Annotated in this window: 103 protein-coding genes and 1 tRNA gene (2 of these 104 running past the window's edge); 46 read left to right on the top strand and 58 right to left on the bottom strand. The window is 68.8% G+C overall.

What is annotated here, in order from left to right:
• The 3 genes in view from ACW172_RS18055 to ACW172_RS18045 are tightly spaced (at most 1 nt apart) and all read left to right on the top strand, a layout consistent with a single transcriptional unit that may run on beyond the window.
• Positions 1 to 886: the 3' portion of an SDR family NAD(P)-dependent oxidoreductase gene (locus ACW172_RS18055; RefSeq protein ID WP_492032805.1), read on the top strand. It extends 32 nt beyond the left edge of the window; only the last 886 of its 918 coding nucleotides appear in the window; the start codon falls outside the window, past its left edge; it ends in the stop codon at positions 884 to 886.
• Entirely contained in the window at positions 883 to 1668 is a 786-nt protein-coding gene (locus ACW172_RS18050; protein WP_492032804.1) for an enoyl-CoA hydratase, read from the top strand. Before ACW172_RS18055 ends, ACW172_RS18050 begins: the two co-directional genes overlap by 4 nt.
• Position 1669: 1 nt before the next feature.
• The gene (locus tag ACW172_RS18045) at positions 1670 to 2131 is read left to right on the top strand and encodes a MaoC family dehydratase (protein ID WP_492032803.1); all 462 of its coding nucleotides are present in this window, start codon (positions 1670 to 1672) and stop codon (positions 2129 to 2131) included.
• Between the two features lie 3 nt (positions 2132 to 2134).
• On the opposite strand, the gene ACW172_RS18040 is transcribed toward ACW172_RS18045, so the two are convergent.
• From ACW172_RS18040 to ACW172_RS18030, 3 genes are all read right to left on the bottom strand, one after another.
• A complete protein-coding gene (locus ACW172_RS18040; RefSeq protein ID WP_492032802.1) occupies positions 2135 to 2884 on the bottom strand; it encodes a class II aldolase/adducin family protein in 750 nt (249 codons plus the stop codon).
• 20 nt (positions 2885 to 2904) lie between these two features.
• Positions 2905 to 3894: an acyl-CoA dehydrogenase family protein gene (locus tag ACW172_RS18035; RefSeq protein ID WP_492032801.1), complete on the bottom strand. Its 990-nt coding sequence runs from the start codon at positions 3892 to 3894 to the stop codon at positions 2905 to 2907.
• Positions 3895 to 4041: 147 nt separating this feature from the next.
• On the bottom strand, positions 4042 to 5121 hold the full coding sequence (locus tag ACW172_RS18030) for an AraC family transcriptional regulator (protein ID WP_492032800.1): 1080 nt from the start codon (positions 5119 to 5121) through the stop codon (positions 4042 to 4044).
• A gap of 342 nt (positions 5122 to 5463) precedes the next feature.
• Between ACW172_RS18030 and ACW172_RS18025 the strand changes: the two genes are divergently transcribed.
• The 9 genes from ACW172_RS18025 (at position 5464) to ACW172_RS17985 (ending at position 17037) form a co-directional block, all read left to right on the top strand.
• On the top strand, positions 5464 to 7044 hold the full coding sequence (locus ACW172_RS18025) for an AMP-binding protein (RefSeq protein ID WP_492032799.1): 1581 nt from the start codon (positions 5464 to 5466) through the stop codon (positions 7042 to 7044).
• Complete coding sequence (locus ACW172_RS18020) at positions 7044 to 8210, top strand: acyl-CoA dehydrogenase family protein (RefSeq protein ID WP_492032798.1); 1167 nt, start codon at positions 7044 to 7046, stop codon at positions 8208 to 8210. The genes ACW172_RS18025 and ACW172_RS18020 overlap by 1 nt, the downstream gene beginning before the upstream one ends.
• The gene (locus tag ACW172_RS18015; RefSeq protein ID WP_492032797.1) at positions 8207 to 9127 is read left to right on the top strand and encodes an acyl-CoA dehydrogenase family protein; all 921 of its coding nucleotides are present in this window, start codon (positions 8207 to 8209) and stop codon (positions 9125 to 9127) included. The genes ACW172_RS18020 and ACW172_RS18015 overlap by 4 nt, the downstream gene beginning before the upstream one ends.
• Positions 9124 to 10248, top strand: coding sequence for an acyl-CoA dehydrogenase family protein (locus ACW172_RS18010; protein WP_492032796.1), 1125 nt, complete (start codon positions 9124 to 9126; stop codon positions 10246 to 10248). The genes ACW172_RS18015 and ACW172_RS18010 overlap by 4 nt, the downstream gene beginning before the upstream one ends.
• Positions 10249 to 10263: 15 nt before the next feature.
• Positions 10264 to 11205, top strand: a complete 942-nt coding sequence (locus ACW172_RS18005) for a 2-hydroxyacid dehydrogenase (protein ID WP_492032795.1) — start codon at positions 10264 to 10266, stop codon at positions 11203 to 11205.
• A gap of 121 nt (positions 11206 to 11326) precedes the next feature.
• The gene (locus ACW172_RS18000) at positions 11327 to 11740 is read left to right on the top strand and encodes a MerR family transcriptional regulator (RefSeq protein ID WP_492035014.1); all 414 of its coding nucleotides are present in this window, start codon (positions 11327 to 11329) and stop codon (positions 11738 to 11740) included.
• 98 nt (positions 11741 to 11838) lie between these two features.
• On the top strand, positions 11839 to 14694 hold the full coding sequence (locus ACW172_RS17995; RefSeq protein WP_492032794.1) for a M16 family metallopeptidase: 2856 nt from the start codon (positions 11839 to 11841) through the stop codon (positions 14692 to 14694).
• Positions 14695 to 14890: 196 nt separating this feature from the next.
• Positions 14891 to 16093, top strand: coding sequence for a chromate efflux transporter (gene chrA, locus ACW172_RS17990; protein WP_492032793.1), 1203 nt, complete (start codon positions 14891 to 14893; stop codon positions 16091 to 16093).
• Positions 16094 to 16161: 68 nt separating this feature from the next.
• Positions 16162 to 17037 (top strand): crotonase/enoyl-CoA hydratase family protein, encoded by an 876-nt coding sequence (locus ACW172_RS17985; RefSeq protein WP_492032792.1) that lies wholly within the window; start codon positions 16162 to 16164, stop codon positions 17035 to 17037.
• On the opposite strand, the gene ACW172_RS17980 is transcribed toward ACW172_RS17985, so the two are convergent.
• Positions 17034 to 17321, bottom strand: a complete 288-nt coding sequence (locus ACW172_RS17980) for a hypothetical protein (RefSeq protein ID WP_492032791.1) — start codon at positions 17319 to 17321, stop codon at positions 17034 to 17036. The genes ACW172_RS17985 and ACW172_RS17980 overlap by 4 nt on opposite strands.
• Before the next feature lie 568 nt (positions 17322 to 17889).
• Here ACW172_RS17980 and ACW172_RS17975 point away from each other — a divergent pair.
• The 3 genes from ACW172_RS17975 to ACW172_RS17965 are packed head-to-tail and all read left to right on the top strand — an operon-like array spanning position 17890 to position 23171.
• Positions 17890 to 19506: a M28 family peptidase gene (locus tag ACW172_RS17975; protein ID WP_492032790.1), complete on the top strand. Its 1617-nt coding sequence runs from the start codon at positions 17890 to 17892 to the stop codon at positions 19504 to 19506.
• Positions 19506 to 20798 (top strand): metal-dependent hydrolase family protein, encoded by a 1293-nt coding sequence (locus ACW172_RS17970; RefSeq protein WP_492032789.1) that lies wholly within the window; start codon positions 19506 to 19508, stop codon positions 20796 to 20798. Before ACW172_RS17975 ends, ACW172_RS17970 begins: the two co-directional genes overlap by 1 nt.
• 30 nt (positions 20799 to 20828) lie before the next feature.
• Positions 20829 to 23171 (top strand): GH92 family glycosyl hydrolase, encoded by a 2343-nt coding sequence (locus ACW172_RS17965; protein WP_492032788.1) that lies wholly within the window; start codon positions 20829 to 20831, stop codon positions 23169 to 23171.
• 54 nt (positions 23172 to 23225) lie between these two features.
• Here ACW172_RS17965 and ACW172_RS17960 read toward each other — a convergent pair whose 3' ends face one another.
• The 6 genes from ACW172_RS17960 to tpiA form a co-directional block, all read right to left on the bottom strand.
• Positions 23226 to 23561: an endonuclease domain-containing protein gene (locus tag ACW172_RS17960; RefSeq protein WP_492035013.1), complete on the bottom strand. Its 336-nt coding sequence runs from the start codon at positions 23559 to 23561 to the stop codon at positions 23226 to 23228.
• 160 nt (positions 23562 to 23721) lie between these two features.
• On the bottom strand, positions 23722 to 25113 hold the full coding sequence (locus ACW172_RS17955) for a glycoside hydrolase family 47 protein (protein ID WP_492032787.1): 1392 nt from the start codon (positions 25111 to 25113) through the stop codon (positions 23722 to 23724).
• Between the two features lie 52 nt (positions 25114 to 25165).
• Positions 25166 to 25336 (bottom strand): hypothetical protein, encoded by a 171-nt coding sequence (locus tag ACW172_RS17950; protein ID WP_492032786.1) that lies wholly within the window; start codon positions 25334 to 25336, stop codon positions 25166 to 25168.
• Between the two features lie 71 nt (positions 25337 to 25407).
• Positions 25408 to 27057 (bottom strand): CTP synthase, encoded by a 1650-nt coding sequence (gene pyrG / locus ACW172_RS17945; protein WP_492032785.1) that lies wholly within the window; start codon positions 27055 to 27057, stop codon positions 25408 to 25410.
• A 157-nt stretch (positions 27058 to 27214) separates the two neighbouring features.
• Complete coding sequence (gene secG / locus ACW172_RS17940; protein ID WP_492032784.1) at positions 27215 to 27649, bottom strand: preprotein translocase subunit SecG; 435 nt, start codon at positions 27647 to 27649, stop codon at positions 27215 to 27217.
• Positions 27650 to 27801: 152 nt separating this feature from the next.
• Complete coding sequence (tpiA, locus tag ACW172_RS17935) at positions 27802 to 28551, bottom strand: triose-phosphate isomerase (RefSeq protein ID WP_492032783.1); 750 nt, start codon at positions 28549 to 28551, stop codon at positions 27802 to 27804.
• 183 nt (positions 28552 to 28734) lie between these two features.
• On the opposite strand from tpiA, the gene ACW172_RS17930 reads away from it, so the two are divergent.
• Positions 28735 to 30660, top strand: a complete 1926-nt coding sequence (locus ACW172_RS17930; RefSeq protein ID WP_492032782.1) for a peptidylprolyl isomerase — start codon at positions 28735 to 28737, stop codon at positions 30658 to 30660.
• Positions 30657 to 32192 carry an anthranilate synthase component I gene (trpE, locus tag ACW172_RS17925; RefSeq protein WP_492032781.1) on the top strand — a complete coding sequence of 512 codons (1536 nt, stop codon included), beginning with the start codon at positions 30657 to 30659 and terminating at the stop codon, positions 32190 to 32192. Before ACW172_RS17930 ends, trpE begins: the two co-directional genes overlap by 4 nt.
• A 128-nt stretch (positions 32193 to 32320) precedes the next feature.
• Here the strand turns inward: trpE and ACW172_RS17920 are convergent, their stop codons facing one another.
• On the bottom strand, positions 32321 to 32872 hold the full coding sequence (locus ACW172_RS17920; RefSeq protein ID WP_492032780.1) for an OmpA family protein: 552 nt from the start codon (positions 32870 to 32872) through the stop codon (positions 32321 to 32323).
• 149 nt (positions 32873 to 33021) lie between these two features.
• Between ACW172_RS17920 and ACW172_RS17915 the strand changes: the two genes are divergently transcribed.
• Positions 33022 to 34572 carry an ATP-binding protein gene (locus ACW172_RS17915; protein ID WP_492032779.1) on the top strand — a complete coding sequence of 517 codons (1551 nt, stop codon included), beginning with the start codon at positions 33022 to 33024 and terminating at the stop codon, positions 34570 to 34572.
• A complete protein-coding gene (locus ACW172_RS17910; RefSeq protein WP_492032778.1) occupies positions 34572 to 35264 on the top strand; it encodes a response regulator transcription factor in 693 nt (230 codons plus the stop codon). The genes ACW172_RS17915 and ACW172_RS17910 overlap by 1 nt, the downstream gene beginning before the upstream one ends.
• A 9-nt stretch (positions 35265 to 35273) precedes the next feature.
• Here ACW172_RS17910 and ACW172_RS17905 read toward each other — a convergent pair whose 3' ends face one another.
• A complete protein-coding gene (locus ACW172_RS17905; RefSeq protein ID WP_492032777.1) occupies positions 35274 to 35939 on the bottom strand; it encodes a hypothetical protein in 666 nt (221 codons plus the stop codon).
• A gap of 186 nt (positions 35940 to 36125) precedes the next feature.
• Between ACW172_RS17905 and ACW172_RS17900 the strand changes: the two genes are divergently transcribed.
• Positions 36126 to 38069 (top strand): winged helix-turn-helix domain-containing protein, encoded by a 1944-nt coding sequence (locus ACW172_RS17900; RefSeq protein ID WP_492032776.1) that lies wholly within the window; start codon positions 36126 to 36128, stop codon positions 38067 to 38069.
• A 76-nt stretch (positions 38070 to 38145) separates the two neighbouring features.
• Positions 38146 to 38316, top strand: a complete 171-nt coding sequence (locus ACW172_RS17895; RefSeq protein ID WP_492032775.1) for a hypothetical protein — start codon at positions 38146 to 38148, stop codon at positions 38314 to 38316.
• Here the strand turns inward: ACW172_RS17895 and ACW172_RS17890 are convergent.
• On the bottom strand, positions 38313 to 38510 hold the full coding sequence (locus ACW172_RS17890; RefSeq protein ID WP_492032774.1) for a peptidoglycan-binding protein: 198 nt from the start codon (positions 38508 to 38510) through the stop codon (positions 38313 to 38315). The two genes, ACW172_RS17895 and ACW172_RS17890, sit on opposite strands and share 4 nt — an antisense overlap.
• 120 nt (positions 38511 to 38630) lie before the next feature.
• Between ACW172_RS17890 and ACW172_RS17885 the strand changes: the two genes are divergently transcribed.
• From ACW172_RS17885 to trpC, 3 genes are read left to right on the top strand one after another with little or no spacing between them, the layout of a single operon-like run.
• Positions 38631 to 39221: an anthranilate synthase component II gene (locus tag ACW172_RS17885; protein WP_492032773.1), complete on the top strand. Its 591-nt coding sequence runs from the start codon at positions 38631 to 38633 to the stop codon at positions 39219 to 39221.
• A 4-nt stretch (positions 39222 to 39225) separates the two neighbouring features.
• Complete coding sequence (trpD, locus tag ACW172_RS17880; RefSeq protein WP_492032772.1) at positions 39226 to 40266, top strand: anthranilate phosphoribosyltransferase; 1041 nt, start codon at positions 39226 to 39228, stop codon at positions 40264 to 40266.
• Positions 40263 to 41063 carry an indole-3-glycerol phosphate synthase TrpC gene (trpC, locus tag ACW172_RS17875; RefSeq protein ID WP_492032771.1) on the top strand — a complete coding sequence of 267 codons (801 nt, stop codon included), beginning with the start codon at positions 40263 to 40265 and terminating at the stop codon, positions 41061 to 41063. The genes trpD and trpC overlap by 4 nt, the downstream gene beginning before the upstream one ends.
• Here trpC and ACW172_RS17870 read toward each other — a convergent pair.
• Positions 41060 to 41749 (bottom strand): hypothetical protein, encoded by a 690-nt coding sequence (locus ACW172_RS17870; RefSeq protein WP_492032770.1) that lies wholly within the window; start codon positions 41747 to 41749, stop codon positions 41060 to 41062. The genes trpC and ACW172_RS17870 overlap by 4 nt on opposite strands.
• Before the next feature lie 104 nt (positions 41750 to 41853).
• Between ACW172_RS17870 and lexA the strand changes: the two genes are divergently transcribed.
• On the top strand, positions 41854 to 42549 hold the full coding sequence (lexA, locus tag ACW172_RS17865) for a transcriptional repressor LexA (protein ID WP_207931869.1): 696 nt from the start codon (positions 41854 to 41856) through the stop codon (positions 42547 to 42549).
• Between the two features lie 182 nt (positions 42550 to 42731).
• Here the strand turns inward: lexA and ACW172_RS17860 are convergent, their stop codons facing one another.
• The gene (locus ACW172_RS17860; protein WP_492032769.1) at positions 42732 to 44837 is read right to left on the bottom strand and encodes a ComEC/Rec2 family competence protein; all 2106 of its coding nucleotides are present in this window, start codon (positions 44835 to 44837) and stop codon (positions 42732 to 42734) included.
• Between the two features lie 179 nt (positions 44838 to 45016).
• Here ACW172_RS17860 and gltX point away from each other — a divergent pair, with 179 nt between their 5' ends.
• Complete coding sequence (gene gltX, locus ACW172_RS17855; protein WP_492032768.1) at positions 45017 to 46423, top strand: glutamate--tRNA ligase; 1407 nt, start codon at positions 45017 to 45019, stop codon at positions 46421 to 46423.
• Between the two features lie 64 nt (positions 46424 to 46487).
• Positions 46488 to 47780 carry a citrate synthase gene (gene gltA, locus ACW172_RS17850; protein ID WP_492032767.1) on the top strand — a complete coding sequence of 431 codons (1293 nt, stop codon included), beginning with the start codon at positions 46488 to 46490 and terminating at the stop codon, positions 47778 to 47780.
• Positions 47781 to 47857: 77 nt separating this feature from the next.
• On the opposite strand, the gene ACW172_RS17845 is transcribed toward gltA, so the two are convergent.
• Positions 47858 to 48727, bottom strand: a complete 870-nt coding sequence (locus tag ACW172_RS17845; protein WP_492032766.1) for an aldo/keto reductase family oxidoreductase — start codon at positions 48725 to 48727, stop codon at positions 47858 to 47860.
• Positions 48728 to 48930: 203 nt separating this feature from the next.
• On the opposite strand from ACW172_RS17845, the gene ACW172_RS17840 reads away from it, so the two are divergent.
• Positions 48931 to 50001, top strand: coding sequence for a hypothetical protein (locus ACW172_RS17840; protein WP_492032765.1), 1071 nt, complete (start codon positions 48931 to 48933; stop codon positions 49999 to 50001).
• Here ACW172_RS17840 and lpxB read toward each other — a convergent pair.
• The 24 genes from lpxB to dapA all read right to left on the bottom strand — a co-directional run bounded on the left by lpxB (position 49998) and on the right by dapA (position 76094).
• A complete protein-coding gene (gene lpxB, locus ACW172_RS17835; RefSeq protein WP_492032764.1) occupies positions 49998 to 51152 on the bottom strand; it encodes a lipid-A-disaccharide synthase in 1155 nt (384 codons plus the stop codon). The genes ACW172_RS17840 and lpxB overlap by 4 nt on opposite strands.
• Positions 51149 to 51988, bottom strand: coding sequence for a UDP-2,3-diacylglucosamine diphosphatase (gene lpxI / locus ACW172_RS17830; protein WP_492032763.1), 840 nt, complete (start codon positions 51986 to 51988; stop codon positions 51149 to 51151). Before lpxI ends, lpxB begins: the two co-directional genes overlap by 4 nt.
• A 4-nt stretch (positions 51989 to 51992) precedes the next feature.
• Positions 51993 to 52796 carry an acyl-ACP--UDP-N-acetylglucosamine O-acyltransferase gene (lpxA, locus tag ACW172_RS17825; protein WP_492032762.1) on the bottom strand — a complete coding sequence of 268 codons (804 nt, stop codon included), beginning with the start codon at positions 52794 to 52796 and terminating at the stop codon, positions 51993 to 51995.
• Positions 52797 to 52798: 2 nt separating this feature from the next.
• The gene (gene fabZ / locus ACW172_RS17820; RefSeq protein ID WP_492035012.1) at positions 52799 to 53281 is read right to left on the bottom strand and encodes a 3-hydroxyacyl-ACP dehydratase FabZ; all 483 of its coding nucleotides are present in this window, start codon (positions 53279 to 53281) and stop codon (positions 52799 to 52801) included.
• The gene (gene lpxD, locus ACW172_RS17815; RefSeq protein WP_492032761.1) at positions 53272 to 54288 is read right to left on the bottom strand and encodes a UDP-3-O-(3-hydroxymyristoyl)glucosamine N-acyltransferase; all 1017 of its coding nucleotides are present in this window, start codon (positions 54286 to 54288) and stop codon (positions 53272 to 53274) included. Before lpxD ends, fabZ begins: the two co-directional genes overlap by 10 nt.
• 9 nt (positions 54289 to 54297) lie before the next feature.
• The gene (locus tag ACW172_RS17810; protein WP_492032760.1) at positions 54298 to 54945 is read right to left on the bottom strand and encodes an OmpH/Skp family outer membrane protein; all 648 of its coding nucleotides are present in this window, start codon (positions 54943 to 54945) and stop codon (positions 54298 to 54300) included.
• 36 nt (positions 54946 to 54981) lie between these two features.
• Positions 54982 to 57474, bottom strand: coding sequence for an outer membrane protein assembly factor BamA (gene bamA / locus ACW172_RS17805; protein ID WP_492032759.1), 2493 nt, complete (start codon positions 57472 to 57474; stop codon positions 54982 to 54984).
• A gap of 17 nt (positions 57475 to 57491) precedes the next feature.
• The gene (locus ACW172_RS17800) at positions 57492 to 58709 is read right to left on the bottom strand and encodes a M50 family metallopeptidase (RefSeq protein ID WP_492032758.1); all 1218 of its coding nucleotides are present in this window, start codon (positions 58707 to 58709) and stop codon (positions 57492 to 57494) included.
• 48 nt (positions 58710 to 58757) lie between these two features.
• Positions 58758 to 59954 carry a 1-deoxy-D-xylulose-5-phosphate reductoisomerase gene (gene dxr, locus ACW172_RS17795; RefSeq protein WP_492032757.1) on the bottom strand — a complete coding sequence of 399 codons (1197 nt, stop codon included), beginning with the start codon at positions 59952 to 59954 and terminating at the stop codon, positions 58758 to 58760.
• Positions 59951 to 60769, bottom strand: coding sequence for a phosphatidate cytidylyltransferase (locus tag ACW172_RS17790; RefSeq protein WP_492032756.1), 819 nt, complete (start codon positions 60767 to 60769; stop codon positions 59951 to 59953). Before ACW172_RS17790 ends, dxr begins: the two co-directional genes overlap by 4 nt.
• The gene (gene uppS, locus ACW172_RS17785; RefSeq protein WP_492032755.1) at positions 60769 to 61524 is read right to left on the bottom strand and encodes a polyprenyl diphosphate synthase; all 756 of its coding nucleotides are present in this window, start codon (positions 61522 to 61524) and stop codon (positions 60769 to 60771) included. Before uppS ends, ACW172_RS17790 begins: the two co-directional genes overlap by 1 nt.
• Positions 61525 to 61557: 33 nt before the next feature.
• A complete protein-coding gene (gene frr, locus ACW172_RS17780) occupies positions 61558 to 62115 on the bottom strand; it encodes a ribosome recycling factor (protein ID WP_492032754.1) in 558 nt (185 codons plus the stop codon).
• A 25-nt stretch (positions 62116 to 62140) separates the two neighbouring features.
• Positions 62141 to 62884 carry a UMP kinase gene (gene pyrH / locus ACW172_RS17775; RefSeq protein WP_492032753.1) on the bottom strand — a complete coding sequence of 248 codons (744 nt, stop codon included), beginning with the start codon at positions 62882 to 62884 and terminating at the stop codon, positions 62141 to 62143.
• 107 nt (positions 62885 to 62991) lie between these two features.
• Positions 62992 to 64608 (bottom strand): M20/M25/M40 family metallo-hydrolase, encoded by a 1617-nt coding sequence (locus ACW172_RS17770; protein WP_492032752.1) that lies wholly within the window; start codon positions 64606 to 64608, stop codon positions 62992 to 62994.
• A 151-nt stretch (positions 64609 to 64759) separates the two neighbouring features.
• The gene (gene tsf, locus ACW172_RS17765) at positions 64760 to 65698 is read right to left on the bottom strand and encodes a translation elongation factor Ts (protein ID WP_492032751.1); all 939 of its coding nucleotides are present in this window, start codon (positions 65696 to 65698) and stop codon (positions 64760 to 64762) included.
• A 96-nt stretch (positions 65699 to 65794) separates the two neighbouring features.
• The gene (gene rpsB / locus ACW172_RS17760) at positions 65795 to 66640 is read right to left on the bottom strand and encodes a 30S ribosomal protein S2 (protein ID WP_492032750.1); all 846 of its coding nucleotides are present in this window, start codon (positions 66638 to 66640) and stop codon (positions 65795 to 65797) included.
• A gap of 803 nt (positions 66641 to 67443) precedes the next feature.
• Positions 67444 to 68058 carry a DUF4142 domain-containing protein gene (locus ACW172_RS17755; protein WP_492032749.1) on the bottom strand — a complete coding sequence of 205 codons (615 nt, stop codon included), beginning with the start codon at positions 68056 to 68058 and terminating at the stop codon, positions 67444 to 67446.
• Between the two features lie 81 nt (positions 68059 to 68139).
• A complete protein-coding gene (locus tag ACW172_RS17750) occupies positions 68140 to 68535 on the bottom strand; it encodes a GFA family protein (RefSeq protein ID WP_492032748.1) in 396 nt (131 codons plus the stop codon).
• A 54-nt stretch (positions 68536 to 68589) separates the two neighbouring features.
• The gene (locus tag ACW172_RS17745) at positions 68590 to 69141 is read right to left on the bottom strand and encodes a DUF3224 domain-containing protein (protein WP_492032747.1); all 552 of its coding nucleotides are present in this window, start codon (positions 69139 to 69141) and stop codon (positions 68590 to 68592) included.
• Entirely contained in the window at positions 69141 to 72638 is a 3498-nt protein-coding gene (gene dnaE / locus ACW172_RS17740; RefSeq protein WP_492032746.1) for a DNA polymerase III subunit alpha, read from the bottom strand. Before dnaE ends, ACW172_RS17745 begins: the two co-directional genes overlap by 1 nt.
• 176 nt (positions 72639 to 72814) lie before the next feature.
• On the bottom strand, positions 72815 to 73540 hold the full coding sequence (locus ACW172_RS17735) for an FkbM family methyltransferase (RefSeq protein ID WP_492032745.1): 726 nt from the start codon (positions 73538 to 73540) through the stop codon (positions 72815 to 72817).
• 13 nt (positions 73541 to 73553) lie between these two features.
• Positions 73554 to 74621: a radical SAM protein gene (locus tag ACW172_RS17730; protein ID WP_492032744.1), complete on the bottom strand. Its 1068-nt coding sequence runs from the start codon at positions 74619 to 74621 to the stop codon at positions 73554 to 73556.
• A gap of 94 nt (positions 74622 to 74715) precedes the next feature.
• Positions 74716 to 75201, bottom strand: coding sequence for an SsrA-binding protein SmpB (smpB, locus tag ACW172_RS17725; protein WP_492032743.1), 486 nt, complete (start codon positions 75199 to 75201; stop codon positions 74716 to 74718).
• Entirely contained in the window at positions 75201 to 76094 is an 894-nt protein-coding gene (dapA, locus tag ACW172_RS17720; RefSeq protein ID WP_492032742.1) for a 4-hydroxy-tetrahydrodipicolinate synthase, read from the bottom strand. The genes smpB and dapA overlap by 1 nt, the downstream gene beginning before the upstream one ends.
• Before the next feature lie 112 nt (positions 76095 to 76206).
• On the opposite strand from dapA, the gene ACW172_RS17715 reads away from it, so the two are divergent.
• Positions 76207 to 78300 (top strand): lytic transglycosylase domain-containing protein, encoded by a 2094-nt coding sequence (locus ACW172_RS17715; protein ID WP_492032741.1) that lies wholly within the window; start codon positions 76207 to 76209, stop codon positions 78298 to 78300.
• Positions 78301 to 78304: 4 nt separating this feature from the next.
• On the opposite strand, the gene ACW172_RS17710 is transcribed toward ACW172_RS17715, so the two are convergent.
• Positions 78305 to 78961: a TetR/AcrR family transcriptional regulator gene (locus ACW172_RS17710; RefSeq protein WP_492032740.1), complete on the bottom strand. Its 657-nt coding sequence runs from the start codon at positions 78959 to 78961 to the stop codon at positions 78305 to 78307.
• A gap of 243 nt (positions 78962 to 79204) precedes the next feature.
• Between ACW172_RS17710 and ACW172_RS17705 the strand changes: the two genes are divergently transcribed.
• From ACW172_RS17705 to ACW172_RS17695, 3 genes are read left to right on the top strand one after another with little or no spacing between them, the layout of a single operon-like run.
• Positions 79205 to 80536 (top strand): glycosyltransferase family 2 protein, encoded by a 1332-nt coding sequence (locus tag ACW172_RS17705; RefSeq protein WP_492032739.1) that lies wholly within the window; start codon positions 79205 to 79207, stop codon positions 80534 to 80536.
• Between the two features lie 10 nt (positions 80537 to 80546).
• The gene (locus ACW172_RS17700; RefSeq protein ID WP_492032738.1) at positions 80547 to 81443 is read left to right on the top strand and encodes an RsmD family RNA methyltransferase; all 897 of its coding nucleotides are present in this window, start codon (positions 80547 to 80549) and stop codon (positions 81441 to 81443) included.
• Complete coding sequence (locus ACW172_RS17695) at positions 81440 to 82249, top strand: TrmH family RNA methyltransferase (protein WP_492032737.1); 810 nt, start codon at positions 81440 to 81442, stop codon at positions 82247 to 82249. The genes ACW172_RS17700 and ACW172_RS17695 overlap by 4 nt, the downstream gene beginning before the upstream one ends.
• A 3-nt stretch (positions 82250 to 82252) precedes the next feature.
• Here ACW172_RS17695 and ACW172_RS17690 read toward each other — a convergent pair whose 3' ends face one another.
• Entirely contained in the window at positions 82253 to 83539 is a 1287-nt protein-coding gene (locus ACW172_RS17690; RefSeq protein WP_492032736.1) for an MFS transporter, read from the bottom strand.
• A 55-nt stretch (positions 83540 to 83594) separates the two neighbouring features.
• Positions 83595 to 84599, bottom strand: a complete 1005-nt coding sequence (locus ACW172_RS17685; protein ID WP_492032735.1) for a bile acid:sodium symporter family protein — start codon at positions 84597 to 84599, stop codon at positions 83595 to 83597.
• A gap of 128 nt (positions 84600 to 84727) precedes the next feature.
• Between ACW172_RS17685 and ACW172_RS17680 the strand changes: the two genes are divergently transcribed.
• Positions 84728 to 85465, top strand: coding sequence for a hypothetical protein (locus tag ACW172_RS17680; RefSeq protein WP_492032734.1), 738 nt, complete (start codon positions 84728 to 84730; stop codon positions 85463 to 85465).
• A gap of 10 nt (positions 85466 to 85475) precedes the next feature.
• Here ACW172_RS17680 and hrpB read toward each other — a convergent pair whose 3' ends face one another.
• A complete protein-coding gene (hrpB, locus tag ACW172_RS17675) occupies positions 85476 to 87908 on the bottom strand; it encodes an ATP-dependent helicase HrpB (RefSeq protein WP_492032733.1) in 2433 nt (810 codons plus the stop codon).
• 189 nt (positions 87909 to 88097) lie between these two features.
• Here hrpB and ACW172_RS17670 point away from each other — a divergent pair, with 189 nt between their 5' ends.
• The gene (locus ACW172_RS17670) at positions 88098 to 89666 is read left to right on the top strand and encodes an amino acid permease (protein WP_492032732.1); all 1569 of its coding nucleotides are present in this window, start codon (positions 88098 to 88100) and stop codon (positions 89664 to 89666) included.
• Between the two features lie 196 nt (positions 89667 to 89862).
• Here the strand turns inward: ACW172_RS17670 and ACW172_RS17665 are convergent.
• The 3 genes from ACW172_RS17665 to ACW172_RS17655 form a co-directional block, all read right to left on the bottom strand.
• Positions 89863 to 89947, bottom strand: a tRNA-Leu gene (locus ACW172_RS17665).
• Between the two features lie 48 nt (positions 89948 to 89995).
• Positions 89996 to 90322, bottom strand: a complete 327-nt coding sequence (locus tag ACW172_RS17660; RefSeq protein ID WP_492032731.1) for a hypothetical protein — start codon at positions 90320 to 90322, stop codon at positions 89996 to 89998.
• Positions 90323 to 90446: 124 nt separating this feature from the next.
• Positions 90447 to 91277, bottom strand: a complete 831-nt coding sequence (locus ACW172_RS17655; protein ID WP_492032730.1) for an NAD(P)H-hydrate dehydratase — start codon at positions 91275 to 91277, stop codon at positions 90447 to 90449.
• A gap of 114 nt (positions 91278 to 91391) precedes the next feature.
• Here ACW172_RS17655 and ACW172_RS17650 point away from each other — a divergent pair, with 114 nt between their 5' ends.
• The 3 genes from ACW172_RS17650 (at position 91392) to ACW172_RS17640 (ending at position 94185) form a co-directional block, all read left to right on the top strand.
• The gene (locus tag ACW172_RS17650) at positions 91392 to 91730 is read left to right on the top strand and encodes a P-II family nitrogen regulator (protein WP_207931906.1); all 339 of its coding nucleotides are present in this window, start codon (positions 91392 to 91394) and stop codon (positions 91728 to 91730) included.
• 73 nt (positions 91731 to 91803) lie between these two features.
• Positions 91804 to 93213 carry a type I glutamate--ammonia ligase gene (glnA, locus tag ACW172_RS17645; protein WP_492032729.1) on the top strand — a complete coding sequence of 470 codons (1410 nt, stop codon included), beginning with the start codon at positions 91804 to 91806 and terminating at the stop codon, positions 93211 to 93213.
• Between the two features lie 96 nt (positions 93214 to 93309).
• Positions 93310 to 94185: an FkbM family methyltransferase gene (locus ACW172_RS17640; RefSeq protein ID WP_492032728.1), complete on the top strand. Its 876-nt coding sequence runs from the start codon at positions 93310 to 93312 to the stop codon at positions 94183 to 94185.
• Positions 94186 to 94202: 17 nt separating this feature from the next.
• Here ACW172_RS17640 and ACW172_RS17635 read toward each other — a convergent pair whose 3' ends face one another.
• From ACW172_RS17635 to ACW172_RS17620, 4 genes are all read right to left on the bottom strand, one after another.
• Positions 94203 to 95702 carry a putative bifunctional diguanylate cyclase/phosphodiesterase gene (locus tag ACW172_RS17635; protein WP_492032727.1) on the bottom strand — a complete coding sequence of 500 codons (1500 nt, stop codon included), beginning with the start codon at positions 95700 to 95702 and terminating at the stop codon, positions 94203 to 94205.
• Between the two features lie 105 nt (positions 95703 to 95807).
• Positions 95808 to 96698, bottom strand: coding sequence for a twin-arginine translocase subunit TatC (gene tatC / locus ACW172_RS17630; protein ID WP_492032726.1), 891 nt, complete (start codon positions 96696 to 96698; stop codon positions 95808 to 95810).
• A complete protein-coding gene (tatB, locus tag ACW172_RS17625; RefSeq protein ID WP_492032725.1) occupies positions 96695 to 97279 on the bottom strand; it encodes a Sec-independent protein translocase protein TatB in 585 nt (194 codons plus the stop codon). The genes tatC and tatB overlap by 4 nt, the downstream gene beginning before the upstream one ends.
• Before the next feature lie 30 nt (positions 97280 to 97309).
• Positions 97310 to 97528 carry a twin-arginine translocase TatA/TatE family subunit gene (locus ACW172_RS17620; protein WP_492032724.1) on the bottom strand — a complete coding sequence of 73 codons (219 nt, stop codon included), beginning with the start codon at positions 97526 to 97528 and terminating at the stop codon, positions 97310 to 97312.
• 105 nt (positions 97529 to 97633) lie between these two features.
• Between ACW172_RS17620 and rnhA the strand changes: the two genes are divergently transcribed.
• On the top strand, positions 97634 to 98101 hold the full coding sequence (gene rnhA / locus ACW172_RS17615) for a ribonuclease HI (protein ID WP_492032723.1): 468 nt from the start codon (positions 97634 to 97636) through the stop codon (positions 98099 to 98101).
• Here the strand turns inward: rnhA and ACW172_RS17610 are convergent.
• The 3 genes from ACW172_RS17610 to ACW172_RS17600 all read right to left on the bottom strand — a co-directional run bounded on the left by ACW172_RS17610 (position 98098) and on the right by ACW172_RS17600 (position 100064).
• Positions 98098 to 98556 carry an NfeD family protein gene (locus tag ACW172_RS17610; RefSeq protein WP_492032722.1) on the bottom strand — a complete coding sequence of 153 codons (459 nt, stop codon included), beginning with the start codon at positions 98554 to 98556 and terminating at the stop codon, positions 98098 to 98100. The two genes, rnhA and ACW172_RS17610, sit on opposite strands and share 4 nt — an antisense overlap.
• Positions 98557 to 98560: 4 nt before the next feature.
• Positions 98561 to 99538 (bottom strand): SPFH domain-containing protein, encoded by a 978-nt coding sequence (locus tag ACW172_RS17605; RefSeq protein ID WP_492032721.1) that lies wholly within the window; start codon positions 99536 to 99538, stop codon positions 98561 to 98563.
• A 106-nt stretch (positions 99539 to 99644) separates the two neighbouring features.
• A complete protein-coding gene (locus ACW172_RS17600; protein WP_492032720.1) occupies positions 99645 to 100064 on the bottom strand; it encodes an NUDIX hydrolase in 420 nt (139 codons plus the stop codon).
• Between the two features lie 55 nt (positions 100065 to 100119).
• On the opposite strand from ACW172_RS17600, the gene ACW172_RS17595 reads away from it, so the two are divergent.
• From ACW172_RS17595 to ACW172_RS17565, 7 genes are all read left to right on the top strand, one after another.
• The gene (locus ACW172_RS17595) at positions 100120 to 101526 is read left to right on the top strand and encodes an FAD-binding oxidoreductase (RefSeq protein WP_492032719.1); all 1407 of its coding nucleotides are present in this window, start codon (positions 100120 to 100122) and stop codon (positions 101524 to 101526) included.
• Between the two features lie 163 nt (positions 101527 to 101689).
• Entirely contained in the window at positions 101690 to 105025 is a 3336-nt protein-coding gene (locus tag ACW172_RS17590; RefSeq protein ID WP_492032718.1) for a PAS domain-containing protein, read from the top strand.
• A gap of 78 nt (positions 105026 to 105103) precedes the next feature.
• Complete coding sequence (gene yaaA, locus ACW172_RS17585; RefSeq protein ID WP_492032717.1) at positions 105104 to 105877, top strand: peroxide stress protein YaaA; 774 nt, start codon at positions 105104 to 105106, stop codon at positions 105875 to 105877.
• A gap of 103 nt (positions 105878 to 105980) precedes the next feature.
• Positions 105981 to 106799: a 3-hydroxybutyrate dehydrogenase gene (locus tag ACW172_RS17580; RefSeq protein ID WP_492035011.1), complete on the top strand. Its 819-nt coding sequence runs from the start codon at positions 105981 to 105983 to the stop codon at positions 106797 to 106799.
• 17 nt (positions 106800 to 106816) lie between these two features.
• Positions 106817 to 107908 carry a patatin-like phospholipase family protein gene (locus ACW172_RS17575; RefSeq protein WP_492032716.1) on the top strand — a complete coding sequence of 364 codons (1092 nt, stop codon included), beginning with the start codon at positions 106817 to 106819 and terminating at the stop codon, positions 107906 to 107908.
• A 10-nt stretch (positions 107909 to 107918) separates the two neighbouring features.
• Positions 107919 to 108326, top strand: coding sequence for a DUF1801 domain-containing protein (locus tag ACW172_RS17570; RefSeq protein WP_492032715.1), 408 nt, complete (start codon positions 107919 to 107921; stop codon positions 108324 to 108326).
• Between the two features lie 55 nt (positions 108327 to 108381).
• On the top strand, positions 108382 to 108618 hold the full coding sequence (locus ACW172_RS17565) for a hypothetical protein (protein ID WP_492032714.1): 237 nt from the start codon (positions 108382 to 108384) through the stop codon (positions 108616 to 108618).
• Between the two features lie 3 nt (positions 108619 to 108621).
• Here the strand turns inward: ACW172_RS17565 and ACW172_RS17560 are convergent, their stop codons facing one another.
• The 3 genes from ACW172_RS17560 to ACW172_RS17550 all read right to left on the bottom strand — a co-directional run bounded on the left by ACW172_RS17560 (position 108622) and on the right by ACW172_RS17550 (position 110756).
• Positions 108622 to 108882 (bottom strand): hypothetical protein, encoded by a 261-nt coding sequence (locus tag ACW172_RS17560; RefSeq protein WP_492032713.1) that lies wholly within the window; start codon positions 108880 to 108882, stop codon positions 108622 to 108624.
• A gap of 348 nt (positions 108883 to 109230) precedes the next feature.
• Complete coding sequence (locus ACW172_RS17555; protein WP_492032712.1) at positions 109231 to 110148, bottom strand: L-threonylcarbamoyladenylate synthase; 918 nt, start codon at positions 110146 to 110148, stop codon at positions 109231 to 109233.
• Between the two features lie 11 nt (positions 110149 to 110159).
• Positions 110160 to 110756, bottom strand: a complete 597-nt coding sequence (locus ACW172_RS17550) for a YceI family protein (protein WP_492032711.1) — start codon at positions 110754 to 110756, stop codon at positions 110160 to 110162.
• A gap of 141 nt (positions 110757 to 110897) precedes the next feature.
• Between ACW172_RS17550 and ACW172_RS17545 the strand changes: the two genes are divergently transcribed.
• Positions 110898 to 112682, top strand: coding sequence for an acyl-CoA dehydrogenase (locus ACW172_RS17545; protein WP_492032710.1), 1785 nt, complete (start codon positions 110898 to 110900; stop codon positions 112680 to 112682).
• A gap of 34 nt (positions 112683 to 112716) precedes the next feature.
• Here the strand turns inward: ACW172_RS17545 and ACW172_RS17540 are convergent, their stop codons facing one another.
• Positions 112717 to 113274, bottom strand: partial view of a trypsin-like serine peptidase gene (locus ACW172_RS17540; protein ID WP_492032709.1) — the 3' portion only. 249 nt of this gene lie beyond the right edge of the window; 558 of the gene's 807 nt are visible here — the last part of the coding sequence; its start codon lies beyond the right edge, outside the window; it ends in the stop codon at positions 112717 to 112719.

Below are 113274 nucleotides of genomic sequence, written 5' to 3'. Positions count from 1 at the left end.
CGTCACCGGCGCGGGCGCGGGGCTGGGCCGACATCACGCCCTGCTGCTGGCCCGACAGGGGGCCAGGGTGGTGGTCAATGATCCCGGGGCGGCGGTGAATGGCTCCGGCGGCGATCAGACCCCCGCCGCCTCCGTCGTCGCCGAGATCCGGGCCGCGGGCGGCGAGGCCGTGCCCAGTTTCGAGAGCGTGGCGACGCCCGAGGGCGCGGCGGCCATCGTCCAGACCGCGCTCGACGCCTTCGGCGGCCTCGACATCCTCGTCAACAACGCCGGGATCCTGCGCGACCGCACCTTCGCGAAGATGGAGCTGGACGACTTCCGCGCGGTGATGGACGTCCACTTCTGGGGAAGCCTCTACTGCACCCGCGCCGCCTGGCCGGTGCTGAATGCGCAGAAGTATGGGCGGGTCATCCTGACCACCTCCGTCTCGGCGACGGGCGGCAATTTCGGCCAGTCCAACTACGCCTCCGCCAAGGAGGGTCTGCTGGGGCTGATGCGGGTGCTGGCGCTGGAGGGCGGGCGCAACAATGTGCTGGTCAACGCCATCTCGCCGGGCGGCCTGACCCGGATGTCGGGCGAGGTCGATCCCGAGGACGCCCTGATGAAGGCGCTGGATCCGGCCCTGGTCTCGCCCGCCGTCGCCTGGCTGGCCAGCGAGCGTTGCGACGTCACCGCCACCATCCTGACCGCCGCCGCCGGGGGCTTCGGTCGTCTGCACTATTTCGAGACCGAGGGCGTCCAGTTCGACCCGACGCAGGAGATCACCGTCGAGATGTTCGACGCCCGCTTCGCCGAGATCGCCGACCTGACGCGTGGCGTCGCGACCCGGCCGGGTCCCGAGGGGCGGATCCTCGAACGGCTGGCGATGCTGGAGACCGTGAAATGACGTTCGAACACCTTGACTATGCGGTCCGGGACGGCGTCGCCCGCATCACCGTCAACCGCCCGGCCAGCCGCAACGCCCAGAGCGAGCGGACCATGACCGAGCTGGGTTCGGCCTTCGACCGCGCCATCGCCGATGAGCGGGTCCGGGTCATTGTCCTGGCCGGCGCCGGGGACCACTTTTCGGCCGGGCACGACCTCAAGGCGGCCGAGGACAATGGCCGGGGCTTCACCGTCGAGGAGCGCTACGCCTTCGAACAGCGCTTCTCCTTCGACCTGTCGATGAAGATCTGGGACGCGCCCAAGCCGACCCTCGCCTCGGTCCAGGGCGGCTGCATCGCCTGGGGCTTCGTCCTGGCCAATCTGTGCGACCTGATCGTGGCCTCCGACGACGCCTTCTTCGCCGATCCGGTCGTGGGGACCTTCGCCTCCTCGGGCGCGGGGGTCCTGCTGCATCACACGGTGCTGGGGCTGAAGCTGGCCAAGGACATGCTCTACACGGGCCGTCGCGTCGGCGCGCAGGAGGCCTTCGACTGCGGCATGGTCTCGCGTCTGGTCCCGCGCGCGGAGCTGGAGGCTGCGACGGATGCGCTGGCGCGGGAGATCGCGTCCAAGCCGCCCTTCGCCCTGCGGCTGGTCAAGCGGTCGCTGCACCGGGCGCTGGACATCCAGGGCTTCCGCGCGGCGCTTCAGGCCCATTTCGACACCCACCAGATCTCACATGTCTCGGAGGAGTTCCGGGCCATGACCCGCGCCGGCTTCACCGATCCGCTCAAGCGGGGTTGATATGCGCACCCTTCCCCTCGCCGACCTGCCCGCCCTGACCGGCGCCGAACTCGGCGTGTCCGGGTGGGTCGTGGTCGATCAGGCCATGATCGACGCCTTCGCCGTCCTGACCCGCGATCGTCAGTGGATCCATGTCGATGTCGACCGCGCCGGCCGGGAGGCGGACGGAACCATCGCCCACGGCTTTCTGGTCCTGTCCCTGATCGGCGGCATGACGGGCGAGATCGCGGTCTTCGCGGGCGCGCGGATGGGCCTGAACTACGGCTTCGACCGCATCCGCTTCCTGACGCCGGTCCGGGCGGGATCGTCGGTGCGACTGCGCGAAAGCGTGGTTTCGGTCGAGGCCCGTGGCGACGGCGTCCTGCTGCGGCGCGAGTGCCGGATCGAGCTGCAGGGGCACTCAAGCGATGGGGGCCGCCCCGCCGTCATCGCCGACTGGCTGACCCTCTTCTACCCGGCCTGAGGCTCAGTCGCGCCAGGTCGGATCGAGGCGGTCGAGCTTCCTGAGCAGCGCCGGCCAGATCAGGGAATGGGCGGTGTCATGGCCCTGATTGGGGCGGAAGGCCGCGACCTTCTGCACCGCCTCGTCGGGCGCCCAGTGGATGGGCCGCCCCATGCTCAGGGCCCGGACCTGGATGGTGCAGGCCGTCTCAAGGAAATACATCGAGGCGAAGGCTTCGGGGATCGAGGGACCCAGCGCCAGGGTGCCGTGGTTGCGCAGGAACATGATGCTCTTGTCGCCCAGATCTCGGGCCAGCCGCTCGCGCTCCTCCATCTCCACCGCGATGCCCTCGAACTCGTGGAAGGCGATGTCGTTGGCCAGCAGCATGGCCGTCTGGTTGAGCGGCAGCAGCCCCTCCTCCAGCATGGAGACGGCGATGCCGTCGGCCGTATGCAGATGCATGACGCACTGGGCGTCGTGGCGGGCGGCGTGGATGGCGCTGTGGATCACGAACCCGGCCTTGTTCACCCGCCAGGCCGTGGGGCTCAGGATCGTGCCGTCCATGTCGACCTTGATCAGGTCGTTCGGTCGAATCTCCTCGAACAGCATGCCGAAGGGGTTGATCAGGAAGGCGTTCTCTTCAGGCAGCCGGACCGAGATGTGGGTCGCGACCAGATCGTCCCATTTGAAATGGGCGACCAGCCGGTAGGCGGCGGCCAGATCGCGCCGCAGGGCGGCTTCGGCGCTGTTGGGAACGGAGGATTCGATGGCCATGGGGATCTCCGACATTGGGGTCACGCCTGACCGGGGGAAGCGGCGGCGACGCGGTCGGCGGCGGCCTCCAGCCCTCCGGCGATCGCCAGACAGACCTGGGTCCGCTTGAGCACCAGGTGGGGGTCGGCCTCGTCGCTGAAGCCGATGCCGCCATGGACCTGGATATTGGCCGCGGCGTTGTCGAGGGCCGCCTGCCCGGCCATCAGGAAGGCGCTCTCGATCAGCAGGCGGGCGTCGGCGCGCCCGTCGTCGAAGGCGACGGCGGCGAAGGTGACCAGATCGCGCGCGCCCCGGGCCGCCATGGCCATGTCGGCGCAACGGTGCTTGATCGCCTGGAAGCTGCCGATGGGCCGTCCGAACTGTTCGCGCATCCCGGCATAGGCGACCGCCATCTGCAGTCCCGCCTCGGCCAGACCCGACAACATGGCGGCGTCCAACAGCCTCAGCCGCAGGGCCTCCTCTGCGTCGAAGCCGGCGATGGAGTTGCCCAGCCCCTCGGTCGAGGTCAGACGCACGGTCCACAGCGCCTCGTCCAGCGGATCAAGGTCGGCAGGGGCGGAATGCACCTTGGGCGCGGGGCCGCGCAGCAGGATCAGATCGGCCTCGGGATCCTCGATCACCGCGGTCCGCCCCCGGGCCTCCCAGGCCGGCGCGACCCGGCGTCCGTCCAGACCGGCGGGACCGCCGCCGTTCCAGTGGGCGTGGGCGGCGCCGATGGTGGCGAGAACCGAGGGCGAGGCCAGCTGCCGGCCCAGGGCGGCGACGATCAGGACCTGTTCGGCCGCGCCGAGTCCGCTTCCGCCTGCGTCCTCATCCAGAGCGATGCCGAACAGGCCCAGTCCCTCAAGCAAGGACCAGGTGTCCGCGGTCTCTTCGGCGGCGGCGTGCAGGCGTGAGATCGGCAGCAGGTTTTCCAGCGCATCCGCCACGGTCGAGGCCAATGCGAGCTGATCGCCGCTGGGCTGATACCGCCCGCCCTGCTCACTGCCCTCACCCCCACTCCGACTCATGCACCCGACTTTCAACCACCCGAACAGGCGGTCATCCTAGTCCCGGGAGGCGGTCGGCCGCATTGACGGCTCCAGACGAACCCCCGACGCGAGGCGACACGTGTTGTCGGGGACTTGCCTTCTTATCATCCCGGGCTCGACCCGGGATCAGGCCGCGGGCGCGATCAGGGCCTGCCGCCGCAGCTGCAGCGGCGAGGTCTGGAACCAGCGGTCGCAGCTGCGCGACAGCACCGACGCCTCGGCATAACCCAGCTTCTCGGTCACCCGCGACAGGGGCATGTCGGTCTGCTGGAGGTAGTGCAGGGCCAGGTCCTTGCGCACGTCGTCCTTGATGCTCTCGAACGACTTGCCCTCCTGACGCAGGCGGCGCTGCAGGGTGCGCGGGTGCATGCACAGCTCGGCCGCGACCCGTTCGTTGGTGCAGTCGTCGCCGCCCAGCAGCTGACGCACCAGACCCCGGACGCGGGCGTGCATCGGCGGGGTCGCAGGCGGGAAGCGGGTGTCGATGAAGGACGTCGCCATCTCATAGATCTGCTCATCCGCCTCGGCGACCTCGCACAGCAGGTCGTTCTCGGTCAGCATCAGGGCGTCGGAACGCTGACCGAAGCGGACGTCGCAGCCGAACATGGCGCGATAGACCTCGGGCGCCGCGACCGGCGGATGGCGGAACATCACGGCCCGCGCCGTGACTCCCTCGCCGGAGATGTCGCGGATGTTGCGGTTCGCCAGCAGCAGGCCGTGCTCCACCGCCTGGGACCGCTGGGGCATGTTCTCCAGCAGGATCTCGAGGCCGACGAACAGGCGGTGGTTGGCCCGGTCCGGCTCGAACCGCACCCGGGTCGCCAGGCTGTAGGCGTGGATGTGCTTGGCGCAGTAGCCCAAGGCCTGACCCACGGTCTTGGAGTTCTTCATCACCACGCCCACCGGACCGATAACCTTGTGCCCGCCCTGCAGCATGGCCAGCCGCATGCCGAAGTCGGGGCAGTTCAGCTCCGCCGCCGCCAGCTCCAGCAACTGGACGAAGGACCGGTACTCAAGCACCGAGCCGCGCTTGTCGAAGATGAAGGGATCGATGCGCGCCTTGCGCATCAGGGGCGCCGGGTCCCCGCCCAGCTCCGCCACCAGCTCGGGGAAGAACCTCAGGGTCTCGATATGGACGACCTCGAAGCGCGCGTCGGCTTTCGCGGTCTCGTCGGCGGAGCGGTCTCGGACAGAATCCAGCGGCATGGTGTTTCCTCGATGAACGCGGCCTTTGCGGCTTCTTGTTCCCGAAGCGGATCATGCGCCCGTCTCTGTGGCCCTGACAAGGCAGGCGCCGGCGCCACAGGGGGCGCCGGTCGCCATTTGCGGACACGATGTCGTGCTGGGTCAACGACAGCCGCGCGACGACCGCGTAACCCTCAAGGCCATGTTTCCGCGTCTGTCCCTGCCTTGCCCTGCCCGCCGTCTGGATCGGACGGCGTCCCTTCCGCGCCCTCTCGGTTCCGTCGGGATTCCTGCGAAATGACGGTGCATTCGCGCAATTCAGCTTCAGCGGGTGTCGGGCGCCGCGAGATCGAAAACCGGAGCGTGCGTTGGGACCCGTCCCGCGCCGGGGACGCCTACGCCCGGGGCCTGTGGGTGCGCGAGACCCTGGCCGAGGCCCTGGACCGCGCCGCCCTGTCGACGCCCGACCGGGTGCTGATCGTCGACGGTGAGATCGAACTAACCGCCGCCGACCTCCGTCGCCGCGCGCTCGTTCTGGCCGCTCGCCTGCGGGAGCGAGCGCCGAGGGGCGCGGTCGTCTCCTTCATGCTGCCCAACTGGCATGAGGCCGCCCTGATCTATCTGGCCACGACCCTGGCCGGGATGGTCGCCCATCCGATCCTGCCGTCGCTCAGGGACCGCGAGCTGAAGTTCATGCTCGACGACGTCGACAGCCGGCTGATCTTCGTGCCCGCCGACCTTCGCGGCCACGACTATGTGGCGATGATGGACCGGGTCGTCGCCGACCTGCCCTCCCCGCCCGAGGTCGTGGTCCTGCGTGGCCCGGCCGGGCGCCACACGGCCTTCGAGGTGCTGGAGACCGGCGACATCGCGCCCCTGCCGATGCTGGAGCCCGACGCGGTCCGGATGATCCTCTACACCTCGGGCACGACCGGGATGCCCAAGGGCGTCATGCATACCCACAACTCGATCCATGCCCTGGTGCGTCAGCTTCAGGCGCATTGGCTGATCGAACCCGGCGACGTCTTCCTGGTGCCCTCGCCCGTCAGCCACATCGGCGGCTCGATCTATGCCTTCGAGATTCCCCTGCTGCTGGGCACGACCGCCGTCCTGATGGAGCGCTGGGAGGCCGAGCCGGGCCTGACCCTGATGCGTCGGCATGGCTGCACGCACATGGCCGGCGCCACCCCATTCCTCGAACAACTGCTGGCCGCGGCGCGGGCCGCCGACGACCACCTGCCCGATCTGAAGGTCTTCATCTGCGGCGGGGCCGCCGTGCCGCCGTCGCTGATCCGCGCCGCCGCAGACTGGTTCGAAAAGGCCCGGGTCACCCGCGTCTACGGCTCCACCGAGGTGCCCGTCACCACGGTCGGCGTGCTGGAAGCCGGCGCTGTCGACCTGGCCGCCGAGACCGACGGCCGGCCGGGCGTCGCCGAGGTCCGTCTGATCGACGCCGACGAAGCGGTCGCCGAGACCGGCGAGGTCCGCGCCCGGGGACCGCAGATGCTGGTCGGCTATCTGCACCCCGAGGACGAGGCCACGGTGTTCGACGCCGACGGCTTCTACCGCACCGGAGACCTCGGCCGCTGGGACGACGGCTGTCTGGTCATCTCGGGCCGGGCCAAGGACATCATCATCCGCAAGGGCGAGAACATCGCCCCAAAGGAGATCGAGGACATTCTGGTCACGCATCCGCGCATCGCCGAGATCGCGGTGGTCGGCCTGCCCGACGTCACGACCGGCGAGCGCGCCTGCGCCGTCATCGTGCCGCGCGACGGCGACGCGCCCAATGTGGTCGAACTCGGTGCCTTCCTGCGCGAGGCGGGTCTGGCCTCCTTCAAGATACCGGAGCAGGTCGCCGTCCTCGACGCCCTGCCCAAGAACGACGCCGGCAAGGTGCTCAAGCACGTGTTGCGCGCCGACCTGACGCGGGGAGCGGCCTGATGGAGTTCGGCTGGTCGGCGGACGAGGTCGCGCATCGGGAACGCATCCGTTCGGTCCTGAACCGGATGCTGCCCGACGACTGGGAAGAGATCGCCCTGCACGGTCCGGGCAGCGAGGTCCAGACCGACTTCTCCTATGACTTTTGCGCCGCCCTGGCTGACGAAGGCCTGCTGGTCCCCAACTGGCCGAGCGCCTTCGGGGGCAGCGACGAAGGCGTCTGGCGTCAGTTCATCATGGCGGAGGAGGTCTGGTCGGCGGGCGAACCGCGGGGCCCCCAGTATATGAACATCAACTGGATCGGTCCGGTCCTGATGCGCTTTGGCACGGCGGACCAGCAGGACCGCTACCTGCCGCCGATCCGCGAGGGCCGGGCCATCTGGTGTCAGGGTTTCTCCGAACCCTCGGCCGGGTCGGACCTCGCCTCGCTGCGCACCACCGCCACCCCCATCGAGGGCGGCTACCGCGTCTCCGGCGCCAAGGTCTGGACGTCTTACGCCGGCCGCGCCGACACCTGTTTTCTGCTGGCCCGCGTCCCCGCCGTGGAGGGCGCCGCGACGGGCAAGGCCGCCATCGTAATCCTGCTGACCGACATGAGATCGGCGGGCATCCAGGTGAAGTCCATCCCGTCCCTGATCGGCGACGGCGACATCCATGAGGTCTTCTTCGACGAGGTCTTCGTGCCCGAGGCCAACCGGCTGGGCGCGGAAGGTCAGGCCTGGGAGATCATCACCTTCGCCCTGCAGAACGAACGCGTCGGCATTCCCCGCTACGAGTTCTCGCGCCGAATCCTCGACCGGGCGGTCGGGCGGCTGAAGGCCGATGGGCGCTGGGCCGATCCGGTGGTGCAGGACCGCGCGGGCCGGGCCCTGATGCTGTGCGAAGCGGCGCGGATGCTGGTCTACCGCATCGTCGACGCCCGGGCGCGCGACCTGCCGCCCGACGCCTATGGCGCGGTGGCCCGTTGGGCCGTGGTTCTGGCCGACAACGGGGTCAACGACTTCCTGACCGAGTTCCTGCCCGAGGGCCTTCTGGGCGAAGACCCGGTGCAGCAGGCCCACCACCAGCGCGCCATCGCCGCCGGGGTCGCCTCGGGCGCCGCCGAAATCCAGCTCAACCTGATCGCGCGCCGCTGGCTCGAGCTTCCGGGCGAAGGAGGCCGGCGATGAACTTCAGTCTCAACGAAGACCAGACCAGCCTGCTGACCGGCCTCGACCAGCTTCTGGCCGCCGAGGCGCCGCCCGCCCCGACCGAACCGGTCTTCACCGAATACGCCCACGGCCTCGACGCGGTGCTGAGCGAGTCCGGCTTCCTCGACATCGCGCGCGAGGACGGCTTCGGCTTGCTGGACGCCGCCCTGATCGTCGAACGGCTGGCCCGCCTGCCCCAGACGGTGGAGGCGGCCTCGACCGCCATCATCGCCCCCGCCCTCGGGCTGGAGCCGGGCCTGCGTCCCGTCGCCCTGACCAGCGGCAACCCCCTGCGGGCCGCTCGCTACCTGCCGATGGCGAAGATGCTGATCGTCGATCGCGGCGATGACGCCCTGATCCTTTCGGTCGATCCCGCCAGAGTCGCCCCCGTCGAGACCCTGTTCGCCTATCCCTATGGGCGCCTGACCGAGGTCGATGAGGGCGCGGGAACCGTCTTCGCCGACGTCGCCCTGCTGCGCCGCGTCTGGCGCATCGCCCTCGCCGCCGAAGCCGCCGGCTGCATGGCCTCCGCCGTCGCCACCGTGGTCGAGCACGTCAGTACGCGTCAGGCCTTCGGTCGGCCGCTCGGCGCCTTCCAGGCCATCCAGCACCGCCTCGCCATGGCCGCCGAGACGACCGAGTCCGCGAAATGGCTGGCCTTCCGCGCCGCCTGGTCCGGCCGCGACGACGACGCCGCCATCGCCGCCGGTTTCGTCCAGGCGCGCATTCCGCAGTTCACCTTCGACCTGCATCAGTTCTCGGGCGCCATGGGCCTGACGCTGGAATATCCGCTGCACTACTGGACCTACCGCCTGCGCGCCCTTGTGGGCGAGCTGGGCGGATCGACCGGTCAGGCGCGCGCGGCAGCTGTCGCAGCCTGGGGAGACGCCGCATGACCGACATCGCCGAGTTCCGCCGACAGGCCCGCGACTGGCTTCAGGCCAACAAGCCGGCCCACCCCCATCCGCTGGACGGCCCCGGCGCCCGCGCGGCCATCCTGTCCTGGCAGAATACCCAGGCCGAGGGCGGCTGGGCCGGGATCGCCTGGCCGAAAGCCTACGGCGGTCGCGGCGCCAGCGTTCTGGAGCAGATCGTCTGGTGCGAGGAATACGCCCACGCCGGCGCCCCCTCGCCGCTCGACGCCTCCTTCGTCGGCCTGAACCACGCCGGCCCGACCCTGATCGCCTGCGGCACGTCCGAACAGAAGGCCTTCCACCTGCCCCGGCTGCTGAACGGCGAGGACATCTGGTGCCAGGGCTTCTCCGAGCCGGGCGCCGGTTCGGACCTCGCCGCCGTGCGCACACGCGGCCGCGTCGAAGGCGATGAGCTGGTCATCGACGGCCACAAGATCTGGTCCAGCTATGCCGACATCGCCGACTGGCAGGAACTGCTGGTCCGCACCGATCCTGAGGCCAAGACTTCCGGCGCCCTGACCTGGGTCATCTGCCCCATGAACGCGCCGGGCCTCACCGTCCGCTCGATCAAGACCATGGCCGGCCCCCGCAAGTTCTGTGAGGTCTTCTACGACGGCGTCCGCATCCCGCTGAAGAACGTCGTGGGCGGGGTCAACAACGGCTGGGGCACGGCCATGTCGACCCTGGCCTTCGAACGCGGCACCGCCAGCCTGCCCCTGCTGCTGGGCCTGATCGAACTGGTGGAAAGCCTGCTCGTCGCCTGCCCCGCCGATCGCCCCGCTATGCGCATCCGGATCGCCCGGCTGCGCGCCGAAGGCGCCGCCCAGAAAGCCATGGCCTATCGCTTCGCCCTCGACAGCGCCGACAGCGTGCCCGATTCCTCCGGCTCCATCGTCCGGCTGGGCTTCGCGGAGTTCGCCCAGCGCGTCTCCGCCGCCGCGCTCGACCTGTTCGGCATCGCCTCGGCCGAGGCCCTCGGCGAGCACGGCCTCAGCCATCACTACCTCGACGCCTTCTCCGAGACGATCGCGGGTGGCTCCGCCGAGATCCAGCGCAACATCATCGGCGAGCGCGTCCTCGGCCTGCCGCGCGGCCCGCGCTAGGCCCCCGTTCAAGGCATGACGCGTCCGCTGATCCTCGTCACGACCGCGATCAACGACCGCCATCGCCGTGCGCTGGAGGTCGATTTCGACCTGACCTTCGATCCTGACCGGCGCGAGGGCGTTGGCGGCCTGATCATCGACGGCGTCTTCCGCGCCGATGCCGGCTGGATCGAGGGCATGCCCGACCTCGGGATCATCGCCTGTATCGGCACGGGCTATGACATGATCGATCTGGCGGCCTGCCGCCGTCGCGGCATAGCGGTGACCAACACCGCCGGCGCCAATGCCGGCGCCGTCGCCGACCTGGCGCTGGGCCTGATCCTGTCGGTCACGCGCGGCCTCGGCGACGGCGAGCGCCTGCTGCGCGCCGGCCTCTGGAGGGGCGACGACCCACACCGCTTCTTCGGCGCCCCTGGCCTGACCGGACGCCGCGTCGGGATCTTCGGCATGGGCGCCATCGGCCAGCAGATCGCGCGCCGCCTGTCAGGCTTCGAGGTCCAGATCGCCTATGGCGGCCCCCGCCCCAAGCCGGAGTTCGACTGGCCCTTCTTCGCCGACCTGAATGATCTCGCCGCCTGGGCGGACATCCTGGTGCTCGCTCACCGCGCTGACGAGACAAACCGCGGGATCGTTGACGCCCGGGTCCTGAGCGCGCTCGGCCCCCACGGCTTCCTGATCAACGTCTCGCGCGGCTCAGCGGTGGACGAGAACGCCCTGATCGCCGCGCTTCACACTCGGACCCTCGCCGGAGCCGCCCTCGACGTCTTCGACGACGAACCGGCCGTCCGCCCTGAACTGCTCGCCGCGCCCGGCACGGTTCTGACGCCCCATATCGGCGGCGGATCGAGCCGCTCCTTCGATCTGATGTTCGAGGCGGTCAGCGACAATCTGCGCGCCTTCTTCGCGGGCCGTTCCCTGATCCATCCGGTCCTCGACGCCTCTCGCCCGAAGGCCTGATCCAGCAGCCCGCGGCGTCGGAAACGGTCAAGGGGTTGGCATGAGCCGTCAATGCCGCTGACGGCGCGTCATGCTACTGACGGGTAGATATCCTTCCAAGGCTTGGAGACCCGCCGTGGCCATGATCGAACCCGACGTCGCCGAACTCTGGCGCAGGCCGCGTCATCCCGCGCGTGGCGGAAGACCTCGCCGCGCTTCGGTCAACGGCAGCGGCATGGGCATCAAGGAGCTGGCCGAACGGCTGGGCACCACCCATCGGGCGCTCCGCTACTACGAACAGGTCGAGCTGATCCGCCCCGCGCGTAACCCGCAGGGCGCACGCAACTACGAGCCGGAAACCCGCCGGGCGCTGGAGCTGATCGTCACCCTGCGCCGCACCGGCCACTCGGTCAGCGATATTCGGGCCATCCTGAAAGGCGAGGACGTCGGCGACGACGGCGTGCGCTCCAAGGTCTTCGCCGCCCTTCAGGCTCGCCTCGACGACCTGCAGGAACAGACCCGTCAGCTGCGGACCCTGCTGGACCAGTTTCAGTGAGAGAGCCCCGAAGCCTCACTGTGTCATCCGTGAAGCATTGTGCCCCGGCGAGGCTCGGGTAAGGTCCCCGCGCTTTTTGCAAAAGGACCGTTCCCCTCATGCGTCTTCGTTCCGTTTCGCTTGCCGCCCTCCTGGCCGTGATCGCGCCCGCGACCTCCGTTCTGGCCCAGACGTCCGCCGTCCAGACCGCCATCGCGCCCGAGGCCGCGGCCCTGGCCACCGCCGCCCAGGCCCCCGAGCTGCAGGCCGCGCCCGTCTCGGCCCTGGTGTCCGAGGTCAACATCCCGTGGAAGCGCTTCACCCTGGACAACGGCCTGACGGTGATCGTGCATGAGGACCACAAGGCGCCCGTCGTCGCCGTGTCCGTCTGGTACAATGTCGGCTCCAAGGACGAGCCGGCCGGCTCGACCGGCTTCGCGCACCTGTTCGAACACCTGATGTTCGGCGGCTCGGAGAACGCCCCGGGCTCCTACCTCGGCCGGATGCGCAACCTCGGCCCGTCGAACCTGAACGGCACGACCTGGTTCGACCGCACCAACTATTTCGAGACCGTCCCGACCCCGGCGCTGGAACAGGCCCTGTTCCTGGAGAGCGACCGCATGGGCTATCTGCTCGGCGCCCTGGGTCAGGATACCCTCGATCTGCAGCGCGGCGTCGTACAGAACGAGAAGCGCCAGGGCGACAACCAGCCTTACGGCCTGTTCGAATACGCCCAGCTGGAAGCCCTCTTCCCCGAAGGCCACCCCTATCGCCACTCGACCATCGGCTCGATGGCCGATCTGGACGCCGCCAGCCTCGAGACCGTACGCAACTGGTTCCGCGACAACTACGGCCCGAACAACGCCATCGTCGTCCTGTCGGGTGACATCGACGAGGCCAGGGCCGGCACCCTGACCCAGACCTATTTCGGCGCCATCCCGCGCGGCCCGGTCAACACCCCGGCCGAGGCCCCGGTGCCGACCCTGGCCGCCCCGATCGTGGCCACCATGCATGACCGCGTCGCCAACACCCGCCTGACGCGCAGCTGGGCCGTGCCCGGCCTGACCAGCGACGACACCGTGCCCCTGGCGGTCGCGGCCCAGGTCCTGGGCGGCCTCGCCTCCTCGCGCCTCGACAACCAGCTGGTGCGCGGCGAACAGACCGCCGTCTCGGTCTCGGCCGGTCTGCAGGACTTCCACCGCATCGGCATCTTCGAGATTTCGGTCGATGTGAAACCGGGTCAGGACGCCGCCGCCGTGGGCCGCCAGCTCGACGCCATCGTCGCCGACTACATCGCCAAGGGCCCGACCGACGAGGAGGTCGCCCGCGTCGCCACCCAGTATGTCTCGCGCGTCGTCCAGAGCCTGGAACAGGTCAATGGCAAGGCCAACGTCCTGGCCGAGGGTCAGCTCTATTCGGGCGATCCGGACCACTACAAGAAGGAGCTGGCCGAGTACGCCTCGGTCACCCCGGCCCAGGTGACGGCCGTCATGCAGCGCTGGCTGACCCGTCCGGTCTTCGACATGACCATCGCCCCCGGCGAGCGTGAGCCCTATGCCGAAGCTGCCGCCGACAAGCCTGCTCCGATCCCGGCCGCCGAGATCCAGCGCGTCGCCCGCGACCCGATGCCCGCCATCGGCCAGGTGCCGGACCTGGTCTTCCCGGCCGTTTCGCGCGCGACGCTTTCGAACGGCATCAAGGTGGTCTACGCCCACGTCGACACCGTGCCGGTGACCAAGGTCGCCGTGGAGTTCAACGCCGGCTACGCCGCCGACGCCGCCGACCGCCTCGGCGCCCAGGCCATGATGCTGGACCTGCTGGACGAGGGCACCACCACCCGCGACGCCAACCAGCTGGCCGAGGAGAAGGAACGGCTGGGCACGGCCATCAACGTCGGCGCCTCCATGGACCGCACCTCGGCCGACCTGTCGACCGTGACCGCCAACCTGACGCCGTCCCTGACCCTGCTGGCCGATGTCGTCCGCAACCCGGCTTTCGCTCCGGCGGAGATCGAGCGCGTCCGCGCCCAGCGCCTGTCGGCCCTCGCCAGCGAACGCACCAACCCGGGCGCCATCGCCGCCCGCGCCCTGCCGCCGCTGCTCTATGGCGCCGATAGCCCCTATGGCCGCTCCTTCACCGGTACGGGCGACGACAAGACCATCACCGCCCTGAGCCGTGACGATCTGGTCGCCACCCACGACGCCTGGATCCGTCCGGACAATGCGACCATCTTCGTGGTGTCCGACCTTCCCCTGGCCCAGGTCACGCCGCAGCTTGAGGCCGCCTTTGGCGACTGGCGTGCCCCGGCGATCGCCAAGGGTGTGAAGACCTTCTCCAACACCGTTCCGGCGCCGACCAACCGCATCGTCCTGATCGACCGTCCGCAGTCGCCGCAGTCGCTGATCTACGGCGGTGCGGTCCTGCCGCTGTCGGGCACCGATGACCTGCTGGCTCTGAACGCCGCCAACGTCACCCTGGGCTCGGACTTCCTGTCGCGGATCAACTCGGACCTGCGCGAAACCAAGGGCTGGTCCTACGGGGTGCGTGGCACGGTCAATCAGCTGGAGCACCGTGTCCCCTACATCGTCAACGCCCCGGTCCAGTCGAACCGCACGGGCGAGTCGGTCGCGGCCCTGATCGCCCAGTACGACCGCTTCCTGGAGACCGACGGCGTCACGCCGCAGGAGCTGGAGCGGACCATCAACGGCAACACCCGTCAGCTGGCTGGCAGCTATGAGACCTCGGCCCAGATCCTGGGCGCCCTGCGGTCCAACGCCCTGTACGGCCGTCCGGACGACTATCAGACCACCCTGTCCAGTCGCACCCGCGCCCTGACCGCCGCCCAGCTGGATGCCTCGGCCCGCCAGGTCATCCACCCCGATCAGTTCGTCTGGGTCGTGGTCGGCGACGCCTCGGTCGTGAAGCCCCAGCTGGACGCGCTTGGCCTGCCGGTGGAAGTCCGCTCCGCCCAGTAAGGCCGGTTCGCCAACGCCTCTTCAGCCGCCCCCGGGACCCGTCCCGGGGGCGGTCGTCGTTTCAACAGCCACTTCCCCTCGCCGCCGAACCCGCGTTATGCTGACGGTGCGGGCTCATGCGGACGCCCGGTCAGACGTCTCCCGTCCAAGCGCCGCTCCTTTCACCGTGCGATTTCGCGCGGCCTGGAGCCCTGTTGTGACGACCCTCGACGAACCCACTCCGCCCGCCCTCACCCTTCCCGCCCTGTTCGCGCGCTTCCTTCGCTTCGGCCTGCTGGCCTTCGGCGGGCCGGTCGCCCAGATCGCCATGATCCGCCGCGAGCTGGTCGATCAGGAGGGCTGGATCTCCAGCCCCCGCTTCAACCGGCTGCTGGCCGTGCTTCAGGTCCTGCCGGGACCCGAGGCGCACGAGCTCTGCGTCCACCTCGGCATGCGCGCCCGGGGCCGGATCGGCGGGCTTCTGGCGGGGCTGGGCTTCATGCTGCCCGGCCTTCTGATCATGCTGGCCATCGGCTGGGCCTATGTCTCGCTGGCCCCGGTCATGGGTCTGCTCGCCGGGGCCTTCCTCGGCGTCCAGACCGCCGTCGTCGCCGTCATCATGCGCGCCGTGCACAAGATCGGCGCCCACATCCTCGAGAACCGCTGGCTCTGGGGCGTGGCCCTGGCCGGGTTCGCCGCCACCCTGCTAGGCGTCGGCTTCTGGATCGTGCTGCTGGCCGGCGGCCTGGCCTATGCCCTGCTGAAGGGCGATCGCCGGGTGCTGGCCGGCGGCGTCGTCCTCGCGGCTGTGGTGATCGCCGTCGGGCTGCATGGCCTGGGTCAGACGTCCGCCCCTTCTGCGGCCGCCGCCGCCGCCGGCGCCGCACCGGGCGCGCTCGCCCTGTTCTGGACCGGACTGAAGGCCGGCCTCCTGACCTTCGGCGGCGCCTATACGGCAATCCCCTATGTCCGCACCGACACCGTCGGGCGGGGCCTGATCAGCGACGGGCCCTTCCTCGACGGCGTCGCCTTCGCGGGGGTCATCCCGGCGCCCCTGGTCATCTTCTGCACCTTCGTCGGCTTCGTCGTCGGCGGCTGGGCCGGAGCGCTCGCCATGACCGCCGGGGTCTTCCTGCCCGCCTTCGCCTTCTCGATGATCTTCTACGAGCGGCTGGAGGCCGTGGTCGCCGATCCGCGCCTGCATCATCTGCTGTCTGGGGTCGCGGCCGCCGTGGTCGGGATCATCGCCGCCACCAGCCTCCAGCTGGGCTGGGCGACGCTGCAGCGCGTCCCTTCGATCCCGGCCGCCCTGGCGATCTTCGCCGCCGCCTTCGCCGTCGTCTGGTTCTGGAAGAGCCGCTATGCCGGGCTCGTGGTCCTGGCCGCGGCGGCGCTCGCCGGGTGGCTTGTGTTCCGCTAGGCGATGCGGATCGACGGCGGCCTCGGAGGATTGTATCGGGACCGCCTGTCCTGTCCCGAGGGCCCGCCATGTCCACCCTGAACCTTCAGCTCGACGATCGCATCCTGTGGATCCGGCTGGACCGGCCCGATCAGCTGAACGCCTTCAACGAGGCCATGGGTGACGAACTGGAGGCGGCCTTCGTCGAGGCCAGTGCGAACGACGAGGTCGGCGCCATCATCGTCACGGGGAACGGCCGCAGCTTCTGCGCCGGCGCCGACCTGACCCGGCCGGACAATGTCTTCGCCCTGGATGAGACCGCGCGACCCGACCTGGCCATGCTCAGGGACGGGTTCGACGATCCCTATGTGGTCCGGAACATCCGCGACAAGGGCGGCCGGGTCGCTCTGGCCATCCACAATTGCAGAAAGCCCGTCATCGCCGCCATCAACGGCGCGGCGGTCGGCGTGGGCGCGACCATGACCCTGGCCATGGATTTCCGCATGGCGTCGACCGAGGCGAAGATCGGCTTCGTCTTCGCCCGGCTCGGCGTCGTGCCCGAGGCGTGTTCGACCTGGTTCCTGCCGCGTCTGGTCGGCCAGCAGCAGGCCCTGGAGTGGTGCCTGACCGGCGACATCTTCGACGCCGAGACCGGCCGCGCAGCGGGTCTGCTCCGCTCGGTCCACGCCCCGGACCAGCTTCTCGCCGAGGCCGAGGCCTTCGCGCGCCGCCTGATCACCGACCGGTCACCGGCCGCCGTCGCCCTAACGCGTCAGATGCTGCGCCGGAATCCGGCCCTGCCCAATCCGCTGGAGGCGCATCTGATCGAGAGCCTGGCCATGTTCGACATGAGCCAGGCCGACGGCAAGGAGGGCGTCGCCGCCTTCATGGAAAAGCGCAAGGCCGTGTTCAAGGATCGCGCCTCGGCCCTGCCTGGCGGTCTGGAAGCCCTGTTCGGCGACTAGTGCAGGGTCGGGCCCGGCGTTCCGACGGTCGAGCAGCAGCCGATCATGGCCTCGACGAACTCGGGGATGGCCTGCTCCAGGTTTTCCATGCCGCTTTCGGCGAACCAGGTCTCGGCGACCTCCAGCCAGGCCTGACGCAGGACCCGGCGTCCGGTCTCGGGCGTGACCTGCTGCAGGGTGTCGATCCCGCGTTCGGCCAACAGGCGGGTGGCGACCTGACCGGCCTGTTCGGCCAGCAGGTGGAAGATGTCGATCTCTTCGGGCGTCAGTTCACTGTAGTTCATGACGGCCTCCCGCAGGACTGCACGAGCCGCGAACACGGGCTCCGCTTGTACGACGGCGCCGCGACCCGAAGACCTCAGAAGATTTTTTCAAGAAGCCCCAAGAGGCCCGATCAGCAGGCGATTGCCGCCGCTGCCCCGCAAGGGTGATGGAGGCGACCCGGCTTGGTGACTGGAAAATCCACCGGGCCGCCTGACCAAGGCTGCCCCCCTGGCCGCCTTCTACAAATCATAGAAAACAGGGGTTTGCACCCTCAGAAACGCAGACGTTCCCGGCGCGACACCGAAAGGACGATCAACCGTTGCACGGCCCACACGGTCCCGACCAGGCCCAGACCCACGGCGGCGGCGATGATTTCCTGCGGCATACGAACTATTCCCCAAAGTCACCGGAGCCCCCGCTCCGGCCTTACAGCCCGAGCGACATCTGTGGCCGCTTCCGTACCGCCGCCAAGCCCATACCCCGCACACGCGAAACCGGCCCCCGCCCGGGTATTGCATCAGCGAACAGATTGACTCTGTCCGGCCGGACGCCTCCTCTCCCTGCCGTGTTGAACGGGAGTGGGCGATGATGCGGCGGCATGGACTCAAGGCGGCGGTCTCGGCCCTTCTTCTCGCCGGACTCGCTGCCTGTGCGACGACCGAGGCCCCCACGTCCGTCTCAACACCGCCGCCCGGAACCGACCCAACGACCGTCGCCTGGTGGAGCACGACCTCCGCCCTGTCCGGCGACGACATGGAGGGCCGCGACACCGGCTCGGCAGGTTATCGCAAGGCCGTGGCCTATGTGATCGACCGCTTCCGCCGCGCCGGGCTTCAGCCGGCGGGCGACAACGGGACCTTCATCCAGTCCATCCCCCTGCACGAGGTCGCCGTGGTCAAGGCGGGGACCAGCTTCACCGTCGTCGGCGATGACGGCTCGACCCGGCCCCTCCAGTTCCTGCGCGAAATCTCCGTGTCGCCCAGCGCGGATCTGCCCGCCAGCCTCGAGGCGCCGCTGGCCTTCCGGGGCTATTGCTCGCGCGACGAGATCGGCGATGTGCGCGGCAAGATCGTGGTCTGCTTCGCCGGACGCCGCGCGGGCATGGTCACGGGCGTCGAACGGATGAATGCCGTGACGGCGGGCGGCGCCGTCGGCCTGATCAACATCGACGACGTCGGCTTCGCGGTGGAGCCGCCGCGCTGGCCCGTGGCCTATGCCCGGACCGTCAGCTTCGCGGGCGCCGAACCCCCGCGCGCCACGCCCCGGAACGCAACCGCCTATCCCGTCCTGCGCCTGAGCGGCGAGGCGCTGGCCGCTGTCATCGCAGGCTCGGGTCAGGACGCGGCGGATATCCTGGTCAAGGCCGTCGCCGCCGCCCCCCTGCCCGCCTTCGACATCCCGGCCCGGATGCGCCTGACCTTTGTGATCAAGGAAAGCGACTACTCATCTGAAAACGTTCTGGCCGTCCTGCCCGGAACCGACCCGGCCCTGGCCGACCAGCCGGTGCTGGTGAACGCCCACCTCGACGGCTACGGCTATGGCGAGCCGGTCGATGGCGACGGCCTCTACAACGGCGCGCTGGACGACGCCGCCTATGTCGCCACCCTGATCGAGATGGCCGACCACTTCGGCGGAAAGGGCCTGCGCCGTCCGGTCGTCTTCGCGGCCTATACGGGCGAGGAGAAGGGCCTGCTGGGCTCGCGCTGGCTGGCCGATCACCCGACCCCGGCCATGGGCGCGAAAGGCCTGCCGGTCGCCGTGCTCAACCTCGACCAGCTCCGCCCCCTCTATCCCCTGACCATCCTGACGACCCTCGCGGTCAACGATACGACCCTCGGCACGGTGGCCCGTCAGATCGCCGGCGAGATGGGCGTCGAGGTCCGGCCTGACCCGGAGCCCGAACGCGGTCTGCTGCGCCGCTCGGACCACTGGCCCTTCATGCAGAAGGGGGTTCCGGGCATCAGCTTCATCTTCGGCTACGACCCGGGAACGGAGGCCGAGGCCCGTTACCGCCTCTGGTACCAGACCCGCTACCATATGCCGGCGGACGACCTGACCACCCCGATCGACTGGAAGGCTGCGGGCGACTTCAACCGCTTCTACGAAACCCTGACCCGCCGCGTCGCCGACGTGGACCAGGCCCCGCACTGGATCCCCGGCAGCCCCCTCGCTCCGGCGACGGCGACCTCGGCGGGCAAGCCGTGATGAGGGCGCTGCTGCTTGTTTTGCTGGCCCTGATCGCGGGTCCGGCGTTGGCGCAAACGGCCCCTCAGGCCACCCTCCTGCGCCCCGACCGCGTCTTCGATGGCGTGAATCCGGAAGCCCATGCGGGCTGGCAGGTCCTGGTGCGTGGCGAGCGGATCGAGGCGGTCGGGCCGAACCTGACCGCCCCCGCCGACGCCCGCGTCGTCGACCTGCCCGGCATGACCCTGATGCCCGGCATGATCGAGGGGCATTCGCACCTCTTCCTGCATCCCTACAACGAGACGTCGTGGGACGATCAGGTGCTGCACGAGCCTCTGGCGCTCAGGACCGCGCGCGCCACCGTCGCGGCCCGGCTGACCCTGATGGCGGGCTTCACCACGGTGCGCGACCTCGGCACCGAGGGGGCGGGCTATGCCGATGTCGGGCTGAAGAAGGCCATCGATCAGGGGATCATTCCCGGCCCGCGCATGCTGGTCGCGACCCGCGCCATCGTCGCCACCGGCGCCTATGGTCCGAAGGGCTTCGAGCCGGGCGTCGAGGTTCCGCTGGGCGCCGAAGAAGCCGACGGCGACACCCTGGTTCGCGTCGTGCGCAGTCAGATCGGGGCGGGCGCCGACATCGTCAAACTCTATGCCGACTACCGCTGGGGACCCGGCGAGCCCAGTCGCCCGACCTTCTCCGAGGCCGAGCTGCGGCTGGCGGTGGAGACGGCCCATTCCGCCGGCCGTCTGGTCGCCGTCCACGCCGGAACCGCCGAGGGCATGCGCCGCGCCATCCTGGCGGGGGCCGATACCCTCGAGCACGGCGACGCGGGCACGCCCGAGATCTTCCGCCTGATGCACGACCACGGGACGGCGCTCTGTCCCACCCTCGCCGCCACCGACGCCATCAGCCGGTATCGCGGCTGGAACGGTCAGGAGCCTGCGCCGGAGAATGTGCTGGCCAAGCGCCGGGCTTTCGCGGCGGCCATGGCGGCGGACGTGACGCTGTGCATGGGTGGCGACGTCGGGGTCTATGCCCATGGGACCAATGCGCGGGAAATGGTGCTGATGGTCGCCGCCGGCCTGTCGCCCGCCCGGACCCTGATCGCCGCGACCGGCGGCAACGCCCGCATCTTCCACCTCGACGACCGTCTGGGCGCGGTGAACCCCGGCCTGCTGGCCGATCTGGTCGCGGTTCAGGGCGACCCGACCGAAGACATTGCCGCCGTCGAGGCCGTGCGATGGGTCATGAAGGGTGGCGTCGTCGTTCGCACCCCGGAACCGCTTGAGGTCCAGCCCGCGATCATGTGAAGTCCCGGCGCGATCAGCAGGGAGTGAGTCATGGTGCGTCGGATGGTGGCGATGGTCCTCAGCGCGGCGCTTGCCGTCGGTCCCGGAGGCTTCGCGATGGCGCAGACAGCCACGCCGTCGCCTTACGACGCCGTCGATCCCTTCATCGGCACCGCCGGTCAGGGCCACACCTTCCCCGGCGCCGTCGCCCCCTTCGGCATGGTGCAGCTGAGCCCCGACACCGAGCACAAGGTCCTGCGTCAGGGCTATGACTGGGCCTCAGGCTATCGCTACGACGACCCGACCATCCTCGGCTTCTCCCACACCCATTTCTCGGGCTCGGGCCACTCCGACCTCGGCGACGTCCTGCTGACGCCTCTGGGCGCCGGCGAGATCAAGCTGGAGCCCGGCGATGCCGCGACGCCCGGTTCAGGCTACCGGTCCCGCTACGACAAGGCCTCCGAGGTCGCCGAGCCCGGCTACTACGCCGTCAACCTGACCGACAGCGGCGTCCGCGCCGAGCTGACCGCCGGCACCCGCGTGGGCATGCACCGCTACCAGTTCGCGGCGGGCGCCCCGGCCCGGGTCCTGCTCGACTTCCGCCTGTCGATCTACGACTACCCGGGCAAGGTCTCCTGGTCGCGCATCCGCGTGGCCCCCGACGGCACCGTCACCGGCTATCGCGAGACGCGCGGCTGGGCGCCCGGCCGCCAGCTCTATTTCGCCATGCGGTTCTCGAAGCCCATGGTCAGCCGTTCGATCCAGAACAGCGAGGAGAACGTCGCCTACAACGGCTTCACCAAGCCCGGCCGTACCCCCGAGGACCGCGATCAGGTCGAGGGTCGCGCGCTGGAGGCCGTCTTCGACTTCGGTCCGGTGGATGGCCCTCTGATCGTCAAGGTCGCCCTGTCCGGCGTCGACGAGGCGGGCGCCATCAAGAACCTCGACAGCGAGGGTGGGAACTTCGATTTCAACGGCTTGCGCGCCTCAACCAAGACGGCGTGGGAACAGGCCCTGGGCGCGGTCCAGATCGACGCCCCGGCCGAGATGCGCACCACCCTCTACACCGCCCTCTATCATTCGCTGATGGCCCCCAGTGTCATGGGTGACGTCGACGGCCGTTATCGCGGTCCCGATCAGGCGGTGCATCAGGCCGAGGGCTTTACCTTCCACTCGACCTTTTCGCTCTGGGACACCTTCCGCGCCGAGCATCCGCTGCTGACCCTGGTCCAACCCGAGCAGCGCAATGCCGACATGATCAACTCCCTGATCGCGTCGCAGCAGCATAGCCCCTACGGCCTGCTGCCCGTTTGGCAGTTCGCGGGTCAGGAGACCTGGACCATGATCGGCTATCACGCCGTTCCGGTCATCGCCGACGCCTGGATGAAGGGCCTCCGCGGCTTCGACGGCGAGGCGGCGCTGAAGGCCATGGTGTCCAGCGCAACCTACCGCCCCTACGGCGGTCTCGGCGACTATATGGACCTCGGGTACGTCCCCATCGACCGGGAGCCCGAGGCCGCGTCCAAGACCGTCGAATACGCCTATGACGACTGGACCATCGCCCGCATGGCCCGCGACCTCGGCCATGCCGACATCGCCGCCACCTTCGAGAAGCGCGCGCAGAACTGGCGTAACAGCTTCGACCGGGAGACCGGCTTCCTGCGCGCCCGCAAGGCCGATGGCTCTTATCGCACCCCGTTCGACCCGACCGCCATCAACTACGGATCGGACTACACCGAGGGCAATGCCTGGCAGTATTCGTGGTTCGCGCCCCAGGATCTGGGCGGCATCGTCGGCGCCATGGGCGGGGATGCGGCCACCGTCGCCAAGCTCGACGCCATGTTCGACTTCGACAATTCGAAGCTGGACTACTCCCACGCCGAGGACATCGCCGGCCTGATCGGCCAGTACATCCACGGCAACGAGCCCAGCCACCACTCGGCCTATATGTACGTCTATGCGGGCGCCCCCTGGCGGACACAGGCCCGGCTGAAACAGATCGTCGACAGCCAGTACCACGCCCGCCCCGACGGCCTCGCCGGCAACGACGACCTCGGCCAGATGTCGGCCTGGCTGGTGTTCACGGGCCTGGGCTTCTATCCGGTGACGCCGGGCAGCAACCAGTACGTCATCGGGCGGCCGTTCGTGGATCGGGCGGTCCTGAACCTGCCGAACGGGCGGAAGTTCACGGTCGTGACCGAAGGCCTTTCGGACGCCCATCCCTACATCGGCTCCGTCACCCTGAACGGCCGCCCCCTCACCCGCAGCTGGATCGGCGACGACGAAATCCGGACGGGCGGGGAGCTCCGCTTCGTCATGAGCGCGCGACCGAATCGAAGCTGGGGGTCCGGTGCGGCGGCGAGGCCGTATTCGATGACGGGCTTCGGGCGCTGAGACGTTCACCTCTCCATCGCCGAAGGGCGATGGGGAGGACAGACCGCGCAGCGGTCAGGAGGGGGTGACACCGTGGTAGCCGGGAGGGGCTCTCTCACGCACAGACCGCTGGATGAAGTCCATCACCCCCTCGATCTCGTCGCGGACGTCCGAAGCCCGCAACCGGATCACCCGGATGCCCTGCTTCGCCAGCCACGCCGTTCGCCGGCGGTCGTGAGCCGCCCGTTCCTCGGTGCTGTGCGACGCCCCATCCACCTCCACGGCCAGCTTCACCCACGCACAATAGAAGTCGAGGATATAGGGGCCGACCGGGTGCTGACGGCGGAACTTGACCCCGTTCAGCCGCTTGCCGCGCAGCCGCGTCCAAAGCCGCGCCTCCGGTGGCGTCATCACACGCCGGAACACCTTTGCACGCGTATAGCTGATCCCGTCAGGCATAAATGCAACTATGACGTGCAATGCGGCTGACGTCGAGTCGCCCTCTCCTGATCGTCGCTGCGCGTCGATCTGTCCTCTCCATTCGCCTCCGCGAATGGAGAGGTGAACGCCCCTACGCCGTCTTGAACCCCCTGAGCACATTCGCTTCCGTGCTCAGCTGCAGCCGGCCATAGTCCACCCGCTTCGCGTCGGCGAACAGCAGGTAATAGTACTTCATCTGCTCGGACCACCAGTAGCCGGGGCAGTTGTCGCCCTGCTCCATCGGCCGGGTGGTGATGTCCTTCAGCGCGGTGTAGCCGAACGCCGCCTTCGAGGTGGCCTTCATGTTGCGATAGTGGATGGCGGCGAGGCCCCGATACCGGTCGTCGCGATCCCCCAGCCACAGGTTCAGGCAGGCGTCGGCGAACTCGGGACGCAGGCCGGTGCGCTTCGTGCGGGCCGTGCCCGTCGTGACGTCGGTGCTCTCGGGGATGATGACGTACGTCTCCTGCATGGCCGTATAGGTGGCCAGGAAGTCGTCGCCGGCGGCCTTCTGACCCACCTGCCCCAGCAGCCCGGCCAGATAGGCGCCCAGCACCGTCTGGGAGGTGTTGGTCACCGCCCCGGTCTCGTAGTCGACCATGGGGAACCACAGCTTGCCGTCGTAGCGATGCCCCTGATGGGCGACCATGGCGGCCATGCAGTCCTGCGCGGCCGTCTTCATTTCCGCGTCGCCGAACATCTCCCAGCTGTCCCAGAGGTATTCGTAGAAACTGTCCGCATAGACGTCGATCGAGGCGTTGCGGCTGGTGAACTGGCCCGTCTCGGCATGGATGTTGGCGGCCATCAGCCCGAGCGACGAGCGCATGTCCAGCGCGTGCTTCATGGCCCGTTTGGCGGCGGCGTAGTAGCGGTCGTCGCCGGTCAGCTGACCCAGCAGGCCGAACTCGGTGGCGTAGGTGCCGATCTCGGCGAGGTTGGTCTCCGGATCCCGCACCGCCCCGGTCTTCAGGTTCACATAGCGGTACGGCAGGCCGTGCGGCGAGGCGTCGAAGGCCTTCATCAGCCGGTCGGCCAGATCCTTCGCCTTGGCCAGGAGCACCGGATCGCCGCAGGCCAGATGGGCCGACAGCAGGCCGCCGACGAGGCGGATATTGGTCTCGAACACCTGGGCCTCGCCGTCGATGTCGAAATCCAGGTTGGCCTTGACCCAGTCGACCCCGGCCCGGAACTCCTCGTCCAGCTCCATGATCCACAGGGTGTCCAGGGCCTCGACCAGCGACAGGCCCAGGTCATGGCCCTCGATGAAGAAGGATTGCGACGTGCCCGAGACCGGGTTGATCTCGTCCTTGCCCCAGGCCTTTTCGACATAGTGGTCCCAGGCCCATTTGAACTCGGCCTTCACATCGGCGCCGAGGCTCGCCCAGTCCTCTGACGGCATTCCCTGTCTTGCGAAAGCCGGCGTCGCGGCGGCGGCGGCCATCAGGGCCAGGGTCGAGCGGCGGGAAAGGGTGCGCTGAATCATGCGCCCACCTTCGGCCAAAGCCGTGGTGGTTTCCAGCGGGATCGAATGCGGTCTAGCGCGCGGTCAGCAGATGGAAGACGGCGAAGGTCGCCGCCGCGAACCCCAGCACCACGGCAGGGGTCACGATCCGGACGTGCCGGTGCAGAAAGGTGATGAACTCACCGACCATCGCCCGCGCCCTCCCCGGCGCCTCAACGCTCGCCTGACCGATCGAACGCGTCACATGTGTAACATGAAACCGTTCAAAAACCGTGTTCAAGTTTTCGCGTTTTGCGAGCGGGGGCGACGCCGGGCTCAGACCAGCCGGCTCTGCACCACGGCGGCGCCGATGAAGCTGGCGAACAGCGGGTGCGGCTTGAACGGCCGGCTCTTCAGTTCCGGGTGATACTGGACGCCGATGAACCACGGGTGGTCGGTCCGTTCGACGGTTTCGGGCAGGATGCCGTCGGGCGACAGGCCGGCGAAGACCAGACCCTTGGCCTCGATGGCCTCGCGGTAGTTGATGTTGACCTCATAGCGGTGGCGGTGCCGCTCGCTGATGGCCGTCGAGCCATAGATCTCGGCGATCTTCGAGCCGGCGGTGAGGGTCGAATCATAGGCGCCGAGGCGCATGGTCCCGCCCAGGTCGCCGCCCTGCTGGCGCAGGACCCGCTGGTTGCCCTGGGTCCATTCGGTCATCAGGCCGACGACAGGCTCCTCGGTCGGGCCGAACTCGGTCGAGGAGGCCTTGGGATAGCCGGCCTGGTTCCGGGCCGCCTCGATCACCGCCATCTGCATGCCGAAGCAGATGCCGAAATAGGGAATGTTGCGCTCGCGGGCGAAGCGGGCCGCCTCGATCTTGCCCTCGGAGCCGCGCTCGCCGAAGCCGCCGGGCACCAGCACCGCATGGGCGCCCTGCAGACGCTCCTCGCAGGCGTCGCGGTCGCCCTCGAAGGTGTCGGCCTCGACCCAGTCGATGTTGACCTTGACGTTGTTGGCCACACCGCCGTGATGCAGGGCCTCGATCAGGGATTTGTAGGCGTCCTTCAGCACCGTGTACTTGCCGACCACGGCGACGGTGACCTCGCCGTCGGGCTGAAGCCGGCGGCGGGCGATCTCTTCCCACATGGTCAGGTCGGGCTTCGGCGCGTCTGTGATCCCGAAGTGCGCCAGCACCTCGGCGTCCAGACCCTCGCGGTGATAGTCCAGCGGCACCGCATAGATGTCGGCCGAGTCCATCGCCTGGATGACGCCGCTTTCGCGCACGTTGCAGAACAGACCGATCTTGCGCTTCTCCTCGGGCGGGATCGGCTGTTCGCAGCGGCACAGCAGGATGTCGGGCTGGATCCCGATCGAGCGCAGCTCCTTGACCGAGTGCTGGGTCGGCTTGGTCTTCATCTCGCCGGCGGTCTTGATGAAGGGCAGCAGGGTCAGGTGCACGAAGCAGCTCTGGCCGCGCGGCAGGTCCTGACCCAGCTGGCGGATGGCCTCGAAGAACGGCAGGCCCTCGATGTCGCCGACCGTGCCGCCGATCTCGACCAGCACGAAGTCCACGTCCTCGCCGATGTCGGTGAAGGCGGGCGTCAGGCAGAAGGATTTGATCTGGTCGGTGACGTGGGGGATCACCTGGACGGTCGCGCCCAGATAGTCGCCGCGACGCTCCTTCTCCAGGATGGTCGAATAGATGCGGCCGGTCGTGATGTTGTCGGACCTGGCCGCCGACACCCCCGTGAACCGCTCATAGTGGCCCAGGTCCAGGTCGGTCTCGGCGCCGTCGTCGGTCACGAAGACCTCGCCGTGCTGATAGGGGCTCATCGTCCCCGGATCGACGTTCAGATAGGGGTCGAGCTTGCGCAGACGCACCTTGTAGCCGCGCGCTTGCAGGAGCGCGCCGAGAGCGGCGGAAGCGAGGCCTTTTCCGAGAGAGGAAACCACGCCGCCGGTGATGAACACGTAACGGGCCATGGGGGGTCACCTTACCGCTGATTCGCGGCCACTCGACCGGATCGCGAACGAAACGGCTGTTGAAAACAATACGAGCGCGGTCCGGATCGGCTCCGGTCGCGCTCGCTGGGGGGACTGGGGGCGGGAGCGGCGGGGGGAAGGTCCCGCCGTCCTCACCTTATTGCTTCGGCGCCGGGGCGCTTTGGGCGGGGGCCGGAGCCGGGGCCGCGCCGACAGTCGGGAGGCTGGCCTCCAGATCGTTCAGCGACGGAGCCGCCGGGGCGGCCGGGGTCGCCGGAGCCTGCTGGGCGGGCGCCGTCTGGGCCGGAGCCTGGTCGACGGCGATGGAGCCCACGGCCTTGGCGTCGACGATCGAGCGGTTGCCGCGGTCGATGTTGCCCAGGACCGTGAGGCCGATGGCGCACAGGAAGAAGGCAGAGGCCAGCCACCAGGTGATGGTGGTCAGAAGATTGCCCGCGCCGCGTGCGGTCATGAAGCCCGAAGGCCCGCCGCCCATGCCCAGGGCGCCGCCCTCGGAGCGTTGCAGCAGCACGACCCCGGCCAGAGCGACCGAGATCAGGATCATGACGACGAGGAGAATGGTCTGGAGCATGGTCGCTTACATGTGTGGCGCGGCGCGCCGATCAAGCGGCGGCGTCTAACATCGATGGAGGGACTAGGGAATAGGGACCAGGGACTAGCAAGCAGAGTGAGCAAGAACCAGGGCCGCTGATCCCTTTTCCCTAATCCTGATCCCCAATCCCTTCAAACCGCCCGGATGATGCCCAGGAAGTCCGCGGCCTTCAGCGACGCGCCACCGACCAGGGCGCCGCCGACCTCGGGGACGTTCAGGATCTCGGCGGCGTTCGACGGCTTGACCGAGCCGCCGTACAGGATCGGCGCGGTGCGGCCGCCCTCCCCCAGCCGTGCGACCATGGCGGCGCGGACAGCGGCGTGGACTTCCTCGATCTGTTCCAGCGTCGGGGTCAGGCCCGTGCCGATGGCCCAGACGGGCTCATAGGCGACGGCGAAGGCCTTGCCCGTCAGGCTCTCCGGCAGGGAGCCGACGACCTGGGCCGAGACCACGGCGACGGCCTCCCCGGCCTGACGCTGTTCCAGGGTCTCGCCGACGCAGATGATGGGCTCCAGCCCCGCGGCCAGAGCGGCCTCGGTCTTGGCGGCGACGTCGGCGTCGGTCTCGCCGAAGCCCGCGCGGCGCTCCGAATGACCCAGAATCACCAGTCCGGCCCCGGCATCCTTCAGCATTTCGGCCGAGATGCAGCCGGTGAAGGCGCCGCAGACCTCGACATGGCAGTCCTGACCTCCGACTTCGACCGCGCCGCCGGCGACGGCGCCGGCCAGCCGGTCGATCAGGGTCGCGGGCGGGCAGACGGCCACGCGACAGGCGGCGGGTTCGGCGTCCAGCGCCTGTTTCAGCGCCCCGGCCTCGGCCAGACTGGCGGCAAGGCCGTTCATTTTCCAGTTGCCGGCGATCAACTTCACGGATTGTTTCATGCGGTCTTCCTAAAGCAGGATTCCCCGCAAAGCCAAGCTGTCGCCGCAATCGCGTCACAAGGCCGCTGAACGTCTCGCGCGCCCTCGCCTGTGAAGGGTCGCTTGCCGTGCCGTCGCCCCCTGCCCTATAGGCCAGAGCGGCGCCGCCCATTTTCATTCCTGGTCGCCCTTCAGGTTCGCTCGATGATCTCCGTGTTCCGCAACTTCGCGAAGTCCAAATGGGCCGCCGGCCTCCTGGTCATCGTCGGCATCGCCTTGCTGGTCGGGGGCGCCAAGCTGGACGTCTTCTCCGGCATCATGCCCAAGCACGTCATCAGCGCCGGCGCCCGGTCGGTCGACGGGCCGCAGTTCCGCGTTGACTTCGACCGCGCCCGCGAAAGCATCCAGGAGCGCGCCGGCCGCCCGGTCTCGACCGAGGAGATGGTCAAGGAGAACATGCACGTCCGCTACCTCGATCAGCGGACCCGCGAACTGGGCTTCCTCGACTGGGCCTGGAAGACCGGCATCCGCCCCGGCAGCGCCCTGGTGATCAAGCAGATCCGCGCCATTCCCGCCTTCTTCAACTCGGTCACCGGCCAGTTCGACGAGCAGCAATACCAGTCGGTCCTGGCCGAGAAGAACTACACCCCCGCCATGATCGAGGCCGAGCTGCGCGACCAGTACGTCACCCAGCACTACGGCGCCGCCGTCTTCACCGGCGTGCGCATGCCGCGCGTCTTCGGCGCCCTGCTGGCCGGCCGCGCCATGGAAACCCGTGACGGCCGCTGGTTCATGGTCACCCCGTCGATGATCGGCCCGACCCCGGCCCCGACCGACGCCCAACTGCAGACCTTCATCACCGACAACGCCGCCCAGCTGCGCCGTCCGGAGTTCCGCATCGCCTCCGTGGTCCTGTTCACCGCCGCGCCCAACGCCGCGACGGCCGCGATCCCGGAAAGCCGCATCGTCGAGCGCTTCAACTTCAAGAAGGATTCGCTGTCGGTCCCGGAAACCCGGACCTTCGTGACCCTGACCGCCCCGACCAAGGCCGCCGCCGACAAGATCGCCGCCGCCCTGCGCGCGGGCCAGACCCCGGCCGACGCCGGCAAGGCCAACGGCGACATCCGTCCGGCCGATTTCAACAACACCCCGCGCAGCGCCGTCAGCGAGCCCGCCGTCGCCGCCGCCGTGTTCGGCATGTCGCCCGGTCAGGTTTCTGACGCCATCCAGGGCCGCGTCGGCTTCACCGTCGCCAAGGTGACCGGCATCGCCCCCGGCCACCCCGCCACCCTGGAAAGCAGCCGCGCCGCCCTGATCGAGGAACTGCGCGCCGAGGACGCCAAGGCCCAGGTCTTCTCCAAGGTCGAGCAGTACGAAAAGGCCCGTTCGGAGGGCAAGACCCTGGATCAGGCCGTCGCCGCCATCGGCGCCCGTATCATCCAGATCCCCCCCTTCACCCAGGACGGCAAGGCGCCGAACGGCCAGGCCTTGCCGGTGCCGCCGCAACTGATCACGACGGCCTGGACCCTGTCGAAGAACGGCGAGTCCGACGTCATCGACGCCGGCCAGGGCCAGTATTTCGTCCTGCGCCTGGACGACATCAAGCCGGCCGCACTGCCGACCCTGGAAGAGGTTCGCGCCCCCCTGACCCAGGCCTGGACCCAGCGTGAGAACGCCCGCCGCCTCTCGGCCAAGGCCGACGAACTGGCCGGCCGCGTCCGCTCCGGTCAGGACATCGCCGCCGTCGCCTCTTCGGCCGGCGCCACCCTGGTGACCCGCGGGTCCGTTCAGCAGAACGAGCAGGCCCAGACCGAACTCGGCGAAGGCGTCCTCCAGGGCCTGTTCGGTCAGGGCAAGGGTCAGGTCTTCTCCGGCCCGGCCCAGGCCGGCTTCGTGGTCGGCCGCGTCGACAACATCCACCCGGCCGTCGCGGCCCTGGCCGCCCCGGTCGCCGAGCAGCTGCGCCTCCGCATGGGTCAGAACTTCGCCCAGGCCGCCGTGGAACAGACCTTCGACGCCGCCGCCCGCCGCACCAAGGCCAAGAACGATCCGGCCCTGGCGCTTCAGGCCCTGGGCGTCTCGGCGCCCGCCGCCGGCTCGACCACCACTCCGGCGGCTCCCGCCCAGTGAGTGAGGCGGGCTTCGAAGACTTCGCGACGGGGCTGGCCGCCGGCCGGCCCCAGGTCGTGGTTCGCCGTCTGATCGACGATCTGGAGACCCCGGTTTCCGCCTATCTGAAGGTGGGCCTCGGCCGCACCCACGCCTTCCTGCTGGAATCGGTCGAGGGCGGCGCCCTGAACGGCCGCTATTCGATCATCACGGTCGATCCCGACGTGGTCTGGCGCTGCCGGGGCGGTTCGGCCGAGATCGCACGCGGCGCCGACATCGCCGCCGACCGCTTCATGCCTGAGCCCCTGCCCGCGCTCCAGTCCCTGCGCGCCCTGATCGCGGCGACCAGGTTCGACCTCAGCGCGACGCCCTATGGTGAGCTGCCGCCCATGGCCGCCGGCCTGTTCGGTGTCTTCGGCTATGACATGGTCCGGCTGCTGGAGCCGCTCGGCGAACCCAATCCCGATCCGCTGGATCTGCCCGACGCCGTCCTGACCCGCCCCTCGCTGGTCGCCATGTTCGATTCGGTGCGGCGCGAGATCGTCATGGTGGCGACCATCTATCCGGACGCCGGGCTCGGCGCGGAACAGGCCTGGATCGCCGCCAACGCCCGTCTCGACGACTTCGAGGCCCGTCTGCGTCGTCCGCTGGTCGGGCGCAGCGCCCCGACCCCGGCCGAGGCCCCCGCCTTCGTCTCCCCGGTCGACGGCCAGGCTTTCAACGGTATGGTCGCGGCGGCGAAGGATTACATCACCGCCGGCGACATCTTCCAGGTGGTGCTCAGCCACCGGTTCAGCGCGCCCTGGACCGGCGAGCCCTTCGCCTTCTACCGCTCCCTGCGCCGCCAGAATCCCTCGCCCTATCTCTTCTATCTGAACTTCGGCGACTTCCAGCTGGCCGGGTCCAGCCCGGAGATTCTGGTCCGGCTCAAGGACGGCGGGGTCACCATCCGGCCGCTCGCCGGCACCCGTCCACGCGGCGCGACGCCCGCCGCCGACAAGGCGCTGGAGGCCGAGCTTCTGGCTGATCCCAAGGAACGCGCCGAACACCTGATGCTGCTGGATCTCGGCCGCAACGACGTGGGCCGCGTGTCGGCGCCGGGCACCGTCGAGGTGACCGAAAGCTTCGTGGTCGAGCGCTACAGCCAGGTCATGCACATCGTCTCCAACGTCATCGGCAAGGCCGATCCGAAGCTGGACGCCGTCGACACCCTGCTGGCCGCCCTGCCCGCCGGCACCCTCTCGGGCGCGCCCAAGGTGCGGGCCATGGAGATCATCGACGAGCTGGAGTCCACCAAGCGCGGCGTCGGCTACGGCGGCGGCGTGGGCTATATCTCGGCGGGCGGCGAGGCGGACATCTGCATCGTTCTGCGCACCGCCATGTTCACGCAAGGCCAGGTCTTCGTTCAGGCCGGCGCGGGGGTGGTCTCCGACTCCGATCCCGCCGCGGAATACGCCGAGACCCAGGCCAAGGCCCGCGCCCCGATCAACGCCGCCTCCGATGCCTGGCGCTTCGAACTGGGCGCGCCGCTCAACGACGCGGGCGAGGCCTGATCCTCAGATAAAGCGACCCGGCCGGAGAGGTCAGCTCCGACCGGGTCTGTGACCCCCGTTGGAGAGAGGGGGGTCGGTCCGCCGACGACCAGGAAGCTTCGCGGCGGATTTCTGTGACGGCTTGACGCCTATTCGGCGCCCGAGACGATGGCCGTATGGCCGTTGCGGTTCTGGGCATGAGCGGCCTCGCTGGCGCCTTGCGCGATCAGCCTTTCCTTGCCGTAGCTGATGACGTCGATGCGGTTCGCCGCCACGCCCTGCGAGACCAGCCAGGCGCGGATCGACTGGGCCCGGCGCGCGCCGAGGGCCAGGTTGTACTCACGGGTGCCGCGTTCGTCGGCATTGCCCTCGATCCGGACCTGGACGCGCGGATACTGCTGCAGCCAGCGGGCCTGATCGGCCAGACGCGGCAGGGCGTCGGCGCGCAGCGTATGGCTGTCCAGATCGAAATAGACGCGGTCGCCGACATTGACCGAGAAGTCCTGCTCCGAGCCCGGGCGCACGGCGCTCATCGGGCCGGTCGGCTGGGTCGGGGCGACGGGGTTGTAGGCGGGAACCGTACCCGTGTCGGCGGTCGTCCCGGCGGCGACCGGGCGCCTGGCGCAGGCGCCCGCGGCGAGAACGGCGACGGCGCCCAGACCCATCAGGGCCAGACGAAGCGGACGGGAAGATGCGGTCATGGGGAACTCCTTGTTCCCGGAGCTGGACCACGCGCTCCGAAGCCCCGCAAGAATAGGATCCATATACGGCCCCGCTCGTCCGCCGGGCCGCCTCCCGCATACGGATCCTGTTCTTGCGTCTTGAGGCGGGGAGCGCGAGGTGTGGCCGCATGACTTCGCCGTCCGTCTCCGCGACCGCTTCATCGACCCTGTGGCGGCCTGTCGTCTGGCTGTTCGAGCGGTTTGACGCCTCCATGACCCTGGCGGTCCAGCTGGTCGGGGCGGTCGTGATCGTCCTGATCGGCACGGCGGCGGCGGAACTGCTCTACCTCGCCTTCGACATGACCCGGCTGTCGATCTTCTTCCTCGCGGCGGTGCTCGTCTCGGCCTTGCTGCTGGGAACCTGGGGCGGGGTCTTCGCGGCCATCCTCGCCTTCGCCGCCTACAACTTCACCCTCGTGGAGCCGCTGTTCACCCTTCAGTTCGCGGGCCCCGACGACGCCCTGACCCTTTTCGTCTTCCTGCTGGTCGCCCTGGTCACCGGCAGCCTCGCCGGTCGGGTGCGTGAGAGCGAGCGCCACAACCGCCAGCGCGCCGATCTACTCGCCACCTTGCTGGAGGCCGGTCAGACCTTCGCGGCGGCGCCGTCCGAGGCTGAGCTGACCCAGGCCCTCTCGGAGCGCCTCAACGCGGCGACGAACGGCGTCTCCGTTATCCTGCCGGACGGCGGCGCCCTGTCCGACAAGGCTTTCGCCTACGGACCCCGCGGGGTCATGGAGGGGCTGGTCGCCCGGGCGCAGATGGACGCGGGTCTGCACGCCCACGGCGCCTGGCGCTCGCGCCGCATCTCCGCCGACGAACCTCTGGGCCTCGCCCTGTGGCGCATCGGCGAGACCCGGGCCAGGGACGTTCAGGCCCAGGACCGGCTGTGCGAACTTCTGATCGACCTCGCCGCCGCCGCCCTCGCCCGCAGCCGCCGCGCCGGGATCGAGGCGGATCTCGAGGCCGACCGCCGCGCCGAGCCCTTGCGCGAGGCCATCCTCGGCTCCCTGTCGCACGACCTGCGCACGCCGCTGGCCACCGTCCTCGCCTCGGCCAGCAGCCTGCGCGACTATGACGACCGCTTCGATCCTCAGACTCGCGTGGCCCTCGCCGACGGCATCGTCCAGGAGGCCGGGCGGCTGAACGGCTATGTCGAGGGCCTGCTCAACCTGTCGCGCATTGAGGCCGGCCAGCTGGAGACCCGGCTGGTCGATCTCGGCCTGTCCGAGATCGTGGAGGCCGCCGTCCGCCGCCTGCCCGCCGCCCGCGCCGCCGGGGTCGAGACGGCGCTGGATCCGTCGCTCGCCGTCCGCGCCGACCCGGTCCTGCTCGAACAGGTTCTCTACAACCTCCTCGAAAACGCCCTCCAGCACGGAGGACAGACTGTCCGCATCGCCGTCTCCACCCGCCGCCGCGATGACCGGGTCGAGATCGAGGTCATGGACGATGGCCCCGGCGTCTCCCCCCTCGATGCCCCAAAGGTCTTCGATAAATTCTATCGGGGCTCCGGCAGTCGTCGGGAAGGCCGCGGCACCGGCATCGGCCTGTCGGTCGCGCGCGGCTTCGTCGAGGCCATGGGCGGCCGCATCGGCGTCGTCCCGCATGACGCGGGCAAGACCGGTCTGCGCGTCCGCATCGCCCTTGATCCCGCCCCCGATTCCAGGCGGGAGACCGTCTGATGCAGCGCCTCCTGCTGGTCGAGGACGAAGCCCCCATCGTCCAGTCCCTGACGCCCGCCCTCCAGGCCGAGGGCTATGCCGTCACCGCCGCCGAGCGCGGCGCGGATGCGCTGGCCGCCATGGCCATGGAAGGCTTCGACGCCGTCCTTCTGGACCTCGGCCTGCCCGATATGGACGGCAAGGACGTCATCGCCCGCATTCGCGAATGGTCCGAAGTCCCCATTCTCGTCCTCAGCGCCCGCCATCTGGAGGCCGAGAAGATCGCGGCCCTGGACCTCGGCGCCGACGACTACGTCAACAAGCCCTTCGCCATGGGCGAGCTGCTGGCCCGTATCCGCGCCGTCCTGAGGGGCCGCGAGCGCAAATTCTCGTCACGCTCCCGCTTCGTCGCAGGGCCGCTCTCGATCGACTTCTCCAGCCGCATCGTCAGGATCGAGGACGAGGTCATGCACCTGACCCCGCGCGAATATGACCTGCTGCGCACCCTCGCGCTGCACGCCGGCCGGGTCGTCACCCACCGCCAGATCGCCCTGGCCGTCTGGGGCGGCGCCGAAGTCGTCGAGGCCCAGGTCGTCCGCGTCCTCGTCGCCCAGCTGCGCCAGAAGCTCGAGGCCGATTCCGCCCGCCCCCGCCTCATCCGCACCGAACAGGGCCTCGGCTACCGCATGATCGAGCCGGACGCGGGGAAGTAGTTCCGGACGTCACTGCCCCGCCAGCAAACTGGCCGTCCAGGCCATGACCGGCGGGCTGAAGGCGACCGGCCCGATCAGGATCTGGGTCAGCAGGATGGCGCCGCCGCCCCAGAAGTAGGCCGGATGAACCCGTCGCGTCGTGACGAGGTCGTAGATCGCGCCCGCAAACACATAGACCATCATCGCGGCGAACACGGCCCAGCCGCCCCACGGGCCGAGCAGCGGCATGGGCAAGATCCGGCCCCAGGCCGGCGACATGACCATGATCGTCCCGCACAGCATCAACCGCCGGTGCCATTCCGGCGAACGCCTCAGGGCGACGGCCGCCGCCGTCAGGCCGAAGAAGCTCAGCACCCCCAGAACGTCGACCATAAGGAAGATGTTGGGCGGGAAGAACGGCGGCACGGCTCCACGCTTCACGCAGCCCACGGTGACCGCGATCCCGGTGACGACCATCAGCACGGCCAAGGCCGCCCCGAACCAGCCAAGCTTGCGATGCAGGGACACCGACCCGGACACCACCAGCCCGCTCTGCAGCACGAAGAAAACGATCCAGGCCACGAACACCCCGGCGTGGACATGCACCAGAGGCGGCAGGCTGGAGACGTCGAAATGATAGCGCGAGGCGTTCAGGGTGAAGCCGAAGACCACGGTCGCCGCAATCACCAGCGCCATGATCAGGAAGAACCTCCGGCTGCCTCGCGCCGTGCGCCAGGGTCCCGATATCGTTGCTGTCGTCATGATGCCCGCTCCCGTTCCATCGATGGCGGAAGGGTCGCGGGGGGCACGGATTGGCGAAAGGACGTCAGCCTGACGGGAAGCCGATTTCTTCCTGACATCAGGCAATGCTACCGGGGTTTGATGACGTCGCTCGCTGACCAGGATGATCTGACGCTGGCCTCCATGAGCCTGCGCCCGTCGACGTGCGAACTGCTTCATCCGGCCGGGGTCGAAACCGTCGAGCCGCAGGTCATGCGGGTGCTGCTGGCGCTCGCGCGTCAGCCCGGCCGCGTGCTGTCGCGGGACGCCATCGTCGATCAGGCCTGGGACGGGCGGGCCGTCAGTGAAGATGCGATCAACCGCGTCCTGTCTCGCTTGCGGCGGCTGTCCGAGACTACCGGCGCTTTTCGTCTGAGCACCATCCGAAAGGTCGGCTACCGGCTGGACCCGGTCATCGTCGAGGGCGGGTCTCCGGCGCCGGGTGCGCCGGCCTCCGATATCGCCCCCTCGGCCGCGCGCCGCCGGATAGGCTGGATTTTCGGGCTTTTGGCGCTTGTCGCCCTTCTGTCGGCCGCCGGCGCGCTTCTGTTCGCCCGCTTCGGCCCGGCCCCGGCACGCGAAGGACCGAGCCTGACCCTGGCCCTGAGCGCGCCCGATCCGGCCGACGCCGCCGTCGCCTCCGCCTTCGACCACCAGATGCGCGAGACCCTGTCGCACATGCAGGGGCTGAGACTGATCGCCGGCCGGAAGCCGACCGACCTCGTCCTTGAAGGCCTCGTCGGCCATGGCGGCCCGAAGCCCGTCATAGACCTGACCCTTTCCGATGGGCATTCCGGCGTGCGTATCTGGAGCGCCCGGTTCGACGGCCGCGCCACCGACGACCCGACCGCACAGGAGCGGGCCGTCTCGGCCGCCGCCCGCTTCCTCGCCGTTCGCCTCGGCGATCGCCTTGTGGGCCAGGCCGCGGCGCGCGAGCCGGTTGACCCCGAGGTCGAGCGGCTGGTCGTCAGGGCCCGCAGAGCCTTCGCCGCCTCCAATGAGGCCCGGCACCGGCGAGACTGGCCCCTCTCGATCCGGCTGGCGCAGAGCGCCGACGCCGACGCCGCCCGGGCCCTGGCCATCGATCCGACGTCCGCCGGCGCCCTGATGGTCCGCTACCAGGTCGACAACGGCCCCCAGTATCCGTGGCCCAATGAGAGCCAGGACGCGTTTCAGGCCCGATTGACGCGCGCCGCCGGCTATCTGTCGCGGGCCGTCGCCGCCGATCCCGACGATCCCGAGGTCCTCGTCGCGGCCGGAGAGGACTATCGTCAGAGCCTGCGTTGGGGCGACGCCGAACGGCTGCTCGAACGCGCGGTCGCCATCGATCCCAACTCGCCCGACGCCAACACCTGGTACGCCTACCACCTCGGCCTGATGGGACGGTGCGATCAGGGGCTCAAACACGCCCGCGTCGCGGCGGGCCTCGCCCCCGGGGACACCTGGCGTCAGCTCGCCATTCCTCGCCTGCTGCATTGCGCAGGCAAACGCGCCGAGGCGGCGGACGTCTATCGCGGGCTGCAGATTCGCGATCCGGCCAATGTCTTCCTGCTGCGCGAAATCTATCTGATGCGGCTGGGCGAGCGGAACGCCCCGGCCCTGCGCGCCCTCGCCGCCTTCACCCGCGACGTCCTGTGGCATGGCGCACCGCCGCCGCCGATCACGGCCCAGATCGGCCGTATCGGAGCTGCGGCCGACGCGCTCGACGGCCGTCCGCAGACCTTCCTGCGCCTGCTCGATGCTGATCGCGCCGTCTATGTCGCCGCCCCGTCCGACGCCCGCAAATTTGGCCGGACCCAGGGCGACGCCTGGTTCGTCCTGGCGCTCGAATACGCCGAGGCCGGGGCCACGGACCGGGCGCTGGAGGCCCTGCGCGAGGCGGTCGACCGGGGCTCGCTCTATCTTCCGTGGGCCCTGCCCTACGGTCCCACCGAATTCCCGCCCGCGGTCAGCGGCGACCCGGCCTGGGCCGCACTGTGGAAATCATCCCCGGGCCTGACGGACCTGATGAATCGACGCGCCCGGGCAAGATCGCTGCGGGACTGACACCGCGCGCCTGTGGTCCGGTACGGATCGAAACAGCCTCGCTGCCGTTGTTGTTAATCAACGAACGGAGATCGCTATGTCGACGATCCAGGACAACCATGTGGAAGAGACGACCGAAGAGGCCCGTCAGGGTGAGAACGTGAAGGGCATGACCTCGGTGCTCGGGGTGTCGATCGCGGCCGTCGCCGTCCTCTTCGCCCTGATCCTTCTGGTCTTCTTCGGCTTTACGGCCGGCTGGTTCGGCTAGTTCTCGAACTGGTCCTGGTAGACCGGGTCCTTCATCGCGAAGCCCGGTCCCAGCACCATGACGCCCGCCAGCAACACCGCGGCGCTGGCGGCAAGAAACGCGGCCCCGAGCGCGCCCAGCGAACTGCCCGGACGCTCTGGCATCTCGACCAGCAGGGCGCGGGCCTGTTCGATCTCGGCGGCGGTATCGATCACGCGGGGGACTCTCCGACAGGGACCCGATCTGAACGCCACGATGGTTAACGTCCGGTGTCTATCCCGGTCCAGAGCAAGCTTCGGCTTGGCGCGGAGGATTTCAGGTCCTAGAACCGCCGCATGATCCTCGTCGTCGATAACTACGACAGCTTTACCTACAACCTCGTCCACTACCTCGCGGAACTGGGCGCGGAGACGCACGTCGTCCGCAATGACGACCTGACGACCGCCGAGGCCTGGGCGCTGAAACCCGAAGCCGTCCTGCTGTCGCCGGGCCCCTGCGCCCCCGATCAGGCCGGCATCTGCCTGCCGCTGATCGACACCGCGCCGCTGGACATGCCGATCCTCGGGGTCTGCCTGGGACATCAGGCCATCGGTCAGGCGATGGGCGGCCACGTCGTGCGCGCCAAGGCCCTGATGCACGGCAAGACCTCGCCGATCATCCATGAGGGCAAGGGCATGTTCTCGGGGCTCCCCTCGCCCTTCACCGCCACCCGCTATCACTCGCTGGCCGTGCAGCGCGAAACCCTGCCCAATACGCTTCAGGTCACCGCCTGGACCGAGGATGGCGAGATCATGGGCTTCCAGCACCACGAGCGGCCGATCCACGGAGTCCAGTTCCACCCCGAGTCGATCGCCACCGAACACGGCCATGAGATGTTGGCCAACTTCCTCGATCTGGCGGGCGTCAAGCGTCTGGCCATGGTCTGAGGCCATGGCGGAGGCCGGATTCAAGCCGCTATTGGCCAAGCTGGTCGACGGCCAGCCCCTGACCTCGGCCGAGGCCGGCGACTTCTTCGCCGCCTGTCTGCGCGGCGAGCCCACCCCGGCCCAGGTCGCCGCCGCCGTCACGGCCCTGCGCATGCGCGGCGAGACGGTGGACGAGATCGCCGCCTTCGCAGGCGAGATGCGCAAGGCCGCCCTGACGCTGGACCATGACTACGACGTCATCGACACCTGCGGCACCGGCGGCGACGGCGCCCACACCTTCAACATCTCGACGGCCGCAGCCCTGGTGCTGGCCGGCGCGGGTCTGAAGGTCGCCAAACACGGCAACCGGGCCATGAGCTCGAAATCCGGCTCCTCCGACGTCCTCGGCGTCCTCGGCGTCGACCTGACCGCCGGGCTGGAGCAGCAGAAGGCCGCGCTGGACGAGGCCGGCATCGCCTTCCTCTTCGCCCCCGCCTACCACGGCGCCATGCGCCACGTCGGCCCGGTCCGCGCCGAGATCGGCTTCCGCACCGTCTTCAACCTGCTCGGCCCCCTGTCCAATCCGGCCGGGGCCAAGCGTCAGGTCATGGGCGTCTATGATCCGCGCCTGCTCGAGCCTCTGGCCGAGGTCCTCGGCCGTCTGGGGGCCACGCGCGCCTGGACCGTCCACGGTCAGGGCCTCGACGAACTGACCACCACGGGCGTCAGCGAGGTCGCGGAGTGGAAGGACGGCGCCGTCCGCCGCTTCACCGTCACGCCCGAGGACGCCGGCCTGCCCCGCGCCGACATCGAAGCCCTGCGTGGCGGCGACGCCGAGACCAATGCCGAGGCCCTGAGCGCCCTACTGGCCGGTCAGACCGGCCCCTACCGCGACGTGGTCCTGCTGAACGCCGCCGCCGCCCTCGTGGTCGCGGACAAGGCCGATGACCTCAAGTCCGGCGTCGCCCTCGCCGCCGCCGCCATCGATGACGGCAACGCCGCCGAAGCTCTCGCCGCCCTCGCGCGGATCACCTCCACGCCCCTGCCGATCGAAGACCTCGTATGACCGCGCCCCGCGAAGACGTTCTGGCCAGGATCGCCGCCTACAAGCGCGAGGACGTCGCCGTCCGCAAGGCCGCCCAGTCGCAGTCCGAGATCGAATCCTCGGCCATGATCGCCGGCATGCCGCGCGGCTTCCGCCACAGCCTCGAGAAGCACGCCGCCCCCGGCCGTCCCGCCCTGATCGCCGAGATCAAGAAGGCTAGCCCCTCTAAGGGCCTGATCCGCGAGGACTTCGATCCGCCGGCGCTGGCGCAAGCCTATGAGGCCGGCGGCGCGGCCTGTCTGTCGGTCCTGACCGACGGTCCGAGCTTCCAGGGCGCCGACGACTATCTGGTCCAGGCCCGGGCCGCCGTCACCCTGCCCTGCCTGCGCAAGGACTTCCTCGTCGATCCCTGGCAGGTGGCCGAGAGCCGCGCGCTCGGCGCCGACTGCATCCTGATCATCCTGGCCATGATCGACGACGTCCTCGCCGCCGAACTGCTGGCCGAGGCCCGCCGATTTGGCATGGACTCCCTGATCGAGACCCATGACGAGCTGGAGATGGCCCGCGCCGTCACGCTCGGCGGCGACCTGATCGGGGTCAACAACAGGTCCCTGCGCACCTTCGAGGTCGACCTCGGCACGACCGCCCGCCTGTCGCATCTGGCCCCGAAGAACGCCCTTCTGGTCGCCGAGAGCGGCGTCTTCACCCCCGACGACGTCGCCGACGTCTGCATGGCCGGCGCCCGCGCCATCCTCGTCGGCGAAAGTCTGATGCGCCAGCCGGACGTCGAGGCTGCGACAAGGGCCCTGCTGGACTAGGCCACGGCCTTCTCGGGCGGATAGATCAGGGTCTCGCGACCGATCTCATCGGCCGGGACCTCGGCGATGTCGCCTAGCACCTCGCACAGAACGCTCCAGCTCAGCGCATCGCTCACCCGCGCGCCCTGCCCGGCCAGCCGTCCGAAGTTCAGGGGAGCGGTGCGCCGTGCAAGGTCGCCGACGGTGTCGAGGCCCTTGGGCAGTCGTCCACGGTCGAGGCTGCCCAGAACTCCGGCCGCGATCACGGCGGCGACGCCCGTAACGGCCACTGCCGGAAGGCTGGCGAAGAGCCCGACGAAAACGCACAGAAGCGCTCCGGCTCCGATCAGAAAGGCTGCAAGGGCCAGCATACCGCCCTCGTGCTGCGGCAGGGTAAGGCTCGTGATCCTGCCCAGCGTCCGCAGCGCCCGTTTTGAACGCGTCCGGAAAACCGGCGGCAAGGGCGTCGCGGGGGCGATCCGTTCGTCCATACCCATTGCGGTCAGTCCCCGGCGCAGGCGGTAGAAGATCATGCTGGTCTCGCAGGCGCCCTCTCGCGCGGGCAACCGCCGGACAAGCACGTCGTGGAGGGCGCCCACGGTCGGCACGGCTTGCAGTTCGTCGGGCGTCAAACGAAGGTCGAACACCGCCTCGACAGCAGCCTCCGCGTCCTCGTCGCCGATCAGGTTCAGGCTCGCTCGGATCATCCGGACAGCCTAGGCCAGAACCCCTTCACCGTTAAGTTGACATTAGTGAAGAACACTTACAGAACATCGACAACGGTTCACGTCTTGTTCTGAAGGCTCCTCCCATGCTCACGCGCAAGCAGCACGAACTCCTGATGTTCATCCACGAACGCATCAAGGAGACCGGCGTCTCCCCCTCGTTCGACGAGATGAAGGAGGCGCTGGATCTGGCGTCCAAGTCGGGCATCCACCGGCTGATCACGGCCCTGGAGGAGCGCGGCTTCATCCGCCGCCTCGCCCACCGCGCCCGCGCCCTTGAGGTGACCAAGCTGCCGGAACAGGCGACGACGGGTCCGATTCGCGGCCGCGCCCCCTTCACCCCGGCGGTGATCGAGGGCGGCGGACGCTCGGCGCCGGTCTCCGAAGCCGCCAACGACACTCGCGAACTGGTTCTGGTCGGCAAGATCGCCGCCGGCGTGCCCATCGCCGCCATCCAGGGCGACAACGGCCGCTATCAGGTGCCCGAGGCCATGCTGGGCGCCGGCGAACACTATATGCTCGAGATCGAGGGCGACTCGATGATCGAGGCCGGCATCCTCAACGGCGATCTGGTGGTCATCAAACGCGTCGACACCGCCTCCTCGGGCGAGATCGTCGTGGCCCTCGTCGAAGGCGAGGAAGCCACCCTCAAGCGCCTGCGCAAGAAGGGCCAGTCCATCGCCCTCGAACCCGCCAACCGCAACTACGAAACCCGCATCTTCGGCCCCGACCAGGTCGAGGTCCAGGGCAAGCTGGTCGGCCTGATCCGTCAGTATCACTAACTCAATATCGTCATCCTCCGGCAAGCCGCCGCTTGGCGGCGCAGACCGGGGGACCCAGCGGCGCGCGGGAGCGCGACCCTGTCGCGGGTGCTGACTTCAACCACCTCGGTTGAACAGATCGCCTGTGGCGCCGCTGGGTCCCCCGGTCTCGCTATGCTCGCCGGAGGATGACGAAAGAAAACTCATTCAGCTCGCGGGCTCCACGGCCGGTCCCCCCTTACCTCCGCCGTCCACACCGCCTTCCAGCCCGCGCCCGAGCGCCATAGCTCCACCGCCCCGCCACGCCTGAAGTCGACCTCGTCCAGCACCAGCGTCTGCGCGCACCCCCCTGGAATGCTTGCCACCGCCGCCCGCACACTGACGACCGGCGCCGCCCCGCACAGGGCTGACAGCACCGGCTCCGACGGGGGCTTCGTCCCCCACCACAACGCCACCGGCGCCGCATCCCGCACGTCCGGCGCACAGGCGAACCGCCCGCAGACCCAGCCCTCCTCCGGCCGGTCTGTCAGCGTCAGCCCCCTTCGCCGCGACCACAGGTCGGCCGCGAACTCGCGCACCCCCGGCCTTACCGCCACGGCCTGCGTCCCTGAGTGAAACGCCGCATTGGTCCCGCCGTCACCGATCCACAAATCGGGTGTCGGGGCCCTCGGCCACAGCATCACCGCCGCCGCTAACGGCAGCCCCAGCCACCTCAACCGCCCCTTCCACAGACAGATGAACAGCACGCCGAGAAAGGCGATCGGCAGCACATAATCCGGCGCGCTCGGCACTGTCCTGACCGCCCCCGGCAGGTCCGCTGTCCAGTGTCCGATGGCCAGCATCAGGTCGATGCCCTTGCCCGCGACCCACAGGAAGGGCGCGCCCAGCCCCACGGGCTCCAGCAGCGCGCCCAGCGCCAGCGCTGGCATCATCACGAAGTCCGCCACCGGCGACGTCAGCAGATTGGCCCCCAGCCCATAGACCGCCGTCCGGTTGAAATGCTGCATGGCGAACGGTCCGGTCGCCAGCCCCGCGACCAGACTGGCCGTCACCGCCGCCACGATCCATCCGCCGATCCTCTGTACGATCAGTATGGGCAGGGGCGCCGAAATCTCCCTGACCCGCGCCGGCCAGCTTTCGACCAGGGCGACCAGCGCCGCCGTCGCCGCGAACGACATCTGGAAGCCCGGCGTCACGATGGCCTCGGGCTGGAGCGCCAGCACGACCAGGGCGGCGACGGCCAGGGCGTGCATGGTGATCGCCTGCCGGTCCAGCAGGATGGCCAGAAAGGCGATGGAATAGGTGATGGCGGCCCGCTCGGCCGGTGGCGGCGCCCCCGAGATGATCAGGTAGGTCGCGACCGCGACCAGCCCCGCGACCGCCGCCACCTTCTTGCCCGACACCCTCAGCGCCACCCACGGGATCGCCGCCACGGCCAGCCGCACCGCGAAGAAGACGAACCCGCCCACGACCGCCATATGCAGACCCGAGATCGACAGGATGTGGGCGAGGCCCGAGTCCCGCATGGAGTCGAGGTCGTCACGCTCGATCCAGGTCTCGTGCCCGGTCACCATGGCCGCCGCGACGCCGCCGGTGCGCGGCCCCAGCCGGTCGACGATCTTCTGCGCGAGCCCGAACCGGATCGCATTGATCCTCATGTCCAGTCGCAGCCCCCACGGCGGCTCGGGCAGGACGGCGGGCCGCGTCGGCGACAGGGCGAAGGCCGTCCCGCCCATCCCCTCGAAGAAGGCGTTGCGGCCGAAATCATAGGCGCCCGGACTGGCCGGGGCCGGCGGCGGATTGAGGATGGCGAACAGACGGATGGGTGTTCCCGGCGGCGGCGGATCGCCCTTGACCGTGGCCCTCAGCCGGATCGGCGTCGCCCCGGCCTCGAGCCCCCGGATCCACACCGGCGCGACCACCACCCGGTGTCCGTTCGCGCCCGGACTGTCGACGTCCAGCACCCAGGCCTCGATCGTGGTCGGCGCGTCCAGTTCTGGCGCGATCGGCGCCGCGACCCGTTCAGTGCGAACCTTCGCCGCCGCCAGCCCCAGCGCCAGACACATGAGCAGCATCAGCGGCAGGGTCGCCGCCCGCGGCAGCCCCCTCTCCCGCGCGCCCAGCCAAAGCGCCACTGCCACGCCCGCCACGGCCACCAGAGGCCACAACGGCGGCTCCGTCTTCAGCCCGAAGTAGACGGCGCAGCCGCCGCCGAACGCGACCGGGGCCCACAGCCGCCAGCGCAGCCCCTGGCCGCCGACCTCGGCCGCCAGCCAATCCTTCACCCCATCCCATGGAACTGCCTTCAACCGCCCTTCCCCCGGCCCGAAGGCCGAGCGAACCATGACGTGAGGCGTCCTGATATTCAACTCCAAGATCAAGGAGCGGTCCAGCGCACACGCCGGGCGTTCGTCCCGGCTTCCTCTGACAGCCGCGGTCGTTCAACGAGGGGCTAGGATCAGGGCCGCGCGGCGCTATAACCCCCGCCATGAGCCTGCCCGTCGTCACCCGCTTCGCCCCCTCGCCCACCGGATTCCTGCATATCGGCGGGGCCCGGACGGCGCTGTTCAACCATCTCTTCGCCCGCCGCCACGGCGGCAAGTTCCTGATCCGCGTCGAGGACACCGATCGCGAGCGGTCCACGGACGAGGCGGTCAAGGCCATCTTCGACGGCCTGAGCTGGCTGGAGCTGTTCGCCGACGAGGAGCCGGTGTTCCAGTTCTCGCGCGCCGACCGCCACCGAGAGGTTGTCCAGACCCTGCTGGAAACCGGCCACGCCTATCGCGACTACACCTCCGCCGAGGAGACCGGCCGTCTGCGCGACGAGGCCAAGGCTGAAAAGCGCACCTTCGAATCGCCTTGGCGCGACCGTGTCGCCGAAGGGCTGGAGGCCGAACAGCCCTTCGTCGTCCGTTTCCGCCGTCCCCTGCCTGCCCGGGTCGAGGTCGCTGACGCGGTCCAGGGCGACGTCAGCTGGGACGCCGCCGATCTCGACGACCTCGTCCTGCTGCGCAGTGACGGCGCCCCGACCTACAACCTCGCCGTGGTGGTCGACGACCACGACATGGGCGTGACCCACGTCATCCGCGGCGACGACCATCTGAACAACGCCGCTCGTCAATCGTTGATCTACGACGCCCTCGGCTGGGCGCGCCCGGTCTTCGCCCACATTCCCCTGATCCACGGGCCGGACGGCGCCAAACTGTCCAAGCGCCACGGCGCCCAGGCCGTGCATGAATATGCCGAGATGGGCTATCTGCCCGAGGCCATGCGCAACTACCTGGCCCGCCTCGGCTGGTCGCACGGCGACGATGAACTGTTCTCGGACGAACAGGCGCAACAGTGGTTCGACCTCGCCGGCATCGGCAAGGCCCCCGCTCGTCTGGACTTCGACAAACTGGCCCACGTCAACGCCCACTGGATGCGGCTGGCCGACGACGACGGTCTGGCCAAGCAGGTCCTCGACCTCCACCTCGCGCGCGGTCATGTCCTGGCCGAGGACGACGAGGCGCGCCTGACCCGCGCCATGCCGTTCCTCAAGGACCGGGCCAAGACGCTCAATGAGCTGGCCGACCAGTCGGCCTTCGTCCTGCGCCGCCGCCCCCTGACGATCTTCGAGAAGGCCCTGCCGATGCTGGCGGGGGAATCAGGCGAACGCATCGGCCGCCTGCGCGACCGGCTCAAGCTGTTCGCCAGCTGGGATGTCTTCGCCCTCGAAACCGAGCTCAAGGTCTTCGCCGAGGAAGAGGCCGTCGGCTTCGGAAAGATCGGCCCCGCCGTCCGCGCCGCTCTTACCGGAGACGGCGTTTCACCCGACATCGCGAAGACTCTCGCCGCTTTGGGGCGCGAAGAATCGCTCGGGCGCTTGGATGATGCGCTGCAACAGACTAAGTGACGTTCACGAACAACAAGGGGTCCGGCGTCTCCCCGGCGCGGGCCCTGATTTACAAGGGGCTACAATGACTGAACCTGCCAAATCGGCGACCCTCACCCTCGGCGACAAAACCGTCGAATTGCCCGTTCTGACCGGTTCCACCGGCCCCGACGTCATCGATATCCGCAAGCTGTACGGCGCCACTGACGCCTTCACCTTCGACCCCGGCTTCACCTCGACGGCCGCTTGCGAAAGCGCCATCACCTACATCGACGGCGACGCCGGCGTGCTGCTGCACCGCGGCTATCCGATCGGCCAGCTGGCCTCGCAGTCCAACTTCCTCGAGGTCTGCCACCTGCTCCTCTACGGAGAGCTGCCGACCGCCGCCCAGTACGCCGAGTTCGAGAACACGGTCACGAAGCACACCATGCTTCACGCCCAGTTCGACCGCTTCTTCGAGGGCTTCCGTCGCGACGCCCACCCGATGTCGATCATGGTCGGCGCCGTCGGCGCCCTGTCGGCCTTCTACCACGACAGCCTGGACATCCATGATCCGATCCAGCGCAACATCTCGGCCATCCGCCTGATCGCCAAGATGCCGACCATCGCGGCCCGCGCCTACAAGTACCATATCGGCCAGCCCTTCATCTCGCCGCGCAACGACCTGTCGTACGCCGAGAACTTCCTGCGCATGTGCTTCGCCGTCCCGGCCGAGGACTATGTGATCGACCCCGCCCTGGCCCGCGCCATGGACCGGATCTTCACCCTGCACGCCGATCACGAGCAGAACGCCTCGACCTCGACCGTCCGTCTGGCCGGTTCGTCGGGCGCCAATCCGTTCGCCTGTATCGCCGCCGGCATCGCCTGCCTGTGGGGCCCGTCGCACGGCGGCGCCAACGAAGAAGCCCTGACCATGCTTCAGGAGATCGGCACCCCGGACAAGATTCCGGAGTTCATCCAGGGCGTGAAGGACCGCAAGTACAAGCTGATGGGCTTCGGCCACCGCGTGTACAAGAACTACGACCCGCGCGCGAAGGTCATGCAGGAAAGCGCCTATGAGGTGCTGGCCGCCACGGGCCGTGAGAACGACCCGCTGTTCCAGGTCGCCAAGGAGCTGGAGAAGGTCGCCCTGAACGACGAATACTTCACGTCGCGCAAGCTGTTCCCGAACGTCGACTTCTACTCGGGCATCACCCTGTCGGCGATGGGCTTCCCGACCTCGATGTTCACCGTCCTGTTCGCCCTGGCCCGCACCGTGGGCTGGATCTCGCAGTGGCAGGAAATGATCGGCGACCCGGCCCAGAAGATCGGCCGCCCGCGTCAGCTCTACACCGGCCCGACCGAGCGCGACTACGTGCCGATCGCCAACCGCGGCTGATCGGACCCCACGGTCTGAAATGCGAAACGCCGGAGCGAAAGCTCCGGCGTTTTTCTTTGGGCGATGACGGGCCGGGTTCAGCCGCCGATGGCGTCCAAAGCCGTCATCGCCGCGTCGTCGAGCACCAGATCGCCGGCGGCCAGGTTCTCCTTCAGGTGCCCGACCGAGGAGGTGCCGGGGATCAGCAGGATGTTCGGCGAGCGCTTCAGCAGCCAGGCCAGGGCGACCTGCATCGGCGTCGCGCCCAGACCCGCCGCCACCGCCGACAGGGCGTCCGACTGCAACGGGCTGAATCCGCCCAGCGGGAAGAAGGGCACATAGGCGATGCCGGCGTCGTTCAGGCTGTCGATCAGGGCGTCGTCATCCCGATGGGCCAGGTTGTAGAGGTTCTGGACGCAGACGATCTCGGCCATCGAGCGCCCCTCCTCGACCTGCTTCGCGGTGACGTTGCTCAGGCCGATGTTGCGGATCAGGCCCTGCCGCTGCAGGTCGACGACGACCGACAGGGTGTCGGCGATGGAGCCCTCGGCCGGGCCGTGGGCCTCGCCCATCATGACCCGCAGATTGACCACATCCAGCGCCTCGAGCCCGAGGTTGGTCAGGTTGTCATGCACCGCCCGCTCCAGCTCCGACGCCGAAAAGGCCGGCAGCCAGGCGCCCGTGCCGTCGCGCCGCGCCCCGATCTTGGTCACGATGGTCAGGTCTTCCGTATACGGATGAAGCGCCTCCCGGATCAGCCTGTTGGTGACGTGGGGACCGTAGAAGTCCGAGGTGTCGATGTGGTCCACGCCCTGCGCCACGGCCTCTCGCAGCACGGCCAAGGCGCCGTTGTGATCCTTGGGCGGCCCGAACACGCCCGGCCCGGCCAGCTGCATCGCGCCGTATCCGAGCCGCTTCACGGTCCGGTCGCCCATCGTGTACGCGCCGACGGTCGGGGAAATGGTCATGGGAAAGCTCCTTCTTGCGGAGCCGGAACCTAGGCCCGCCGTCGCCACCCGATAAGCCGGGGCAATCCGCATGCGCTGTTCGCTGTTCCGTACAATACCTGCGTCAATCGGGCGAGGCCGGGCCGGATGACATCTCTGGATTACGGGCCTGGTCTGGTCCACAAAAGGCAGCGCGCTCAGCCGCACACAGGGAAGGATCGACCATGAGGCTCCTCGCGCTCGTTTCGGCCCTGTTGGCTGCGGCCTGCGCCGCACCCGCCCAACAGATCCAGCCGCTGGCGCTGGACGCGAACGGCGCCGAGCCGGTCTTCCTGCTCAACAGTGGCGGCTGGACCCTTTCGCCCGCCCGCCCCGCCTTCCCGCTCACCGAAAGCCAGCCCGCGCTCGGCGGCATATCGGGCGCGGCGACCGCCAGCCCCTTCGGCTGCGGCCTCGTGGACGTCCACGGCGGCTATTTCTCCGGCGACCGGGGGCGTCTGGCCTGCGTCTCGCGCGGCCCCGACGGGCGGCTGCGCCTGACCCGACTGGCCGGCCGTGTCGACTATTCCCGGGTTTACGACGCCGCCCCCTCGGACGGCGGCCATGTGGTCATCGCCCGCCCCTACAAGAGCCGGATCGCGCAGGTCATGACGCTGTCGGCCGACGGCGAGCTGCTGCGGTCGGTCGAACTGCCGGACGCCTACGACTGGTCGCCGGACCAGATCGCCCTTCTGCCGACGGGCCGGATCCTCGTCCTAACGCGCACCGCCGGGGCCTGCGAATGGCGCGTTCTCGAGCGCAGCGGAGACACCTTCCGCACTGTTTCCGTCACCCCGGCGGACCATGTCTTCCAGTGCCAGACCGCGAGCCGCGGCGAAGAGATCATCCGCGACCAGGCCAGCGGTCAGGCCTATATCCGCCAGTTCTACCCCGACAAGAACGCCCTCTACCGTCTCGACGACAACACCGATCAGGGACGCGGTCCGGCGACGCTCGCCGTCCGCGACATGGCCGCCCTCCTGCCGATGGATGTGGGCTCGCAGCCGGCCATGGTCACGGTGCTGGACGGCGCCCTCTACTATGAGGCGCCGTCGGTCTCGGGCCCCATCGTGGTCCGCTACGATCTCGCCACCGAAAGGCTCAGCCGCACCGACCTCAGGGCCGTGAGCGGACGCTGGCTGGACGCCGGCCGCGTCCAGGGGCTGATGCTGACCGGCAGGGCCGGCGACCGCATGCAGGTGGCCGTGATGACCCCTACGACCGCGATCGAGGTCCGGCCCGTGGCGCGCGACTAGTGCCCGGCTCGCTCGCCGATCACCTTCAGCACCGCCTCGGCAGCGATCTCCGACGGATCGCGTCCGCCCCGGCCCATCCGGTCCAGCGCGGCCGTCTGGCGGGCGGACTGGGCGGCGCGCGCGTCCGGATCGTCCAGCAGGGCGCCGACGGCCCCGGCCATCTTCTCCGGCGTCGCGTCCTTTTGGATCAGCTCGGGCGCGATCATCTCATCGGCGGCGGTGTTGAACAGGGTCGCGAACTTGCCGGTGAAGAAGGGCTTCATGATCGCATAGCTGAGCCCGTCGAAGCGGTAGCCGATGACCATCGGCGCCCCGGCCAGGGCCAGTTCGGTCGAGACGGTGCCGCTGGTCGCCAGCGCGGCCGTCGCGGCGCGCATGGCGTCATACTTCTCGTCTTCCTGCACCAGATGCACGCGGAACGGCCAGGCGGCGATCCGGGCGGTGACGTCGGCGGCGACGGTGCCCGCCACGACCACGGCGACCTCCAGCCCCGGATGGGTCTTCTTCAGCAGGGCGACCGCCTCGCCATAAACGGGCGTCATATGGCGGATCTCCGAGGGCCGGCTGCCCGGCAGGATCAGCAGCAGGGGCGCATCCGCCGTCAGCCCGCGCGAGGCCCGGAACCGGGTCCCATCGGCGCTGTCCATGTCCACATGCAGGGCGGATGACCCGACCACGGTCGTCGCCAGCCCCTCGGCCTCGAACCACGGCGCGTCGAAGGTGTACAGCGCCAGCAGATGATCCACCGCGCCCGCAAGGGTCTTGGCCCGCCCCGGTCGCGAGGCCCAGACCTGCGGCCCGACATATTTGATCAGGGGCACGCCCGGCAAAGCCTCGCGCAGGGCCTTGGCCACCCGGATGGTGAAGCCCCAGCTGTCGATCAGGACCACGGCGTCCGGCCGTTCCCTGACCGCCAGGGCCACCGTGTCCGCCACCCGCGCCTTGACCCGCTTGTAGGCCCTGAGGCCCTCCAGCCAGCCGAGAATGGACAGTTCGGCGATGTCGAACGGGCTCTCCACCCCCTCGGCCGCCATCTTCGGGCCGCCGACGCCCACGAAATCCACGCCCGCGTCCCGCGCCTTCAACGCCTTGGCCAAACCGGCGCCCAGCGCATCGCCCGAGGCCTCGGCGGCGACCAGCATGATCTTCATGACCGGTCCTCGCCCCAGACGAACAGGCCCAGCCGGTTCGCGGTCTCGATCAGGGCCGGACGGTCGATCAGGATCAGCTTGCCCGCCACCCCGCCGACGCCCGCCAGCCCCGCCGCGGCCGCCAGCTCCAGCGTCCGCGTCCCGATCACCGGCATATCGACGCGCAGGTCCTGAATGGGCTTGGGCGCCTTGCCCAGCGCGCCTTTCAACGCGCCCGCTGCCCCGCGCAGATCGGCGGGCAATCCGGCGACGCGGCTCAGCATGGCGTCCGTGCCCTCCTGTGCCTCCACCGCCAGCACCAGGCCGTCGCAGACGACCGCGCCCTGGCCGATGTCCAGTTCGCCCGCCTTTTCCGCGACGTGCAGGGCCTTCCTCAGGTCGGCCAGCTCGTCTTGCGTCGGGCTCACCCTGCCCAGCGCCCCGGCTTCCAGCGTCTCTCCGCCCAGGATGTCGTCGGCGCCCTCGACGGCGTAACCCTCGTTCTCGAACACCGACAGGATCTTGCGCAGCAGGGCGTCGTCGCCCTTCGTCGCCGCCGCGATGATGCCGGGCAGCAGGGTCGCGCCCTTCAGGTCGGGCTTCAGGCTCTTGAAGTCGGGCCGGTTGACCGTGCCGGCGAAACAGACGGCCTCGCAGCCCGCCGCCTTCAGCGCAGCCAGCGCCTTGCCCAGCTCGGCCATGCCGATCTCGGCGCCCGCATAGCGGACCAGATGCGGATCGGCGAAGCCGGTCAGACGGATCACGAACAGGGGCCGGTCTTCGGCCTCGCACCGCGCCGCGATGGCCAGCGGCAGGGCCCCGCCGCCGGCGATCAGCCCCAGCTTCGGCGCGGTCATCGTCTTACTCGCCCGGGAGGCAGAGCGGCCGCTTGCCGCCGTCGCGGATGAAGGCGACGATTTCCATGATCTCGGGCAGGTCGGCGTAGGTCGCCTCGACCCCGTCCAGACGGTCGGCGAAGACGCCACCCCCGCTTTCTTGGCCGCCCTCGAACAGGTCGCGGAAGGCGGCCAGCAGGCGGCGCACCGCGTCCTTGCCGTAACCCTTGCGCTTCAGCCCGATCAGGTTGAGTCCGTGCAGCCGCGCGTGATTGCCCCAGGCCGAGCCATAGGGGATGACGTCGCGGGTCACGGCGGCCAGACCGCCGACGATGGCGCCCTGCCCGACCCGGCCGTTCTGGTGCACGGCGCACAGGCCGCCGAGGAAGACCTTGTCCCCGATCTGGGCATGGCCGCCGAGGGTGGCGTTGTTGGCCATCACGACGTTGCTGCCGACGATCGCATCATGCCCGACGTGGGCGCCGGTCATGAACAGGTTGTTGGAGCCGACGCGCGTGACGCCCGAACCCTGCGGCGTGCCCCGATTGAAGGTCGAATGCTCGCGGATCGAGTTGTCCGACCCGATCTCCAGCCGCACAGGCTCGCCCTTGTAGCCGTTGTGCTGCGGGTCGCCGCCGATGACGGCGAAGGGATGGACGATCGTACGGGCGCCGATCGCGGTGTCCTGCTGGACCACCACATGGCTGACCAGGGTGACGTTCTCGGCCAGGCTGACGCCCGGTCCGACCGTGCACCATGGACCGATCTGGACCCCGTCGGCCAGCTGGGCCTCGGGGTGGACGATGGCGGAGGGATGGATGACAGCCATGATCAGGTCGCCGGCTGGTCGACCTTGACCACCATGGCCATGAACTCGGCCTCGGCGGCCAGTTTGTCGTCGATGAAGGTCTCGCCCCGGAACTTGTAGGCGTCGCCGCGGGCGCGGGTCACGATCACCTTCATGCGCAGCTGGTCGCCCGGCCGTGCGGGCTTGCGGAACCGCACCCCGTCGATCGACATGAACATGATGACCTTGTCCGCCACGGCGACGTCCATGGTCTTGGACATCAGCAGGGCGCCCGTCTGGGCCATGGCCTCGACGATCAGCACGCCCGGCATGACCGGATCGATCGGGAAGTGGCCCGGGAAGAAGGGCTCGTTGTGGGTGACGTTCTTGATGCCGGTGATCGAGGTCCCCGGCACGAAGTCCTCGGCCTTGTCGATCAGCAGGAACGGGTACCGGTGCGGCAGGCGTCGCATGACCTCGGCATAGTCGATCCGGTCGTTCTCAGTCGCGTCACTCATCAGGCCGATTCCTTCCCGCCTTTCCTTTGGGCGACCTGTTTGGACACCCAGACGGTTTCACGCAAGAATTGTCGAAGCGGTTTCGCGGGATAGCCCGACCAGACCTCGCCCGCCGGGATGTTGGCCAGGACCCCGCCCCCGGCCGCGACCGCCGCCCCGTCACCGATGGTGATGTGGTCGCCGACGCCCGCCTGGCCGCCGAACATGACGCCGTCGCCGACGGTGACCGAGCCCGACAGACCGCTGTGCGCCGCCATCAGGACGTTTCGGCCCAGCACGCAGTTGTGCCCGATCATGCACAGATTATCGATCTTGGTGTTCTCGCCGATGACCGTATCGTCATAGGCGCCGCGGTCGATGCAACTGTTGGCCCCGATCGTCACGCCGTCCTGCAGGATCACCCGGCCCAGTTGCGGGATGTCGACCACCCCGACCTTCGACCCGGCGGCGCCGAAGCCCGCCTCGCCGATCCGGGCGCCGGCATACAGCTTCACCCGGTCGCCGATCAGGGCGAAGCCCACCGTGACGTTGGAGCCGATCACGCAGTCGCGGCCGATCTGGACGCCCGGGCCGATGACCGTATTGGCCCCGATCCGCGTACCCCGGCCGATGCGCACGCCTTCGCCCAGCACCACGCCGGGCTCCAGGACGACGCTGTCGTCCTCGCAGGCCTCTTCGCGCGTCGCCAGGGTATCGAGCGTGCGCGCCCGGTGAAGGCGCAGCGACGCCCGCGCCCAGGCCGCCTGGGCCTCGCCGGAGGTGATGATCGCCACCCCTTCCGGAACCGCATCGGCCGCCGAGGCGGGCACGATCACGCAGCCGGCCTTCGTCTCCGAGAGCGCGGCGGCGAATTTGCGGTCGGCCAGAAACGACACCGCGCCCCGGTCCGCGGAGGACAGGGGCGCGACGGAGGCGATCTCGGTCTCGCCGCCCCGGACGACCGTCCCGCCGATCAGCTCGGCCAGGGCGGTCGCCGTCAGGGACGGCAGGGTCTCGAAGAACCGGCGATCGGGCATGGGCCCGACTTACTGGCCCTGGGCCTGGACGGGAACCGGCATGCGGTTGAAGGTCAGACTCGGCAGCGTGCCGTTCAGGCGGCTGATGGCCAGATCGGTCACTTCCATGTCGGTGTTCAGCATGAAGACGCTTTCGCGGTCCAGCATGAGGCCGCAGCCCTTCTCGCGGTAGATGGCGGTCAGGATCGGCTCGACCGCGACCGTGATCAGGCGGCGCTGTTCGGCCAGGGTATAGCGCAGTTCTTCCTCACGGGTCTGCTGCAGCTGCTGGGCTTCCTGGGCGCGCTGGCGCAGGGCCTGGCCGCGTTGCTGCTGCTCGGCCTGCGGAATGGTGTTCGCGCCCTGCTGCAGGGCCTGGGCCTCGGCCTGGATCGAGGTCTGATAGGGCTGCAGCTCACCGTCAACGTCGTTGACCAGCTGTTGCATGCGGGCGTTGACCGATTGACCGGCCATGGAGGCCGCCATCAGGCGCTGGCTGTAGAAGACGCAAACGCCCGGGATGACCGGACCGCCCGGGTTGGCCTGAGCGGCCTGGGGCGCGGCCTGGGCGGCGGCCGGCGCGGCGGCGGCGGCGCGGGCGGGACGCGACTGGGCCGAAGCGGCCGAGGCGACGGTAAGCGAAGCCAGCGCCACGGCGCCGAGAGCGAGGATTTTCATGGGAAGCCTTTAGCGTCCTGGAGGACGCGCTGTTGATCAGAATTGGGTTGAAGTCGAGAAGCGGAAGGATTCCGTCTGGTCGTAGGTTTCTCTGGCCCAGACCTTGGAAATGTCGAAGCGGATCGGGCCCATCGGAGACTTCCAGTGGATGCTGACGCCGGATGCGGCGCGCAGCGACAGGTCGTCGACGATATTGGTGTCCTGAACGCCGGTGGTGGTCAGGGTATAGCGGTTGTCGAGCACGCCGAGGGTCCCCACGTCGGTGAACAGCGAGGTCTTGATGCCATAGGTGGCGGGCAGGAAGTTGGGCACGGTCAGTTCAACGGTTCCGACCGCGTAGAAGTTGCCGCCCAGGGAGTCATTCGTGGTCAGATCGCGCGGGCCCAGGCCGGCCGTCTTGAAGCCGCGGAAGGTGTTGCCGCCGCGGAAGAAGCGGTCGTTGATGCGCACCGCATCGCCGGCCCAGCCGCTGACATAGCCGACCGAACCGTCGACGCTGACGATCCAGGCCGGGGTGACGCCGTAATAGACGGAGGCCTCGACCTCGGTCTTGAGGTAGTTCACGTCGCCCCCGACGCCCGCCAGATCCTGGCGGAGCGTACCGTTCCAGCCACGCGTCGGGCGGATGGGGTCGTTGCGGCGATCGATGGCCAGCGTATAGCCGACCGAGGAGTTCAGCGAGGCCCCGACCTGTTCGCACAGGGCCCGCGAGCCGGAGCCGCCGGTGGAGCAATAGCCGGTCGGGACGATGATCTGGTCGTCCTTGATGAAGTAGCGGGTGCTCAGGCGCGTATAGCCGTTGATCGGATACGACAGGCGCAGGCCGGCCCCGGTCGAGCGATAGTCGAACGACGATTCGGTCTGGAAGTTATAGCGCGAGTGGAACAGGTCGAAGCCGGCGCCGATGTCGCGGCCCAGGAATTTGGGCTCGGTGAAGCGGAAGTCCAGTTGCTGGCGCAGCGAGCCCCACTCGGCGCGGGCCACCACGTTCTGGCCGCGGCCGCGGAAGTTCCGCTCGGTGACGCCCAGGTTGAGCACGAAGCTGTCGACCGACGAGAAGCCGGCGCCGACCGAAAGCTCGCCGGTCGGCTGTTCCTCGACCTTGACGTTGACCACGGTGCGGTCGGGCGCGGAGCCGCGCACCTCGTCGATGGTCACGTCCTTGAAGAAGCCCAGGGCGCGCAGATTGTTGCGCGAGCGCTCGATCAGGGTGCGGTTGAAGGCGTCGCCCTCGGTCAGCATCATCTCGCGGCGGATGACCGGGTCGATGGTGCGGGTATTGCCGACCACATTGATGCGGTCGATGTAGACCCGCTGGCCTTCGGAGATGTTGAAGGTGACGTCGACGGTGTCGGTCTCGGGGTTGGCCCGATAGGTCGGCTTGATGTCGACGAAGGCATAGCCCGCCGAACCCGCCGCGAAGGTCAGGGCGTCGACCGAGCTCTCGATCTTGTCGCTCTCGTACAGCTGGCCTTCCCGGATCGGGATCAGCAGTTTCAGGAAGTCGGCGTTCAGGCGGCTGTTTTCGGTGACGACGTTGATCTTGCCGAAATTGTACTTGTCGCCCTCGTCGACCGTCATCGTCAGGCCGAAGGCGTGGTCGTCCGGAACCAGCTCGGCGACGGCGGAGACGATGCGGAAGTCGTAATAGCCCCGGTTCGTATAGAATTTCCGCAGCTGCTCGCGGTCATAGTCCAGACGGTTGGGGTCGTAGTTGTCGTTGGAGCTGAACAGCCGGTACCAGGCCGATTCCTTGGTGACCATGACGTCGCGCAGGTCGTTGTCCGAAAAGGCGGTGTTGCCCAGGAAGGTGATGGCCTGAAGCCCCGTTTCCGGACCTTCGTTGATCTCGAAGACCACGTCGACGCGGTTCTGCTCCAGCTGGACCAGCTTGGGCGTCACGGTCGCCGAGATACGGCCCGACAGGCGGTACAGTTCGATGATCTTGCCGACGTCTTCCTGCACCTTGGCGCGGGTGTAGATGCCGCGCGGGGCCAGGGTGACCTCTTCGGTGAGCTTCTTCTCGGTGAGGGCGCTGTTCCCTTCGAAGGTCACCTGGTTGATGATCGGGTTCTCGACGATCGAGACCACCAGGTCGCCGTTCGGCTGCAGGCCGATCTGGACGTTGGCGAACAGCTGGGTGCGGTTCAGGGTACGGACCGCGACGTCCAGGGTCACGGCGTCGACCGTGTCGCCCGGCTGGATCGGCAGATAGGACAGGACCGTGGTCTGGTCGATGCGCTGGTTGCCCTCGACCAGGATGCGGTTGACCACGCCCCGCTCTTCCGGACGCGGCGCGGCGGCGGCCGGAGCGGCCGTCTGGGCCGGAGCCCCCGCGGGCGCGACCTGAACGGTCGGCGGCGCGGCCGGGGCTGGCGTGGGGGCGGGCGCCGGCGCGGTCTGGGCCATGGCGGTCCCGCCCAGGCCCGCGGCGATGACAAGGGTCATCGCACTGCAGAGCGGCGCCCGGAAGCGGGCGGCCATGGCGGCGGGAGCACGTCGGTCGGTCATCATCATACGGGAAACCATCGGGGGCAGGCCTCGGCTCAACTGACGAGCCCGCCGAGGAATTTGAACAGGTTCAGCTTCTGCAAGTCGTTCCAGGTCGCGAACAACATCAAACCCGCCAGCAAAGCAAGACCGACCCGGTATCCCGCCTCCTGAACCCTGGCCGCCACGGGTTTCTGCGCCACAGCTTCGTAGGCGTAGAAAACCAGGTGACCACCGTCCAGAACCGGGATGGGCATCAGGTTGATGAAGCCGATTCCGATCGAAAGTAAGGCGGCAAGGCTTACCACGCTGAAGAGCAGATTGACGGCGATCGCGAGCGGATCGGGATTGGCGGCCACGGCGGCGCTGGTCACCGCGCCCGAGGCCTTGGCGATGCCGAGGGGACCGCTCAGCTGGTCGCCCGATTCGCGGCCGCTGAAGATGCGTCCGATGTAGGTCAGGGTGGTGCCCAGGACGTCCTTGGTCTGCAGCACGCCCTGCCCCACCGCCTCGATGGGATTGTAGCGCACGAAGCGGGTCTCGGCCCGCGTCGAGGACAGCAGCAGACCCAGGCGGGCGACCTTGGTCCGACCGGCGACGGGGTCGTCCACGGTCAGCCGTTCGGGCGTCGCCGTGATGAAGATTTCAGCGCCGCCACGTTCGACGGTGAAGCGGATCGGGTCCCCGGCGCTCAGCATGACCTTGGCGGTCACCTCGCGGGAATCCTGGATCGTGCGGCCGTTGATCCCGGTGATCAGGTCTCCGGTCCGGAATCCGGCGACGGCCGCGGGCGTGCCCGCCCCGACCTCGGCGACCCGGGCCGGGCTGAAGGCCTTGCCCAGGATGGAGAACATCACGGTGAAGATCAGGATGGCCAGGATGAAGTTGGCCACCGGCCCGCCGGCCGTGATCAGGGCCCGCTGCCACACCGGCTTGAAGTGGAAATAGTCGCGCTCGGCGCCCGGGCCGTTCTCGGCGATGACACGCTGGCGCAGCTCGGCCAGACCGGCCTGGTCCGGCACGCTGGAGGCGTCCAGATCGCCCGCGAACTTCACATAGCCGCCCAGCGGCATCCAGCCGACGCGCCATTCGACGCCCTGCTTGTCCGTGCGGCTGAACAGGGCCCGGCCGAAACCGATGGCGAACCGGTCGATCTTTACCTTGAAGGCGCGCGCGACCCAATAGTGGCCCAGCTCGTGAATGACGATCACAGGCGTCAGCACGACCATCACCGACAGGATGGCGATCAGGATCTGCCCCAGACCGTTCAGCATTCGCGTTCCGTACTCCCCAACCGCCTCAATGGCGGCCCTTTCGACGTCCTAGGCCGCGACGGCCAGTCCGCTGACGATGGTCTCCGCGATCCGCCGAGCCTCCGCATCGACGGCCAGGGCCGCGTCGCAGGCGTCTTCAGACGTGAAATCCATCCCCGAGCGTGTCGCTCGATCAAGGGTTTCGGCGACGACTGCGGCAATATTGAGAAAGGCCAGCCTACGGTCAAGAAACGCGTAGGCGGCGACCTCATTGGCGGCGTTGAACACCGTCGGGGCCGAGCCGCCCGCCGACAGGGCCTCACGGGCCAGTTTCAGGGCCGGGAAGCGCACATAGTCAGGTGCCTCGAAGGTCAGCTTGCCCAGCGCGGCCAGGTCCAGTTTCGGCGCCGGCCAGGCCAGGCGGTGCGGATACGCCAGGGCGCAGGCGATCGGCGTCTTCATGTCCGGCGGCCCCATCTGGGCCAGGGTCGAGCCGTCGACGTACTCGACCATCGAATGGATCACCGATTCGGGATGGACCACGACGTCGATCCGTTCGGCCGGCATGGCGAACAGATAGGCGGCCTCGATCGTCTCCAGACCCTTGTTGGCCATGGTCGCGCTGTCGACCGAGATCTTGGCGCCCATCGACCAGTTGGGATGGGCCACGGCCTGTTCGGGCGTCATCCGCGCCATCTCGGCCAGCGGCGTCCTGCGGAACGGCCCGCCCGAGGCGGTCAGGACCAGCCTTTCGACCCGCTCCGGCGCCTCGGCCGGAAACACCTGGAAGATGGCCGAATGTTCGGAATCCACCGGGATCAGCGTCCCGCCGCTCTTGCCGATGCGCTCGATCAGCCGAGGACCGCAGCAAACGAGGCTTTCCTTGTTGGCCAGGGCCAGGGTCGCCCCCGTCCCCGCCGCCGCCCAGGTCGAGCGCAGCCCCGCCGCGCCGACGATGGAGGCCATGATCCAGTCCGCGGGCCGGGTCGCGGCCTCCACGACGGCCTCATCCCCGGCCGCGACCTCGATCTCCAGCCCGTTCAGGGCGTCGCGCAGGTCCTGCAGACGCTTCGGATCGGCGACCACCACCTGCTTCGGCTTCCACCGCCGCGCCTGTTCGGCCAGTCGGGCGACGTTGCCGCCCCCGGTCAGGACCTCGACCTCGAAAGCGCCGGTCCCGGCCGCCTCGGCCTGATCCATCAGATCCAGCGTCGAACAGCCGACCGAACCGGTCGACCCCAGCACGCTCACGCGCCGCCGGATCATGCCGCCCGCTCCAGCAGGAGCACCAGCCAGCGGCCCAGCGCCACCACCACGACCGCGAACATCAAGCCGTCGACCCGGTCCATCAGCCCGCCGTGGCCGGGAATCAGATTGCCCGCGTCCTTGACCCCAAAGCGGCGCTTCAGCCCGGACTCCCACAGGTCTCCGGCCATGGTGGCCAGCGCGGCGGCGAGGCCCAGCACCCCGCCCCAGAACATGTTCAGGCGGCCCATCTCCAGCCAGTGCGCCATCCCGGCTCCGGCGATCATCCCGGCAGTCAGCCCGCCGATGAAGCCGGACCAGGTCTTGTTGGGCGAAAAGCGCGGCCACAGCTTGGGGCCGCCCACGGCGCTGCCGACCAGATAGGCCAGGATGTCCGAGGCCCAGGCCACGGCGAAGACCAGCACCGTCCAGTGCAGTCCGACCGGCGAATGATTGTCTCTCAGCCAGATCAGCAGCACCGCCGGCCAGCCCAGATAGAGGACGCCATAGGCCGCGTTCAGCGCCTCCTGCCCCCGGCTGCGCGCGAACATGCCTGCCGCCCCGGCCCCGAAGACCAGCAGCACCAGGGCCAATGAAAGTTGCCCCGCATGCGCCGTCACGACCGCCGCGAACAGACCGAGCGCCACCGCCCCGGTCATCATCCGCCAGGCGCCGGGCGCGCTCATCATCGCCCATTCCACGGCCAGCAGGGCGCAGGCGATCAGGATCAGGGCAAGGAACCACACGCCCCCGGCCCAGGTGGCCAGAACCGCTGCGGGCGCCAGCACGACGGCCGACGCGGCGCGAATGCCGATGTCCCCGACCTTGAGCGCCATCAGCCCGTCGCGAGCGCCGGTTGCGGCATCAGTCCGCCGTAGCGGCGTTCCCGGTTGCGGTACTGTTCGACGGCGTCGCCCAGCGGACCGGCGCCATAGTCGGGCCAGAGGACGTTCTGGAAGACCATCTCGGCATAGGCGGCTTCCCACAGCAGGAAGTTCGACAGCCGCTGCTCGCCCGAGGTGCGCACGATCAGGTCGACCGGCGGTCCGCCCGCGGTCGACAGGCCGGCGCCCAGGGTCGCCTCATCCAGCGGGCCGGTGGCCTCTCCGGCCAGGACCTTGTCGATATGGCGCTGGGCCGCGTCGACGATGTCGGCCTGACCGCCGTAGTTGAACGCCACCTGCAGCAGGAAGCGGGTGTTGTGCGCCGTCTGGGCCTCGGCCCGGTCGACGATGGCGGCGATGTCGGTCGGCAGGCCCGTGCGGCGGCCCAGAACCCGCACCCGCACGCCCTCGCGCGCCAGCCGGTTCAGGTCGCTGGCCACATAGGACCGCACCAGACCCATCAGGTCGGACACCTCTTCCGCCGGACGGCGCCAGTTCTCGGTCGAGAACCCGAAAACGGTCAGGCACTCGATGCCGTACTGGGGCGCGGCCTGGACGGTGCGCTTCAGGGCCTGGACCCCCTCGCGGTGGCCCATGGCGCGCGGCAGCCCCCGGGCCTGCGCCCAGCGACCGTTGCCGTCCATGATCAGCGCGACATGCTTGGGGCCGTCAGAGGCCTCGGGCAGACCGGCGGTGGGTGCCGTCATTTCATTTGCGTCCTGGCGAGCCTGAGGCGGACCTCAGACCTGCATGATCTCAACTTCCTTGGTCTTCAAGGTCTCGTCGATGCGTTTGATGGCGGCGTCGGTGTCCTTCTGGACCTCGGTCTCCATCTTCTTCTGTTCGTCCTGGCTGATCTCGCCCGCCTTCTCGGCCTTCTTCAGGTCGTCGTTGGCGTCGCGGCGCACGTTGCGCACGGCGATCTTCTGCTGCTCGGCGTATTTGGCGGCCAGCTTGACCAGGTCCTTGCGGCGCTCTTCGGTCAGCGGCGGCACGGGAATGCGCAGGGTCTGGCCGTCGGTGACGGGGTTCAGGCCCAGGCCGGCGGCGCGGATGGCCTTCTCGACGGCGCCGACCATCGACTTGTCCCAGACGCTGACCGACAGCATGCGCGGCTCGGGCACGCTGATCGCGGCGACGGCGTTCAGCGGCGAGTTGGAGCCGTAGGCCTGGACCTGGACCGGGTCCAGCAGGCCCGCGTGGGCCCGGCCGGTGCGCAGGCCCGAATATTCCTCTTTCAGCGTGCTGACCGACTTGTCCATGCGGTCGCGGTAGGTGCTCAGATCCGGCTTCGCCATCTTGTTCTCCTTGAGTCTCTTATAGTCAGACGCTTGCGGCGTTGTCGCTGATCACCGTGAACGCGCCCTCGCCGCGCAGCACGCGGTGGAAGGCCCCCTCCTCCCGGATCGAGAAGACGACGATCGGAATGCCGCTGTCGCGCATCAGGGCGACGGCCGAGGCGTCCATGACGCGCAGGTCCTGGGCCAGCACCTGCTGATAGGTCAGGGTGTCGTAGCGGGTGGCCTTGGGGTCCTTCTTGGGGTCGGCCGTATAGACGCCGTCCACGCTGGTGCCCTTCAGGAGGGCGTCGCAGCCCATTTCGGCCGCGCGCAGGGCCGCGCCCGAGTCGGTCGTGAAGAAGGGCGCGCCGACGCCGGCGGCGAAGATCACCACCCGGCCCTTTTCCAGATGACGCAGGGCGCGCCGCCGGATGTAGGGCTCGGCGATCGCCGGCATGGTCAGGGCGCTCTGCACCCGGGTCTGGACGCCGATCTTCTCCAGCGCCGCCTGCATGGCGAGCGCATTCATGACCGTGGCCAGCATGCCCATCTGGTCGGCGGTGGCGCGGTCCATGTCCCCGGCCGCCTTCGACAGGCCGCGGAAGATGTTGCCGCCGCCAATCACCAGGCAGATCTCGATGCCCTCGCTGGCCACCGAGCCGACGGCCCGCGCCACCTCGGCGACCGTCTTCATGTCGATGCCGTAGGGCTGATCGCCCATCAGCACCTCGCCCGACACCTTCAGCAGCACCCGCTTGTATTTCGGGGCGTGGTCGACGTCGGACATGGGAAAGCTCTTTCGCGAGGGGGCGGCGCGGATTCGGGACAGCGCCTTATAGACGAAGGGCGCCCCTCGCTTCAAAGCCTTACAGCGACGATCTTTTCAGGATCGTTTCAGTCTCGGGACGGCGTGGCGAACGGATCGCTCGGCGTCGGCAGGGTCGGCAGCGGCATGCGCGGCAGGGGCTCATCGCTGTTGGCGGCGCTCAGCAGCACGCTGGCCAGCACCACGGCCGCCTGACGCAGATCATCCGCCTTCAGATGGTCGTAGGTGTCGACCGAGGTGTGGTGGATGCGGCTGTTGTAGTCCAGCGGATCCTGGATGAACTGGAAGCCCGGAACGCCGACGGTCTGCATATAGACGTGGTCGGTGCCGCCCGACGGACGCAGGCCCACGGTCGTCACGCCCATGCTCTCGAACGGCTTCAGCCACTCGGCCAGGATCGGGGCGGCGGCGATATTGCCCTCGGCGTTGATGCCGCGGATCTTGCCCGAGCCGTTGTCGATGTTGAAATAGGCGACCAGGTCAGAATAGGTCGGGCGCGGCTGGATCGGCCAGCGGGCGCGCCAGGTCCGGCCGTTCGGCAGGGCGTCCAGAGCCGCGTCGCCCGTCGGCGCCCGCGTCGCCAGATGCTGGTCGACATAGGCCAGAGAACCCCACAGTCCCTGCTCTTCCCCGCTCCACAGGGCGAAGCGGATGGTGCGCTTGGGCTTGACGTTCATCGCCTTCAGGATGCGCGCCGCCTCCATGATCACCGCGCTGCCGGCGGCGTTGTCCGAGGCGCCGTCGCCCGCGACCCAGCTGTCCAGGTGGGCGCCGGCCATGACGTATTCGCCGCCCCGGGCCGAACCCGGGATGTCGGCAATGATGTTGTAGGCGTTGACGTCGCTGTCATCGTACTGGACCTCGCTCATCAGCTCCAGGGTCGGCGCCGTGCCGCTCAGGGCCAGACGGGCCAGCCGGCGATAGTCTTCGGCCGCCAGCTCCATGCCGGGCACCGTCGGGGTCTGGCCGACGCGGTAGCCCGAGCCGGTCCCGTGCAGCAGGTCGCCGTCACGCGCCGACATCCGCACCAGGGCGATGGCGCCCTCGGCCTTCAGGAAGGCGTCCAGCTTGCCGGCGAAGTCGGCCTGCGGGCTGCGCAGGCCCCGCTCGGCCGCCGCCGGGTCGTTGTTGGGCTGGGAATAGGACATCCGGTCGGCCAGCTGGGCGTCGGTCCAGCGCAGGAAGGGCGCCGTGTCCGGCTCCGAACCCGTGCCCGGGGCGCTGATCATGACGATCTTGCCCTGCAGCTTGCCCTTCCAGGCGTCGAACTGGCCGGCCGAGGTGATCGGGGCGACCACGACCGGGCCGCTGATGGTCCCGCCGGTGCCGGGTGTCCAGGCGATCGGGATGGCGTGCAGGTCCAGCGGACGGGGCTCGATCATCCGCGCGCTCGACCGCACGATCGACCAGCCGCGGCCGAACTCGAAGCCCTCGGCATGGACGTTCGACAGACCCCAGTCGCGGAACTGCTGCTGCGTCCAGCCCTCGGCCTGACGCATGGCCGGAGAGTTGGTCAGGCGGCCGCCGATGACGTCCGTCAGATGCTGGGCCGTCTGCATCACCTGCGAGTGGTTCAGACCCTGATCGACGATGCCGTTGACGGCGTTCAGATCGACCTCCTGGGCCAGCGACGGCGTGGCGATCAACAGGGTGGCGGCGGAAACGGCGGCAAGCAGACGTGACATGAAGAACGGCCCCAACTTCAATCCAGACTCAAATGAGGCCCTTCTGTGCCCGGAACCGTGGCGGTTCGCAAACGGGTTGACCTTTGGGCATGCAAAAGGGGCCGGCGATCGCTCGCCGGCCCCTTCGCTACTCTTCAACTGACGCTGGGGCTTAGCCCTGCATCATCGAGGCGACTTCCGAAGCGAAGTCCGGGCCTTCGACCTTCTCGACGCCTTCACCCAGGGCCAGGCGCACGAAGCCGGCCAGGTGCAGGTTGGACGAGCCGAGGTCCTTGGCCGTGTTGGCGACCAGCTGCTCGACGGTCACGTCGGGGTCCATGACGAACGGCTGCTTGGTCAGCACCACGTCCTTCTGGAACTTGTTGATCTGGCCTTCCACGATCTTGGCGATCATGTTTTCCGGCTTGCCTTCTTCCTTGGCCTTTTCGGTCAGAACGGCGCGTTCCTTCTCGATGGCGGCGGGGTCCAGGTCGTCGGTGTTCAGCGACAGCGGGGCGGTCGCGGCGACGTGCATGGCGATCTTGCGGCCCAGTTCGCGCAGGGCGGTCTTGTCGCCCTCGCCTTCCAGGGCGACCAGAACGCCGATGCGGCCCAGGCCCGGCGAGACGGCGTTGTGGACGTAGGAGGCGACGACGCCTTCACCCACGGCCAGACGCGCGGCGCGGCGCAGCTGCATGTTCTCGCCGATGGTGGCGATCATCTGGGTCACTTCGTCCTGGACGGTCTTGCCGTTTTCCAGAACCGCGCCGTGCAGGTCCTCGACCGAACCGTGCTCCAGGCCGTGGACGGCGAAGGCGTTGGCGGCGTTCTGGAACAGCTCGTTGCGGGCGACGAAGTCGGTTTCCGAGTTGAACTCGATGGCGGCGCCGATTTCGCCCTTGCCCTCTTCGCGGGTGGCGACGGCGACCAGGCCTTCAGCGGCGACGCGGTCGGCCTTCTTGGCGGCCTTGGACAGGCCCTTGGCGCGCAGCCAGTCGATCGCGGCGTTGATGTCGCCGTCGGTCTCTTGCAGGGCCTTTTTGCAGTCCATCATGCCCACGCCGGACTTGGCGCGCAGTTCCATCACGAGGGCGGCGGTGATCTCAGCCATTGTATAGCTCCTTGGGGTATTCGTATGCGGTAACGGCCGGGCATGGTTAGCCCGGCCGCGTGTCAGTTTGACCGTCGGTAGAAGCCGGGTTGCGGCTTAGCCCGCGGCTTCTTCGGTCTGGGTGGCTTCCAGCTCGGCGGCGACGTCTTCCGTGCCGGCCGGGACGGCGTCGGCTTCAACCGGAGCCGAGGCTTCGGCCAACATCGGCTCGACCGGGTTTTCCGAAGCGCCGAGGTCGACGCCCGAGGCGCCGGCGCCGGCGGCCAGGCCGTCGAGGACGGCGTCGGCGATCAGGTCGCAGTAGGTCTGGATGGCGCGGGCGGCGTCATCGTTGCCGGGCACCGGATAGGTGATGCCGTCCGGATCCGAGTTGGTGTCCAGGATGGCGATGACCGGGATGTTCAGCTTGCGGGCTTCCAGGATCGCGATCGCTTCCTTGTTGGTGTCGATCACGAACATGATGTCCGGGATGGAGCCCATGTCCTTGATGCCGCCGAGGGACAGTTCAAGCTTGTCCTTCTCGCGACCCAGGGTCACCAGTTCCTTCTTGACCCGGCCTTCGCCGCCGCGCTCCATGATGCCTTCCAGCTCGCGCAGGCGGGCGATCGAGCCCGACACGGTGCGCCAGTTGGTCAGGGTGCCGCCGAGCCAGCGGTGGTTCACATAGTATTGGGCGCAGCGCTTGGCGGCTTCGGCGACCGGGTCCGAGGCCTGGCGCTTGGTGCCGACGAACAGGACGCGACCGCCCTTGGCGGCGACGTCGCGAACGGCGACCAGGGCCTGGTGCAGCAGAGGCATGGTCTGCGACAGGTCGATGATGTGGATGTTCGAGCGCGCGCCGAAGATGTAGCGATCCATCTTCGGGTTCCAGCGGTGCGTCTGGTGGCCGAAGTGAGCACCGGCTTCGAGCAGGGTGCGCATGGAGAAGTCAGGCAGAGCCATCTTTGGAAGTCCTTTTTCCGATTATTCCGCCGCAGACGGGTAAAGGGCCAACTGACCCCTCGGAACGGCCCGGGCCGGGATGTCTCCCCGACCCACGCCACGCCTGCGTGTGAAGTGGGCGCGGATGTAGGGGGATTGGAGGGAAAAGGCAAGCCGCCTGGGGTCGCTTCCTGATCGGAGCCCCATCGACATGCTTCTGCCCTCGCTCGCCTTCCTCCTCGCCGCCCTTATGCCCGCGCCCGCGCAGGCTCAGGCCGCCCCCGCCATCGCGGCGCCCTTTGCGGCGCGGGCTGGGTCATTTGGCTGAAGCGCGACGCCAGTGACGAATGGAAGACGAAGAGCGGCCGGACCAGTTGGATTTCGTGAGCAATCTAGCATCCAGCTTGCGCAACAAATCAGATGAATCAAAGGCCTGCGGCGCTTGCGCCGCAATCGGTTAGGCGCCCGTCTCCACCGTGTTAGGCTGCGCCCGAACTTCCGCCTCCGGTCTTTGACATCCCTGAACACCGTGCACGCCCTTGCACTCAAAGTGCAAAAGCATCACCGGTTATGCATCTTTTGAATTCAGAGCCTTGCAGGCCGAACCTGCGCTCCGACCTTCAAAATTGCACTTTTTGCACCCACTTTTTTCCGGGTGCACTCCGCCGCTGCTGACAGCCATGGCCCGCCTGTCAACCGCGTGACGGACCACTCATCGCCGCCCGGTTACCAAGGTCCGCCCCGCCCCTCAACGCAAGAAGGGCGGCCCCTCAAGGACCGCCCTTCCGCTCTCTCCCCAGAGACCTGTCAACGATGCCCGAGGGTCAGTGCATCGCGTCCAGGAGGGCCTTGGCCCGGTCACGGTGGGCCGTGACCTTGGGGGTGATCTCCCGGGCCAGAGCCGCCAGCGTCGGGGCTTCGGTGTTGTCGGCGAAGCCGTTCAGCAGGGTCAGGGCCTCGTCATGGGCGGCCGCCTGCTGGGTTAGCCAGACCTTGTCGAAGTCGGCCGGCGAGGCCGCGTTCAGGTTGTCGATCAGCCCCTTGTGGCGTTCATCCAGCGCCGTGGGCAGGGCCACGGTCGGCGCCGCCGTCGGGGCCAGGGCCTTCAGCTTGGCCGTCGAGGCCGTGTGGTCGGTCGTGATCATGGCCGCCAGCGCCTTGACGTCGGCGCTGGTCGAACGGCTGGCCGCGATCTTCGCCGCCTCCAGCTCATACATGTCCGAGACGGCCAGGCCGCCGACGAAGCCGCTGACGGTGTTGGCGCCCATGGTCGCGGCCGAGGTCTGGCCGACGGCGGTCGAGGTGGCGTCCTGGGCGGCGTTGACGGCCGCGCCGGCGTCGGCGGCGGTCTTGTCCGTCTGCTGCTGGCTGCAGGCCGCGACGAGGGCGGCGGCGGCGATACCGGCGACGGCCGGGACGATAAGGCGGGTTCGGGTCATGGGTCGTTGTCTCCCTTTGGTTGCGGGGGAGAACCGCCCTGCCCGGGCTTCGTTCCTGTGTGCGGGACCGGACGGAAGCGCTCAGAAGCTCCGGCCGTCCACCCGCGTGCCGGGCTCGACGCTGAAGGGCTCCACGTCGGTCAGGGTCCGGACATTGACCGCGATCATCGCCTTGCCGTCCGGTCCCGTCCCCTGCCCCCAGGGCTCCACGCCGCAGGTCGGACAGAACCAGTGATGGATGTTGTGCCGGTTGAACAGGTACTCGGTCAGGGCCGACTCGCCGGAGGTCAACCGGAAGGCCGCGGGCTCGACGAACGTCAGCCACAGCCCCTTGCGGAAGCAGTGGCTGCAGTTGCACTCCATCACCTGCGACAGGTCGGTCTCGACCTCGAAGCGGACGGCCCCGCAGTGGCAGGAGCCGGCATGGACGCGGGCCTGAACGGGGGTCTCGACGGGGGTGGCGGCAGCGTCGGTCATTCCGGTCTCCAGCGGTTCAGGCCCGGCGGTGAGGCCGGCGGTTCGGGCAGCGGATCAGCCTTCCGGCAGGCTGTACTCGAGGTCGTAGCGGTGTTCGCCGCCCTCGATGGTCAGGTGGAAGACGCCCGTGAGGCCCGTCAGTTCCCCCGTGCCCGAGCCCGGGACGACAGTGATCATGAGGTCCTGCGCGCCCTGATCCATCAGGCCCCGGTGCACCAGGGCGAAGGTCCCCTCGCGGCCGTCCAGCGTGCCCGTGACCCGTTCCATGGCCACATAGGCCCCGGAGTTCCCGCCGGCCATGGTGGCCAGCATCTCGCCCACGCCCGTCCCGGTCAGGTCGCCGTGGAAGGTCTTGGACAGCGTCATCCGGCCCGGCGCATCGGGCGCGGCGTCTGCCCCCGGCTGGACCGGGGTGATGGTCACGTCGAAGGTCCCCCGCGCGTGGCGGGCTTCTGTGGCGGCGGTCATGGTGGTTCCTGTCCTGGCGGCTTCTGGCGCGGGCGTGGCGCTCACAGACACCCTCGCCCCGGGAGTCGCGGTCGCGGACGCGGCGTCTCCGGCGCCCGGAGCCAGCATCAGTACGGCGGCGGCGATCAGGCCGGGCATCACGCGTCCTCCAGCATCAGCACGCCCGGCGCCGTCTTCAGCGCCCCGCGCAGGGCGGCGTCCATGCGGTAGCGGCCCGGAAGCCTGAGCTCGACCTCGCGGCGGCCGTCCAGCGAGGCGACCAGGGTGATCTCCCCGCCCCTGGCGCCCTTGGAGGCCTGCTGCGACCGCTCCAGCCGCGCCCGAATGGCCTCGGCGTCCGTGCCCCGGGCCGAGACGTGGACCCGCATCCCTGCGGTCGACTCGTCGATCAGGGTGTCCAGCCGCGAGGCGTCGTCGCCGAAGAAGCGCACCTCCCCGTCCGAGGACTTGGCCCGGATCCGGACCAGGACCGAGGCCCCGACCTCCAGCACCTCGCGGCACTTCCTCAGCTGCTCGGGCGGGAACAGGCATTCGAACTCGCCGGTCGGGTCCGAGAAGTTGACGAAGGCGAACTTCTCACCGGTGCGGGCGCTGGCCCGTTCCTGACGGCGGCGCACCACGCCGGCCATCATGAAGGCCTCATGCCCGCTCTCGGCCAGGGCCGTGGCCTCGGCGACGAAGGTGACGCGCTTGCGCTTCAGGGCCGGGATCATGTCCTCCAGCGGGTGGCCCGACAGGTAGAAACCGACCGCCGACAGCTCGTGGTCCAGCTGCTCCGGCCCGATCCACGGCTCGACGCTCCTGAGCCTCGGGCGGGCGGCGGCGGCCTGATCGGCGCCGAACAGGCTGACCTGCGACGAGGTCCGGTCGGCCGCGACGCTCTGGCAATAGGCCATCAGGACGTCGGCCTGCTCCAGCAGCTGGCGCCGGTTCGGGTGGATGCTGTCGAAGGCGCCGGCCTTGGCCAGGCCTTCCAGCGCCCGCTTGTTGACCGCGCGCGGATCGACCCGCTCGAGGAAGTCGAAGATGTCGGCGAAGCGCCCCCCCGTCTCGCGCACCTCGACCACATGCTTCATGGCCTCCAGACCCACGTTGCGGATGGCGCCCAGGGCATAGAGGACCGAGCCCTTCCCGTCCTCCCACGCCACGTCGAAGTCGGCCGAGGAGCGGTTCACATCCGGCGCCAGGACCGGGATCTCGAACTTGCGGGCGTCCTGGTAGAAGACCGCCAGCTTGTCGGTATTCGACAGGTCGAGCGACATGGAGGCGGCGAAGAACTCCACGGGTGCGTTCGCCTTCAGCCAGCCCGTCTGATAGCTGATCAGGGCGTAGGCGGCGGCGTGGGACTTGTTGAAGCCATAGCCGGCGAACTTGGCCACCAGCTCGAAGATCGAGTCCGACTGCTGCTCCGGCACCGACTTCTCGGACGCGCCCTTGATGAAGCGCGCCTTCTGGAAGTCCATCTCCTCCTTCTTCTTCTTGCCCATGGCGCGGCGAAGAAGGTCGGCCTCGCCGAGGGAGTAGCCCGCCAGGATCTGGGCGATCTTCATCACCTGCTCCTGGTAGATGATGACGCCGTAGGTCTCGGTCAGGACCTCCTTCAGGGAGGGGTGCAGATAGTCGACCTCGGCCCGGCCGAACTTGCGGTCGATGTAGGTGTCGATCATCTCCATCGGGCCCGGCCGATAGAGGGAGATCAGGGCGGTGATCTCCTCGATGGAGCCGCAGCGCATCTTGCGCAGGGTGTCGCGCATCCCCTGGGATTCCAGCTGGAACACCCCGACGGTCTGGCCCGAGGCCATCAGCTCATAGGTCGCCTTGTCGTCCAGCGGCAGCTGGTTCCAGACCGGCGCCGCCCCGCGCCGCGACAGATAGCCGTGAGCCCGGTCCAGGGTCGTCAGGGTCTTCAGCCCCAGGAAGTCGAACTTGACCAGACCCGCCGGCTCGACCCACTTCATGTTGAACTGGCTGGCCGGAATGGTGGAGCGCGGGTCCTGATACAGGGGCACCAGTTCGACCAGGGGCCGGTCGCCGATGACGATGCCGGCGGCGTGGGTCGAGGCGTTGCGGTAAAGGCCCTCAAGCTCCAGCGCCGTCTCCAGCAGGTTGCGTACGGCCGGCTCCGCGTCGCGCGCCTCCTTCAGGCGCGGCTCCAGATCGATGGCCTGGGCCAGGGTCACCGGGTTGGCCGGGTTGTTCGGCACCATCTTGCAGAGCCGGTCGACCTGGCCGAGCGGCATCTGCAGCACCCGGCCGACGTCGCGCAGCACGGCCCGCGCCTGCAGGGTGCCGAAGGTGATGATCTGGGCCACCCGGTCCTTGCCATAGTGGGCCTGGACGTAGTCGATGACCTCTTCGCGACGCTCCTGACAGAAGTCGATGTCGAAGTCGGGCATGGAAACCCGTTCGGGGTTCAGGAAGCGCTCGAACAGCAGGCCGAACCGCAGGGGATCGAGGTCGGTGATGGTCAGGGCCCAGGCGACCAGCGACCCGGCCCCGGAACCCCGCCCCGGCCCGACCGGGATCGAATGGTCCTTGGCCCATTTGATGAAGTCCGAAACGATCAGGAAGTAGCCCGGGAAGCCCATCTGCTGGATGATCCCGACCTCCCATTCGAGGCGGGTCCAGTACTCTTCCTCCGGCACGGCGGCGGTGACTTCGGTCAGGCGGACCTTCAGCCCCTCGCGCGCCTGATGGGCCAGTTCATCGGCCTCGGAGCGGCCGGCGCCGGTGTCGAAGCGCGGCAGGATCGGGGCGTGGGTCTTGACCAGGAAGGCGCAGCGGCGGGCGATGTCGATGGTATTGTCGCAGGCCTCGGGCAGGTCGGCGAACAGCTCGCGCATGGCCTCGGCCGACTTGAACCAGTGCTGGTCGGTGATCCGGCGGCGGTCCTCCTGACCGGTGAAGGCGCCGTCGGCGATGCACAGCAGGGCGTCGTGCGACTTCGCCTGGGCCTGTTTGGCGTAATAGACGTCGTTGGTCGCAACGAGCGGCACGTCGTTGGCGTAGGCCCACTGGACCAGCCCCTGCTCCCCCTGCCCCTCATGCGGCAGGCCGTGGCGCTGCAGCTCGACATAGAAGCGGTCGCCGAAGACCCGGGCCATCTCGGCCAGGGCCGCATCGCCCTCGGCGGTCTTGTTCTGGACGTAGAGGGGATCGACGGGGCCGTCGGGACCGCCCGACAGCAGGATCAGCCCTTCGGAATGGGCGACGATCTTCTCCCACGGCACGCCCGGCTCGTTGTCGCCGGCATCGAGGTAGGCGGATGAAGACAGGGCCGCCAGATTGCCCCAGCCCGTCGTGTCCTGACAGATCAGAGCCACGGTCGGGACCTTCGCCCAGCGCTCGCCCGCCCGGCCGCCGATGCCGGTGACCGGCAGGGCGCAGGCGATCAGGGGCTGCACCCCGGCGCCCTTGGCCGCTTCCGAGAACTCCAGCGCGCCGAACAGGTTGGCGCGGTCCGCCACCGCCACCGCCGGCATCCCCGCATCGGCCGCCAGCTTGGGGATCTTGCCCGCCTTGATCGCGCCTTCCAGCAGCGAATAGGCCGAACGGACCCTCAGATGGACGAAACCCGTGGTGGAGACAGCTTCGGTGATGGCCTGATCCTCTTCGGCAGGCCGGAAGCGACTCATGACGCCAGCAGGGCCGCCTGCCAGACCATCCAGACAAACCCGCCGCACGATGCAAGCGAGAGCATATCCCTGACCAACCGCGACATAGGCTTATCCCCAGACTGTGTGTTCCGGGTATGTTCTATGTTCCGCTTGTGTTCTCGTCAAGAGGCGCGCATTCCGACCCGCGCCCAGGCTCAGAAATTGGCCTCGATCCAGTCGGCCAGTGCGTTCAAATCCTCGACGGGAGGCGAGACCAGGGCCTCCAGCTCCGCGTCGTCCTGGTGCAGGGCCAGGCAGTTGCAGATGATCGGATAGTCGGCGGCCGGCGGGAAGATGTTCGACACCCGATACCCGACAGAGCCGAGAAAACGCCGGATATCAGGCGTCTGGTTCTCGAACACGATGGCCGGCCGGTACGCGCGGATCAGCCGCTCCATACCTCGCATCGCTTCAAGCTCCCGGCGCTCGACGTCGATCTTGACGAACGAAACCCGCTTGTCGAACAGCTCCACAAGGCTGTCGATCGTCACCTGGGGAACACTGACGAACGCCACCGGGATATCCCCGAGATGGTCCCGGGGGTCGACGAGCGAAGCCGTCTCATTGCTGCCCTCCACGGGCGTGATCAGCCGTTCCACGGTGACGCGGTCTCCGACCGCGACGGGCCAGAGCCTGACGTTCGGCTGTCCGAGATGATGAATCCACAGGTCGGGGTTGGGCTCGAAAGCATGGACCATGCCGCCCTCGCCCACATCGAGCGCCAAGACCGCGGTGTGGAATCCGTTGTTGGCCCCGAGGTCCAGCACCACGTCGCCGGGCTTCACCCGCTTGCGGGCGATGGCTCGCGTGAGGTGTTCGTTCAGGAGGTGAAACCGGTGCGGGGTGTAGCCTGCGATCCTGGCGACAAAGGTGTCGTACATCCGTACCCTTCCACTAGACGTCGGCCGATCGGGCCGCAGCCTCGGAGGTCTTGCCCAACACATAGGGGCAGCCTGCGCCGGAGCATTGCTTCGGGATCCGGCCCTGCAGAAGGTCGCTGCGCATGGTGGTCATGGTCTCACCGTTCCAGACGTCCTGGGAACTCTGATCCGCCAGATGGCCGATCGGGCTGGTGCCCCAGCAACAGGCGTAGATTTCACCGCCGTAGTGGACGCGCTGGACCTGCCAGGGAAGTTCGCAGCGGATCGAGGACTCCGTCCACTCCACCCCGGAGCTCTGCCCCCAGTCGTCGCCCGGAAACCCCTCGCCCCAGCGGGACTGGCCCAGGACCATCGACATGGCCGGCAGCCTGCGCTCGTGCGCATAGGCATGGAACGCCTCCATGCGCTCATCGAGCACCGCGCGGTCCAGATTGCTGAGCAGCTGGTCGTTGTAGTTGAACAGCCGCACGTTCCAGTCCGCGGCTTCCGATTCCGGCAGTTCATTCAGGGACCAGACCTCGACGAAGTCCGCGCCGATGTCCTTGCACAGATCGACCATGTCGATCAGGCCGCCCACGGTCGACTTCATCAGCGTCATCTGGACCCCGACGAGCGGATACTTCCGCCGCCGGGCGTTCCGCTCATGGATCAACCTTCGCGCCCCGGCAACGACGGTCTTGAGGGGCACGTCCCGGATCGCCTCAAAGGTCCGGGCGTCGGCGCTGTCGATAGAGACCCGGATCTTGCGGATGCCGGACTTCAGCAACCCGTCGACGTTCTCGTCATCGAACAGGGTGCCGTTGCAGTTGAAGACGACCTTGAAGTCCTCGTCGGGAGACTCATCGTCGACCTTGAACAGATCGATGATCTTCCAGAACTGCTTGCTGAACAGCGGCTCGCCGAGGCCAGTGAGGTCGATCGTGGAGGCGTGCTCGAAGTTGGGTTTGAGCTTGTCGAGATAGGCGTCCTCGAAGTCTTCCTTCTTCACCTTCGTGATCGCGTGGTAGCACATCACACAGCGCAGGTTGCACCGCGACGTGACCGTCATGCTGACCATCTTCGGGTAGATCGGTTCAGGCACGGCGCTCTCCCTGTGGAATCGGTTCGGCCGGACATCCGGGGCCCGGACCCGTTCTAAGGTCGCTGCTGGCCGACGTCGATAGAGGCGGTGGGCTTCACCCCTTGTCGCGCAGCAGCCGGGCCTTGTCGCGCTGCCAGTCGCGTTCGGCCGAGGTCTCGCGCTTGTCGTGCAGCTTCTTGCCCTTGGCGAGGGCGATCTCGAGCTTGGCCTTGCCGTCGTCGTTCAGATACAGGCGGATCGGGATGATGGTCTGGCCGTCCTTCTGGACAGCCCCGATCAGCTTGTCGATCTGCTTGCGGTGGAGCAGCAGCTTCCGCGGCCGGCGCGGCTCATGGTTGAAGCGGTTGGCCTGGACGTAGGGCGGGATGTCGGCGTTGATCAGGACGATCTCGCGCCCCTCCACCGCCGCATAGCTCTCGGCGATGTTGGCCCGGCCCATGCGCAGGGACTTGATCTCGGTCCCGAGCAGCATGATCCCGGCCTCGACGTTCTCCTCCAGGAAGTAGTCGAACTTCGCCCGCCGGTTCTCGGCGATCGTCTTGGCCGTCGAGATGGGCGCCTTCTCTTTGGGTGGAGCCATCAGAGGACGCCGGCGGCGACCAGGGCCGCGTCGATGGCCGGCTTGACCGCGTCGTTGGTGGGCGTCAGCGGCAGGCGCATCTCTTCCGAGCAGAGGCCCAGCCTGGCCAGGGCGTACTTGGCCGGTGCCGGCGAGGCGTCGAGGAACAGGGCCTTGTGCAGGCCGATCAGCCGGTCCTGCCAGACACGGGCCGCAGCGAAGTCGCCGGCCGTGATGGCGTCATAGAGGGCGACCATGCCCTCGGGCGCGACATTGGCCGTGACCGAGATCAGGCCGACGCCGCCGTGGGCCGAATAGCCGATGAAGCTCGGGTCATCGCCCGAGATCAGGTCGAACTGCGTGCCCTTGGCGCTGATGTTGGCGTGCATCCAGCTGGCGCGGCTCATGTCGCCGGTCGCGTCCTTGATGGCCACGATGTTCGGATGGGCGGCGAGGCGCGCCACGCTCTCGTTCGACAGGTCGACGCCGGTGCGGGCCGGGACGTTGTAGAGGATCTGGGGCAGCTGAACCGCCTCGGCGACGCCCTCGAAGTGGGCGATCAGACCGGCCTGGGAAGGGCGGTTATAGTACGGCGTAACGACGAGGGCGCCGTCGCAACCGCAGGCCTTGCCGTGGGCGGCCAGGTCGATTGATTCGTAGGTGGCGGGCGATCCGGCGCCCGCGATGACCTTGATCCGGCCCGCCGAAACGCGAACGCACAGGGCGGTCACGCGCTTGTGTTCCTCGATGGTCAGGCCGCCGCCCTCGCCTGTCGTGCCCACGGCGACGACGCCGTGCACGCCTGCGGCGATCTGGCGCTCGACCAGGGCTTCCAAAGCGGCCTCGTCCACGTTTCCGTCACGAAGTGGTGTGATCAGGGCGGTGATCACGCCCTTGAACAAGGGGGCGGTCATAGGAACTACTCTACCTGCGTGGGAAAGGGGCGACGCGCGCCCGGATCAAGCGGTAGAGGGTAGGTTGCCGGCTTGGCCGCTGCAACCGGGTTGAATGGGGTTTGTTCGAACGATGCTGATGACCAGCCTGGCGGCGGCCCTCGCGGTGCTCGCGCCGCTCCCTTCCGCCCTGCCGCAATCGACGTCCGAACTGAACACGGGGCCGCAGCCCTACAGCGAGGTCGTGGGGACGCAGAACCCGACCAACCAGCCGCGGGTGCTGAGCGCCTCGGACGGCGCCGCCTTCCGCGAAGGCCTGACCGCGGCCCGCGCCCGCAACGTCATCGCCACCCAGGACGCCATCGCCCGCATCAACGACCAGACGGCGAGGAAGATCGTCGAATGGGCCCTGGTCGACACCTCGGCGGCCCAGCTGCCCTATGACGAGCTGTCGCGCGACCAGCGCGCCCTGCTGGGCTGGCCGCGCGCCGACGGGCGCCGCGCCGCCGGAGAGATCGCGCTGGACCGCGCCGGCCTGCAGCCCGACGGCGTCCTGGCCTTCTTCGGCGAGAGCCGCCCGACGACCGTCCAGGGCGCCATCGCCCTGACCTGGGCCTTGCAGCAGACGGGCCGCACCGATGACGCCCGCCGCCTGATCACCGACTGGTGGCGGACCCAGTCGTTCGACGATTCCAACCAGTCGCGGATCATGGGCCAGTGGGGCTCGTGGCTGACCCAGGCCGACCACGAGGCGCGGCTGAGCATGCTGCTGTCGGGCCCGCACGGTCCGGCGACGCGATCCATGATCAACCTGGTTTCGCCCGAGCGCGCGACCATCGCCAACGCCGTGATCGCCCTGCGCACGGCCTACAGCCCCGACGCCATCGTCGCCGGCCTGAGCCAGAGCCAGGCGCTGGATCCGAACGTGGTGCTGGAGCGGGTCCGCATCCTGCGCGGCGCCAACCGCGAGCGCGAAGGCTATGCCCTGCTGCGCTACCTGCCCTCCGCCCCCCTGCATTCCGAGGGCCAGAACACCCTGTGGAGCGAGCGCCGCAACTACTACCTCGACGCCCTGCAGGACCGGAACTGGCAGGCCGCCTATGACGCGATGAACGGCCACGGCTTCGCCGGCGGCGACCGCAAGGTGGACGCCGAGTTCTTCGCCGGCTGGGTGGCCCTGACCAAGCTGAACGACCCGGCCCGCGCGGCGCGGCATTTCGAGACCCTGCGCACCGTCTCCACGACCCCGATCACGCAAGGGCGGGCCCTCTACTGGCTGGGCCGCGCCGCCGAAGCGCAAGGCGACCGCAACGGCGCCCAGCAGTGGTACCAGGCGGGCGCCAAACACATCCAGACCTTCTACGGCCAGCTGGCCGCCGAGAAGGCCGGCTACCGCACCCTGACCCTGCCCGGCGACCCCGCCCCCAGCGCCTCGGAGATCGCGGCCTTCGAAGGCAATGAGCTGGTCCGGGCGATGCGTATCCTCGGCGAGACCGGCGAGATGAGCCTGTTCCGGGTCTTCGCCTACCACCTCGACGACACCGTGCCGGGGCCGGCCGATCTGGCCCAGCTGATGGACCTGTCGCGCGCCTATGGCGACGGCTTCGGGGCCATGATGGTCGGCCGCGCGGCCAGCCAGCGCGGCGTCCTGATGCCCGAGCGCATGTATCCGATCCGCATCCCGCCCCAGGTCCCGGGCGCCGCCCCGCTGGAGTTCACCCTGGCCATCACCCGTCAGGAATCCAGCTTCGACCCGCGCGCCCGCTCCGGCGCCGACGCGCGCGGCATGATGCAGTTCCTGCCCGCCACCGCCTCGGGCGTCGCGCGGCGTCTGGGCATGGGCTATTCGGCCGACCGGCTGTGGGACCCCGACTACAACATGAGCCTGGGCAGCTATCACCTGGCCGAGCTGATGAACAACTACGGCGGCTCCATGCTGATGACGACGGTCGGCTATAACGCCGGGCCCGCCCGGCCGCCGCAGTGGGTGGCCCGTTGCGGCGATCCGCGCACCGGCCCCGACGCCGCCATCGACTACATCGAGTGCGCCCCCTTCACCGAGACACGCAACTATATGATGCGGGTCATGGAGAATATGTCGGTCTACAAGGCGCGGCTGAACGGCGGTTCGGCGCCGCTGACCCTGTCGTCGGACATCTCGCGCGGGGTGGTCCCGGCGCCGCAGCCCTATACGGCCCAGCCGTATCAGCCTTCGGGCCAACCGTAAGAGGTCAGGCCTTGATCAGGCCCGTGATCAGGGCGTCGATCATGGTCTTCGTCAGCAGGTCGCGCTCGACCCAGCTGAAATAGGGCTTGGTGATCACCAGCGACACGATGCCGTGCGCGCCGGCCCAGAAGACCTGGCCCGCCAGCTTGGCGTTGGCGACGCGCAGCCTGTCGGCGGCCAGCAGCTGGGCCAGCAGGTCCTCGAAGGTGCGGAACAGCTCGGCGCCCATCTGCTGGGCCGCCGTCTGCGCCCCGTGCCGCGCCTCGACCGGCCGGGTCAGATAGACCAGCCGATAGGCGTTGGGGTTGGTGAAGCCGAAGCGGACGTAGGCCTCCAGCATGTGGCGCAGCTTGACCTCGGCCGGCTCGTCCACCGCCGTGATCGACCGGTTCTCGCAGATCAGCTGCTCGAAGGCCCCGCGGCAGATCTCGTGCAGGATCTCGCCCTTCTCGGAGAAGTGCATGTACAGGGCGGTCGAGGACAGGCCGACCTCGTCGGCAATCTTGCGGATCGTCGCGCCCTCATAGCCGTGCTCGACGAAGATGCGCTCGGCGGCGGCCAGGATCTCGGCGCGCCGGACATGGCCCTCGCCCTTGGGCTTTCGGGCCGAGCGGCCGGCGGTTTCGGTCGGGGTCAGGCTGGCGGTCGGCGCGTCGGACAAGGACGAAACTCCACGAACGGGCGGATTGCATAGCCCCATTCGCAGGCAGGCGGCAATCACCTCCCAGTGTGGGTTGATTCGAACGCAACCCCAAGTTAACCATTCGAGATGGCGGGGGGCGGACCAGAACGGACCGTAGGCGGCCACTCCCCGTGCGAGAGCGCGGTCTGGAGGGGCGTCAGCGTCTTTCAGGCTCTCTCGCTGGCTCTTGTTCTGGTTGCGGGTCTCGGGGCCCTGGCCGCATTGAGGGACGCCGCGACGGGCTGGCTGATCCTGGGCGTCCAGATCGGGTTCGTGGTCCTGGCGGTCTGGCGGATCGCGACGATCCTGATCAGCCGCAACGCCGTTCCCGCGCCGCCGTCGGGGATGATGCGACCGAAGGGCGGCTGGCCCCGCTATACGATCCTGGCCGCCCTCCACGATGAGGCGGAGGTGGTCGGCCAACTGATCGAGCGGCTGGCCCGGATCGACTATCCGCGCGACCGGCTGGAGGCCTTCCTGTTGCTGGAGGCCGACGACGAGGCGACGATCACGGCGGCGGCGCTTGCCCCGCGCCCCCACTGGATGCGGATCGTCATCGTGCCGCCCGGCGCGCCCCGGACCAAACCCCGCGCCCTCAACCACGGCCTGGCCCTGGCGCGCGGCGAGCGGATCACCGTCTATGACGCCGAGGACGACCCGGATCCCTTCCAGCTGCGCGAGGCCGCCTGCCGGTTCGACGCCGACGCCGCGGCCAATTCCGGGGGCCGTCTCGCCTGCCTTCAGGCCCCCTTGCGGATCCGGCGCAAGGGCGGCGGCCATGCGGCGCCGTTTCTGGATCGTCAGTTCGCGGTCGAATACGCCGGACTGTTCGAGGTCGCCCTGCCCGCCCTGGCGCGCCTCGGCCTGCCCTTCCCGCTCGGCGGCACCAGCAACCACTTCCGCGCCGATGCCCTGAGAGCGGTCGGCGGCTGGGACGCCTGGAACGTCACCGAGGACGCCGATCTGGGCTTCCGGCTGTGGCGACGGGGCCTGCGGCTCGGCGTGCTGTCGCGACCGACATACGAGACACCGCCGGGCGACCTGACCTTCTGGCTGCCGCAGCGGACCCGCTGGCTGAAGGGCTATCTTCAGACCTGGGGCGTGCATACCCGCTCGCCCAGGGGGCTGGGCCTGCGCGGCGCGGCGGCTCTGGTTCTGACGCTCGGCGCGGGCCTCGCCTCGGCGGCCATCCATGCGGCCAGCCTGGCCTGGGTGGCGACGGCGGTGCTGGTGGCCGGCGCCGGCGGCCTGTCGCCCGAAACCCCCGTCTTCGCCCTGTGCGTCCTTGTCCTCGGCGCCGCCGCGGCCTGTCTGCAGGGCAAGATCGGAGCCATGCGGGCCTGCGTCCCCTATTCAGCCGCCGACATGATCGCAGCCCCCGCCTACTGGTCCCTGCTCAGCCTCGCCTTCGCCCACGCCGCCTGGCGGCTGATCCGCGAACCCTTCGCCTGGGACAAGACCACCCACTTCCGCGACGAGGCCCCTGATAGCGGGGTCGAGGATGAGACCGTCGAAGCCTTCCCTGCGCTGGACGCTGGACGAAAGGCCGCCTAAGCAGCCGCCGATGGCGCCCGTTCTTTCCAAGACCCCCGAAACCCTGCTGACGACCGGCTGGTCCGACTACGCCCTGCTGGACAGTGGCGACGGCAAGAAGCTTGAGCGCTACGGGCGTCATACAGTGGTCCGGCCCGAGCCCCAGTGCTTCTGGTCGCCGCGCGACCCGGCCGCCTTCGAGACCGCCAACGCCCTGTTCGACCCCCAGCAGGAGGAGGAAGACTCCGGCCGCTGGCGCTTCGACAAACACGGCCCGATCGACGCCTTTCCGCTGAAGTGGCGCGACGTCCGCTTCACCGGCCGCTTCACCCCCTTCCGCCACCTCGCCTTCTTCCCCGAACAGGCCGCCAACTGGGAATGGATGGACGCGCGCATCCGCACCCTGCAGCGCCCCAAGGTCCTGAACCTGTTCGGATACACCGGCGTCGCGTCCCTCGCTGCCGCTGCGGCGGGCGCGGAAGTGACCCATGTCGACGCCTCCAAGAAGTCGGTCGCCTACGCCCGCGAGAACGCCGAGGCGTCCGGCATGACCGACAAGCCGATCCGCTGGATCGTCGAGGACGCCCGCAAATACGTCGCGCGCGAGGTCCGGCGCGGGGCCAGGTATCAGGGCATCATCCTCGACCCGCCCAAATACGGGCGCGGGCCGACCGGCGAGGTCTGGCGGTTGTTCGAGGACCTGCCGGCGCTTTTGAAGGACTGCGCCGCCCTTCTGGCCGACGACGCCTCCTTCCTGCTCCTCAACGCCTATGCGGCGCGGGTCTCGGGCCTGTCGCTGGCCCATCTGATGGCCGAGGCGACCCATGACCGGGGTGGCCGCATCGACTGGGGCGAACTGGCCCTGTCCGAAGACGGACCCGAGGCCCGCGCCATCGGCCTGAGCTTCTTCGCGCGGTGGTCCGCATGACCGACATGCCAGAACACCACGGGCGCCTGATCACCTCCCTGACCAACGACACGGTCAAGGCCGTGCGCGCCCTGAACATGCGCAAGGAACGCGAGGCCACGGGCCGTTTTCTGGCCGAGGGGCTGAAGTTCATCGGCGAGGCCCTGGATCAGGGCCGGGCGCCGACGATGCTGCTAGTCGGGATGGAGGCGCGGCCTCACCCGCTGCTGGACCGGGCGAAGGAGGCGACGCGCAAGGCGGGCGGCGAGATCGTCGTCGTCACCCACCCGATCCTCGAGAAGATCAGCCGGCGCGAGAACCCGCAGACAGTGCTGGCCGTGTTCGAACAGGCCTATACGCCCCTGTCGGCCCTGAAGCCCGAGACGGCGCCCTGCTGGGTGGCGCTGGAGCAGGTGCGTGATCCGGGCAACCTCGGCACCATCATCCGCACGGCGGATGCGGCCGGCTGCGGCGGCGTCATCCTGATCGGCGACTGCGTCGATCCTTTCTCTGTCGAGGCGGTGCGGGCGACCATGGGCTCGGTCTTTGCTGTGAGCATCTCCAAGGCGACGCCCGCCGAGTTCCTGGCCTGGCGCGAGACCTGGCCTGGCAGCGTCGTCGGCACCCGCCTGGACGCCACCCACGGCTATCGCGACGCCGACTACGCCAAACCGACCCTGGTCCTGATGGGCAATGAGCAGGCGGGCCTGACCGATGCGCTGGCCGCCGCCTGCGACGTCAACGTCAAGATCCCCATGCGCGGCCGGGCCGACAGCCTGAACCTCGCGATCGCGACCGGGGTGATGGTCTATGCGGTGACCGACTAGAACCTAGTCCTCGACCTTCAGCCGGGTCATGCCGAACAGGGCGAGGATGGTGACGATGGCCGTGACGGTCAGGTACCAGCCGACCGACGGCAGGCCCACGTGCTTGGCCAGCCAGGTCGCGGCGAACGGCGCAACCGAGGCCCCGGCGATGCCCGCCAGGTTGAAGGCCACGGACGCGCCCGTATAGCGGACCGCCGCCCGGAACGGCCGGGCCATGGCCGCGCTGAGCGGCCCGTAGGTCGCGCCCATCAGGGCGAACCCCAGCGAGAAGAAGATCAGTAGGCCGGCCAGCCCGCCCTTGAACAGGGGCGCGATCAGGAGGCCGAAGACCGCGATGCCGATCGAGGCGGCCATCAGCACGGTCAGCTGACCCCATTTGTCGGCCGCCAGCGCCGCGATGGGGATGAAGGCGCCGAAGAACAGCACCCCGATCAGCTGGATCGGCAGGATGTCGGCGCGGGTGAAGCCCATGGCCGTCGTCGCCCAGCCGAGGGCGAAGACCGTCATCAGATAGAAGAGCAGGAAGGTGGTGGTCGCCCCCAGCGTCCCCAGCAGCAGCGCGCCCTTGTAGCGGGCCAGCAGGGCGAGGATCGGCGCCTTGACCCGCTCGCGCTTCTCGATGACGCGGCTGAACTCGGGCGTCTCGGTGATCTTCAGCCGCACCCACAGGCCGACGAAGACCAGCACCGAACTGGCGATGAAGGGGGTGCGCCAGCCCCAGTGCAGGAAGGTCTCGTCGCTCATCACCGAGGTCAGGATGATGAAGGCGCCGGTCGAGAGGATGAAGCCGATGGGCGCGCCCAGCTGGGGGAACATGCCGAACCAGGCCTTGCGGCCCGGAGGCGCGTTCTCGGTGGCCAGAAGCACGGCGCCGCCCCACTCCCCGCCCAGACCCAGGCCCTGACCGAAGCGGCACAGGGCGAGCAGCAGGGGCGCCAGGATGCCGACCTGCCCGTAGGTCGGCAGCAGGCCGATGGCGATGGTCGACAGCCCCATGGTCATCAGGGCCGCCACCAGCGTCGCCTTGCGCCCCACCCGGTCGCCGAAATGACCGAAGATCACCGCACCGATCGGCCGGGCGAAGAAGGCCAGGGCGAAGGTGGCGAAGGATTGCAGCAGGGCCGAGGTCGGATCGCCGCCCGGGAAGAACAGCTTGGGGAAGACCAGAACGGCGGCGGCCGCATAGATGTAGAAGTCGAAGAACTCGATGGTCGTGCCGATCAGGCTGGCGAACAGCACGCGGCGCGTCGAGGCCGGGCTGGGCGCGATCAGCAGGTTGGCGTCGGTCACGGGCGGTTCCTCAAGTCTTCTTTCGACCATGGGATGCGCGGGGGCGCCGGTCAGGTCAAGCGCGAAGCTCTGCCGTTGCCGCGTCCGGCACGGGTTCCGCTTCGGGCCGCTCGGCATAGCGGCGGGCCAGGACCGCGCAGACGAACAGCTGGATCTGATGGAACAGCATCAGCGGCAGAACGATCAGGCTGACGGCATGGCCCGGGAACAGGATGGCGGCCATGGGGATGCCCGAGGCCATGCTCTTCTTGGAGCCGCAGAAGACGATGGCGATCTCGTCTTCCTTCGGGAAGCCCAACCTCCGGCTCGCGACGGTCGTCGCCACCATCACAAGGCCGAGGACGAGGATGTTCAGGCCGATCACCAGCGCCAGATCGGTCAGGTCCAGTTGCGCCCAGACGCCCGCCACCATCCCCGCGCTGAACGCGCCGTAGACGACCAGCAGGATCGAGCCGCGATCCACATAGCCCGCCAGCTTGGCGTGACGGGTCAAAAGGCCGCCGATCAGCGGTCGCGCCGCCTGACCCAGGGCGAAGGGCAGAAGGATCTGAAGGGCGATGTCCTCCACCGCCTTCAGGGAAATCCCGCCGCCCGAGCCCGGCATCAGCGTGGCCACGAGGATCGGCGTGATCAGCACGCCCAGCAGATTGGACACCGAGGCGCTGCACAGGGCCGCCGGGACATTGCCCCGGGCGATGGAGGTGAAGGCGATCGACGACTGGACCGTGGACGGCAGCAGGGTCAGATACAGCATGCCCATGGCGATCTCGGGCGCCAGCCAGCGACCGAAGACGGCGTTGACGCCCAGGCCGATCAGGGGAAACAACACGAAGGTCGAGACGAACACTGTTGATTGCAGCCGCCAGTGCGACAGCCCCGCCCAGATCGCCGCCGGCGACAGACGCGCGCCGTACAGGAAGAACAGAAGGGCCACGGCCGCCGTGGTCACCCATTCCGCCACGACCGCCCCCTGCCCCCGCGCCGGCAGGACGGCCGCGATGGCCACGGTCGCGATCAGCATCAGCAGATAGGGGTCGATCAGGCGGCGCAGACTGGACATGCCAAGGCTTTGAGCCTCCGCGCCGCGATGCACAACCGCCTGCGGGACGGGATGGCGTCACGAACGGTGACGGCTTGCGCGCACAGGGCGCCTCTCCCTAGGGTGGCGGCGTTCTTTGGGGGTGTGGAATGCTTGAGTTGGGTCTGGTCGCGACGGCGGCGTTTGGGCTTACCGCCGCGCAGGCTGATGACGGCTGGGACGTCGCGGCCGATCCGGCGCGGAATCTGGTCGCGGCGGGAGCCCAGTTCGGCGGAGGGGTCAGCTTCGCCGTTCAATGCCAGGCTGGGCAGCTGACCGTGGCGCTGGGCGGGATGCCGGCGGCGGACACCGCTATCCGCCGTTTCGACGTGACGCGCGGCGACGGTGCGAGCCGCCTGACGTGGTGGAGCACCCATTCGGGCAGCCCGATCCTGACGTCAACCGACGTCCGGGCCGTCCGATTCCTGCGCGCGGGCGGCCCGGTCACCTTCACCTCGGCGGCCGGAGAAGCCCGTCCCAGCCGGATGCAGGTCGAGCTGCCTACCAATCCGGCGGGCCTTGATCAGGTCCTGACCGCCTGTGGCCAGCCGCTGGAAGATCCGCGCGACGCGCTGGTTGATGTCGGCGACCTGCTGCTGGAGGGGCCACGGCTGGAAATTCACGGCGATATCTCCGGACACGCGCAGGTGCGGGTCGAGGTGAGCTGCATCATCCGGGACAGCAAGCTCGCGGACTGCCAGTCGGATCACGAAACTCCCGCTGCGCCAACGGTCGGGCGCGAGACCGCCCGTCATGCAAACGGGTATCGTGTGAAGGTCAGCGATCCCGTCGCGGCCGAGGGGCGTATCGTCGAGGTGGTCATCACCAGCGCCCGGGTCCGGCGTTGAGTCCGCCCCCTCACGTCCCCCTTGGCTTGGCGCGGCTGGTGGCCTCGGCGTTGGCGGGGTCTTCGGGCCAGGGGTGGCGGGGGTAGCGGCCGCGCATCTCGGCGCGCACGGCGGCCCAGCTGCCGGACCAGAAGCCGGGCAGGTCTTTGGTCATCTGGACCGGGCGGCGCGCGGGCGACAGCAGGGCCAGGGTCAGGGCGACGCGGGCGTTTCCGCCGACGGTCGGGTGGGTCTTGAGGCCGAACAGCTCCTGCACCCGGATATCGACGCGGGGCCCGCCTTCCGCCGCATAGTCGATGGCAGCCGAGCCGAGGGGCGTGACCAGACGCGCGGGCGCCAGATCGTCAAGCGCCCTCTGCCGATCCCACGGAATGAGCGTGCGTATGCCCTGCTCCAGCGCCCCGTCGGAGATCGCCTCCAGCGACTGGACGCCGTCCAGAAGGGGCCAAAGCCAGGTCTCGCGCTCGGCCAGCAGCCCGGCCTCGCTCGTGTCGGGCCAACCCTCTTCCAGCCCGCCGAGCCAGCGCAGCCGCGCGCGCAGATCCGAGGCGCGTTCGCCCCATTTCAGGTCGCGCAGGCCGTCGCGTTCGACCTCGGCTTTCAGGGCGGCGGTGATGGCCGCGCGGTCGGGGGCGCCGGTGATCTTCTCGTCGACGACGATGGCGCCCAGCCGCCGGATGCGGCGCATGACCATCCGGCCCGAGGGCTCGCGCGTCAGCCGGTCCTCGACCGTGACCTGATCCTCCAGCGCCGCCGGATCGACAGGCGCGGCCAGTCGGATGCGGTCCCGGGCGTCTCCGCCGCCGACTTCCGCCACCGCCAGCCATGTCTCCCTCGTCAGGGGATCGGTCGGATCGAGGAAGGCGCCGCGTCCTGAGGCCAGCAGCACCTCGCCCGGCTTGCCCCGGGCCTTGGCGATCCGTTCGGGAAAGGCGGCGGCCAGCAGGGTCCCGACGTCTGCATCCCCTGCCCGCTTCGCGCCTTGAGACGCCGCCCGGCTCCAGCGTTCGGCCAGTTTCATCGCGTCGCGGGCGCGGGGCGAGCGGTCGCGCTCCAGCCCGCGCAGCCGCTCGCGGATATCGACATCATTGCCGCCGAGGCCGGGCTCCGACAGCACCGCCGCCAGCCGCGCGCCCAGCATCGCCTCGCCCGCATCGGCGGCGACGGCGGCCAGATGGCCGAGGCGGGGCGTCAGGGGGATGCCGATCAGTCTCTGGCCGTGGTCGGTCAGGGCGCCGGTCGCGTCCAGCGCCCCCAGCCGGGTCAGGACGTTCCTCGCCTCGGCGAAGGCGCCGACGGGCGGCGGGTCCAGCAGAGCCAGCCCCTCGGCCGAGCGCGCGCCCCAGCGGGCGAGATCGAGCGCGAAGGCGGTCAGGTCGGCCTCGAGGATCTCCGGCCTCTGGTGCTGGACCAGACCGCGCGTCTGTTCCTCGTCCCACAGGCGGTAGCAGACGCCGGGCTCGACCCGCCCCGCCCGGCCCCGGCGCTGCTCGGCCGAGGAGCGGCTGACGCGGACGGTGACCAGCCGGGTCAGGCCGCTGGACGGCTCGAAGCGCGGGACACGCGACAGGCCGCCGTCGATGACCACCCGGACGCCCTCGATGGTCAGGCTGGTCTCGGCGACCGAGGTGGCCAGCACAATCTTTCGGCGTCCGGGAGGCGACGGGTCCAGCGCCCGGTCCTGTTCGGCCTTGTCCAGCGCGCCGTACAGGGCGACCACATCGACCGCCGGATCGCGCACCTGCTCCTTCAGCTTCTGCAGCGTGCGGTGGATCTCGCCCTGCCCCGGCAGGAAGGCGAGGATGGAGCCGGTTTCCTCAGTCAGGGCCTGACGGCAGGCGCGGGCCACCGCCTCCTCGAACCGTTCGGCGGCGTTGCGGCCGAGATAGCGGGTCTCGACCGGGAACATCCGCCCCTGCGCCTCGACCACGGGAGCGCCGTTCAGGAGACCAGACACCCCGGCGATATCCAGCGTCGCCGACATGACCAGCAGCTTCAGGTCGGGCCGCAGCAGGGACTGGCTCTCGCGCGTCAGGGCCAGCCCGAGGTCGGCGTCGAGGCTGCGTTCGTGGAATTCGTCGAACAGGACGGCGCCGACGCCGTCGAGACCGGGATCGTCGAGGATCATGCGGGTGAAGACGCCCTCGGTGATCACCTCGATCCGCGTCTTCGGCCCGATCCGGCTCTGCAGCCGGGTGCGATAGCCGACGGTCTCGCCGGCGGTCTCGTTCAGGGTCGCGGCCATCCGCTCGGCGGCGGCGCGGGCGGCCAGCCGGCGCGGCTCCAGCACCAGCACCTTGCCGTCGCCCAGCCAGTCCTGGTCCAGCAGGGCCAGCGGCACGACCGTCGTCTTGCCCGCCCCCGGAGGCGCGGCCAGCACGACGGCGCCCGACGCGGACAGCGCGGTCTTCAGGTCATCGAGAACGGCGTGGATGGGAAGCATCGAGCGGTCCACTAGCGCAAAGCGGGCCGGGCCAAACAGGAAAAGTCGCGCTTTACCGGCAACGCAGCCGGTCACGAAAGCGTCGTCGCGGGTTCACCAGACTGATACCACGTTGCGTACCGGGATTTCCGTGGCTAGCGTCCCGCCCAAACCGGCAGGAGCCGGGGGCAACAAGTCGAGGGGTAATCCATGTGGCGCGTTAAATCGCTAGACGCGATTCTAGCCACGGCCGAGAAGAAGTCTCTTCATCGGTCGCTAGGTCCAATCCAACTGACCCTTCTGGGGATCGGGGCCATCATCGGCACCGGCATTTTCGTTCTGACCGCGGCCGCCTCGCAAAAGGCCGGTCCAGGCATGATGCTCAGCTTCGTGATCGCCGGCGCGGTCTGCGCGGTCGCCGCGCTCTGCTACTCCGAACTGGCGGCCATGGCCCCGGTTTCGGGCTCCGCCTACACCTATACCTACGCCGTCATGGGCGAACTGCTGGCCTGGTGCGTCGGCTGGGCCCTGATCCTCGAATACGCCGTGGCGGCCTCGGCCGTGTCGGTCGGCTGGTCCGGATACGTATTGGGGCTGATCGAGAACGGGCTACATTTCGACTTCCCTGATCTTCTATCCGCCGGGCCGACCTGGGCCATGAAGGGCTTCATCCCGGTGCCTGACTTCTCGGCGGGCATCGTCAACGTTCCGGCCATCATCGTGGCCCTGGCCGTGACCGGCCTGCTGATCCTCGGCACCACGGAATCGGCCCGCGTCAACGCCATCCTGGTGGCGATCAAGGTCATCGCACTGACGGTCTTCATCGCCCTGACCCTGCCGGTCATCGACACCGCCAACCTGTCGCCCTTCACGCCCAACGGCATGTTCGGCGCCTATTCGGGCATGGGCGTCGTCGGCGCCGCGGCCTCGATCTTCTTCGCCTACGTCGGCTTCGACGCGGTTTCGACCGCCGCCGAGGAAACCAAGAACCCGCAGAAGAACGTTCCGATCGGCCTGATCGGTTCGCTGGCCTTCTGTACGGTCTTCTATCTGCTGGTCGCCCTCGGCGCCGCCGGCGCGATCGGCGCCCAGCCGGTGCTCGGCCTTGACGGTTCGGCCGTCGAGCCCGGTTCGCCCGCCTTCGTCGCCGCCTGCGCCCTGCCCGCCAACGCCCAGCAACTGGTCTGCTCGAACGAGGCCCTGGCCCACGTCCTGCGCGTGATCGGTCACCCGCAGGTCGGTAACGCCCTCGGCCTGGCCGCCATGCTCGCCCTGCCTTCGGTCATCCTGATGATGATCTACGGTCAGACCCGCATCTTCTTCGTGATGGCGCGCGACGGTCTGCTGCCGGAAGGCCTGACCAAGATGCACAAGACGTTCAAGACGCCTTACATCGTGACCCTGTTCACCGGGATCGCCGTGGCCATCGCCGCCGCCCTGTTCCCGGTCGGCAAGCTGGCCGACATCTCCAACTCCGGGACGCTGTTCGCCTTCTTCATGGTGTCGATCGCGGTCATGGTCCTGCGCAAGACGGACCCGAACCGCGTCCGTCCGTTCAAGATGCCCCTGGTGTGGATCATCGCGCCGATCTCGGCCGCCGGCTGCGCCTTCCTGTTCTGGAACCTGCCGCACGACGCCAAGATGGTGCTGCCGATCTGGGGCGGCGTCGGTCTGGTGCTCTACTTCCTGTATGGCTACCGCAAGAGCCACATGGCCAAGGGTCGGATGGAAGTCCACGAGGACGACGCCGACATCCCGCCGCCGCCCGCCACGACCTGATCAGGCTGGAACGACAGAAAGGCCCCGGAGCGATCCGGGGCCTTTTTTGTTGGGCGATCGTGACACCAGGACGCTCGAGGAACAGCCGACCGCGCTCAAGCAGCGAGCGACCGCGTCGCGAGCGTTAGCGCACCAGAATGGCGCTCAAGGAGTGAGCCGCCGCGCGGCGAACGATAGCGCTCTTCAAGAATGAATTTGGTGCGGATGAGAGGACTCGAACCTCCACATCTTGCGATGCCAGAACCTAAATCTGGTGCGTCTACCAGTTTCGCCACATCCGCACGGTAGGAGCGCCGCTCTACAGGCGGGCCGCGCTCGCGTCTACGGCCTCACGCCCACAGGCGGATGGCGTCCTCGTTCAGCGGGTCGTCGTTCGCCAGCTCCGGAGCCACCAGGCCCGCCGTATAGGTCAGGCGCGTCTCGCGCGAGCCGCAGCGGCAGCGGAAGCGTTCGGAGCGGCCGCTGACGGGCCAGAACCGGCGCGCGCCGAACAGGGGCTGGGGATCGACCAAGATCTCGTGGCTGCAGCTCGCGCCCGCACAGGCGACGACCAGCTGGGCGCCGGTGACGTGAACCGTCGTTGTCGAGGGCGTCGCAACCCGCAACCCGGGCCGGCTGTAACGTTCGGTCCTGATGTCGTGCCTGACGTCGTGCATTGGGGGCGCCTCCTCGACTCGCGAGGCTAGGCAAACGACCGATCCGGCTCAAGCCGGTTGTTGCCGTTCTGTTCCTGTTCCTGTGGACGATGCCGAAGACCGCCGTTCGACCTCAGGCAGCGTGTCAGACCGTGTCCGGCCGTAGGTCCCTGAGCACCACCGGCAGCAGCTCCGGCAGGTCCTCGGCGATCAGGCCAGGGCCGAAGCGTTCGGCGGCGTCAGCGTGCATCCAGACGGCCGCGCAGGCCGCCTCGAAGCTGTCCATCCGCTGGGCGATCAGGCCGGCGATCATCCCGGCCAGGACGTCGCCGCTGCCGGCCGTGGCCAGCCAGGGCGTGCCGTTTGGGTTGATTCTCATCCGGCCGTCGGGCGAGGCGATGATGGTCTCCCTGCCCTTCAGCACCACCACGGCCCCGGCGACGCGGGCGGCCTCCCAGGCGGCGGTCTCGCGGCCGTGCTTGAGCAGATTCGGAAAGACGCGGTCGAACTCCCCCTCATGCGGGGTCAGGACGTCGTCGCGGTCCAGACAGGCGAAGAGGGCCTTGGGTCGGTCCTTGAACAGGGTCAGGGCGTCGGCGTCCACGACCATGGCCGCCCCGGTCCGGCCGAGCGCCGCGAGGTTGTAGCCCGTCTCCTCCTCCAGCCCCGCCGCCGGGCCGATGACCACGGCGTCCAGCGGCTCGGCCAGCCGCCCCAGGGCCTCGGGCGACAGGAACTCGTCGATCATGATCGCCGTCACCGTGGGCGCGATCACCGGCGCCGCGCCCGGCGGGCACAGGATGCGCACCAGCCCGGCGCCGATCCGTAAGCCCGCCCGCGCCGCCAGCCGCGCGGCGCCCGTGTTGAAGGCCGGACCGGACACCACGCCCAGTCGACCCCTTTGATGTTTGTGCGCATCCGGACCGGGCCACGGCAGAATATTGCGCCAGAGAGCCGGGGTATTGGATTCCGTCATCTATCGGTCCGTCCTCTGACACGGAAAATACAAATGGGGCTTGCCTTATGGTGCAATGCGATGTCCCTTTGGTCCCCGAGCGCAAGGCCAATCAAGAGCCGCCTCGGGATTGCGATGAAGAAGATCGAAGCCGTCATCAAGCCTTTCAAGCTGGACGATGTGAAAGAGGCGCTCCAGGACATCGGAGTGCAGGGGATGACTGTGCTCGAGGCCAAGGGATATGGCCGCCAGAAGGGTCACTCCGAACTCTATCGCGGGGCCGAGTACGTCATCGACTTCCTGCCCAAGATCAAGATCGAGGTGGTGGTCGCCGACGACCTCTACCCGGCCGTGGTCGAGGCCATCCAGACGGCGGCCCGCACGGGCAAGATCGGCGACGGAAAGATCTTCGTCACCGAGGTCACCGACGTCATCCGCATCCGAACCGGAGAAACCGGCGCCCAGGCCGTTTGATTCCATCCCGTCGAAGGGTTTCTGGGACCCGACGACACAGCTTCCTCCCCATAAGAAACAGGACCATCGAGACATGAGCGCGGCCGACAAGATCCTCAAGGAGATCAAGGACAAGGACGTGAAATACGTCGATGTCCGCTTCACCGACACCCGTGGCAAGCTTCAGCACGTCACCTTCGACATCGACCTGGTCGACGACGAGTTCCTGAACGAAGGCACCATGTTCGACGGCTCGTCGATCGCGGGCTGGAAGGCCATCAATGAGTCGGACATGCTGCTGAAGCCCGACCTGACCACGGCCTATATCGACCCCTTCTACCAGGCCACGACCCTGTTCCTGTTCTGCGACGTCATGAACCCGGACACCGGCGAGCCCTACAACCGCGACAGCCGCTCGATGGCCAAGAAGGCCCTCAGCTACATCCAGTCCTCGGGCGTGGGCGACGTGGTTTACTTCGGCCCGGAAGCCGAGTTCTTCATCTTCGACGACGTCCGCTGGACGACCGAGCCGGGCCACACCAGCTACTCGTATGACTCGATCGAGCTGCCGGCCAACACGGGCGCCGAATACACCGAAGGCAACATGGGCCACCGCCCTGGGCCGAAGGGCGGCTATTTCCCCGTCAACCCGGTCGACTCCGGCCAGGACCTGCGCGCCGAGATGCTGGGCGTCATGCGCGACATGGGCATGCAGCCCGAGAAGCACCACCACGAGGTGGCTCCGGCCCAGCACGAGCTCGGCCTGAAATTCTCGGACATGCTGACCATGGCCGACCGCCTGCAGCTGTATAAGTACATCATCCACAACGTCGCCGCGGCCTACGGCAAGTCGGCGACCTTCATGGCCAAGCCGATGTTCAAGGACAACGGCTCGGGCATGCACGTGCACCAGTCGATCTGGCGCGACGGCAAGCCGCTGTTCGCCGGCGACAAGTATGCCGGCCTGTCGCAGGAATGCCTGTGGTACATCGGCGGCATCATCAAGCACGCCAAGGCCATCAACGCCTTCTCCAACTCGACGACCAACTCCTACAAGCGTCTGGTCCCGGGCTATGAAGCGCCGGTCAAGCTGGCCTATTCGTCGCGCAACCGCTCGGCCTCGATCCGTATTCCGTGGGTCTCCTCGCCGAAGGGCAAGCGTATCGAAGCCCGCTTCCCCGACCCCATGGGCAACCCCTATCTGACCTTCACCGCCCTGCTGATGGCCGGTCTGGACGGGATCGAGAACCAGATCGATCCGGGCGGCCCCGCCGACAAGAACCTCTACGATCTGCCGCCCGAAGAGCGCGGCTCGATCCCCGAGGTCTGCGGCTCGCTGAAGGAAGCCCTGGACAGCCTCGACAAGGACCGCGCCTTCCTCAAGAAGGGCGGCGTCATGGATGACGACTTCATCGACAGCTACATCGAGCTGAAGATGGAAGAGGTCGCGCGTCTGCAACTGCACCCGCACCCGGTCGAGTTCGACATGTACTACAGCTGCTGATGGATCACGGCGGGGCCTCGGCCTCGCCGGACAGTCAGATGCATTCCGGCCGGGACGACACTGTCGCTCCCGGCCGGTTCGTTTTCGGAGGCGCGTTTGAAACCGTTGAACTGGCTTCGGGGCCTCCTGCCCGCCTCTCTCGTCGGCCCGCGCCCGATCCCCCTGAAGGCCCTGCGCCGAATGGATGCGGAGACCCTGCTGCGCCGCAGCCGGGCGATGGCGAGCGCGGTCTATGTCGGGGATCGCACGGTCCTGTGCCGGGTGCTCAGCCGTTATCGCCTTTACGTCGCCTCGGACGACGTCGGCTTCGGCGTTCACGTCATGCTGGACGGGCTGTGGGAGGGCTGGCTGACGGCCTTCATGGCGCGGCGGATCACGCCCGGGATGCGCATCGTCGATGCGGGCGCCAACCACGGCTACTACACCCTGCTTTTCGCCCATCTGACGGGTTCGGAAGGACGGGTCGCGGCGATCGAGCCCAATCCCCGGCTGGCCGGCCTGATGCGCCGCTCCCTCTACGCCAACGGCTTCCAGACCCGCGTCGAGCTGTTCGAAAAGGCGGCGGGCGCCGAGGACGGCGCTGTCCTGCACCTCAGCGTGCCCGACCATGAGCCCAAGAACGGCCATCTGGTCGGCGAGGCCGCGCCCGGAACCGTCGCCGTCGAGACCGCGCGGCTGGAAACCCTGCTGGCCGACTGGCCGCGCGTGGACTTCATGAAGGTGGACGTCGAGGGCCATGAGGAGGCCTTCCTCGACGGCGCCTGGGCGATCATCCAGCGCGACCGGCCGATGCTGGTTCTGGAGTTCAACGCCCTGCGCTCAGCCGACCCGGCCGGACTTCTGGACCGGCTGGAGGCAGTCTATGGCCGAATCAGCGTCATCGGCCGGGAAAGTCGGGCGACCCCGGCGGACCGGACGCGCCTGCTCGACACGCGGCGGGTCGACGACTGGATGCTGTTCCTGGAGCCCTGACCGGCCTCGGCGCGGCTTCAGGCCACCTTGGCGTCGCGGGCCAGCATGCGATCGATGGCCTCGGCCTCGACCGGACGGCTGAAGTAGAAGCCCTGGATGTCGCCGCAGCCGACGATGGCCAGCCGGTCGACCTGGGCCCGGGTCTCGACCCCCTCGGCCAGCACCTTCAGGTCCAGAGCCTCGGCCATTTCGACGATGGCGCGGACGATGGCGTCGCTCTCGGGCTGCATCCCCAGATGGGTGACGAAGGACCGGTCGATCTTGATCTTGTCGATCGGGAACCGCTTCAGATAGCCGAGGCTGGAATAGCCGGTGCCGAAGTCGTCTATGGCCAGGGTGAAGCCCATCTTGCGCACGGCCTTCAGCGTCTCATAGGTCGCCGGGTCGTCGGACAGCAGGACGCTCTCGGTGATCTCGATCTCCAACGCCCGGGCCGAGGCGCCGGTCTCGGTCAGCAACCCCTGCAGCAGGCCCACCAGATCACCGGCCTGGACCTGGGTGGCGGAGATGTTGATGGCGGTGCGGATGGTCGGCCAGCGCCGGCTGTCGATGAAGGCCTGCTTCAGGGCGAAGCGATCGACCACCTCGGACAGGCCGCAGTTCTCGGCCAGGGGCACGAAGACCGAGGGCGAGATGACGCCGCGCACCGGGTGAGCCCAGCGCATCAGGGCCTCGACCCCGGTGATCACGCCCCGGGAATTGATCTGGGGCTGGTAGGACAGGGTCAGGCTGCCGGCGCCGGGCGCGCCGGACAGGGCCGCTCTCAGGTCGGCCTCCAGCGCCTTCCTCTCACGCAGTTCGCTGTCCATGGCCGGATCGAAGGCGCGCCAGCCGTTGCCGCCCTGTTTGCGGGCCGCGGCCATGGCCAGACGGGCGCGACGCAGGCCCTCCTCCGGCCGACCGTCCGCGGCGCCCCAGAAGGCCACGCCGATGGAGGCGGCGATGACGGTGTCCTTCGACGCCGCCTCGCAGGGGGCGGCCAGCAGGCGGATCAGCTGGCCGGCGACACCCTCGGCCTTGGCCGGGGTCAGGTCACGCCAGTGGATGGCGAAGACGCCGTCGGCGATGCGCGCCACGGTGTCGGTCTCGGGACAGACGGTGGCCAGCCGCTTCGACAGCTCGGCGATCACCCGATCGCCCACGTCATGGCCGAGGAAGTCGTACAGCTCCTCGAACTGATCCAGACCGATGCAGAAGACGCCGACGCGGGCGTCGTCCGGCAGATCGGCCATCCGGTCCAGCAGCAGGGATTTGGTCGGCAGGCCCGTGACCGGGTCGTGGGTCGCCGAATAGTGGGCCCGGGCCTCGCTCATCCTGAGGCCGCCCTCGTTCTTGCGCAGCTGGCGGAACAGGATCAGGCCGGCGGCGCCCAGGCCGATGGCGATGGTGGTGACGAGGTTGCGGTCCGCCGGATCGCCCGTCGCCACGATCAGCAGAACGACCATCAGGGCCATCACCGACAGGGCGGCGGCCGTGCTGAGGATATCCAGCGGCTGGCGGGCGGGAACAGGGCTCACGGCGGATCCTGACAGAACATCGTCAGGTTGCCCGCCAAACCTTGGCAAGCCGTAAAGACCGCAAGTCTCTGCCCGCCCTGGGAAATTCCGGCGGCGGCGCGAGAATTAGGCCGTCACGATGTCCGAATCGTCCTTCGGCCGGCGGAACTCGATGATGCGCACGCACCAGATCGAGATCTCGTAGAGGAGGACCAGGGGCACGGCGAGCATCAGCTGGCTGATGGGATCGGGCGGCGTGACCACGGCGGCGACCACGACCACCCCGACGATGGCGTAGCGGCGGCTGGCGACCATCAGCTTCGAGCTCAGCAGCCCCGTCATCCCCAGAAGGGTCGTCACGACCGGCAGCTGGAAGCACAGGCCGAAGGCCAGCAGCAGCGAGGTCACCAGGTTCAGATACTCCGACACCTTGGGCAAGAGGGCGACCGAGACGGTGTCCGAGGTGATCTGCTGGCTCAGCGAGAACCACATCACGAACGGCAGCATGACGAAGTAGACCAGGGCCGCGCCCAGAACGAACAGCAGGGGCGCCGCGATCAGGAACGGCAGGAAGGCGCCGCGCTCGTTGCGATAGAGGCCCGGGGCGACGAAGCGGTACAGCTGCCAGGCGATCACCGGGAAGGCCAGGACGATGGCGCCGAAGCCCGCCAGCTTCATCTTGGTGAAGAGGATCTCCAGCGGCGCGGTGTAGATCAGCTGGGTCGAGGCGGCGGTGACGTGGGGCATGGGCTCCAGACCCATGGTCACCAGGATCAGGTCGAACGGCGACACATGATGGCCGCCCGCCTTCGCCGCGGCCTCGGCATGCAGGGCGGCGGCCGCCGCGAACGGCTTGACCAGGAACACATACAGCGGCCCGGCGAAATAGAAGCAGACCAGGAAGCCCAGCACGAAGGCGACCACGCAGACGATCAACCGCCCGCGCAGCTCGATCAGATGGTCCATCAGGGGCGCGCGCGACGCCTCGATCTCGGTCTCGTCCCGTTCGTAGGTCATAGGTCGAGCTTGCTGTTACGCGGGGCGCGGGGCGCGGCCTTCGCAGCCGGGGCCTTGGCGGTGGAGGCCTTCGCCTTCGTCGCCGGAGCCTTGGCCGCGGCGGCCTTGGCGGGCGCGGATTTGGCGGTGGCCTTGCGTTTCGGGGCCGGTTTGGCGGCGACCGGCTCGGCCAGAGGCGGGGTCGCCACCGGCATCACCACCGGCTCGCCGTCGGGCCATTCGGAGGCGGCGGGCGCCGTGACCGGCTCGGCGACTGTCTCCGGCACGACCGGCGTCTCGGCGAACAGGGGCTTGTCGAACTCGTCCTTCACGCCCTGGAAGGTCGACTCGACCGCACGGACGGGATTGTTCTGGCCGGTGCGCAGAGCCTCGACCTCCTTGCGGAGCTCATCCAGTTCGGACTGGCGCGCCATCTCGTCGAAGCTGGCGCGGAACTCATTGGCCATGCCGCGCGCCTTGGCGACGACCTTGCCCAATTGGCGCAGCAGCCCGGGCAGACGCTCGGGTCCTACGACCACAAGCGCCACCAGGCCGATGATGAACCACTCGCTGCCCCCGATACCGGGACCCAGACCGCCCATGCTTTAAGGCTCTTTCAGTTCTGGCGGCGACTAGCGCTTCAGCTCTTCTTTTTCGGCGTCGGTGCGCGGCAGGCTGGACACGCCGTCCGAGGGACCGTCCTTCTTGTCGTCGTCTTTCAGGCCTTCGCGGAAGGCTTTGATGCCCTTGGCCGCGTCGCCCATGATGTTGGACAGCTTGCCGCGTCCGCCGAACAGAACGACGACGATCAGGGCGACGATCGCCCAATGCCAGATGCTGATGCTGCCCACGGCGGCGTCTCCTAAAGGGTCCGGATTCGGCCCCGTAACAAATCTTCTGGCGCCATATAGGCTATTGCTTGGCGGTGCGGCAATCGACGCTGTAGTCACACCGCGATGAACGCCCCCTCAAATCACGTGATCATCCACACCGACGGCGCCTGCAAGGGCAATCCGGGCCCCGGCGGCTGGGGGGCCATTCTCCAGGCGGCGGGCAAGACCAAGGAGATGTCGGGCGGCGAACCGCTGACGACCAACAACCGCATGGAGCTGATGGGCGCCATCATGGCGCTGGAGGCCCTGACGCGGCCCTGCGAGGTCGATCTGCACACCGACAGCAAATATGTGCTCGACGGCATCACCAAATGGATCCCGGGCTGGAAGTCGCGCGGCTGGCTGACGGCGGACAGGAAGCCGGTCAAGAACGACGACCTGTGGAAGCGACTCGACGCCGCCCGCACGAAGCACAAGGTCAAATGGCACTGGGTCAAGGGCCACGCCGGCCACCCGCTCAACGAGCGCGCCGACGAGCTGGCCAACCGCGGTATCGCCGAGATGAAGGCGGCCGCGCGAGTGCGCCCCTAGGCCGCCCGCACCTTCAGGCCCGAACCGGTCGTCCTTTCGACCACCACGCTGTCGCCGACCATGGGGGGCTCGCCCTCGATCTCGGCGGGCCATTCGGCGCCCGAGACGAAGACCCGGCCGTGGCCGCCGACAAAGGCCGCGACGACCCGCGCCCGCTGACCGATCAGACGCTCGTCGCGGTCGTTGATGTCGGGGTGTTCGTCGGGATTGAGCCGCGCGACCAGACGGCGCGAGGCGAAGGTCGAGACCAGGGTCAGGACGGCGAACAGGGCCGCTTCCGCCGGGAAGCCGAGCTTCAGGCCCAGGGCGCAGACCACGGCCACCACACCCGCCGATACCGCCGGCCACAGCAGCCATTCGGTCGAGACGGCCGCCTCGATCCCCAGAAGGACCACCCCGACCGCCAGCCACAGCCAGAAGGGCTGGGCGGCGTAAAGATCGAACAGAGTGCTCATGGCGTCACGCGCTCGGCGGCACGGCGCCGCCACGACGGGCGGGAGCCGGCGGGGTGGGCGGCGTCGGCCGCGACTGCTGGTCCTGCGCCAGGCCGACCAGTTGGCCGATGCCGGCGATGGTGCCGACCAGGCCGCTCATCTCGGCGGGGACGATGACCGTCTTCTGCGTCGGGTTGCGGGCCAGTTCGGCGAAGGCCTCAACATACTTCTGGGCGACGAAGTAGTTGATGGCGTTGACGTCGCCGCGGGCGATGGCCTCCGATACCATTGCAGTGGCTTTCGCCTCGGCCTCTGCGGCGCGCTCGCGGGCCTCGGAATCGCGGAAGGCGGCTTCCTTGCGGCCCTCGGCCTGGAGGATGGCCGACTGTTTGGCGCCCTCGGCGCGAGCGATGGCGGCCTGCTTCTCGCCGTCCGCCTCGGTGATCACGGCCCGCTTCTCGCGTTCGGCCTTCATCTGGCGCGCCATGGCGTTGGTGATGTCCGCGGGCGGGGTCAGGTCCTTGATCTCGATCCGGTTGACCTTGACGCCCCACGGCTCGGTCGCCGCATCGATGGTGGTCAGCAGGCGGCTGTTGATCGAGTCGCGCTGGAACAGCACCTCGTCCAGCTCCATGGCGCCGACCACGGTCCGCAGATTGGTCATGCACAGCTGGGTGATGGCGTAGGGCAGGTTTTCGACCCGGTAGGCGGCCGAAGACGCCTCCATCACCTGGATGAAGACGATGGCGTCGACCTTCACCATGGCGTTGTCCTTGGTGATGACCTCCTGCTGGGGCACGTCGAGGACCTGCTCCATCATGTTCATACGGCGGCCGACCCGTTCCACGAACGGGGTCAGGATGCTGATGCCGGGCTTGAGGGTCTTGGTGTAGCGGCCGAAGCGTTCGACCGTGAACTCGCGCCCCTGCGGCACGATCTTGATGACGCTGAACAGAAGGACGAAGGCGAAGATCACCACGAGGGCGATGGCGACGTAACTCATGAAACAGTCTCCCTTATGGCCTCATCCTAGACCTTCGCCATATCGCCCGCCACGGAAACCGGACGGCGTTCGACCGGTTTTCGACAACCTCAGGGCGGCAAGGTCCTCACGCGGGGCTTGCAAGCTCGAGGGCTTCGCGAATGATCCTTCGCGTCTCGCTCCAGTCGATCAGGGCGTCAACTTCCCCGAGCGGCACGAACCGCGCCTCGGCCGCATCGTCACCCGCGACCGGCTCTCCGGACAGCCAGCGGGCGGCGTAGTCGATCAGGACATAGTGCATTCCGGCCTCGGGGAAGATGCCGTCCACGACGTCGATCAGGCCGAGGAGCTCCGCCTCCACGCCCGTCTCTTCGCGCAGTTCGCGCACGGCGGCGTCGACGGCGCGCTCGCCCGGCTCGATCCGTCCGCCGGGCAGCGACCACTCCCCTGCCCGCGGCGGCTTGCCCCGGCGGATCAGCAGGACGTCCTGGCCCCGGATGCAGACGACGCCGACGGCGGGAATCGGAGGGGGCGGCGCAAAATCCATGCCCCAGCATAGCTTTCAGCTTCCGTCGCGTGCACGTTTTTGACAGAAGACGCCCATGACCGCGCCCCCTCCCGCCGCACTGGACGAACTCAAGGCCGCGCTCGGCCCGGCGGGCTGGAGCCAGGACCCGTTCACCCTCGCCCCGCACCTGACCGAATGGCGCGGACGCTGGACCGGCGAGACCCCGATCCTGCTGACGCCGGGCTCGACCGCGGAGGTGGCGAAGGCTGTAGCCATCTGCGCCGCCCACGGCGTGTCCATCATCCCCCAGGGCGGCAATACCGGTCTGGTCGGCGGCCAGATCCCCTATGGCGAGGTCCTGCTGTCCACCCGCCGGCTGCGCGCCGTGCGCGACGTGACCCCGCTGGACGACGCCATGACGCTGGAGGCCGGGATCACCCTGCTGGAGGCCCAGCAGCACGCCACGGCGGCCGACCGCTTCTTCCCGCTCAGCCTCGCGGCCGAGGGCACGGCGACCATCGGCGGGGTCATCTCGACCAACGCCGGCGGCACCCAGGTCCTGCGCTACGGCATGATGCGCGATCAGGTCCTCGGCATCGAGGCCGTCATGCCCAATGGCGAAATCTTCAACGGCCTGAAGCGGCTGCGGAAGGACAACACCGGCTATGATCTGAAGCAACTGCTGATCGGCGCCGAGGGCACGCTCGGCGTGGTCACGGCGGCGACGCTGAAGCTGTATCCGGTCATGCGCTCGCGCGCGGTCGCCATGGTCGCGCTGGAGACGGCGGCGGCCTCGGTCGAGCTTCTTGCCCGCGCCCGCGCCGAGACCGGCGGCGGGGTCGAGGCCTTCGAACTGATGAAGCGTCTGGGCGCGGAGCTTGTCATCAAGAACATCCCCGACACCCGCTGGCCGCTGGACCCGATTCCGGAGTGGTCGGTGCTGATCGAGATCGCCTCCGGCACGCCCGGCGGCGCCGAGGCCCAGCTGGACGCCCTGCTGGAGGTCGCCTTCGAGCAAGGCCTGATCACCGACGCCGCCATCGCCCAGAACGACAGTCAGCGCGCCGCCTTCTGGCGTCTGCGCGAAGAGCATTCAGCGGCGCTCAAGCCCGAGGGCGGCGGCTGGAAGCACGACGTCTCCGTGCCGATCAGCCGCATCGCCGAATACATCGACGAGGCCACCGCGGCGGTGGAGCGCTTCCATCCCGGCGCCCGCGTCTCGGTCTTCGGCCACGTCGGCGACGGCAATCTGCACTACGACATCCTGCCGGCCGTCGGCGAGGATATCCCCGCCTTCATCGCCCGCTGGAAGGAAGGCTCGCAGGTCGTCCACGACGTCGTCGCCCGCTACGACGGCTCCATCTCGGCCGAGCACGGCCTGGGCCGCCTCAAGACCGACGAGGTCCGCAAGTACAAGTCGCCGCTGGAGGTCGAGACCATGGCCGCCATCCGCCGCGCTCTCGACCCGAAGCGGATCATGAACCCCGCCGTGCTGTTCTGACATCCGTCGGAAACTTCTGATGTTTCATGGTGAAGCCTTTTCGGGCATTCCGCGTTGACCGAAATCGGGATTCCCGAATCCTGAAGCGTTGGGGAATACGTCGCTGTCCGAACATGCCGCCCAAGCCGTAGCCGACGACGGTTTCCCGAGGGGATCCGGCGAGATGGCGGCGCGCATCCGCGCCTTCGACTGGGCTTCGACGCCGCTCGGTCCGATCGACGGCTGGCCGCAGAGTCTGAAGACCGTCGTCGGCATGCTGGCCGCCGCGCCCAATCCGATGGTCCTGCTGTGGGGCCCCGAAGGCGTGCTGATCTACAACGACGGCTATGCCCGTTTCGCCGGCGGGCGGCACCCGGAGCTGCTGGGCATGGGCGCCCGCGAGGGCTGGCCCGAGATCGCCGACTTCAACGACGGCAACATCCGCCGTGGCCTCGCGGGCGAGAGCTGGTCGCTGCGGGATCAGGAGCTGGTTCTGGACCGGCGCGGCGTGCCCGAGCCGGCCTGGCTGGACCTCGACTACGGCCCCGTGCCGGACGAGAGCGGCAGCCCTGCGGGCGTCATGGTCTTCGTCACCGAGACGACCGACCGGGTCCTCGCCGACCGCGCCAAGTCCGAAATCAATGAACGGCTGGATCTGGCCCTGTCCGCCGGACGCGGCGTCGGCACCTGGGACTGGGACATCGCCGCCGACCGCGTCGTCGCCGACGCCCGCTTCGCCGAACTCTACGGCGTCGATCCGGATCAGGCCGGACGCGGCGCGCCCATCGCGGACTTCTTCACCGCCATCCACCCCGACGACGCCGTCCGCGTCGGCCAGGTGGTCCAGGAGACGCTCGACACCGGCTCGCCATTCCGCTCCGAATACCGGCTGGTCCAGCCCGACGGCTCCATCCGCTGGGTCGCCGCCGAGGGCCGCGTGATCTCCGGCGAGAACGGCAAGCCCACCCGCCTGCCCGGCGTCTCCTTCGACATCACCGACCGCCGCGCAACGGACGAGGCGCTGCACGAAAGCGGACGGCGTCTTCAACTGGCGCTGGACGCCGCCGACCTCGGCGCCTTCGTCTGGCACCCCCAGGAGGACCGTTCAGAAGCCGACCCCCGGATGATGGCCATGTTCGGTCTCGCCCCCGACAGCGACCTGACGCTGACGGGCGCGCTGGAGCGCAGCATCCACCCCGACGACGCCGCCTCCTATGCCGCCGCGGTCCAGCAGGCCCTGGATCCGCGAGGGGACGGGCGTTTGCACTATGACCTGCACGTGGTCTGGCCCGACAGGTCCGACCACGTCGTCCGGATCACCAGCCAGGTGCATTTCGTGGGGGACATCCCCGTCACCATGACCGGCACCGCCCAGGATGTGACCGAGGCCCGCGCCCAGGAAGAGGCGCTGCGGCGCACCGAGGCCCATCTGCGCTTCCTCGACTCCCTGTCCATGGCCGCCCAGGGCGAAGTGGACGCCGCGGACATCCTGGCCATCATCACTCGGCTGACGGGCCAGCACATGGGCGCTTCCGTCGTCGCCTATGCCGACATGGACGAGGACCAGAACGGCTTCACCATCCGCGGCGACTGGGCCGCGCCCGGCGCGACCAGCATCGTGGGCCACTATGATCTCGCCGATTTCGGCAGGCTGGCGCTGCAGGAGCTGGGCGCCGGGCGCCCCCTGATCGTCAACGACAACCTCAAGGAACTGCCTCCCGAGGAGGCCGCCACCTTCCAGGGCATCGGCATCTCCGCCACCGTCTGCATGCCCCTTCTCAAGGAAGGCCGGTTGATCGCCTTGATGGCGGTGCATCACAGCACGCCTCACGTCTGGACGGAGGAGGAGCTGACCACCATCCGCGAGGTGGTCACCCGCTCCTGGGCCCACGTCGAACGCGTCCGCGCAGAGGCCGAGCGACGCGAGAGCGAAAGCCGCTACCGCACCCTGTTCGACACCATGGACGAGGGCTTCTGCGTCATCGAGTTCTTCGACGGTCCGCACGGCCCGGACAGCGACTATATCCACATCGAGGCCAACCCCGCCTACGCCGCCAACGCCGGGATCGAGAACGTCGTCGGCCAGAAACTGCGCGAAATGGTCGGGGACGAGGCCCAGGCCTGGGTCGACCGCTACGGCGCGGTCCTGCACACCGGCCAGCCGATCCGCTTCGAGCAGGAACTGGTCGCGACCGGCCGCTGGCTGGAACTGTCCGCCTTCCGCATCGAGCCGCCCGAGCGCCGTCAGGTCGCGGTCCTGTTCCAGGACGTCACCGCCAAGAAGATCGCCGAGCGCGAGCTTCAGTCCCTCAACGCCAACCTGGAGGAGCGCGTCGTCGAGCGCACCGAGGAGCTCAGCCGCGCCCACGAAGCCCTGCGCCAGTCGCAGAAGATGGAGGCGGTCGGCCAGCTGACCGGCGGCATCGCCCACGACTTCAACAACCTGCTGGCCGGGATTTCCGGCAGCCTGGAACTGCTCGGCAAGCGCCTTGGCGAAGGCCGGCTGAACGGGATGGAGCGCTATATCGACGCCGCCCAGGGGTCCGCCCAGCGCGCCGCCTCCCTGACCCAGCGCCTGCTGGCCTTCTCCCGCCGCCAGACGCTCGATCCCAAGCCGACCGACGTCAATCGCCTGATCGGCGGGATGGAAGACCTGATCCGCCGCACCGTCGGTCCGGACGTCGAGGTCGAGGTGGTCGGCGCCGGCGGTCTGTGGACCACGCGCATCGACGCGCCACAGCTGGAGAACGCCCTCCTCAACCTGTGCATCAACGGCCGCGACGCCATGGCCCCGGGCGGCGGCCGGTTGACCATCGAGACGGCCAACAAATGGCTGGACGACCGCGCCGCCCGCCATCGCGACCTTCTGCCCGGCCAGTACGTCTCCCTCTGCGTCACGGACACGGGCACGGGGATGACGCCCGAGATCCAGGCCCAGGTCTTCGATCCCTTCTTCACCACCAAGCCGCTCGGACAGGGCACCGGCCTCGGGCTGTCGATGATCCACGGCTTCGTGCGCCAGTCGGGCGGCCAGGTGCGCATCTATTCCGAGGTCGGCAAGGGCACGACCATGTGCCTGTATCTGCCGCGCTACACCGGCGAGATGGAGATCGCGGACGAGGAGGGCATCGCGCCGGTGATCCACGGCGGTCACGGCGAGACCGTCATGGTCATCGACGACGAGGAAACCGTGCGAATGCTGGTCGCAGAAGTGCTCGGCGACGCCGGCTATCATGTGCTGGAGGCGCCCGACGGGCCGTCCGGACTGGAGATTCTACGCAGCGAGGCGCGCATCGATCTGCTGATCACCGACGTCGGCCTGCCCGGCGGCATGAACGGCCGTCAGGTCGCCGACGCCGCCCGCGAGGTCCGGCCCGAGCTGAAGATCCTGTTCGTCACCGGCTATGCGGAGAACGCCGCCGTCGGCAACGGCCATCTGGACCCCGGCATGGAGGTCATGACCAAGCCCTTCGTCATGGCCGCCCTCGGCGACAAGGTCCGCGAGATGATCGAACGCTGAGGACAGATTGTCCCGCGCGGTTCAATTTGTCGTCGAAGCGGCCTATCTCGCGGCTCTGAAGACTGGAGACGCCTTATCGTGCTGATCGTGCTGTCCCCGGCCAAGCGGCTGGATTTCACCGAGACCGACCCTGCCCTGCCGGCCACCGCGCCGCGCTTCGTGGACGACATCGCAAGCCTGTCACGCACGGCCAAGCGCCAGACCAAGGCCGATCTGCGCAAGCTGATGGGCATTTCCGAGGATCTGGCCAGGCTGAACCAGCAGCGGTTCAAGGCCTTCGATCCCGCCGACACCGAGGCGGGCATCCAGGCCGTGATGGCCTTCGCCGGCGACGTCTATCAGGGTCTGGACGCCCGCAGCCTCGATCCGAAGGCGCTGGACTGGGCGCAAGGCCACCTGCGCATCCTGTCGGGCCTCTACGGCCTGCTGCGGCCGCTGGACCGGATCCAGCCCTATCGTCTGGAAATGGGCGTGCGGCTGAAGACCCGGCGCGGCAACAGCCTCTACGACTTCTGGGATGACCGGATCTCGAAACAGCTGAACCTCGACGCCGAGGGGCAAGCGACGGCGGTTCTCATCAACCTGGCCAGCCAGGAATACTTCGGCGCCGTCGACGCCAAGGCGCTCAAGATCCCCGTCGTCACCCCGAACTTCCGCGAGAACAAGGACGGCGAAAGCCGCATCATCTCCTTCTTCGCCAAGAAGGCGCGCGGGACCATGGCCCGCTTCGCCATCGACGAGCGCATCGAGAACCCCGAGGACCTCAAGGCGTTCGACCGGGACGGATATCGGTTCGACAAGTCGCTCTCGACCGAAACGGACTGGATATTCACCCGAACGGGAAATTCATAGTCCGGCCTGTCGCCATCGCCGCCGCGAGCGGCTAGGCTGTCGTCAAAGCAGAAACTGAGCCTTCGGAAACGTCGCCATGTTCAACCGGACCAAGCCCGCCGCGATGGATAACCAGCGTCCCGTCTATCGTGACCCCAATGACCTGAAGGGTCAGGTGGCGGTCATCTCCGGCTCGACCTCCGGCATCGGTCTGGCCCTGGCTCGCGCCGTGGCCGCGCGCGGCGGTGACGTGGTCCTGAACGGTCTGGGCGATCCGGCCGAGATCGAACGCACCCGCGCCGAGCTGGAGGCGAGCTGCGGCGTCAAGGTCCGCTACCACGCCGCCAACATGCTGCGCGGCGAGGAGGTCGCCGACATGGTGGCCTACGGCAAGCACGAGCTGGGCCGCGTCGACATCCTGGTCAACAACGCCGGCATCCAGCACGTCGAGTCCGTCGAGAAATTCCCCGCCGACCAGTGGGAGAAGATCATCGCCATCAACCTGTCCTCGACCTTCTACGCCACCCGGGCCGCGATCCCGATCATGAAGGCGCAGGGCCGCGGCCGGATCGTCAATATCGCCTCGGCCCACGGCCTGGTCGCCAGCCCGTTCAAGTCGGCCTATGTCGCCGCCAAGCACGGCGTCGTCGGCTTCACCAAGACGGTGGCGCTGGAGCTGGCCCAGGACGGGATCACCTGCAACGCCATCTGCCCCGGCTTCGTCGAGACCCCGCTGGTCCAGGCCCAGATCGCCGATCAGGCCCGGCTGAACAATGTCTCGAAGGAAGTGGCGCTCAGGGACATCATCCTCGAGGCCCAGCCGACCAAGCGGTTCGTCACGACCGACGAGCTGACCGGCATCTTCCTCTATCTGGTCTCCGACCTCGGGGCCTCGGCCACGGGCGCAAGCTTCTCCATCGACGGCGGCTGGACCGCCCGATAACCGAACTCCGAGGGCCGATGGCGCTGTTCAAACGCAAGGCTCCGACCCCCGCCAAGGCTGCGGCCGTTACCGGGCCCGTTGAAGCGAACGGCAAGAAGCCCATCGCCCTCGCCCTTCAGGGCGGCGGGGCCCACGGCGCCTTCCAGTGGGGCATTCTGGATCGGCTGCTGGAGGATGACCGGCTCGACATCCGCGCGGTGACCGCAGCCTCGGCCGGTGCGATGAACGGCGCCGCCCTGGTCTCCGGTCTGGCCAGGGGCGGCGCGCCGGAGGCTCGCAAAAGCCTCGACAAGCTGTGGCGCGAGACCAACCAGTCGGGCGGCCGCAACGTCTTCGGCGACAGCTCCATCTGGTCCTCGGCCATGACGCCCAACTGGCTGACCGAGACCCCGGCCTGGCGGTCGATGGAGACCCTGGCCGGCTCCATGAGCCCCTATCAGTTCAATCCCTTCAACCTGAACCCGCTGAAGCGGGTGCTGGACGCCACGATCGACTTCGAGGCGGTCCGGGCCTCGGACATCAAGCTGTTCGTCGCCGCCACCGCCGTCCGCCATGCCAAGTCCCGCGTCTTCACCACGGCCGAGATCACCGATCAGGTGCTGATGGCCTCGGCCTGCCTGCCGCATCTGTTCCAGGCGGTGGAGATCGAGGGCGAGCCCTATTGGGACGGCGGCTATCTGGCCAATCCGCCGCTGTGGCCGCTGTTCTACGCCGACACGCCCGACGACGTCCTTCTGATGACCCTCAATCCGTTCGAGCGGGAGGAGGCGCCGCGCGCCGCCGGGGAGATCATGGACCGGCTGAACGAAGTGGTCTTCAACGCCCCTCTGGCCGCCGAACTGCGCGCCGTGGCCTTCGTTCAGGAGCTGATCGAGGAAGGCCGGCTGAAGGAGGATGCGCGCGGCCGCTACCGCCACATCCTGATGCACGCCATCGAGGCCGACGGCTGGCTGGGCGACCAGTCGCTGGGCTCCAAGTTCAACACCGAATGGACCTACCTCAACGGCCTCAAGGCCAAGGGCCGTCTGGCGGCGGAGGAATGGCTCTCGACCTGTTTCGACCAGGTCGGCGTCCGCTCCAGCGTTGACCTTCAGGCCCGGTTCGCGTGAGCTGGACGCCATGTCCGACCAACCCAAACTCCTCTCCGGCGGCAATCCCCAGATCCCCAAGGGCTACGGCGATGAGCCCGTCCAGGCCTGGATCGACGCCACGCCCGGCTGGAAGCAGCCCCTCGCCCGGCGTCTGGACGCCCTGATCGTCGAGGTCGTGCCCGGCGTGGCCAAGGCGGTGAAGTGGAACTCGCCCTTCTACGGGACAGTCCCAGGCGAGTGGTTCGTCAGCCTCCACGGCTATGCGAAGTACGTGAAGGTCGCTTTCTTCCGCGGCGCGTCGCTGGAGCCGATGCCGCCGGGGACCTCCAAACAGGCCGAGGTCCGCTACCTGGACATCCGCGAAGACGGCTTCGACGAGGCGCAGTTCAAAGACTGGATCAAACAGGCCGCCGAGCTGCCGGGCCTCAGGATGTGAGTTGACGGTTGCGGCCAACGCGGCCCACACCGCCCCGCCTCCCCAAGGATAGCCGATGCCCGCCCCCTCGACTTCCAAGACGCCGCAAGCCAACGACTCCGTCCACATCCGCCTGTCGATGCGCCACGACGGCGGCGCCTTCTGGCAGACCAATGCGACCATCGCCTCGGTGGCGGGCCGCACCGTCGTGCTGGACGGCTTCGACCGTCAGGTCACGGCCTCGGTGACGGAGCTCAAACCCTTCGGTCCCGGCCGCTGGAGCCTGGACTGGGAGATCAAGACGCGACCGTAGGCGTCACTTCGAATAGATGACCCGGCACTCGCCATCGACAGTGGTGTAGCGGCCGTTGGCGGCGTCGACGAAGGCGATGCGGCCGTCGTCCCGCTCGACCTTGCCGGTCGACCGGCCGCTGAAGGTCTCGGTCCCATAGGTCCAGCAGGTGATGTCCGCCGGCTTGTCGCCGAAGGTCGCGGCGTTGCGCGCCCGTTTGCTGTCGGTGCAGGCGCCGAGCGTAGTCAGGGCGAAGGCGGCGAGGATCAGAAGGGCGGGCTTCATGGCGACTCCTTGGTCGCCGGAGACTAGCGGCTTCGCCGTCGCGCGGGATGCGACGATGCGCCCTACCCTATGTCCGGCTGCGGTTCGGATGGATCAAGGGCGCTTCGCATGCGAGGATCACGCATGGCCCACCAACCCGATCTCGTCGGCACGATATTCTTCGGTGTCTGCGCCGTGGCGCTAGTGTGTCTGACCCTCTGGCCACGTCTCTGGATAGCACTCTCGGCGAACAGGCGTCGGATGCGCGAGGAGTTTGGTCGGAAGAAGCGAGTCCTCCCTGTTATATCAGGGATAGGGGCAATGCTGGGCGCCTGTGCTTCCCTCTACTGCTACTTCTGGTCCTGAGACCTACCCCACGAACCCCGCCGCTCTCCGCAGCCGGTCGTTGATGGCCTCGCCCAGCCCCGTCAAGGGGATCGGGGCAATGGCGATGCCCGCCGGATGTTCCCGGTCGGCCTCGCGCAGCAGGCGGAAGACATTGGCGGCGGCCTCGCGCAGGTCGCCGGTCGGGCTCAGGCTCCAGCGGGCTTCCCCCACACCCGGCCCGAAGCCCAGCAGGATCTCGCCGGCCTTCGCCGCCTCCGCCTCGATCCGCACCGGGGCGTCGGGGGCGTAGTGCAGGGTCAGGCGGCCGGGGGAGCGATGCCCCTCCCCGCTGTCGGACAGCGGCCCGACCAGGGCCTCGATCTCCTCGCGGGTCACGGCGCCCGGGCGCAGCAGGGCGACCTTGCCGTCCAGTACCGAGACGACCGTGCTCTCCACCCCCACGGCGCAGGGCCCGCCGTCGACGGCGGCGGCGGCGAAGGCGCCGGTCTCCTCCACGGCGTCTGAGAAGGTCGTCGGGCTGGGCCGCCCGGAGCGATTGGCCGAGGGCGCCACGACCGCTCCGCCGAAGGCCGACAGGATGGCCCGCGCCCTGGCATGGCCGGGCGCCCGCACCGCGACGCTGTCCAGCCCCGCCCGCGCCAGATCGCAGACCGCACCGCGATCCCTGACCGGCGCCACGATCGTCAGCGGGCCCGGCCAGAAGGCCTCGGCCAGCTTGCGCGCGGCCTCGCCGAACACGGCGACGCTCTCGGCCGCCACGGCGTCGGGCACATGGGCGATCAGGGGGTTGAAGCGCGGCCGGCCCTTGGCCTCGAAGATGGCGGCGACGGCGGTGGCGTCGGACGCGTCGGCGGCCAGGCCATAGACGGTCTCGGTCGGCAGCAGGACCAGCCGGCCGGCCTTGAGCGCGGCCGCCGCGGTCTCGATGGAGTCGCTCAAACGGCCGCCATTCAGGCGACTCTGGCGGCCAGCGCCACGTCCACCCTCACCTGCCTGCCCATCAAAGCGTTCCACGGTCCCTGCATCCCGATGTCGAAGGCGGCCCTGTCCAGGACGAAGCCGCCGCTCATCTGCGCCGCGTCGCCCGTCACGCGCAAGTCCGCCGGGAACACGACCTCGCGCGTGCGGCCCTTGACCGTGACGTCGGCCCAGGCCTTGAAACCGCCGCGCGCGCTCTGCTCCAGACGGCTCAGGCGCAAACGGATCGTCGGCCAGCGGGCGGCATCGAGGAAGTCGGGACCGGTCGCGCGGGAGGTCAGGACGGGCTCCTTCATCCTCAGGGACGCGGCGCGGACGTCGATCGTGGCCTGGGCCGTTTCCAGCGCGGCGGGGTCGAAGCGGATGTCGCCGGTCCAGTCCTCGAACCGGCCGGTCTGGTTCAGGCCCACGGCGCGGATGCGCAGGGTGATCGACGACCGCGACGCATCGACGGTCCAGCGCCGAACCTGGGCCGCGGCCGGATGGGCGACCGGCAGGAAGGCCAGGGCCAGAAGAACCGCCCGTCGGCGCATCCTCAGACCTGACGTCAGCGCAGTGGGCTCGGCCATGGGGCACCCCGTCGGTTAGACGCCGCACACTGACCCAGACTGTCGGCGGAGCCAAGACGCCTCTTCTTGCGCCGACGTCTTGCGTGCCGTGACGGCATGGCGGCAAAAGGCCTGAAAGTCTGTGATCACCGGAAGCCCGCCATGCCCTATCGCGCCCCTGTCCGCGACCTCGCCTTCAGCCTGACCGCCGTCGCCGGCGTCGAACAGCTTGAGGCCACCGGAGCCTTTCCCGACTTCGACCTGGACCTGATGAACGCCGTGCTCGAGGCCGGCGGCAGCTTCTCCGAAGAGGTCCTCGCGCCCCTGAACCGGCCCGGCGACCTGAACGGCGCCAAATACGCCAACGGCGCCGTTACCGCCGCCCCGGGCTTCGCCGACGCCTATCAGCAGTTCGCGGCCGGCGGCTGGACCGGTCTGACGGCCTCCGTCGAGGCCGGCGGTCAGGCCCTGCCCAAGGCGCTGGAGCTGGCCGCCTATGAGACCGTCCATTCGGCCAACATGGCGTTCGGCCTGTGCCCCATGCTGTCGCTGGCGGCCATCGAGGCGCTGGAGGCCCACGGCACCGAGGAGCAGAAGACCGTCTACCTGCCCAGGCTCGTCAGCGGCGAGTGGACCGGGGCCATGGTCCTGACCGAGCCGGGCGCGGGTTCGGACCTCGGCGCCCTGACGGCGACCGCCACGCCGAACGGCGACGGGACCTATGCCCTGAACGGCCAGAAGATCTTCATCACCTGGGGCGACCACGACGCGACGCCCAACATCGTCCATATGGTGCTGGCCCGCCTGCCCGACGCCCCTCCCGGGCCCAAGGGCATCAGCCTGTTCCTGGCGTCCAAGTTCGAGGTCAAGGACGACGGCTCGCTGGGCGCCCGCAACGACTTCCGCCCGGTCGGGGTCGAGCACAAGCTGGGCATCCACGCCTCGCCCACCTGCGTCATGTCCTATGAGGGCGCGCGCGCCACTCTGGTGGGGCAGCCCAATCAGGGCCTGTCGCACATGTTCGTCATGATGAACGCCGCCCGCCTCGCCGTCGGCGTCGAGGGCGTCGGCATCGCCGAAATGGCCTATCAGCACGCCCTCGCCTATGCGCTGGAGCGCCGTCAGGGCCGCTCGATCTGGACCGGAGAGGCCAACGCCCCGATCTTCGACCACCCGGACGTGCGCCGCATGCTGTCGGTGATGAAGGCGAAAATCGAGGCCGCCCGCGCCATCTGCTTCTCGACCGGCGTCGCCGCTGACATGGCGAAGCACGCCGCCTCGGAAGACGCCCGCAAGGCGTGGAAGGGCCGCGAGGACCTGTTCACCCCCATCGCCAAGGCCTGGTCGACCGACGTCGGCTGCGACGTCGCCTCCATGGGCGTGCAGATCCACGGCGGCATGGGCTTCATCGAGGAGACAGGCGCGGCCCAGTACTATCGCGACGCCCGCATCACCCCGATCTACGAAGGCACCAACGGCATCCAGGCCATGGACCTCGTCGGCCGCAAGCTGTCGATGGACGGCGGCGAGGCGGCCAGGGCGGTCATCGCCGAGATGAAGACCACCCTGTCCGCTCTGGGCAAGCTCTACTCCGGCAAGCCGGTCGAACGCTTCAGGACCGCCATCGAGGCCGTCGAGGACGCCACCCTGTGGCTGCTGGACGCCAAGGCCGACGCCAATCGCGCCGCCGACGTTCTGGCCGCCGCCGACGCCTATCTGAAGCTGCTGGGCGACGTGGTCGGCGGCTGGATGCTGGCCAGGGGCGCGCTGGCCGCGAAGGCGAAGCTGGATGCGAACGAAGGCGACCCGGCCTGGCTGGAAGGCAAGCTCGGCCTCTACGAGGTCTATGCCGCCAACGTCCTCGGCCATGTCTCTAGCCGCCTCGCGGCGGTGGGTCAGGGCGGCGACCTGCTCAAGCGCATGTCGCGGGAAGCCCTCGGGGCTTGAGGCCTTGCCTCTCCCGGCAGGAGAGGGTCCAGCCTCACGGAGCCTTCGGCTTGTCCAGCAGGGCGATCGCGTCGCGGATGTACTGGGCCTGGACCACCACGCCCAGCTCCAGCCGTTCGGTCCCGACGATGACCTCCTGGCTCAGCATCCCGGCGATGAAGGGATGGTCCGGCTCGGTCGTGCCCGGGCGGCGGCGCGCCGTGGGCGTCCAGAAGATCGGCCCGCCCGAGTTGCCCGGGAAGACGGTGAAGTCCATCAGGAAGGTCGGGAAGGCCGAGACCGGCGCCAGCGGGTAGGAGGCGACGCGCCCGACGCGCAGGATCGGGAAGCCGGCCCGGTTCGACGACAGGCCGCGCGGGAAGCCCAGGGCCAGCAGCTCGTCGCCGGGTCCGACGTCCAGGGTCTCGAAGGCATCAGCGTCGGCCAGCCAGGCCAGGGGAATGGCGGCCTTGGCGAAGGCCTCGGGCGCCTCGACCTCCATGACGGCGACGTCGCGGCCCTCCAGCGTGGTCCACAGCGGTGTCCCGGCCTCGTTGCGGATCTCGAGCGGCTGAGGATCGAACTTCCAGCTGCCGTCGGGCATGGCGATGCG

It is taken from the genome of Brevundimonas sp. ALps5 (genome assembly GCF_058681645.1).
The sequence above is the reverse complement of the archived record's forward strand: the minus strand, read 5'-3'. Positions and strand labels throughout refer to the sequence as shown.

Bases quoted from the DNA above. Each gene is read 5' to 3' on its own strand.
- tatB (WP_492032725.1), bottom strand. From the start codon at position 97,279: ATGGGCGGTCTGGGTCCCGGTATCGGGGGCAGCGAGTGGTTCATCATC.
- ACW172_RS17600 (WP_492032720.1), bottom strand. From the start codon at position 100,064: ATGGATTTTGCGCCGCCCCCTCCGATTCCCGCCGTCGGCGTCGTCTGC.
- ACW172_RS17960 (WP_492035013.1), bottom strand. From the start codon at position 23,561: ATGACGCCACCGGAGGCGCGGCTTTGGACGCGGCTGCGCGGCAAGCGG.
- ACW172_RS17670 (WP_492032732.1), top strand. From the start codon at position 88,098: ATGTGGCGCGTTAAATCGCTAGACGCGATTCTAGCCACGGCCGAGAAG.
- ACW172_RS17790 (WP_492032756.1), bottom strand. From the start codon at position 60,769: ATGGCGCTCAAGGTCGGGGACATCGGCATTCGCGCCGCGTCGGCCGTC.
- ACW172_RS17770 (WP_492032752.1), bottom strand. From the start codon at position 64,608: ATGTCACGTCTGCTTGCCGCCGTTTCCGCCGCCACCCTGTTGATCGCC.
- ACW172_RS17955 (WP_492032787.1), bottom strand. From the start codon at position 25,113: ATGATTCAGCGCACCCTTTCCCGCCGCTCGACCCTGGCCCTGATGGCC.
- ACW172_RS17545 (WP_492032710.1), top strand. From the start codon at position 110,898: ATGCCCTATCGCGCCCCTGTCCGCGACCTCGCCTTCAGCCTGACCGCC.
- lpxD (WP_492032761.1), bottom strand. From the start codon at position 54,288: ATGCCCGATCGCCGGTTCTTCGAGACCCTGCCGTCCCTGACGGCGACC.
- pyrG (WP_492032785.1), bottom strand. From the start codon at position 27,057: ATGGCCCGTTACGTGTTCATCACCGGCGGCGTGGTTTCCTCTCTCGGA.
- lpxA (WP_492032762.1), bottom strand. From the start codon at position 52,796: ATGGCTGTCATCCATCCCTCCGCCATCGTCCACCCCGAGGCCCAGCTG.
- ACW172_RS18030 (WP_492032800.1), bottom strand. From the start codon at position 5,121: ATGCCGCTGGATTCTGTCCGAGACCGCTCCGCCGACGAGACCGCGAAA.
- ACW172_RS17655 (WP_492032730.1), bottom strand. From the start codon at position 91,277: ATGACGGAATCCAATACCCCGGCTCTCTGGCGCAATATTCTGCCGTGG.
- ACW172_RS17575 (WP_492032716.1), top strand. From the start codon at position 106,817: ATGGCGCTGTTCAAACGCAAGGCTCCGACCCCCGCCAAGGCTGCGGCC.
- ACW172_RS17870 (WP_492032770.1), bottom strand. From the start codon at position 41,749: ATGATCCGAGCGAGCCTGAACCTGATCGGCGACGAGGACGCGGAGGCT.
- ACW172_RS17800 (WP_492032758.1), bottom strand. From the start codon at position 58,709: ATGCTGAACGGTCTGGGGCAGATCCTGATCGCCATCCTGTCGGTGATG.
- ACW172_RS17695 (WP_492032737.1), top strand. From the start codon at position 81,440: ATGACCGACATGCCAGAACACCACGGGCGCCTGATCACCTCCCTGACC.
- ACW172_RS18005 (WP_492032795.1), top strand. From the start codon at position 10,264: ATGACGCGTCCGCTGATCCTCGTCACGACCGCGATCAACGACCGCCAT.
- rnhA (WP_492032723.1), top strand. From the start codon at position 97,634: ATGAACGCCCCCTCAAATCACGTGATCATCCACACCGACGGCGCCTGC.
- ACW172_RS18020 (WP_492032798.1), top strand. From the start codon at position 7,044: ATGGAGTTCGGCTGGTCGGCGGACGAGGTCGCGCATCGGGAACGCATC.
- ACW172_RS17735 (WP_492032745.1), bottom strand. From the start codon at position 73,540: ATGTACGACACCTTTGTCGCCAGGATCGCAGGCTACACCCCGCACCGG.
- ACW172_RS17680 (WP_492032734.1), top strand. From the start codon at position 84,728: ATGCTTGAGTTGGGTCTGGTCGCGACGGCGGCGTTTGGGCTTACCGCC.
- gltA (WP_492032767.1), top strand. From the start codon at position 46,488: ATGACTGAACCTGCCAAATCGGCGACCCTCACCCTCGGCGACAAAACC.
- ACW172_RS17660 (WP_492032731.1), bottom strand. From the start codon at position 90,322: ATGCACGACGTCAGGCACGACATCAGGACCGAACGTTACAGCCGGCCC.
- ACW172_RS17920 (WP_492032780.1), bottom strand. From the start codon at position 32,872: ATGACCGCATCTTCCCGTCCGCTTCGTCTGGCCCTGATGGGTCTGGGC.
- bamA (WP_492032759.1), bottom strand. From the start codon at position 57,474: ATGGTTTCCCGTATGATGATGACCGACCGACGTGCTCCCGCCGCCATG.
- lpxB (WP_492032764.1), bottom strand. From the start codon at position 51,152: ATGAAGATCATGCTGGTCGCCGCCGAGGCCTCGGGCGATGCGCTGGGC.
- ACW172_RS18000 (WP_492035014.1), top strand. From the start codon at position 11,327: ATGATCGAACCCGACGTCGCCGAACTCTGGCGCAGGCCGCGTCATCCC.
- ACW172_RS17745 (WP_492032747.1), bottom strand. From the start codon at position 69,141: ATGCCCGGCCTGATCGCCGCCGCCGTACTGATGCTGGCTCCGGGCGCC.
- ACW172_RS17885 (WP_492032773.1), top strand. From the start codon at position 38,631: ATGATCCTCGTCGTCGATAACTACGACAGCTTTACCTACAACCTCGTC.
- ACW172_RS17915 (WP_492032779.1), top strand. From the start codon at position 33,022: ATGACTTCGCCGTCCGTCTCCGCGACCGCTTCATCGACCCTGTGGCGG.
- dxr (WP_492032757.1), bottom strand. From the start codon at position 59,954: ATGATCCGGCGGCGCGTGAGCGTGCTGGGGTCGACCGGTTCGGTCGGC.
- ACW172_RS17975 (WP_492032790.1), top strand. From the start codon at position 17,890: ATGCGGCGGCATGGACTCAAGGCGGCGGTCTCGGCCCTTCTTCTCGCC.
- pyrH (WP_492032753.1), bottom strand. From the start codon at position 62,884: ATGTCCGACGTCGACCACGCCCCGAAATACAAGCGGGTGCTGCTGAAG.
- ACW172_RS17905 (WP_492032777.1), bottom strand. From the start codon at position 35,939: ATGGCGCTGGTGATTGCGGCGACCGTGGTCTTCGGCTTCACCCTGAAC.
- ACW172_RS17610 (WP_492032722.1), bottom strand. From the start codon at position 98,556: ATGAGCACTCTGTTCGATCTTTACGCCGCCCAGCCCTTCTGGCTGTGG.
- dapA (WP_492032742.1), bottom strand. From the start codon at position 76,094: ATGACCGCCCCCTTGTTCAAGGGCGTGATCACCGCCCTGATCACACCA.
- ACW172_RS18045 (WP_492032803.1), top strand. From the start codon at position 1,670: ATGCGCACCCTTCCCCTCGCCGACCTGCCCGCCCTGACCGGCGCCGAA.
- ACW172_RS17980 (WP_492032791.1), bottom strand. From the start codon at position 17,321: ATGAACTACAGTGAACTGACGCCCGAAGAGATCGACATCTTCCACCTG.
- ACW172_RS18015 (WP_492032797.1), top strand. From the start codon at position 8,207: ATGAACTTCAGTCTCAACGAAGACCAGACCAGCCTGCTGACCGGCCTC.
- trpC (WP_492032771.1), top strand. From the start codon at position 40,263: ATGACCGCGCCCCGCGAAGACGTTCTGGCCAGGATCGCCGCCTACAAG.
- ACW172_RS17750 (WP_492032748.1), bottom strand. From the start codon at position 68,535: ATGACCGACGCTGCCGCCACCCCCGTCGAGACCCCCGTTCAGGCCCGC.
- ACW172_RS18050 (WP_492032804.1), top strand. From the start codon at position 883: ATGACGTTCGAACACCTTGACTATGCGGTCCGGGACGGCGTCGCCCGC.
- ACW172_RS17590 (WP_492032718.1), top strand. From the start codon at position 101,690: ATGGCGGCGCGCATCCGCGCCTTCGACTGGGCTTCGACGCCGCTCGGT.
- ACW172_RS17970 (WP_492032789.1), top strand. From the start codon at position 19,506: ATGAGGGCGCTGCTGCTTGTTTTGCTGGCCCTGATCGCGGGTCCGGCG.
- ACW172_RS17650 (WP_207931906.1), top strand. From the start codon at position 91,392: ATGAAGAAGATCGAAGCCGTCATCAAGCCTTTCAAGCTGGACGATGTG.
- ACW172_RS18010 (WP_492032796.1), top strand. From the start codon at position 9,124: ATGACCGACATCGCCGAGTTCCGCCGACAGGCCCGCGACTGGCTTCAG.
- smpB (WP_492032743.1), bottom strand. From the start codon at position 75,201: ATGGCTCCACCCAAAGAGAAGGCGCCCATCTCGACGGCCAAGACGATC.
- uppS (WP_492032755.1), bottom strand. From the start codon at position 61,524: ATGACGGCACCCACCGCCGGTCTGCCCGAGGCCTCTGACGGCCCCAAG.
- tpiA (WP_492032783.1), bottom strand. From the start codon at position 28,551: ATGAAACAATCCGTGAAGTTGATCGCCGGCAACTGGAAAATGAACGGC.
- ACW172_RS17700 (WP_492032738.1), top strand. From the start codon at position 80,547: ATGGCGCCCGTTCTTTCCAAGACCCCCGAAACCCTGCTGACGACCGGC.
- ACW172_RS17930 (WP_492032782.1), top strand. From the start codon at position 28,735: ATGATCTCCGTGTTCCGCAACTTCGCGAAGTCCAAATGGGCCGCCGGC.
- ACW172_RS17595 (WP_492032719.1), top strand. From the start codon at position 100,120: ATGACCGCGCCCCCTCCCGCCGCACTGGACGAACTCAAGGCCGCGCTC.
- frr (WP_492032754.1), bottom strand. From the start codon at position 62,115: ATGGCGAAGCCGGATCTGAGCACCTACCGCGACCGCATGGACAAGTCG.
- ACW172_RS17810 (WP_492032760.1), bottom strand. From the start codon at position 54,945: ATGAAAATCCTCGCTCTCGGCGCCGTGGCGCTGGCTTCGCTTACCGTC.
- ACW172_RS17965 (WP_492032788.1), top strand. From the start codon at position 20,829: ATGGTGCGTCGGATGGTGGCGATGGTCCTCAGCGCGGCGCTTGCCGTC.
- lpxI (WP_492032763.1), bottom strand. From the start codon at position 51,988: ATGACCGCGCCGAAGCTGGGGCTGATCGCCGGCGGCGGGGCCCTGCCG.
- gltX (WP_492032768.1), top strand. From the start codon at position 45,017: ATGAGCCTGCCCGTCGTCACCCGCTTCGCCCCCTCGCCCACCGGATTC.
- ACW172_RS18035 (WP_492032801.1), bottom strand. From the start codon at position 3,894: ATGAGTCGGAGTGGGGGTGAGGGCAGTGAGCAGGGCGGGCGGTATCAG.
- ACW172_RS17580 (WP_492035011.1), top strand. From the start codon at position 105,981: ATGGATAACCAGCGTCCCGTCTATCGTGACCCCAATGACCTGAAGGGT.
- ACW172_RS17985 (WP_492032792.1), top strand. From the start codon at position 16,162: ATGTCCACCCTGAACCTTCAGCTCGACGATCGCATCCTGTGGATCCGG.
- secG (WP_492032784.1), bottom strand. From the start codon at position 27,649: ATGCTCCAGACCATTCTCCTCGTCGTCATGATCCTGATCTCGGTCGCT.
- ACW172_RS17910 (WP_492032778.1), top strand. From the start codon at position 34,572: ATGCAGCGCCTCCTGCTGGTCGAGGACGAAGCCCCCATCGTCCAGTCC.
- ACW172_RS18040 (WP_492032802.1), bottom strand. From the start codon at position 2,884: ATGGCCATCGAATCCTCCGTTCCCAACAGCGCCGAAGCCGCCCTGCGG.
- glnA (WP_492032729.1), top strand. From the start codon at position 91,804: ATGAGCGCGGCCGACAAGATCCTCAAGGAGATCAAGGACAAGGACGTG.
- ACW172_RS17900 (WP_492032776.1), top strand. From the start codon at position 36,126: ATGACGTCGCTCGCTGACCAGGATGATCTGACGCTGGCCTCCATGAGC.
- ACW172_RS17845 (WP_492032766.1), bottom strand. From the start codon at position 48,727: ATGACCATTTCCCCGACCGTCGGCGCGTACACGATGGGCGACCGGACC.
- ACW172_RS17755 (WP_492032749.1), bottom strand. From the start codon at position 68,058: ATGACCCGAACCCGCCTTATCGTCCCGGCCGTCGCCGGTATCGCCGCC.
- ACW172_RS17605 (WP_492032721.1), bottom strand. From the start codon at position 99,538: ATGAGTTACGTCGCCATCGCCCTCGTGGTGATCTTCGCCTTCGTCCTT.
- ACW172_RS17895 (WP_492032775.1), top strand. From the start codon at position 38,146: ATGTCGACGATCCAGGACAACCATGTGGAAGAGACGACCGAAGAGGCC.
- ACW172_RS17550 (WP_492032711.1), bottom strand. From the start codon at position 110,756: ATGGCCGAGCCCACTGCGCTGACGTCAGGTCTGAGGATGCGCCGACGG.
- rpsB (WP_492032750.1), bottom strand. From the start codon at position 66,640: ATGGCTCTGCCTGACTTCTCCATGCGCACCCTGCTCGAAGCCGGTGCT.
- ACW172_RS17570 (WP_492032715.1), top strand. From the start codon at position 107,919: ATGTCCGACCAACCCAAACTCCTCTCCGGCGGCAATCCCCAGATCCCC.
- trpD (WP_492032772.1), top strand. From the start codon at position 39,226: ATGGCGGAGGCCGGATTCAAGCCGCTATTGGCCAAGCTGGTCGACGGC.
- lexA (WP_207931869.1), top strand. From the start codon at position 41,854: ATGCTCACGCGCAAGCAGCACGAACTCCTGATGTTCATCCACGAACGC.
- tatC (WP_492032726.1), bottom strand. From the start codon at position 96,698: ATGACCTACGAACGGGACGAGACCGAGATCGAGGCGTCGCGCGCGCCC.
- ACW172_RS17715 (WP_492032741.1), top strand. From the start codon at position 76,207: ATGCTGATGACCAGCCTGGCGGCGGCCCTCGCGGTGCTCGCGCCGCTC.
- ACW172_RS17995 (WP_492032794.1), top strand. From the start codon at position 11,839: ATGCGTCTTCGTTCCGTTTCGCTTGCCGCCCTCCTGGCCGTGATCGCG.
- ACW172_RS17565 (WP_492032714.1), top strand. From the start codon at position 108,382: ATGCCCGCCCCCTCGACTTCCAAGACGCCGCAAGCCAACGACTCCGTC.
- ACW172_RS17840 (WP_492032765.1), top strand. From the start codon at position 48,931: ATGAGGCTCCTCGCGCTCGTTTCGGCCCTGTTGGCTGCGGCCTGCGCC.
- tsf (WP_492032751.1), bottom strand. From the start codon at position 65,698: ATGGCTGAGATCACCGCCGCCCTCGTGATGGAACTGCGCGCCAAGTCC.
- dnaE (WP_492032746.1), bottom strand. From the start codon at position 72,638: ATGAGTCGCTTCCGGCCTGCCGAAGAGGATCAGGCCATCACCGAAGCT.
- ACW172_RS17560 (WP_492032713.1), bottom strand. From the start codon at position 108,882: ATGAAGCCCGCCCTTCTGATCCTCGCCGCCTTCGCCCTGACTACGCTC.
- hrpB (WP_492032733.1), bottom strand. From the start codon at position 87,908: ATGCTTCCCATCCACGCCGTTCTCGATGACCTGAAGACCGCGCTGTCC.
- ACW172_RS17685 (WP_492032735.1), bottom strand. From the start codon at position 84,599: ATGTCCAGTCTGCGCCGCCTGATCGACCCCTATCTGCTGATGCTGATC.